Source organism: Rhodococcus sp. NPDC003348 (assembly GCF_053589375.1).
The window spans coordinates 1-114600 of the sequence record NZ_JBSFRT010000017.1 but is presented as its reverse complement, the minus strand read 5'-3'; the positions used below and the strand labels follow the sequence as shown (position 1 = coordinate 114600).

The 114600-nt window shown below is 68.6% G+C and carries 114 protein-coding genes and 4 tRNA genes (1 of these 118 only partly in view); 40 read left to right on the top strand and 78 right to left on the bottom strand.

Going from position 1 to position 114600, the window contains the following annotated elements:
- From mftD to mftA, 4 genes are all read right to left on the bottom strand, one after another.
- Positions 1-42: the beginning of a pre-mycofactocin synthase MftD gene (gene mftD, locus ACWDU4_RS13935; protein ID WP_450114496.1), read on the bottom strand. 1137 nt of this gene lie to the left of the window's left edge; only the first 42 of its 1179 coding nucleotides appear in the window; its start codon is at positions 40-42; its stop codon lies off the left edge, out of view.
- Positions 43-76: 34 nt separating this feature from the next.
- Positions 77-1354: a mycofactocin radical SAM maturase gene (gene mftC, locus ACWDU4_RS13930; protein ID WP_450114495.1), complete on the bottom strand. Its 1278-nt coding sequence runs from the start codon at positions 1352-1354 to the stop codon at positions 77-79.
- Between the two features lie 82 nt (positions 1355-1436).
- The gene (gene mftB, locus ACWDU4_RS13925; RefSeq protein ID WP_450114494.1) at positions 1437-1733 is read right to left on the bottom strand and encodes a mycofactocin biosynthesis chaperone MftB; all 297 of its coding nucleotides are present in this window, start codon (positions 1731-1733) and stop codon (positions 1437-1439) included.
- The gene (mftA, locus tag ACWDU4_RS13920) at positions 1718-1816 is read right to left on the bottom strand and encodes a mycofactocin precursor MftA (protein ID WP_450114493.1); all 99 of its coding nucleotides are present in this window, start codon (positions 1814-1816) and stop codon (positions 1718-1720) included. Before mftA ends, mftB begins: the two co-directional genes overlap by 16 nt.
- Before the next feature lie 106 nt (positions 1817-1922).
- Between mftA and mftR the strand changes: the two genes are divergently transcribed.
- The 3 genes from mftR to ACWDU4_RS13905 all read left to right on the top strand — a co-directional run bounded on the left by mftR (position 1923) and on the right by ACWDU4_RS13905 (position 4557).
- The gene (mftR, locus tag ACWDU4_RS13915) at positions 1923-2579 is read left to right on the top strand and encodes a mycofactocin system transcriptional regulator (protein ID WP_450114492.1); all 657 of its coding nucleotides are present in this window, start codon (positions 1923-1925) and stop codon (positions 2577-2579) included.
- A gap of 52 nt (positions 2580-2631) precedes the next feature.
- A complete protein-coding gene (gene mftR2, locus ACWDU4_RS13910; RefSeq protein WP_450114491.1) occupies positions 2632-3309 on the top strand; it encodes a mycofactocin system transcriptional regulator MftR2 in 678 nt (225 codons plus the stop codon).
- A 192-nt stretch (positions 3310-3501) separates the two neighbouring features.
- The gene (locus ACWDU4_RS13905; protein WP_450114490.1) at positions 3502-4557 is read left to right on the top strand and encodes a 2Fe-2S iron-sulfur cluster-binding protein; all 1056 of its coding nucleotides are present in this window, start codon (positions 3502-3504) and stop codon (positions 4555-4557) included.
- Here ACWDU4_RS13905 and ACWDU4_RS13900 read toward each other — a convergent pair.
- A complete protein-coding gene (locus ACWDU4_RS13900) occupies positions 4529-5275 on the bottom strand; it encodes a DNA alkylation repair protein (RefSeq protein ID WP_450114489.1) in 747 nt (248 codons plus the stop codon). The genes ACWDU4_RS13905 and ACWDU4_RS13900 overlap by 29 nt on opposite strands.
- A 122-nt stretch (positions 5276-5397) precedes the next feature.
- On the opposite strand from ACWDU4_RS13900, the gene ACWDU4_RS13895 reads away from it, so the two are divergent.
- Positions 5398-5769, top strand: coding sequence for an SPW repeat protein (locus tag ACWDU4_RS13895; protein WP_450114488.1), 372 nt, complete (start codon positions 5398-5400; stop codon positions 5767-5769).
- A 48-nt stretch (positions 5770-5817) separates the two neighbouring features.
- On the top strand, positions 5818-6423 hold the full coding sequence (locus tag ACWDU4_RS13890) for a TetR/AcrR family transcriptional regulator (protein ID WP_450114487.1): 606 nt from the start codon (positions 5818-5820) through the stop codon (positions 6421-6423).
- Here the strand turns inward: ACWDU4_RS13890 and ACWDU4_RS13885 are convergent.
- The 6 genes from ACWDU4_RS13885 to ACWDU4_RS13860 all read right to left on the bottom strand — a co-directional run bounded on the left by ACWDU4_RS13885 (position 6400) and on the right by ACWDU4_RS13860 (position 11254).
- Positions 6400-7224, bottom strand: a complete 825-nt coding sequence (locus ACWDU4_RS13885; RefSeq protein WP_450114486.1) for a glutamate racemase — start codon at positions 7222-7224, stop codon at positions 6400-6402. The two genes, ACWDU4_RS13890 and ACWDU4_RS13885, sit on opposite strands and share 24 nt — an antisense overlap.
- Before the next feature lie 62 nt (positions 7225-7286).
- Positions 7287-8429: a thiolase C-terminal domain-containing protein gene (locus ACWDU4_RS13880; protein ID WP_450114485.1), complete on the bottom strand. Its 1143-nt coding sequence runs from the start codon at positions 8427-8429 to the stop codon at positions 7287-7289.
- 31 nt (positions 8430-8460) lie between these two features.
- A complete protein-coding gene (locus ACWDU4_RS13875) occupies positions 8461-8901 on the bottom strand; it encodes a Zn-ribbon domain-containing OB-fold protein (RefSeq protein WP_450114484.1) in 441 nt (146 codons plus the stop codon).
- Between the two features lie 47 nt (positions 8902-8948).
- Positions 8949-10151, bottom strand: coding sequence for an NAD(P)/FAD-dependent oxidoreductase (locus ACWDU4_RS13870; RefSeq protein ID WP_450114483.1), 1203 nt, complete (start codon positions 10149-10151; stop codon positions 8949-8951).
- Between the two features lie 93 nt (positions 10152-10244).
- Positions 10245-10736: a twin-arginine translocation pathway signal gene (locus tag ACWDU4_RS13865; protein ID WP_450114482.1), complete on the bottom strand. Its 492-nt coding sequence runs from the start codon at positions 10734-10736 to the stop codon at positions 10245-10247.
- Positions 10733-11254, bottom strand: a complete 522-nt coding sequence (locus ACWDU4_RS13860; protein ID WP_450114481.1) for a hypothetical protein — start codon at positions 11252-11254, stop codon at positions 10733-10735. Before ACWDU4_RS13860 ends, ACWDU4_RS13865 begins: the two co-directional genes overlap by 4 nt.
- 160 nt (positions 11255-11414) lie before the next feature.
- On the opposite strand from ACWDU4_RS13860, the gene ACWDU4_RS13855 reads away from it, so the two are divergent.
- Genes ACWDU4_RS13855 through ACWDU4_RS13835 form a run of 5 tightly spaced genes read left to right on the top strand, consistent with a single transcriptional unit; the run spans position 11415 to position 13959 of the window.
- On the top strand, positions 11415-11927 hold the full coding sequence (locus ACWDU4_RS13855; RefSeq protein WP_450114480.1) for an Asp23/Gls24 family envelope stress response protein: 513 nt from the start codon (positions 11415-11417) through the stop codon (positions 11925-11927).
- A complete protein-coding gene (locus ACWDU4_RS13850) occupies positions 11924-12262 on the top strand; it encodes a hypothetical protein (protein ID WP_450114479.1) in 339 nt (112 codons plus the stop codon). Before ACWDU4_RS13855 ends, ACWDU4_RS13850 begins: the two co-directional genes overlap by 4 nt.
- Positions 12259-12438 (top strand): DUF2273 domain-containing protein, encoded by a 180-nt coding sequence (locus ACWDU4_RS13845; RefSeq protein WP_450114478.1) that lies wholly within the window; start codon positions 12259-12261, stop codon positions 12436-12438. Before ACWDU4_RS13850 ends, ACWDU4_RS13845 begins: the two co-directional genes overlap by 4 nt.
- The gene (locus ACWDU4_RS13840) at positions 12431-13402 is read left to right on the top strand and encodes an Asp23/Gls24 family envelope stress response protein (protein WP_450114477.1); all 972 of its coding nucleotides are present in this window, start codon (positions 12431-12433) and stop codon (positions 13400-13402) included. Before ACWDU4_RS13845 ends, ACWDU4_RS13840 begins: the two co-directional genes overlap by 8 nt.
- Positions 13399-13959 carry a hypothetical protein gene (locus ACWDU4_RS13835; protein WP_450114476.1) on the top strand — a complete coding sequence of 187 codons (561 nt, stop codon included), beginning with the start codon at positions 13399-13401 and terminating at the stop codon, positions 13957-13959. The genes ACWDU4_RS13840 and ACWDU4_RS13835 overlap by 4 nt, the downstream gene beginning before the upstream one ends.
- 145 nt (positions 13960-14104) lie before the next feature.
- On the opposite strand, the gene tuf is transcribed toward ACWDU4_RS13835, so the two are convergent.
- The 5 genes from tuf to ACWDU4_RS13810 form a co-directional block, all read right to left on the bottom strand.
- Positions 14105-15295, bottom strand: a complete 1191-nt coding sequence (gene tuf, locus ACWDU4_RS13830) for an elongation factor Tu (RefSeq protein ID WP_450114475.1) — start codon at positions 15293-15295, stop codon at positions 14105-14107.
- A gap of 88 nt (positions 15296-15383) precedes the next feature.
- Positions 15384-17486, bottom strand: a complete 2103-nt coding sequence (gene fusA / locus ACWDU4_RS13825) for an elongation factor G (RefSeq protein ID WP_450114474.1) — start codon at positions 17484-17486, stop codon at positions 15384-15386.
- Between the two features lie 144 nt (positions 17487-17630).
- The gene (rpsG, locus tag ACWDU4_RS13820) at positions 17631-18101 is read right to left on the bottom strand and encodes a 30S ribosomal protein S7 (protein WP_345349758.1); all 471 of its coding nucleotides are present in this window, start codon (positions 18099-18101) and stop codon (positions 17631-17633) included.
- Positions 18101-18475, bottom strand: a complete 375-nt coding sequence (rpsL, locus tag ACWDU4_RS13815) for a 30S ribosomal protein S12 (RefSeq protein WP_345349761.1) — start codon at positions 18473-18475, stop codon at positions 18101-18103. The genes rpsG and rpsL overlap by 1 nt, the downstream gene beginning before the upstream one ends.
- A gap of 273 nt (positions 18476-18748) precedes the next feature.
- Complete coding sequence (locus ACWDU4_RS13810) at positions 18749-20173, bottom strand: wax ester/triacylglycerol synthase domain-containing protein (RefSeq protein ID WP_450114473.1); 1425 nt, start codon at positions 20171-20173, stop codon at positions 18749-18751.
- Between the two features lie 409 nt (positions 20174-20582).
- Here ACWDU4_RS13810 and ACWDU4_RS13805 point away from each other — a divergent pair, with 409 nt between their 5' ends.
- Positions 20583-20840 carry a hypothetical protein gene (locus tag ACWDU4_RS13805; protein WP_450114472.1) on the top strand — a complete coding sequence of 86 codons (258 nt, stop codon included), beginning with the start codon at positions 20583-20585 and terminating at the stop codon, positions 20838-20840.
- Between the two features lie 204 nt (positions 20841-21044).
- On the top strand, positions 21045-22742 hold the full coding sequence (locus ACWDU4_RS13800; RefSeq protein ID WP_450114471.1) for a DUF5615 family PIN-like protein: 1698 nt from the start codon (positions 21045-21047) through the stop codon (positions 22740-22742).
- A 33-nt stretch (positions 22743-22775) separates the two neighbouring features.
- Here ACWDU4_RS13800 and ACWDU4_RS13795 read toward each other — a convergent pair whose 3' ends face one another.
- Positions 22776-23435: a TetR/AcrR family transcriptional regulator gene (locus ACWDU4_RS13795; protein ID WP_450114470.1), complete on the bottom strand. Its 660-nt coding sequence runs from the start codon at positions 23433-23435 to the stop codon at positions 22776-22778.
- A 167-nt stretch (positions 23436-23602) separates the two neighbouring features.
- Between ACWDU4_RS13795 and ACWDU4_RS13790 the strand changes: the two genes are divergently transcribed.
- Positions 23603-23737, top strand: coding sequence for a hypothetical protein (locus ACWDU4_RS13790; protein WP_450114469.1), 135 nt, complete (start codon positions 23603-23605; stop codon positions 23735-23737).
- Between the two features lie 81 nt (positions 23738-23818).
- Here ACWDU4_RS13790 and ACWDU4_RS13785 read toward each other — a convergent pair whose 3' ends face one another.
- The 7 genes from ACWDU4_RS13785 to ACWDU4_RS13755 are packed head-to-tail and all read right to left on the bottom strand — an operon-like array spanning position 23819 to position 33229.
- Positions 23819-24622, bottom strand: a complete 804-nt coding sequence (locus ACWDU4_RS13785; protein ID WP_450114468.1) for an enoyl-CoA hydratase family protein — start codon at positions 24620-24622, stop codon at positions 23819-23821.
- Between the two features lie 2 nt (positions 24623-24624).
- Positions 24625-25785 carry an acyl-CoA dehydrogenase family protein gene (locus ACWDU4_RS13780; RefSeq protein WP_450114467.1) on the bottom strand — a complete coding sequence of 387 codons (1161 nt, stop codon included), beginning with the start codon at positions 25783-25785 and terminating at the stop codon, positions 24625-24627.
- Positions 25786-25789: 4 nt separating this feature from the next.
- Positions 25790-27889, bottom strand: a complete 2100-nt coding sequence (locus ACWDU4_RS13775; protein WP_450114466.1) for an acetyl/propionyl/methylcrotonyl-CoA carboxylase subunit alpha — start codon at positions 27887-27889, stop codon at positions 25790-25792.
- A gap of 7 nt (positions 27890-27896) precedes the next feature.
- On the bottom strand, positions 27897-29495 hold the full coding sequence (locus ACWDU4_RS13770; protein ID WP_450114465.1) for an acyl-CoA carboxylase subunit beta: 1599 nt from the start codon (positions 29493-29495) through the stop codon (positions 27897-27899).
- Between the two features lie 34 nt (positions 29496-29529).
- Complete coding sequence (locus tag ACWDU4_RS13765; protein WP_450114464.1) at positions 29530-30681, bottom strand: acyl-CoA dehydrogenase family protein; 1152 nt, start codon at positions 30679-30681, stop codon at positions 29530-29532.
- Positions 30678-32441: an acyclic terpene utilization AtuA family protein gene (locus tag ACWDU4_RS13760; protein WP_450114463.1), complete on the bottom strand. Its 1764-nt coding sequence runs from the start codon at positions 32439-32441 to the stop codon at positions 30678-30680. Before ACWDU4_RS13760 ends, ACWDU4_RS13765 begins: the two co-directional genes overlap by 4 nt.
- Positions 32438-33229, bottom strand: coding sequence for a TIGR03084 family metal-binding protein (locus ACWDU4_RS13755; RefSeq protein WP_450114462.1), 792 nt, complete (start codon positions 33227-33229; stop codon positions 32438-32440). The genes ACWDU4_RS13760 and ACWDU4_RS13755 overlap by 4 nt, the downstream gene beginning before the upstream one ends.
- Positions 33230-33647: 418 nt before the next feature.
- On the opposite strand from ACWDU4_RS13755, the gene ACWDU4_RS13750 reads away from it, so the two are divergent.
- The gene (locus ACWDU4_RS13750) at positions 33648-33785 is read left to right on the top strand and encodes a hypothetical protein (RefSeq protein WP_450114461.1); all 138 of its coding nucleotides are present in this window, start codon (positions 33648-33650) and stop codon (positions 33783-33785) included.
- 504 nt (positions 33786-34289) lie between these two features.
- Positions 34290-34430 carry a hypothetical protein gene (locus ACWDU4_RS13745; protein ID WP_450114460.1) on the top strand — a complete coding sequence of 47 codons (141 nt, stop codon included), beginning with the start codon at positions 34290-34292 and terminating at the stop codon, positions 34428-34430.
- A gap of 129 nt (positions 34431-34559) precedes the next feature.
- Here ACWDU4_RS13745 and ACWDU4_RS13740 read toward each other — a convergent pair whose 3' ends face one another.
- Positions 34560-35030, bottom strand: a complete 471-nt coding sequence (locus ACWDU4_RS13740) for a DUF309 domain-containing protein (RefSeq protein ID WP_450114459.1) — start codon at positions 35028-35030, stop codon at positions 34560-34562.
- Between the two features lie 108 nt (positions 35031-35138).
- Here ACWDU4_RS13740 and ACWDU4_RS13735 point away from each other — a divergent pair, with 108 nt between their 5' ends.
- The gene (locus ACWDU4_RS13735; protein WP_450114458.1) at positions 35139-35600 is read left to right on the top strand and encodes an SRPBCC family protein; all 462 of its coding nucleotides are present in this window, start codon (positions 35139-35141) and stop codon (positions 35598-35600) included.
- Between the two features lie 75 nt (positions 35601-35675).
- Positions 35676-36746 (top strand): class I SAM-dependent methyltransferase, encoded by a 1071-nt coding sequence (locus ACWDU4_RS13730; RefSeq protein WP_450114457.1) that lies wholly within the window; start codon positions 35676-35678, stop codon positions 36744-36746.
- Positions 36747-36768: 22 nt separating this feature from the next.
- Here the strand turns inward: ACWDU4_RS13730 and ACWDU4_RS13725 are convergent, their stop codons facing one another.
- Positions 36769-38010, bottom strand: a complete 1242-nt coding sequence (locus ACWDU4_RS13725) for an acyl-CoA dehydrogenase family protein (protein ID WP_450114456.1) — start codon at positions 38008-38010, stop codon at positions 36769-36771.
- A gap of 163 nt (positions 38011-38173) precedes the next feature.
- Between ACWDU4_RS13725 and ACWDU4_RS13720 the strand changes: the two genes are divergently transcribed.
- Together ACWDU4_RS13720 and ACWDU4_RS13715 are read left to right on the top strand one after the other, a co-directional pair.
- Positions 38174-38779, top strand: coding sequence for a class I SAM-dependent methyltransferase (locus tag ACWDU4_RS13720; RefSeq protein WP_450114455.1), 606 nt, complete (start codon positions 38174-38176; stop codon positions 38777-38779).
- Positions 38780-38862: 83 nt separating this feature from the next.
- Positions 38863-39072, top strand: coding sequence for a PLDc N-terminal domain-containing protein (locus tag ACWDU4_RS13715; RefSeq protein WP_450114454.1), 210 nt, complete (start codon positions 38863-38865; stop codon positions 39070-39072).
- A 12-nt stretch (positions 39073-39084) separates the two neighbouring features.
- Here the strand turns inward: ACWDU4_RS13715 and ACWDU4_RS13710 are convergent, their stop codons facing one another.
- A complete protein-coding gene (locus ACWDU4_RS13710; protein ID WP_450114453.1) occupies positions 39085-39459 on the bottom strand; it encodes a hypothetical protein in 375 nt (124 codons plus the stop codon).
- 125 nt (positions 39460-39584) lie between these two features.
- Here ACWDU4_RS13710 and ACWDU4_RS13705 point away from each other — a divergent pair, with 125 nt between their 5' ends.
- Entirely contained in the window at positions 39585-40031 is a 447-nt protein-coding gene (locus ACWDU4_RS13705) for a PaaI family thioesterase (protein ID WP_450114452.1), read from the top strand.
- 88 nt (positions 40032-40119) lie between these two features.
- On the opposite strand, the gene ACWDU4_RS13700 is transcribed toward ACWDU4_RS13705, so the two are convergent.
- Positions 40120-41652: a DHA2 family efflux MFS transporter permease subunit gene (locus tag ACWDU4_RS13700; protein ID WP_450114451.1), complete on the bottom strand. Its 1533-nt coding sequence runs from the start codon at positions 41650-41652 to the stop codon at positions 40120-40122.
- Positions 41653-41935: 283 nt separating this feature from the next.
- Here ACWDU4_RS13700 and ACWDU4_RS13695 point away from each other — a divergent pair, with 283 nt between their 5' ends.
- Together ACWDU4_RS13695 and ACWDU4_RS13690 are read left to right on the top strand one after the other, a co-directional pair.
- Positions 41936-42430 (top strand): SixA phosphatase family protein, encoded by a 495-nt coding sequence (locus tag ACWDU4_RS13695; protein ID WP_450114450.1) that lies wholly within the window; start codon positions 41936-41938, stop codon positions 42428-42430.
- 110 nt (positions 42431-42540) lie between these two features.
- Entirely contained in the window at positions 42541-43311 is a 771-nt protein-coding gene (locus ACWDU4_RS13690; RefSeq protein ID WP_450114449.1) for an acyl-[acyl-carrier-protein] thioesterase, read from the top strand.
- A 3-nt stretch (positions 43312-43314) separates the two neighbouring features.
- Here ACWDU4_RS13690 and ACWDU4_RS13685 read toward each other — a convergent pair whose 3' ends face one another.
- Positions 43315-44985 (bottom strand): 4Fe-4S binding protein, encoded by a 1671-nt coding sequence (locus ACWDU4_RS13685; protein WP_450114448.1) that lies wholly within the window; start codon positions 44983-44985, stop codon positions 43315-43317.
- A gap of 329 nt (positions 44986-45314) precedes the next feature.
- Here ACWDU4_RS13685 and ACWDU4_RS13680 point away from each other — a divergent pair, with 329 nt between their 5' ends.
- Positions 45315-46478, top strand: a complete 1164-nt coding sequence (locus tag ACWDU4_RS13680; protein WP_450114447.1) for a lipid II:glycine glycyltransferase FemX — start codon at positions 45315-45317, stop codon at positions 46476-46478.
- Positions 46479-46490: 12 nt separating this feature from the next.
- Here the strand turns inward: ACWDU4_RS13680 and ACWDU4_RS13675 are convergent, their stop codons facing one another.
- Positions 46491-46694, bottom strand: a complete 204-nt coding sequence (locus tag ACWDU4_RS13675; protein ID WP_450114446.1) for a hypothetical protein — start codon at positions 46692-46694, stop codon at positions 46491-46493.
- A gap of 121 nt (positions 46695-46815) precedes the next feature.
- Positions 46816-47982, bottom strand: coding sequence for a response regulator transcription factor (locus ACWDU4_RS13670; protein WP_450114445.1), 1167 nt, complete (start codon positions 47980-47982; stop codon positions 46816-46818).
- 147 nt (positions 47983-48129) lie between these two features.
- On the opposite strand from ACWDU4_RS13670, the gene ACWDU4_RS13665 reads away from it, so the two are divergent.
- Positions 48130-52137, top strand: a complete 4008-nt coding sequence (locus ACWDU4_RS13665; RefSeq protein WP_450114444.1) for a hypothetical protein — start codon at positions 48130-48132, stop codon at positions 52135-52137.
- A gap of 58 nt (positions 52138-52195) precedes the next feature.
- Entirely contained in the window at positions 52196-52414 is a 219-nt protein-coding gene (locus ACWDU4_RS13660) for a hypothetical protein (RefSeq protein ID WP_450114443.1), read from the top strand.
- Between the two features lie 68 nt (positions 52415-52482).
- Here ACWDU4_RS13660 and ACWDU4_RS13655 read toward each other — a convergent pair whose 3' ends face one another.
- The 26 genes from ACWDU4_RS13655 to ACWDU4_RS13530 form a co-directional block, all read right to left on the bottom strand.
- A complete protein-coding gene (locus ACWDU4_RS13655; protein WP_450114442.1) occupies positions 52483-56445 on the bottom strand; it encodes a DNA-directed RNA polymerase subunit beta' in 3963 nt (1320 codons plus the stop codon).
- A 96-nt stretch (positions 56446-56541) separates the two neighbouring features.
- Entirely contained in the window at positions 56542-60042 is a 3501-nt protein-coding gene (gene rpoB / locus ACWDU4_RS13650; RefSeq protein WP_450114441.1) for a DNA-directed RNA polymerase subunit beta, read from the bottom strand.
- A gap of 458 nt (positions 60043-60500) precedes the next feature.
- Positions 60501-61316, bottom strand: a complete 816-nt coding sequence (locus ACWDU4_RS13645) for a hypothetical protein (protein ID WP_450114440.1) — start codon at positions 61314-61316, stop codon at positions 60501-60503.
- A 180-nt stretch (positions 61317-61496) separates the two neighbouring features.
- On the bottom strand, positions 61497-62108 hold the full coding sequence (locus tag ACWDU4_RS13640) for a hypothetical protein (protein WP_450114439.1): 612 nt from the start codon (positions 62106-62108) through the stop codon (positions 61497-61499).
- A gap of 73 nt (positions 62109-62181) precedes the next feature.
- On the bottom strand, positions 62182-63429 hold the full coding sequence (locus tag ACWDU4_RS13635; RefSeq protein WP_450114438.1) for an MCE family protein: 1248 nt from the start codon (positions 63427-63429) through the stop codon (positions 62182-62184).
- Positions 63426-64709, bottom strand: a complete 1284-nt coding sequence (locus tag ACWDU4_RS13630; RefSeq protein ID WP_450114437.1) for an MCE family protein — start codon at positions 64707-64709, stop codon at positions 63426-63428. The genes ACWDU4_RS13635 and ACWDU4_RS13630 overlap by 4 nt, the downstream gene beginning before the upstream one ends.
- Before the next feature lie 119 nt (positions 64710-64828).
- Complete coding sequence (locus ACWDU4_RS13625; RefSeq protein ID WP_450114436.1) at positions 64829-66115, bottom strand: MCE family protein; 1287 nt, start codon at positions 66113-66115, stop codon at positions 64829-64831.
- On the bottom strand, positions 66115-67113 hold the full coding sequence (locus ACWDU4_RS13620; RefSeq protein WP_450114435.1) for an MCE family protein: 999 nt from the start codon (positions 67111-67113) through the stop codon (positions 66115-66117). The genes ACWDU4_RS13625 and ACWDU4_RS13620 overlap by 1 nt, the downstream gene beginning before the upstream one ends.
- Positions 67110-68177 carry an MCE family protein gene (locus ACWDU4_RS13615; protein ID WP_450114503.1) on the bottom strand — a complete coding sequence of 356 codons (1068 nt, stop codon included), beginning with the start codon at positions 68175-68177 and terminating at the stop codon, positions 67110-67112. The genes ACWDU4_RS13620 and ACWDU4_RS13615 overlap by 4 nt, the downstream gene beginning before the upstream one ends.
- Before the next feature lie 8 nt (positions 68178-68185).
- A complete protein-coding gene (locus tag ACWDU4_RS13610) occupies positions 68186-69565 on the bottom strand; it encodes an MCE family protein (protein WP_450114434.1) in 1380 nt (459 codons plus the stop codon).
- Entirely contained in the window at positions 69562-70422 is an 861-nt protein-coding gene (locus ACWDU4_RS13605; RefSeq protein WP_450114433.1) for an MlaE family ABC transporter permease, read from the bottom strand. Before ACWDU4_RS13605 ends, ACWDU4_RS13610 begins: the two co-directional genes overlap by 4 nt.
- 4 nt (positions 70423-70426) lie before the next feature.
- A complete protein-coding gene (locus ACWDU4_RS13600; protein ID WP_450114432.1) occupies positions 70427-71221 on the bottom strand; it encodes an MlaE family ABC transporter permease in 795 nt (264 codons plus the stop codon).
- A 7-nt stretch (positions 71222-71228) separates the two neighbouring features.
- Positions 71229-72302: an ABC transporter ATP-binding protein gene (locus tag ACWDU4_RS13595; RefSeq protein ID WP_450114431.1), complete on the bottom strand. Its 1074-nt coding sequence runs from the start codon at positions 72300-72302 to the stop codon at positions 71229-71231.
- 283 nt (positions 72303-72585) lie between these two features.
- Complete coding sequence (gene rplL, locus ACWDU4_RS13590; RefSeq protein ID WP_450114430.1) at positions 72586-72972, bottom strand: 50S ribosomal protein L7/L12; 387 nt, start codon at positions 72970-72972, stop codon at positions 72586-72588.
- A 123-nt stretch (positions 72973-73095) separates the two neighbouring features.
- Positions 73096-73632: a 50S ribosomal protein L10 gene (gene rplJ, locus ACWDU4_RS13585; RefSeq protein ID WP_450114429.1), complete on the bottom strand. Its 537-nt coding sequence runs from the start codon at positions 73630-73632 to the stop codon at positions 73096-73098.
- A gap of 427 nt (positions 73633-74059) precedes the next feature.
- The gene (rplA, locus tag ACWDU4_RS13580; protein ID WP_450114428.1) at positions 74060-74776 is read right to left on the bottom strand and encodes a 50S ribosomal protein L1; all 717 of its coding nucleotides are present in this window, start codon (positions 74774-74776) and stop codon (positions 74060-74062) included.
- A gap of 126 nt (positions 74777-74902) precedes the next feature.
- Positions 74903-75337 (bottom strand): 50S ribosomal protein L11, encoded by a 435-nt coding sequence (gene rplK / locus ACWDU4_RS13575; protein ID WP_450114427.1) that lies wholly within the window; start codon positions 75335-75337, stop codon positions 74903-74905.
- An 80-nt stretch (positions 75338-75417) separates the two neighbouring features.
- On the bottom strand, positions 75418-76221 hold the full coding sequence (gene nusG / locus ACWDU4_RS13570) for a transcription termination/antitermination protein NusG (protein WP_450114426.1): 804 nt from the start codon (positions 76219-76221) through the stop codon (positions 75418-75420).
- A 41-nt stretch (positions 76222-76262) separates the two neighbouring features.
- Positions 76263-76691, bottom strand: a complete 429-nt coding sequence (gene secE, locus ACWDU4_RS13565; protein ID WP_450114425.1) for a preprotein translocase subunit SecE — start codon at positions 76689-76691, stop codon at positions 76263-76265.
- Positions 76692-76722: 31 nt separating this feature from the next.
- Positions 76723-76795: transfer RNA gene (locus ACWDU4_RS13560), tRNA-Trp, on the bottom strand.
- 199 nt (positions 76796-76994) lie between these two features.
- Positions 76995-77423 (bottom strand): (3R)-hydroxyacyl-ACP dehydratase subunit HadB, encoded by a 429-nt coding sequence (hadB, locus tag ACWDU4_RS13555; protein ID WP_450114424.1) that lies wholly within the window; start codon positions 77421-77423, stop codon positions 76995-76997.
- On the bottom strand, positions 77423-77878 hold the full coding sequence (gene hadA / locus ACWDU4_RS13550; RefSeq protein ID WP_450114423.1) for a (3R)-hydroxyacyl-ACP dehydratase subunit HadA: 456 nt from the start codon (positions 77876-77878) through the stop codon (positions 77423-77425). The genes hadB and hadA overlap by 1 nt, the downstream gene beginning before the upstream one ends.
- Positions 77879-78019: 141 nt before the next feature.
- Entirely contained in the window at positions 78020-78187 is a 168-nt protein-coding gene (rpmG, locus tag ACWDU4_RS13545) for a 50S ribosomal protein L33 (RefSeq protein WP_031937658.1), read from the bottom strand.
- A 65-nt stretch (positions 78188-78252) separates the two neighbouring features.
- Positions 78253-78325, bottom strand: a tRNA-Met gene (locus ACWDU4_RS13540).
- A gap of 47 nt (positions 78326-78372) precedes the next feature.
- Positions 78373-78445 (bottom strand) — tRNA-Thr (locus ACWDU4_RS13535).
- Between the two features lie 146 nt (positions 78446-78591).
- A tRNA-Tyr gene (locus tag ACWDU4_RS13530) sits at positions 78592-78674 on the bottom strand.
- Between the two features lie 166 nt (positions 78675-78840).
- On the opposite strand from ACWDU4_RS13530, the gene ACWDU4_RS13525 reads away from it, so the two are divergent.
- The gene (locus tag ACWDU4_RS13525) at positions 78841-79332 is read left to right on the top strand and encodes a YajQ family cyclic di-GMP-binding protein (protein WP_450114422.1); all 492 of its coding nucleotides are present in this window, start codon (positions 78841-78843) and stop codon (positions 79330-79332) included.
- Positions 79333-79419: 87 nt separating this feature from the next.
- Here the strand turns inward: ACWDU4_RS13525 and ACWDU4_RS13520 are convergent, their stop codons facing one another.
- The gene (locus ACWDU4_RS13520; protein WP_450114421.1) at positions 79420-80895 is read right to left on the bottom strand and encodes an MDR family MFS transporter; all 1476 of its coding nucleotides are present in this window, start codon (positions 80893-80895) and stop codon (positions 79420-79422) included.
- 90 nt (positions 80896-80985) lie between these two features.
- On the opposite strand from ACWDU4_RS13520, the gene ACWDU4_RS13515 reads away from it, so the two are divergent.
- Positions 80986-81615, top strand: coding sequence for a TetR family transcriptional regulator (locus ACWDU4_RS13515; protein WP_450114420.1), 630 nt, complete (start codon positions 80986-80988; stop codon positions 81613-81615).
- A 29-nt stretch (positions 81616-81644) separates the two neighbouring features.
- Here ACWDU4_RS13515 and htpX read toward each other — a convergent pair whose 3' ends face one another.
- Together htpX and ACWDU4_RS13505 are read right to left on the bottom strand one after the other, a co-directional pair.
- On the bottom strand, positions 81645-82517 hold the full coding sequence (gene htpX, locus ACWDU4_RS13510; protein WP_450114419.1) for a zinc metalloprotease HtpX: 873 nt from the start codon (positions 82515-82517) through the stop codon (positions 81645-81647).
- Between the two features lie 104 nt (positions 82518-82621).
- On the bottom strand, positions 82622-83653 hold the full coding sequence (locus tag ACWDU4_RS13505) for a polyprenyl synthetase family protein (RefSeq protein ID WP_450114418.1): 1032 nt from the start codon (positions 83651-83653) through the stop codon (positions 82622-82624).
- A 195-nt stretch (positions 83654-83848) separates the two neighbouring features.
- Here ACWDU4_RS13505 and ACWDU4_RS13500 point away from each other — a divergent pair, with 195 nt between their 5' ends.
- Positions 83849-85087 carry a geranylgeranyl reductase family protein gene (locus tag ACWDU4_RS13500; RefSeq protein ID WP_450114502.1) on the top strand — a complete coding sequence of 413 codons (1239 nt, stop codon included), beginning with the start codon at positions 83849-83851 and terminating at the stop codon, positions 85085-85087.
- On the opposite strand, the gene ACWDU4_RS13495 is transcribed toward ACWDU4_RS13500, so the two are convergent.
- The 10 genes from ACWDU4_RS13495 to ACWDU4_RS13450 form a co-directional block, all read right to left on the bottom strand.
- Positions 85080-85466 (bottom strand): Zn-ribbon domain-containing OB-fold protein, encoded by a 387-nt coding sequence (locus tag ACWDU4_RS13495; RefSeq protein ID WP_450114417.1) that lies wholly within the window; start codon positions 85464-85466, stop codon positions 85080-85082. The two genes, ACWDU4_RS13500 and ACWDU4_RS13495, sit on opposite strands and share 8 nt — an antisense overlap.
- Positions 85463-86323 (bottom strand): alpha/beta fold hydrolase, encoded by an 861-nt coding sequence (locus tag ACWDU4_RS13490; RefSeq protein ID WP_450114416.1) that lies wholly within the window; start codon positions 86321-86323, stop codon positions 85463-85465. The genes ACWDU4_RS13495 and ACWDU4_RS13490 overlap by 4 nt, the downstream gene beginning before the upstream one ends.
- Before the next feature lie 160 nt (positions 86324-86483).
- The gene (locus ACWDU4_RS13485; protein ID WP_450114415.1) at positions 86484-88832 is read right to left on the bottom strand and encodes an ATP-binding protein; all 2349 of its coding nucleotides are present in this window, start codon (positions 88830-88832) and stop codon (positions 86484-86486) included.
- A gap of 52 nt (positions 88833-88884) precedes the next feature.
- Positions 88885-89583 (bottom strand): demethylmenaquinone methyltransferase, encoded by a 699-nt coding sequence (locus ACWDU4_RS13480; protein WP_450114414.1) that lies wholly within the window; start codon positions 89581-89583, stop codon positions 88885-88887.
- Positions 89584-89609: 26 nt separating this feature from the next.
- Positions 89610-90020 carry a DUF3592 domain-containing protein gene (locus ACWDU4_RS13475; protein ID WP_450114413.1) on the bottom strand — a complete coding sequence of 137 codons (411 nt, stop codon included), beginning with the start codon at positions 90018-90020 and terminating at the stop codon, positions 89610-89612.
- Entirely contained in the window at positions 90017-91720 is a 1704-nt protein-coding gene (gene menD, locus ACWDU4_RS13470) for a 2-succinyl-5-enolpyruvyl-6-hydroxy-3-cyclohexene-1-carboxylate synthase (protein WP_450114412.1), read from the bottom strand. Before menD ends, ACWDU4_RS13475 begins: the two co-directional genes overlap by 4 nt.
- A 95-nt stretch (positions 91721-91815) precedes the next feature.
- A complete protein-coding gene (locus tag ACWDU4_RS13465; RefSeq protein ID WP_450114411.1) occupies positions 91816-92262 on the bottom strand; it encodes a DUF6918 family protein in 447 nt (148 codons plus the stop codon).
- A gap of 143 nt (positions 92263-92405) precedes the next feature.
- Complete coding sequence (locus ACWDU4_RS13460; protein WP_450114501.1) at positions 92406-93386, bottom strand: o-succinylbenzoate synthase; 981 nt, start codon at positions 93384-93386, stop codon at positions 92406-92408.
- 101 nt (positions 93387-93487) lie between these two features.
- Positions 93488-94273, bottom strand: a complete 786-nt coding sequence (locus tag ACWDU4_RS13455) for a 2-phosphosulfolactate phosphatase (RefSeq protein WP_450114500.1) — start codon at positions 94271-94273, stop codon at positions 93488-93490.
- A 32-nt stretch (positions 94274-94305) separates the two neighbouring features.
- Positions 94306-94944: a PaaI family thioesterase gene (locus ACWDU4_RS13450; RefSeq protein ID WP_450114410.1), complete on the bottom strand. Its 639-nt coding sequence runs from the start codon at positions 94942-94944 to the stop codon at positions 94306-94308.
- Positions 94945-95041: 97 nt separating this feature from the next.
- Between ACWDU4_RS13450 and ACWDU4_RS13445 the strand changes: the two genes are divergently transcribed.
- Positions 95042-95959 carry a 1,4-dihydroxy-2-naphthoyl-CoA synthase gene (locus tag ACWDU4_RS13445; protein ID WP_450114409.1) on the top strand — a complete coding sequence of 306 codons (918 nt, stop codon included), beginning with the start codon at positions 95042-95044 and terminating at the stop codon, positions 95957-95959.
- Positions 95960-96017: 58 nt separating this feature from the next.
- On the opposite strand, the gene ACWDU4_RS13440 is transcribed toward ACWDU4_RS13445, so the two are convergent.
- A complete protein-coding gene (locus ACWDU4_RS13440; RefSeq protein ID WP_450114408.1) occupies positions 96018-96833 on the bottom strand; it encodes an IclR family transcriptional regulator in 816 nt (271 codons plus the stop codon).
- Positions 96834-97017: 184 nt separating this feature from the next.
- Between ACWDU4_RS13440 and ACWDU4_RS13435 the strand changes: the two genes are divergently transcribed.
- The gene (locus tag ACWDU4_RS13435; RefSeq protein ID WP_450114407.1) at positions 97018-97491 is read left to right on the top strand and encodes a hypothetical protein; all 474 of its coding nucleotides are present in this window, start codon (positions 97018-97020) and stop codon (positions 97489-97491) included.
- A gap of 1 nt (position 97492) precedes the next feature.
- Complete coding sequence (locus ACWDU4_RS13430; protein WP_450114406.1) at positions 97493-97873, top strand: VOC family protein; 381 nt, start codon at positions 97493-97495, stop codon at positions 97871-97873.
- Between the two features lie 48 nt (positions 97874-97921).
- On the opposite strand, the gene ACWDU4_RS13425 is transcribed toward ACWDU4_RS13430, so the two are convergent.
- The gene (locus ACWDU4_RS13425) at positions 97922-99361 is read right to left on the bottom strand and encodes a hypothetical protein (protein ID WP_450114405.1); all 1440 of its coding nucleotides are present in this window, start codon (positions 99359-99361) and stop codon (positions 97922-97924) included.
- 169 nt (positions 99362-99530) lie between these two features.
- On the opposite strand from ACWDU4_RS13425, the gene ACWDU4_RS13420 reads away from it, so the two are divergent.
- Positions 99531-101141 carry an MFS transporter gene (locus tag ACWDU4_RS13420; RefSeq protein ID WP_450114404.1) on the top strand — a complete coding sequence of 537 codons (1611 nt, stop codon included), beginning with the start codon at positions 99531-99533 and terminating at the stop codon, positions 101139-101141.
- Positions 101142-101188: 47 nt separating this feature from the next.
- Here the strand turns inward: ACWDU4_RS13420 and ACWDU4_RS13415 are convergent, their stop codons facing one another.
- The 5 genes from ACWDU4_RS13415 to ACWDU4_RS13395 all read right to left on the bottom strand — a co-directional run bounded on the left by ACWDU4_RS13415 (position 101189) and on the right by ACWDU4_RS13395 (position 106924).
- Complete coding sequence (locus tag ACWDU4_RS13415; RefSeq protein WP_450114403.1) at positions 101189-101542, bottom strand: hypothetical protein; 354 nt, start codon at positions 101540-101542, stop codon at positions 101189-101191.
- A gap of 2 nt (positions 101543-101544) precedes the next feature.
- Positions 101545-102288, bottom strand: a complete 744-nt coding sequence (locus ACWDU4_RS13410) for an ABC transporter ATP-binding protein (RefSeq protein WP_450114402.1) — start codon at positions 102286-102288, stop codon at positions 101545-101547.
- Positions 102285-103064: an ABC transporter ATP-binding protein gene (locus ACWDU4_RS13405; RefSeq protein ID WP_450114401.1), complete on the bottom strand. Its 780-nt coding sequence runs from the start codon at positions 103062-103064 to the stop codon at positions 102285-102287. Before ACWDU4_RS13405 ends, ACWDU4_RS13410 begins: the two co-directional genes overlap by 4 nt.
- Entirely contained in the window at positions 103051-105396 is a 2346-nt protein-coding gene (locus ACWDU4_RS13400) for an ABC transporter permease (RefSeq protein WP_450114400.1), read from the bottom strand. Before ACWDU4_RS13400 ends, ACWDU4_RS13405 begins: the two co-directional genes overlap by 14 nt.
- 109 nt (positions 105397-105505) lie before the next feature.
- Positions 105506-106924, bottom strand: coding sequence for an ABC transporter substrate-binding protein (locus ACWDU4_RS13395; RefSeq protein WP_450114399.1), 1419 nt, complete (start codon positions 106922-106924; stop codon positions 105506-105508).
- A gap of 314 nt (positions 106925-107238) precedes the next feature.
- Between ACWDU4_RS13395 and ACWDU4_RS13390 the strand changes: the two genes are divergently transcribed.
- The 6 genes from ACWDU4_RS13390 (at position 107239) to menE (ending at position 112255) form a co-directional block, all read left to right on the top strand.
- Positions 107239-108555, top strand: coding sequence for an anion permease (locus ACWDU4_RS13390; RefSeq protein WP_450114398.1), 1317 nt, complete (start codon positions 107239-107241; stop codon positions 108553-108555).
- 17 nt (positions 108556-108572) lie between these two features.
- The gene (locus tag ACWDU4_RS13385; RefSeq protein ID WP_450114397.1) at positions 108573-108857 is read left to right on the top strand and encodes a hypothetical protein; all 285 of its coding nucleotides are present in this window, start codon (positions 108573-108575) and stop codon (positions 108855-108857) included.
- Between the two features lie 62 nt (positions 108858-108919).
- The gene (locus ACWDU4_RS13380) at positions 108920-109243 is read left to right on the top strand and encodes a DUF3349 domain-containing protein (protein WP_450114396.1); all 324 of its coding nucleotides are present in this window, start codon (positions 108920-108922) and stop codon (positions 109241-109243) included.
- 17 nt (positions 109244-109260) lie between these two features.
- Positions 109261-109587 carry a DUF3349 domain-containing protein gene (locus tag ACWDU4_RS13375; protein WP_450114395.1) on the top strand — a complete coding sequence of 109 codons (327 nt, stop codon included), beginning with the start codon at positions 109261-109263 and terminating at the stop codon, positions 109585-109587.
- Between the two features lie 94 nt (positions 109588-109681).
- Entirely contained in the window at positions 109682-111058 is a 1377-nt protein-coding gene (locus tag ACWDU4_RS13370; protein ID WP_450114394.1) for an FAD-dependent oxidoreductase, read from the top strand.
- Positions 111059-111094: 36 nt separating this feature from the next.
- Positions 111095-112255: an o-succinylbenzoate--CoA ligase gene (gene menE, locus ACWDU4_RS13365; RefSeq protein ID WP_450114393.1), complete on the top strand. Its 1161-nt coding sequence runs from the start codon at positions 111095-111097 to the stop codon at positions 112253-112255.
- A 13-nt stretch (positions 112256-112268) separates the two neighbouring features.
- Here menE and ACWDU4_RS13360 read toward each other — a convergent pair whose 3' ends face one another.
- The gene (locus ACWDU4_RS13360) at positions 112269-112472 is read right to left on the bottom strand and encodes a hypothetical protein (RefSeq protein ID WP_450114392.1); all 204 of its coding nucleotides are present in this window, start codon (positions 112470-112472) and stop codon (positions 112269-112271) included.
- Between the two features lie 173 nt (positions 112473-112645).
- On the opposite strand from ACWDU4_RS13360, the gene ACWDU4_RS13355 reads away from it, so the two are divergent.
- Positions 112646-113635, top strand: coding sequence for an ATP-binding cassette domain-containing protein (locus ACWDU4_RS13355; protein WP_450114391.1), 990 nt, complete (start codon positions 112646-112648; stop codon positions 113633-113635).
- The gene (locus ACWDU4_RS13350; protein WP_450114390.1) at positions 113632-114462 is read left to right on the top strand and encodes an ABC transporter permease; all 831 of its coding nucleotides are present in this window, start codon (positions 113632-113634) and stop codon (positions 114460-114462) included. Before ACWDU4_RS13355 ends, ACWDU4_RS13350 begins: the two co-directional genes overlap by 4 nt.
- Positions 114463-114600 lie beyond the last annotated feature (138 nt).

Below are 114600 nucleotides of genomic sequence, written 5' to 3'. Positions count from 1 at the left end.
CTGCGCCTCGGCAACGGTCTCGAACCACGCATTCTTTGCCATTGAAATCCTCTATTCACACCCGCTGTGCGGGTAGTCAGTTCAAGCCCGCGAGGGGGTTTTCGTCACAGATCTTGGCCGGCGGCCGCGTCAGCAGGGTCAGCGGCACCGGCGCGGCCGGGGTGCGACGCTCGGCGCGCTTGCCGGTCCGCGAGTGGTCCTGGCTGGACTGGGGGACGCTCCGGTCACCCTCCAGCGCGGACTGCCCATAGCCCTGCACGCATTCGGGATCCGGGCCGTCCATCGGCAGGCCGGTGAAGAACTTCGCGGCCATGCAGCCGCCGCGGCACGAATCGAAGAAGTTGCACGAGGTGCACGCCCCCGCGGTCTGCGGGGAGCGCAGCTCCTCGAACAGGTCCGAGTGCTGCCACACCTGCTGAAAGCCGCCGTCCGCCACGATGTTTCCGGCGAGGAACTGATCGTGGATCGCGAACGGGCACGCGTAGACGTCGCCGATCGGGTCGATCAGGCACACCACCCGTCCCGCACCGCACAGGTTCAGCCCGGGCAGCGCGCCGGCGCCGTCGGCACCGCCGAACGCGGACAGGTGGAAGAACGAATCACCGGTCAGCACGCCCTCACCGTTGGCGACCAACCAGTCGTAGAGCTCGCGCTGCTGCTCGTGCGTCGGGTGCAGGTCGTCCCAGACGTCCACGGCGCGTCCGGACGGGCGCAGCCGGGTGATCCGCAGCGTCGCACCGTACTTGCCGGCGAGGGCCTTGAACTCGTCGAGCTGGCTCACGTTCTGGCGGGTGACGACGACGGAGATCTTCGCGTCCTTGAACCCGGCCTCGGCCAGGTTCTCCAGTGCCCGCACCGCCATCGCGAACGAGCCGGGGCCGCGGACCGCGTCGTTGACCTCCGCGGTCGCGCCGTCGAGGGAGATCTGCACGTCGACGTAGTCGGAGGCGGCCAGGCGCGCGGCGACCTTCTTGTCTATCTTCACGCCGTTGGTGGAGAACTTGACGCCCACCTGGTGCTCGGTGGCGTAGTCGACGAGTTCCCAGAAGTCGGAGCGGACCGTCGGTTCGCCGCCGCCGATGTTGACGTAGAAGACCTGCATCTTCTGCAGCTCGTCGATGATCGCCTTGCACTGCTCGGTCGACAGCTCACGCGGGTCGCGCTTGCCTGACGAGGACAGGCAGTGCACGCACGACAGGTTGCACGCGTACGTCAGCTCCCAGGTCAGGCAGATCGGGGCGTCGAGGCCGAGCTCGAACTGGTCGACGAGACGACCGACAGCGGGAGGCGTCGACGTCGGGGCGAGCGCTGCGGGGGGCGTCACCGTGGTGGGTGGTTCCAGAACCGATGTCATGGGCGGTGTCCTCGTCAGACGAAAGAAGTGTGGGGTGTGCGGGCGTCGCGATGTCGCGCACGGGCCCGCACTGTGGGGAGGGTCAGGCCGCTGAGCTCGCGGCCGCCGGCACGATCATCTTCGACTCGGCCAGGGTGGCCAGGGCGCGTGCGTAGATGTCGATGCGGGAGTCCTCGACACCCGCCGCCCGGATCGCGCTGCGGGCGTCGGGGTGGTCGGTCAACGACTTGACGATGCCGACGATGGTCACGTTCTTCAGGAACGACAGCTTCCTGGTGCCGAAGTGGTAGAGCAACGCCCCGAAAGGTTCGGGGCGAAGCGCCACCTGCGGGTGCAGCATCCACCCGGAGTCGAGATCCACGATCAGTACACGCCGCACATGCCGTCGATCGAGACCTCTTCCACGAGGGACTCCTGAACGAGCTCGGTCTCGTTGACTGCGGACTCGCGAGTATCGGACATCGACTTGCCTCCTGTGTCAGGGTTGTTCCGGTCCAGCACTTGTTCGCTGTGACTCGGCTCACCACAATAATGGCATCGAGTGCAGAATGAAAGACCGGAGGAGAAATTGACGCGCACCCGCAGGTCAGGGACGGGTCGGCTCGGTCGCAAGCCGTCGACCACCCAGGACCGCATCAGCAACATCGCACTCGCACTGTTCGCCGAGCACGGCTACGAAGAGACCAGCGTCGACCAGATCGCGGAGGCCGCGGGCATCGCGCGGCGCACGTTCTTCCGCTACTTCCCGTCCAAGAACGCGGTGCCGTGGGGCAACTTCGACACCCACCTGTCGGACATGCGCGACCACCTCGCGACGCTCCCCGGCGACATCCCACTCGCCGAGGGCCTGACGCGAGCGCTGCTCGAGTTCAACAACTTCCCGGCCGACGTGGCGCCGATGCACCGCAAGCGGATGGAGGTCATCCTCAACGCGCCCGCCCTGCAGGCGTACTCGATGGTCATGTACACCGGCTGGCGGGAGGTGATCGCCGAGTACGTGGCCGCCCGCACCGGACTTCGGACGACCGACCACCTGCCCCGCACCGTCGGCTGGATGGTCCTCGGGGTCGCGCTTGCCGCCTACGAGCAGTGGCTCACCGACGAGAGCCTCGAACTGACCGACCTGCTGCGATCGGGCACCGCCACCCTCGCCGACGGCCTCGCCGCACTGCCGATCCACACCCAATTCACCCGACCTGGTCCTATCCCTGCCGAATCGACCTAGACTTGGGTTCGGGATCGACACCATTCGCCCGCCGAGCGTCATGAGGCACACGATGACGGACAAGTCCGTGATCTTGGGTCGGCCGTCCGGCCGCAATGCCGGCACCGATTCGCGGACATCAGGCTCGACACACGGCAACCTGTCCGAGCAGGAGATCGTGGAGGCGGCCCTGCGCGTGATCCACCAGGACGGGCTCGAAAAGCTCTCCATGCGCCGGCTGTCCCGCGAGCTCGGGGTCTCGGCGATGGCGCCCTACTACTACGTGTCCGACAAGGACGAGCTGCTCGACCTGGTTGCCTCGGCCGCGCTCGACGGCATCGCAGCTCCCGACCCGGGTCCGGACTGGACCGAGCGACTGCGGGCACTGATCGACCAGATCGACGAGCGCCTGTCCACGTACCCCGGCCTGGGCGAGGTGCTGCTCGAGCAGATGCTGCGGTCGCAGCGTCACCTGGTCGCGCTGGTGATGGAGATCCTGTACGACGCAGGCTTCACCGACCGCAACGTCTTCTGCGCGTACGCGACCATCCACACGTACCTCTACGGCCGCAGCGGGGTGTCGACGCAGGACCCCAAGATCCCGGATCGGGCAGGCCTGCCCGAGGTCGTCGCCCGCGCGACCACGAACCTCGATCAGCTCCACGGCCGGGACATCTACCGGTTCGGCGTCTCCACCCTGATCTCCGGACTTCAGGTTCAGCTCGAACGCCAACACCGGACATCGGCCTGATCCGAGGCATCCCGTCCAGCGGGATCACCAGGGTGTCCCGGTTATCGGGAACCGAGGGGCGCGATTTACGATCCAGCTGCTTCGATGGTGTCTGCTAGCCTTAAAACTAGAACACGTTCCAGAATGTGTCCCCGCCGAAGTACCCTGTACATGCACCCTGCACCCCGCAGAGCCCCGAGAGGATCGACCACGATGACCACAGTTGACATGCCGCACAGCTCCAGGTCGGTTGTGCTCACCGTGTCGGGCGTCGTGGAAGAGACGTCGGACGCGCGCTCGCTGGTGTTCGCGGTCCCGGAGGAGCTGCGCAGCCGGTTCGAGTACAAGCCCGGCCAGTTCCTCACGCTGCGCATCCCCAGCGACCGGACCGGCTCCGTCGCGCGCTGCTACTCGCTGGCGAGCTCGCCCTTCGTCGACGGGGACCCGAAGGTCACCGTGAAGCGGACGGTCGACGGCTACGGCTCCAACTGGCTGTGCGACAACGTCAAGGTCGGCGACACCATCGAGGTGCTGCCCCCGACAGGCGTCTTCACCCCGAAGTCGCTCGACCACGACTTCCTGCTCTGGGGCGCGGGCAGCGGCATCACCCCGGTGATCTCGATCCTCAAGTCGGCGCTGAGCCAGGGCAGCGGCAAGGTCGTCCTGATCTACGCCAACCGGGACGAGTCCTCGGTCATCTTCCGCGACGAACTGCGCGACCTCGCCGCCCAGTACCCGACCCGGCTGACCGTGGTGCACTGGCTCGAGTCGCTGCAGGGGCTGCCGACGCCGGACCAGTTCGCCACCCTCGCCGCACCGTTCGGCGGGTTCGAATCGTTCATGTGCGGGCCCGGCCCGTTCATGGACACCGTGCACAAGGCCCTCGCCGAGGCCGGGGTGCCGCGCAACCAGGTCCACGCCGAGGTGTTCAACTCGCTGGCCGGCGACCCGTTCCAGGACGTCGAACTCGAGGAGATCACCGAGGAGGAGGCCGCCGACGCGGCGACCGTCTCCGTCACCCTCGACGGCGAGACCCACGAGATGAGCTGGCCTCGCAAGCAGACCCTCGTCGACATCATGCTGGCCAAGGGACTGGACGTGCCCTACTCCTGCCAGGAGGGCGAGTGCGGCTCCTGCGCCTGCACCGTGCTCAAGGGCGAGGTCGAGATGGAGCACAGCGACATCCTCGACCCCGAGGACATCGCCGCCGGCTACATCCTCGGCTGCCAGGCCCGCCCGGTCACCGACCGGCTCGAGATCGAGTTCTGATCGCCCGGTAACGGGCCCGGTCGGCGCCGTCGAGGTGCTCGGTGGCGTACGCCAGCGCGGTGGCGCCCATCTCGGCGGCATTGGCGTCCAGAAAGTCCGTCAGCAGTCCCCGGCCGACCCGCTTGCCGACCTCACGCAGCATCCAGCCCAGCGCCTTCTGCGTGAGGTCGCGGCGGTCGCCGAGCAGCCGCGGCGCCAGCTCGAGCGTCGTGGACGCGTCGCCCCGCCGGATGAACCCGAACGTGGTCAGCAGCGCCACCCGCCGCCGCCACAGGTCCTCGTCCGCGCCGAGCTCGAACACCAGGTCGCGCGGGCGGTCGTACAACCATCCGCCGAGGATCCGCTCCGCGGAGGCGTCGACGAGATCCCAGTTGTTCACGCGGCCCCTGAGTACCGCATCCAGGTAGAAGTCCGCGATCCGCTCACGCTGTCCGTCGTCGCGGGCGCGCACCGCACTCGCCCGTTCGAACCGGCCGGTGGCGATCAGCAGGCCGGCCAACCGGTGCTCGTGTACCGGACTGTCGAGCAGCGCGTTCACCTCTGACAGCGGGAGGTCTGCGAACCTCTTCACCACCGCCCTGGTCGCGGGCACGCGCACCCCGAGAAACACGTCGCCCTCGCCGTACTCCCCCGGCCCGGTCTTGAAGAACCGCCGCGACTGTGCGGCCTGGTCTGCATCGGCGACCTCGGCCAGAGCTCGCATCACGTCCTCGTGCATGTCGGAAGACCCTACGGTGTTCACCTGCGCAGACACTCTTGATCGGCCGGTCAATCAGGTCTATACCTACAGATGTGCGGTAACTCCGACATACGCGACAACTCCGGCAGAGGAGGCTGGAAATGAACGCAGCTATGACTCGATGGCAGGACTGGGCCGCCGTGGTGATCGGCGCCGTGGTCGCGCTCTCACCGATCTGGGTCGACACGAACAGCGCCGCCCGGTGGTCGATGATCGTCCTCGGTGTCCTCGTCGCCGTCGCCGGCCTCGTCAACATGATGGCCCCCACCAACGAGATGGTCGTCTGGGCGATGGGCGTGCTCGGCGTCCTGATGTTCATCGCACCGTGGGTCACCGGGTACGCCGACATGACGGGCGCCGCGTGGACCTCCTGGGTCGGCGGGGTCCTCACCGTGCTGACCGCCGTCGCAGCGCTCCCCGAAGGGTCCCGCATGCACATCGGTCACGGCGGCGGCTTGGCGCCGCATCACTGACCACGACAGCCGAACCGGGGAGGTCCACGAGCCTCCCCGGCGGAGGAGGTGTTCGAATTGTCCGGCCCGCGCCGAACGGCGCGCGTGGACGGTGACACCCGGAAGCGGATCCTCGATGCCGCCGAAGAACTCATCGCCGCACGGGGCTTCGACGCCACCCCGACCGCCGCGATCGCGGTCCGGGCCGGCGTCCCGAAAGGCCTGATCTTCTACTACTTCCCCACCAAGGAATCGATTCTCACCACACTGATCTCCGAGCGCCTGCCCACGGACCCGATCGACGACGTGACCGGCCTGGCGGTGACAGGTGAACCGGCGGCCGCACTCGTCAACCTCGACACCGCGCTCAACCTGCGCGACCGGCGCACGATCCGCGAGATCGTCTGGAGGGAGGCGGGCACCCACCCCGCCGTACGCGACCATCTCCGGGCGCTGCGCGCCTACCTGCAGGACATCACCGTCGAGGTGCTTCGGTTGAGTGCACCGCTCACCGCACCCGCCCGCGTCCTGGATTCCTGCGCGACGGCGTGGGTGGCCGCGATGTTCTCGTCCAACCACATCGACCGGTTCCGCGGACAGGGCGAGCGCGCCGAGGACCTGCGCGCCGTGGCCCGGGTCCTCACCGCCGGCTTAGGTGCGCTGTCGACTCCGTGACCGGTTCCGGTCCAGGTCGGTGCCACGAGGACTCACCGGCGCCGGAGGCGCGAGCAGCTCCCGACCGGCCAGGTACGAGTGCGCACTCACGGGCAATTGGCCGGGCCGCCCGCTGAGCAGCACCGACACGGCGCCGCCGCCGCCGATGTCGCGTCCGAGGCCGTCGATACGGCGCAACGTCTGCGCGGCGACCGCCGGGGCGCTGTCGAACAGCGTGACCCCGTCCGGCAGCCGGGCGGTGATCTCGTCGGCGACCAGCGGATAGTGCGTGCACCCGAGGACCACCGCGTCACAGGCGGCCGGGGTGTTCGCCACGGCCGCGTCGATGGCGGCGGAGATCCGGTCGGGGTCTCCCGCGTCGATCGCGTCGGCCAGACCGTGGCAGGCGACCCCGACGACGTCGCTGCCGTTCGCGAACCGGGCGATCAGGCCGGCCTGGTAGCTGCTCGCCGTCGTCGCGGCGGTCGCCCAGATTGCCACCGACCGCGAGGCCGCCGCTGCGGGCTTGATCGCCGGAACGGTCCCGATCACCGGGACAGACGCCCCCAAGTGGGCGCGCACCTCGTCCAGTGCGGTGACGCTCGCGGTATTGCAGGGCAGCACCACGACCTGGGCACCCAGATCGATCGCACGGTCCGCGGCGGCGAGCACCCGGTCGATCACCCACTGCGACGGCTTCGGACCCCACGGCGCCCCGTCGGGATCCAACGAGAGCAGCAGGTCCAGCTCGGGCCGAAGCCGACGCAGCCACGCAGACGTGGGGAGCAGCCCCAGCCCGGAATCGATCAGCGCGACGGTCACCGAACCAACGTAGTCCCGATCTCGGCGAGGGTGTCATCCAGACCCTCCTCGCCGCGCCCGCGTCACCGCCGGAGCAGGAGACATCCCGCCGCGGTGAGCCCCCCGAGCCCGACCACCGCGACAGTCGGAGTCCCGGGGACCTGGGCGGCCCCCGCGTCGCCGCGCAACTGGGTGACGGCCTCGACGACGAGATCGAGGTCGGGACGCCGTCCCACCCCGAGATGGCCACCGTGCGGATTCACCGGAAACACCCCGTCCCGGGCGATCGCGGCACCGGTGGCGACGAAACCTCCCGCCGCGCCCTGGTCACAGCAGCCGAGCGCTTCGAGCCACGACAGCACCGGGAACGAGAATTCGTCCCCGAGCAGGAGAAGGTCCACGTCGGCGAGGGTGGCACGGGTCCCCGACCACAGCTCCTCGCCGGCGCGGGCCGCCACCCCGGCCGAGCGGGTGGCGTCCTGCTCCGGGAGTGGGCTGGCCGCGTAGGCGGCGCCGACCCCGCCCACCGCGATCGGCGCCGACGCCCACTCCTCCGCCGACCCGGCTTGATCGGACCCGGTCAGCACCACTGCCGCCGCGCCCCCGACCGAGCGGGCCCGGTCGTGCACGCACAGCGGGTCCGCGAGCATCGGAGCGGTCAGGTAGTCACGCAGCCGCAGTCCGCCGCCGGAGTTGGCGGACGCGACGAGCGCGACCTGCGCCAGCTCGGTGCGGGTCAGCCCGTACCGCTCGATGTAGGCGCGGGCCGCGAGCGCGACCCCGACCAGGGCGCCGTCCGCACCGTACGGCGCGTGCCAGCTCGCCCACCCCGTGACGGGCGCCCCGGGTCCGAACCATTCCGCCCTCGCCAGCCGGGTGGGCTCGGCGGCGGACGCCTCGACGCAGACGAGGTTCCGGATGCGCCCCGCGGTCACCGCCTCGACCGCCTGCACCAGCGAGGCCCCGACCGAGAATCGATCGGATTCCTGTGCACGCCAAGACAGTTCGATGTCCAGCACGTCGGCGACCTCGGCCGCGTCAGGGCCGGACGTGAACAGCCCCGCGATGTCGGATCCGGGCATCCCGGCGTCGGAGAGAGCGGAGCGGACCGCCGTGACAGCCGCGGCGAGCACCCCGGGCCGTCCCACCCGCGCACGCCCGACGCCGGTCACGGCGACCCCGGTCACCACGTTCCCCGCCTCGACGCATCCCTCACGACGGTGCACCTCACGACGATGCACCTCACGACGACGCACCTCATGACACGGCCTCGATGCGGTCCTCGAACAGGTCCGCTTCCTCGATCTCGGCGAGCGGCAACCAGATCCGGTCGTCGAGCTGCTCGAAAACCAGGTGCACCGGGGCGTCGACCCGCAGCGCATCGGGGCCCGCACCGATCACGCCGAGGACCAGCCGCACCCCCTCCACCAGATCGACGACACCGACCAGGTAGGGCGGGGTGGGCGCGGGCCGGACCGGCTCGACGACCCGCGCCCACGAGACCAGCACGCCCTTTCCCGCAACCGGCTCGAACAGCAGGTCGGTGCCCCAGCAGTGCCGGCAACTGGGCGCGGGCGGGAAGGACCAACGGCGGCAGCGCAGGCAGCGTTGCACCGACAGGCGTCCGGACGCACCCGAGGTCCAGTGCGTCGCGGTCAGCTCCGTCAGCTCCGGCAGGGCACGCCGACCGTGCACCATGGATTCACGGTAGCCGTCCGAGCCCCTCCGGTCGGGTGAATGCCGGATCAGACGGCGGCGGCCTCGAGCACCTCCGCGATCGGCACCCGGCCCGAGATCTTGGCCCGCATCTTCATCACCGCACCGGGCAGTCCACCGCCGACGACCGCGACCAGTTGGCCATCCCGCTCGTAGTACGCGAGGAACTTGCGGCCGTCATCGCGGACGATGTGCACGGTGTCGGTTCCCGACGGCTCGCCGAGGGCCTGGATCTTGATGTTGTACTGGTCGCTCCAGAAGTACGGCACCTGCGGCGCAGCCTCCGGCGCGGCACCGGTCACCAGCGTGTGGGCCAGCACTTTCGCCTGCTCACCGACGTTGTTCCAGTGCTCGACCCGACGCTGATCTCCTTCCGGCTGCCGCCACGAGGCGACGTCACCGACGACCCACACGTTCGGGTCGCTGGTACGTCCGGTCTCATCGGCGAGAACACCGCCCCCGGCAGCGCGGTCGGCGAGCTCGACCCCGGAGTCGTCGAGCCAACCGGTGACCGGGTTCGAGCCGATCCCGACCACCACCACGTCCGCGGCCACCTCGGTACCGTCCCCCAGCACCGCGCCGGTCACCCGTGAGTCCCCGTGCAGCGACTCCAGTCCAACCCCGGTGCGCACGTCCACTCCCTCATCGGTGTGCAGCCGGGCCACCAGGGCACCGACCTGCTCCCCGAGCACCGACGCCAGCGGGGTCGGCTGCGGTTCGACCAGCACGACGTCGAGTCCCCGGGCGCGCATGCTGGCGGCGACCTCACAACCGATGAAGCCGGCGCCGACGACGAGACCGGTGCGACCGGCGACCAGATCGGCACGCAGGGCCCGCGAGTCGTCCAGCGTCCGCAGCACATGGACGCCGTCCAGCTCCGGGAGGCCGGGAATGCGACGCGGCGTCAGCCCCGTCGCGATCACCAGGTGGTCGTAGTCGAGCGATGTACCGTCCTCGAACGACACCGACCGCGCGGCAGGATTCACCGACCGCGCGCGTGCGCCGAGCCGCAGTTCGACGTTCAGCTCGTCGTAGTACTCGGCCGGCTTGAGGGTGACGTCGTCGTTCTCCCCCCGAACCACATCCTTGGACAGCGGCGGGCGGTCGTACGGCAGGTGCGCTTCCTCCCCGACCAGGGTGATGTCACCGGTGTGACCGGCCCTGCGCAGCTCTTCCGCAGTCCGCAGACCTGCCAGTCCGGCCCCGACGATCACGATTCGTCCGACACCCATGTGCGACCTCACCCTTCAACACGTTGTCTGTGGCCGTCTCCGGCCGTCCACCAGTCATACCAAACAGACACAGGTTCCAGAAGTGTCACGATCTCAGGAGACCTCCATGTCCGAGATCAGCCATACCCCGTCGACCTTGGTCAATTCGACCCGGGCACCGACCGTCGCGCTCACCGGATCCGGTGCGGCCGCGGTCGTGGTGACCTGTTTCAGGAACACCAGCGCGTCCGCGTGATCGTCGGTGAGCGTCCCGACCCCGGTTCCCGTGACCGTCGCGCTGGTGCTGATTCCCTGCTCGCGCGCGGCGGGGGCGATCACGGCGTCCGTCATCTGCCCGAACCGGTCCCGGAACTCACCGGTCAGCCTCTGCGCCGCCGCATACAGGTTCGCCGCGACGGTGTCCGGGGTGTAGGTCAGCAGGGCCGCGGCTCCCTCGGCGGCGGTCTGCGCGACGTCGGCGCGGGCACCGTCGGCGCCGCGTTCGTCCGCACGGTACAGCCGAATGCCGAGCAGGACCGCGACCGTCGCGAGCACCACCGCCAGCACCGCGAGCAGCCACACGATCCGATACCCGGGCCCCCTCACGCGACGTACTCCAGCGTCGCCGTCCGGTACCCGTCACCGACGCGATCCATCGTCATCCGCAGCCGCCACACCCGCGACTGCGGCTGCGCAGCAGACAGGTTGGTCACCGTCGAGGAGACCTGAACGAGGACGGTGCCGTGGTCGCCGTCCCACGACTCGACCGCCGCGTCGGCGCGCTCGCCCACCGTCGTGACCCGGGTGTCCTCCACCACCGACACCAACGAGTCCGCGCTGTCGGCAAACTGGTCCCGGAAGTCACCGGTCGCGCCGGCGAGCACCCGGTCAACGTCCTGCCGGGCATGCTCGTGATCGATGGTCGCGAGGTTCATCGCGGTCTGCCTCGCCGCCTCCAGCGCCTGCTGCCGGGAAGTCTCCTCGGCCGCCCCGGCTCGGTACTGCCACAGCAGGACGGCGCACCCGCCGGCCAGCACCAGGCACACCGCCGCGAGCACCGCGACGATCCCGCGCCGCGGCCGCGGTGGCTCCGGGCGCTCGGCCGCCTCGCCTGTGTCCCCCATGTGCACCCGTCCTCCGTCCGATCCGCGGTGCGCTCCACCGTAGGTGATCACTCTCACAGCCGCGGCCGCGGCCTCCCTCCGTCACTTCCGTCCGGCGGGCGAGGTGGATTCGCCGGGCGCATCCACGCGGACAGGGGACGCACGACCTAGTGTTGACGGTGTGACCACCGAATCCGGGCGGGGCGAGCCCCCGGCGCAGCAACCCACCCACGGCACCGTGCAATTCGGAAGCGCGGCGGGACCGCACTTCGCAACCTCCGCGTCGACCGAACTGGTCGGATCCCAGGGCCGCACGATCATCGCCGACGCGGTGGTGGCGAAGATCGCAGGCATCGCCACCCGGGAGATCAGCGGCGTGTTCGACGTCGGCGGCGGCACCGCCCGCGTGGTCGGGGCGCTACGGGACCGGATCCCCGGGGCCCGCGTCAACCACGGCCAGGGCGTCGCCGTCGAGGTCGGCGAGAAGCAGGCCGCCATCGACATCGGCATCGTCGCCGAGTACGGCGTCGCCCTGCACGAGCTCGCGGCGGGAATCCGCCGCAATGTGATCGCCGCCGTCGAACGGATGACCGGACTCGAGGTCACCGAGGTCAACATCACCGTGTACGACGTCGTGCTGTTCGAGGAGAACCCGACGTCCGCCGACCCGGACACCAGGCCGAGGGTGCAGTGAACGAGACCACCGATGCCGAAGTCGTTGCCGCGCAGGCACTGACGGTACCGGGAGTGTGCGAACTGCACGGCGGCATGTTCGGTGAGGTCGCCACCTACCTGCCTGGACGCCGACTCCTCGGAGTTCGCGTCACCGACACCGAGTGCGCGGTCCACGTGGTGGTCGCGTACCCGCACAACGTCGTCGAGGTCGCGCAGGCCGTGCATCGTGTGGTCGAACCGCTCGTCGCCGTACCTGTCACCGTCACCGTCGAGGACGTCGCACTGCCGCCCGTGAGCACCGGGACCGCGCGTACCCGTTCGGCCATCACCCCACCCGAAAGGACCCCGCGATGAACAACACGGTCGTCGGCCTGATCGCGGGACTGTTGCTCGCGCTGGCCGCAATCCTGGGCGGCTTCGCCGGTTTCGTGTTCGCGGTCATGCTCGGTGCCCTCGGAATGGCCATCGGCGCCCACCGGGACGGTCACTTCGACCTCGGTGCGCTGCTGCGGAGCCGGGGCCGTGGCTGAACACCTCTCGACAGAGACCCCCGACACCGAACACACCGACCTCGAACTCGAACGGGGCGCCCGCGGACGTCTGACCGTCAAGGACCGTGCGGTCTCGAAGATCGCGGTCGCGGCCGCGCTGTCGGTACCCGGTGTGGTCCGGCAGTCCGGCGGTCTGCTCAAGCTGCCCGGCCGGGACCTGCCTCGCGCCGAGGTCACGGCCGGACCGGATTCGGTCGCGGTGACGTTGTACGTGGCGGTGACATGGCCGTGTCCGGTGGCGGTGCTGTCCCGGGAGGTGCACCTCGCAGTCGCCGAGCGCGTCGAAACCCTGACCGGACTGCCGGTCGACCACCTGCACGTCGTCGTGGCCGCGGCTGTCCTGCGCGGTGACGGCGCCGACAGCGAGGTCGACACCCGTCAGCTGACCGACGCCTCCCCGGTGGCCGTTGCCGTGCCAGCCCGGCCGCCGCTGGCGCGCCCGGACGCCGCGGTGATCGCGGTGATCGCCGCGGTGGCGCTACTCGCGGTCGCGTTCGTCGCCGGCCGCGAGTTCCTGATCGCCAAGGAAGCGATCGCCCCGGCGGCGTGGGTGCGCAATTCCGTCCGCTGGGTCGCGGACCTGCACTGGCAGACGTGGATGGCGCCTGTGGCGGCTGCCGCGGCGGTCGTGGGCGCTCTGCTCGTCTTCCTGTCGCTGACACCGCGCACCCGGACCCACCTGCCGGTCGGCACGGGAGGAACGGTGTGGCTGCGGCCCACCGACGTCGCGAGGATGTGCAGCGCCCGCGCCGGCGCGGTGGGCGGTGTCGCGACCGTTCGCACGATGGTGGACCGTCGCCGCGCCACCCTGCATGTCACCCCGAACGGGGAAGTACCCGACGCCGACCTGGAGCGGACCGTGCGTGAGGCGGTGGCGCCGTCGCTGGACACCCTCGCCTCGCCCCGCGAACTCCGGGTCCGGATCGGCCGGGTGAAGCCGTGAGACGCAGGACATCGGTCGTCGACCGTCTGGTGGCGCTCGCCGCCGGTTGCGCGCTCCTCGCGGTCGGCGGCATCACCCTGGCATGGTGTCTGGGCGTCGACTGGGCACGGACATTGGTGCAGCGCTTCGACCGGGCACGGCTCACAGCCGTCCCCGACGAGTCGTGGTGGCCGACCATGCTCGGTGTCACGGCCGTGGTCGCCTTCCTCGCCGGCCTCGTCCTGCTGGTGATCAACGTTCGTCGCGGACGCCCGGAGACCATGCCGGTGTTCCCCGGCGCCACGGTCGGGGCCGACCTGTCCGTGGATCTCGGCCCGCTGGCGATGGGATTGGCCGACGAGTTGTCCGCTCTCGACGGAGTGCGCACCGTCCGCTCGGCCGCCGTCGACGACCGCGGACTCGCCACGCTCCGGGTGACCGTCGTCGCCGAACCCGGCATCGACGTCGTCGATTTCACCCGCAGCGCCGAGGCGCTGGCCCGGTCGATGGCGGCGGCCCTGCCCGGCGCTCCTGTCGCCACCCAGGTGCTGCTGCACCTCGACCCCGCCGATTCCTAGGCCGCTTCCGCCGCTCGTGCGTGGTTCGCGAGTGCCCTGACCACGCACGAGCGCCGCAGGCGCCTGCGGAAACGCCGAACGGCGCCCACCCCGAGGGGTGGACGCCGTCCTGCTTGGTACTGCTAGATCAACTGGTGATCAATGATCACTTGATGATCTTGGTGACGCGACCGGCGCCGACGGTGCGGCCACCCTCACGGATGGCGAACCGCAGGCCCTCGTCCATGGCGACCGGCTGGATCAGCACGACGGACATCTCGGTGTTGTCACCGGGCATGACCATCTCGGTGCCCTCGGGCAGGGTCACGACGCCCGTAACGTCCGTGGTACGGAAGTAGAACTGCGGGCGGTAGTTGTTGAAGAACGGGGTGTGGCGGCCGCCCTCGTCCTTCGACAGGATGTACGCCTGGCCCTCGAACTCCGTGTGCGGGGTGGTGGTGCCCGGCTTGATGACGACCTGGCCGCGCTCGACGTCCTCGCGCTTGATGCCACGGACGAGCAGGCCGACGTTGTCGCCCGCCTGGCCCTGGTCGAGCAGCTTGCGGAACATCTCGATGCCGGTGACCGTGGTCTTGGTGGTCTCCGGGCGGATGCCGACGATCTCGACTTCCTCGTTCACGTTGACGACGCCACGCTCGATACGACCGGTGACGACGGTGCCACGACCGGTGATCGTGAAGACGTCCTCGACCGGCATCAGGAACGGCTTGTCGGTCTCACGAACCGGGTCCGGGATGGACTCGTCGACGGCAGCCATCAGGTCCTCGATGGACTTGACCCACTTGGCGTCGCCCTCGAGCGCCTTGAGCGCCGAGATCGGGATGACCGGGGCGTTCTCGTCGAACTCCTGGCCGGCCAGCAGCTCGCGGACCTCCATCTCGACGAGCTCGAGGATTTCCTCGTCGTCGACCATGTCGGCCTTGTTCAGGGCGACGAGGATGTAGGGCACGCCGACCTGGCGGGCGAGCAGCACGTGCTCACGGGTCTGCGGCATCGGGCCGTCGGTGGCGGCCACGACCAGGATCGCGCCGTCCATCTGGGCGGCACCGGTGATCATGTTCTTGATGTAGTCCGCGTGACCCGGAGCGTCGACGTGCGCGTAGTGGCGCTTCTCCGTCTGGTACTCGACGTGGGAGATGTTGATCGTGATACCACGAGCCTTCTCCTCCGGCGCCTTGTCGATCTGATCGAAAGCGAAGCTCTCGTTCAGATCCGGGTACTTGTCGGCCAGCACCTTGGTGATCGCAGCCGTGGTGGTGGTCTTGCCGTGGTCGACGTGACCGATGGTGCCGATGTTCACGTGCGGCTTGGTCCGCTCGAACTTCGCCTTCGCCACTGGATGTCCTCCTGGACTGATTGTGCTTGCGGTATGCAGCAGTGCGGTTGTTATTACTTTGGTCGTACTGCGGTCGACGAGACCGAGGTTACTCGCCGGTCGCCTTGGCGATGATTTCCTTCGAGACGTTCGCGGGAACCTCTGCGTAGGAATCGAACACCATGGAGAAGTTCGCGCGACCCTGGGTCTTCGACCGCAGGTCACCGATGTAACCGAACATCTCCGAGAGCGGAACCAGCGCCTTGACGACACGGGCACCACTGCGTTCCTCCATGGCCTGGATCTGGCCACGGCGGGAGTTGAGGTCGCCGATCACGTCGCCCATGTAGTCCTCGGGCGTGGTGACCTCGACAGCCATGATGGGCTCGAGAATGACCGGGCCGGCCTTGCGGGCGGCTTCCTTCAGCGCCTGCGAACCGGCAACCTTGAAGGCCATTTCCGAGGAGTCGACGTCGTGGTACGCACCGTCGAGCAGCGTCAGCTTCAGGTTCACCAGCGGGTAGCCGGCGAGCACGCCGTACTGCATCGCGTCCTGCGCACCGTGATCGACGGAGGGGATGTACTCGCGCGGAACGCGGCCACCGGTGACCTTGTTCTCGAACGCGTAGGACTCGCCGTCCTCGCCGACGTACGGCTCGAGCGCGATGATCACCTTCGCGAACTGGCCGGAACCACCGGTCTGCTTCTTGTGGGTGAACTCGTGCTTGTCGACCACCTTGGTGATGGTCTCGCGGTACGCGACCTGCGGCTTGCCGACGTTGGCCTCGACCTTGAACTCGCGACGCATACGGTCGACGAGGATGTCGAGGTGCAGCTCGCCCATGCCGCCGATGACGGTCTGGCCGGTCTCCTCGTCCAGCTCGACCGAGAAGGTCGGGTCCTCTTCGGCGAGCTTCTGGATCGCGGTGCCCAGCTTCTCCTGGTCGGACTTGGTCTTCGGCTCGATCGAGACCTGGATGACCGGGTCCGGGAACGTCATCGACTCGAGGACGATCGGGTTCGCCTGGTCGCACAGGGTGTCACCGGTCGTGGTGTCCTTCAGGCCGATCATCGCGTAGATGTGGCCCGCGACGGCCTCGTCGACCGGGTTCTCCTTGTTGGCATGCATCTGGAAGAGCTTGCCGATGCGCTCCTTCTTGCCCTTGGTCGCGTTGAGGACCTGGGCACCCGGCTCGATACGACCCGAGTAGACGCGCACGAAGGTGAGCTTGCCGAAGAACGGGTGCGCCGCAATCTTGAAGGCCAGAGCCGAGAACGGCTCGTCCTTGCTGGGCTTGCGGACCAGTTCCTCTTCCTCGTTGTTCACGGCATGGCCGTGAACCTCGCCGATGTCGAGGGGGTTCGGCAGGTAGTCGATGACCGCGTCGAGCATGGGCTGAACGCCCTTGTTCTTGAACGCGGAGCCACAGAGCACCGGGTACAGCTCGGAGGCGACCGTCATCTTGCGGATGGCGCCCTTGATCTCCTCGACCGTGAGCTCCTCGCCGCCGAAGTACTTCTCCATGAGAGCTTCGTCGGACTCGGCGACGGTCTCGAGCAGCTTCTCGCGGTACTCGGCGGCCTTGTCGGCCAGATCCGCGGGGATCTCCTCGATGGTCGGCTCGGCGCCGGTCGGCACCACGCCGCGCCAGGTGATGGCGCGCATCTCGACGAGGTCGACGACGCCATCGAAGTCGTCCTCGGCGCCGATCGGCAGCTGCAGGACCAGCGGCTTCGCGCCGAGGCGGTCGATGATGGTCTGCACGGTGAAGTAGAAGTCCGCGCCCATCTTGTCCATCTTGTTGACGAAGCAGATGCGCGGAACGTCGTACTTGGCAGCCTGGCGCCAGACCTGCTCGGACTGGGGCTCGACGCCTTCCTTGCCGTCGAACACCGCGACCGCGCCGTCGAGGACGCGCAGCGAACGCTCGACCTCGACCGTGAAGTCGACGTGGCCGGGGGTGTCGATGATGTTGATCTGGTTCTTGTTCCAGAAACAGGTGACAGCAGCGGAGGTGATGGTGATACCACGCTCCTTCTCCTGCTCCATCCAGTCCGTCGTCGACGCACCGTCGTGGGTCTCACCGATCTTGTAGTTCACACCGGTGTAGAAGAGGATGCGCTCGGTGGTGGTGGTCTTGCCGGCGTCGATGTGCGCCATGATGCCGATGTTGCGGACCTTGTTCAGGTCGGTCAGCACTTCCTGTGCCACAGGATTCTTCCCCGCTCGTAGCTCGTGTCGGCCCTACCCGGACCACATTCTTCTTGTGTTGGCAGCCGGTCCGTTGAAGGACCCGACACTGCAGTGACGACGTCCGGGCGACACCTCGATTGCAAGGTGCCGCCCGGCGTCGAATCACCAGCGGTAGTGCGCGAACGCCTTGTTGGCCTCGGCCATCTTGTGCGTGTCCTCGCGACGCTTGACCGACGCGCCCAGGCCGTTGCTGGCGTCCAGCAACTCGTTGGCCAGACGCTCGACCATGGTCTTCTCACGACGCTGCCGCGAGAAGGTCACCAGCCAGCGCAGCGCCAGCGTGGTGGAGCGACCCGGACGAACCTCGACCGGAACCTGGTAGGTGGCGCCACCGACGCGACGGCTGCGGACCTCGAGGGCGGGCTTGACGTTGTCAAGCGCGCGCTTGAGGGTGACGACCGGATCGGTGCCGGTCTTCTCCCGCGCCTGCTCGAGGGCACCGTAGACGATGCGCTCGGCCGTGGACTTCTTGCCGTCCAGCAGGATCTTGTTGACGAGCTGGGTGACCAGCGGCGAACCGTAGACCGGATCCGCGACGAGCGGCCGCTTGGGAGCGGGACCCTTACGAGGCATCAGCCCTTCTCCTTCTTCGCGCCGTAGCGGCTACGCGCCTGCTTGCGGTTCTTGACACCCTGGGTGTCGAGCGAGCCGCGGATGATCTTGTAGCGAACACCCGGGAGGTCCTTCACACGACCGCCACGGACGAGCACCATCGAGTGCTCCTGGAGGTTGTGGCCCTCACCGGGGATGTACGCCGTGACCTCGACAGAGCTGGTCAGGCGCACACGGGCGACCTTACGCAGCGCGGAGTTCGGCTTCTTCGGGGTCGTGGTGTAGACGCGGGTGCACACGCCACGACGCTGCGGGCTGCCCTTCAGTGCAGCGGTCTTCTGCTTCGACGGCTTGTCGCGCCGCCCCTTGCGGACCAGCTGGTTGATGGTTGGCATATACCGGCTTTCTTCTTCTTCGCCGCTTGCCCGGAGGCAAACCTGGCGTTGTGTATTCAGGGATCTAGCAGTTGGAGCAAGAAAACGCTGCTCCTCACCCATTCCTCGACCACGAGGTCGGGCGTGTCGCATACCCCCACACAGGCAGCCGAATGCTCACACATTCACATCCGAGACGACGTGATTGCGCGCGCGACTACCTCGCTAGGCACACAAATCGGCCCGGGAAGTCCGGACACGACCGTCAACGATACCCGTCGGCGAGCGTGGAGGTCAAAGCGGCGGGTCTGCCGGACGGGTCTGCGGGACCGGCCCGAGGCAGGCTCGAGCCAGATCATCGAACGCCTCCCGCAACAGGGTCACGTACCGGCCGGTGTCGGGCATTCGCGCCTGGTCGACGCCGAAGGTCACGGTCACCCGCGTGCCGACGGTCACAATGTAGTGGTTCAGGCACGATCCGTCGCCGATCCCGAGAACACCGAAGCCGCCGATCACCCGACTCCCGAGGAATCGCATGTCGTCGGACTGCCGCGGCACGTTCGAGATCATGGTGTTTCCGAGCGCCACCGTCTCGCCCTCACCGATCGGGAGCTGCGAGCGCCTCCACACCAGCCAGTTGACGTACGGCGCGGGCGCGCACTCGAGCGCCGAGGACAACTCGGCGACCGCCGGATGCCGGAATCTGCGTTTCTCCGAATCCATCGAGTCGTGGATCGCGTGCAGTTGTTCGATCGGATCCGCGATGTCCGTGTGCAGGTCGACCGAGAGGACGACGAAGTTGTTGCGGGATTTCGACTCGGCCGTCCCCCGGGTCGAGTAGGACACCTTCCCGCCCAGCGACTCCGGTGGTTCCTCACCGTGCTCCCGCAGATAGGACACCATGGCGTTCGCGATCACCTCGATGACCACGTCGGTGACCGTGATCCCGGGAAACCGCGACCGCGCCGCGCCGATCTCGGCGAGGTCGAAGGTGACCGCATCGAAGGTGAAGCCCGGGCCCTGTCGGCGGTTGAACCTGGTCGAGGGCCATCGCCATCGCGGGGCGAGCACCTCCCCCCGCGCGCTCGCCTTGGCTGCGGCACGGGTGAGCACCTGCGCCCGGGCGGACCCCCACGCCAGCCGGGCGGCGCCCACCGGCGCGCGCGCGATCGCGCGCAGCAGCGCGGCGGCAGGGGTGACCGCAGGCGTGGGCCGGCCCGGCGGTAGCGGCTGCTGCGCGAACAGTCCCCGGGCAAGCTCGACGGTCTCCATCCCGTCGCCCACCGCGTGATGGACCTTCAGCACCACCACACACGAACCGTCGGGAACGTCGTCGACCTCCGTCATGCCGGTGATGACGAGCAACTCCCAGGGCGGCCGGCCCGGTGGCAGCCGTTCCCCGCAGAGGACGGCGATCCGATCGCGGACCGCGGGCCATCCCGGGCCGCGCGCGGCCTCGACGGTGACGTGGTTGCGCAGGTCGAAGTCCGGGTCCGGCACCCAGTACGGGAAGTCCACATCGCGGGGATAACGCTGAATCCGGCTGCGGAAGACCGCGGAATGTTCGATCCGCGGCCTCACCCACTCGAGTACGTCCTCGAGATCGATGCTCCCGGGGAGTCCATCGGCATCGAAGATGTAGCCGTCGACGATCCGGGGGATGTGGGTCCCGGATTCCATGAGGACATGAGTCGAATCGGTTGGTGTCAATTGGTCCATCAAGTTCCGCCTCGCCGGAGTCGATGCCGCACGTACCGGACAGTCCCCTCGAAGTCGTCATCGTAGTTCGACTCCACCGAAGAGGAGTGTCCGACACCACGTGCCGGGAAAGTTGTGACGCTCCGGGAGATCCACCGACCGGACGCACTCACGAGCGGACGACCACGGGCGCCGAGCGACCCACGATCACGGGCGCCGGGCGCCCCCACGACCACGGGCGCCGGGCGCCCCCACGACCACGGGCGCCGAGCGCCCCACGGCATCGGCGCAGAGGCACCGCCGGCCGCCCTGTTCGATATGCACCCCGAATTCTCGACACGCCGAAAGGCGCGCTGCCGATTTGAAAGACCGTCCATATCGTACGGTCTGCTCAGAAATGTCCAGTTATTCCCTAGGTAAGGAGTATTCAATGGAATGGCTTCTCGGCCTCCTCGGCGGGGCTATTGGCGGCGGAATCGGCGGCGCCAAGAATCCACTCGGCCCACTGGGCAACGGCGCCGCAGGCGCTGTCGGCGGCGGCATCACCGGTGCCATCATCCAGGCCGTGACCAGCAGTGGGCTCGACTTTTCCCAGATTCTCGGCCAGGTCGGAATCGGCGGCGTCGTGGGCGCGGCGATCTCCGCCATCCTCAACGTCACCACCAAGTCCAAGGCCGCCACCCGCTGATCCGCGCCGGGTGACGAAATTCCTCGGCGCGCCGCGGCACTAAATTCACGGCATATCGGTTCACCGATCCGACCGGCTCGCAACTGTATGGCAAATCACTGTTCGCGAGCGAGAAGATTCGCACCCGACGCTCCAGCGACAAACATCTCTTGCCGGCCATCACCACCGGCGCACCCGGCCCCGTGCCACGTCTCAAGGAGCCCAATGAACACATCCCCCACGAACTCGTCGCCGAACAGGAAGGCACCCGTTGTGCGCCTCGCCGGCCTCGGCTTCGCCGCCGCGATCGGTGGCGCGGTGCTGCTCAGTGGTCCCGCGTTCGCCCAGTCCGGAAACACCGCCGCCGACGCGGCCATTGCCGCGCACCACCAGGAGGTGGGCGGTGCGTCCAACCCCCTGGGCCAGCCGGTCGGCGAGCCGTACAAGTTCGGAACGGACGGTGTCGCGCAGGACTTCCAGGGCGGCAAGATCGTCTGGTCACCCGAGACGGGCGCGCAGGTGATGTACGGCGTGATCCTCGACAAGTACCTGGTCCTCGGTGGCGGCGCCGGCGACATCGGCTTTCCCACCAATGACGAGTCCGACTCCGACGAGCCGGGTGCGGCCCGCTTCAGTGAGTTCTCGGCGCCCGACGGCGCGACCATCTACTGGAGCCCGGAGAAGGGCGCCTGGCTGGTGCGCGGCCCGATCCGTACCGCCTGGTCCCACCTGGGTGCCACCAACGGTGTGCTCGGCAGCCCGCTCAGCGACACCACTCTGGTCGGCGACGTCTACACCCAGACCTTCAGTGGTCGTGACGGCAACCCGGTCGAGGTCCGCTGGAGCAAGGCGAACGGATTCGTCACCGTGCCGCCCGCGATCGGTGCCGAACTCGCCGGTCTCGACGTCTCGGTTCCCGGCCTCGCTCCCGGAGCCGTGGTGAACCCGCCGACCGGTGTCGCCGCGCCCACCGGTGTGAACGTTCCGGACGTCGACCTCGAAGCCACCGACGTGGAAGTTGCCGACGTCGATTCCGACTCCGACTCGAACTCCAAGTGGTGGGCGCTGATTCCGGGTCTGGCCATCGCGGGCGCTGCGGGCGGCCTGGCCGGCCTGGTCGGCCGCCGCCGGGGCGGTTCGGTCAACGCACCGCGTGGCGCCGCACCGAATCTGAAGACGCCTGCCGTCGACGCCACCCGACTCAAGACGCCGGACGTCGACGCCACCCGGCTGAAGACCCCGGACGTCGACGTGAAGTCGCCGAACCTCGGCGGCGCGCGCCATCTCGCCACCACGGGCGCCGACGTCAAGGCGCCGAACCTCGGCTCGGTGACGGGCAACGGCGGCGGAATCGGCTCGGTCGCAGGCAAGGCCGCCGGGCTCGGCGCGGCCGGTGCCGCGGGCCTGGCCGGTTTGGCCTGGCTGAATGCCAAGTCGACCGGACCGGACACCCAGCTCGACACCGCCCTGGGACGGTTCGGCGGCGTCGACAACCAGAACGTCGCCTACGCCGACGCCATCACCTCCGCCTCCACCGGCGCGGTCGACGGCCTGCGGTTCCTGATCGACGAGAACCTCAGCCCCCAGGTTGCCGAGGGCCTGCGTGCCGAAGGGTACGACGCCGTGCATCTGCGCGACGTCGGTGCCGATGCCGGTCACAACGGTCAGGCGCTCGACGCGGCCAACCGTGAGAACCGCATCCTGGTGACCAACGAGCTGAGCTACCTCGACGACCTGGCCGACTCCGGTGCCGTCGCTCCGAGCCTGCTCGTGCTGCGCCGACCGGGCGCGAAGATCGCGGAGCAGACCTCGGTGATCGCGACCTGCGCGCCGGTGATCCTGAACGCACTGCACACCGGTTCGCTGGTCACGCTCGACAGCGAGCGGATCCGGGCTCGGGAACTGCCGCTGCGGCGGGCCTGACCCATCCCGTCGACGCCCCGGTGAACCCCGTGTTCACCGGGGCGTCGGCGTGTTCGCCTCGCTCGTCCGGCCGGAATCCGTCAGGTCCCATCGGCCCGAGGCTTCGCCCGAGAGTGCGGCGTCGAGTTGCTGCGACCAGCTCCGGACGATCTCTCGGCGGCGCCGCGAGTCGTCGGCGAGTACGTCGGCGAGACCCAGACCACGCGCAAGGTCGAGGGTCGCCTGGACGAGCGAGCGAATCCGGGGGTCGGTGCCGTCCACGCCGAGCTGGTCGACCGCGACCCGGTGCGCGGTGCGACCGAAGCGCTCTTCGAGCGGCAGCACGCGCTCGCGCAGCGCTGGATCCGACGCTGCGGCCGTCCACACCTGGAGTGCCGCCTTGAACAGGGTGCCGGTGTAGTAGTCGACGAGGCGTTCGACGACCGCGGTCGTCCGGTCCAGGCCGACCGGGAGGTCGACCACCTCCTCGCGGGCCTGCTGCATTCTCGAATCGAACATGAACTCGAGCGCGCCGGTGATCAGGTCCTCACGCGTCGGGAAGTGGTGCTGTGCGGCGCCGCGCGAGACGCCCGCGCGGCTCGCCACCACTCCGACCGTGGTCGCGGCCCAGCCCTGTTCTGCGAGGCAGTCGATGGTTGCCTCGAGCAGCCGCTGCCTGGTCATCCTGCTGCGGTCCTGCTGCGGTTCACGCATCGGTTACCTCGGTCCTCCTCACGCGCCCCCATGTAACACACGGGGAAACTCCACGTTTCAGGTTGCAGATCACATTGAAATCACAAATCGGGCACGGTACGAATGAGGTGGCTCCTAGAGGGGGGCCACTCGTTGTACGACCGTTACACAGACACTAGGAGCACCTCATGGGTTCTGCTGAGATCATCCCCTTCCTCGACTTCGCCGCCGACTTCACCGGCGCGATCAGCGACTTCGCCGGCGCCCTGAGCTTCTTCGCCGGCTCCTCCGAGGCTGCCGCGGGCCTGTTCCCGGAGGCGTAATCCCCCGCTGGACCGCGAAGGAACCCGCGCACGAAGTTCGTGCGCGGGTTCCTTCGTCTCCTGGTCACGATCGTTTCCCGGTCAGGACCGGTCGGGTGCCCACGCAGGCGGCCGACGTTGCAGGAAAGCGGTCATCCCCTCGATCGCCTCGGGGGTGCCGAACAGCCGGGCGGACTGCGCCGCCAGGCCATCGCCGTACCTGTCGAAGTCCGTGAGCAACCGGGCAGTGGTCAGCTGCTTCGACTCCGCCAGCCCCTGCGGCGACGCGAGCGCCAACTCCCGCAGCCACGCCGTCACGGTGGCATCGACGTCGTCGGCCGCGGCCGTGATCAACCCGATCGCCTCGGCCTCGACGGGCCCGAACTTCTCCCCGGTCAGGAAGTAGCGGCCCGCCGCGCGCGACGAGATCCGCGGCAGCACGGTCAGCGAGATGATCGACGCCGCCAGCCCGAGTCGCGACTCCGTCAGTGCGAAGGTGCTCGACGGCCCCGCCGCCACCAGGTCGCACGCTCCGACCAGACCCATCCCGCCGGCCCGGACGTGCCCGTCGATGCGGGCGACGATCGGCTTGGGCAGTTCCAGGAAGGCCCGCAGCAACTCGGTCATCTGCCTCGTGCGCTGCGCCGCCAGCTCCGCCGGATCGGCGTCCGGAACCGCCGCGGCCTCCGACAGGTCGGCCCCCGCGCAGAACGTGCCGCCGGTGTGCGTCAGGACCACGGCGCGGACTCCCTCGTCTGCCGCCGCATCCGTCAGGCCCTGCCGAAGCTCACCCACCAACCGCGTCGAGATCGCGTTGCGGTTGTGCGGGGAGTCCAGGGTCAGCGTCGCGAAACCTCCCGCCACCTCGTAGCGGACGAAGGGGCCGGGGCTCTGCTCGGTCCCCATCGTCAGTACGACCTCGGCAGTCCGAGCGAGTGCTGGGAGACGAAGTTCAGGATCATCTCCCGGCTCACCGGCGCGATGCGGGCGATCCGGGCGGCGCCGAGCATCGCGGCCAGTCCGTACTCCTTGGTCAGTCCGCCGCCGCCGTGCGTCTGGATTGCCTGATCGAGCGCCTTGATGGCGGCCTCGGCGGCAGCGTACTTGGCCATGTTCGCCGCCTCCGCGGCACCGAAGTCGTCGCCACCGTCGTAGAGGGTCGCGGCCTTCTGCATCATCAGCTTCGCGAGCTCGAGCTCGATCTTGCACTGGGCAAGCGGATGCGCAATGCCCTGGTGTGCGCCGATCGGGGTCTTCCAGACGGTGCGCTCGCGCGCGTACTTCACGGCGGCGTCGATCGCGTACCGGGCCATACCGACCGCCATGGCCGCACCGAGGATGCGTTCCGGATTCAGGCCCGCGAACAGCTGCATCAGCGCAGCGTCCTCGGAGCCCACCAGGGCGTCGGACGGCAGCCGGACGTCATCGAGGAACAGGGTGAACTGATGGTCGGGCTCGACGATGTCCATCTCCATCGGGGTCCGCACGAAGTTCTCGGCGTCGGTGGGGACGATGAACAGCGCGGGCTTTAGCCGGCCCGACCGGTGATCCTCGGTGCGAGCGACGATCAGGACGGCGTCGGCCTGGTCCACACCGGAGATGAAGATCTTGTTCCCGCGCAGGATCCAGTCCTCCCCGTCCCTGTGGGCGGTGGTGGTGATCTGGTGCGAGTTCGATCCCGCGTCCGGTTCGGTGATGCCGAACGCCATGATCTTGCTGCCGTCGGCGAGCGCAGGGAGCCAGGTCCGCTTCTGCTCGTCGGTGCCGTACTTGCCGATGATGGTCCCGCAGATCGCCGGGGACACCACCACGAGCAGCAGTCCGGCACCCTGCGCGGCCAGCTCCTCCTGCACCAGTGCCAGCTCGTAGATCCCCGCGCCTCCTCCCCCGTACTCCTCGGGCAGGTTCACTCCGAGGAAGCCGAGCTTGCCCGCCTCGTTCCACAGTTCGGTCAACGGTTCGCCCTTGCGCGCACGCGGCAGCACGTAGTCGACGTAGTTGTAGCGTTCGCCGAGCTTGGCAACCGCGGCCCGCAGTTCCTTCTGCTCGTCGGTCTCGATGAAACTCATCGACTCACTCCCCTTTTCCGGTGCTGTCGGGTGTCACTGTGCTGTCGGGTGTCGCGGTGCTGTCGGGTGTCGCGGTGCTTTCAGGTGTCGCGGTGCCCTCGGGCGCGGTGTCGTCGACGATCGCGAGGACCGCGCCGACGTCGACCTGCTGGCCGACGGCGACATTCAGTTCGGTGAGCACACCGTCGGATGGCGCGGCGATGGTGTGCTCCATCTTCATGGCTTCGAGCCACAGGATCGGGGTACCCGCCGTGACCCGGTCACCGACCACGGCAGCGACCCGAACGACCGCGCCCGGCATCGGGGCCAGCAGCGAGCCGGCCGCCACCACAGTCGACGGATCGACGAACCTCGGCAGCGCCCGGAATGCGCACGCGCCCAGAGACGAATCGACGCACACCAGGTCGCCGTAGCGGGCCACCGCGAAGCGACGGGTGAGTCCTCCGACTGCGAGCACAACCGTCTCGGCGGTGGCGGACACGAGCTGTACGCCCGCGACGAAGTCGGTGTCCAGTTCGCCACGGCGCCCGATGCGGTAGTCGACCTCGTGGGTGCCGGTGCCCCCGAGGACCTTGCGCTGACGTTGCGACGGCACGTTGCGCCATCCGCTCGGCAGCCCGCCGTTCACCCGCGCCGCGTCGCGGTTGCCTGCGGCCAGGGCCAGCGCCGCGGCCAGGGCCGAGACCCGCTCGGCCTCCGGTGACGCGACCGGCGTGGAGAGCACGTCCAGACCGTGCCGGTCGAAGAAGGCGGTGTCGGTGTCCCCGCCCAGGAAGGCCGGGTGGCGCAGCACGTTCACCAGCAGGTCCCGGTTGGTGACCAGTCCGTGGATCTTCGCCTTCGCCAGTGCGGCGGCTAGCAGGCCGGCCGCATCCTGCCGGCCCGGCGCCCAGGCGATCACCTTCGCCAGCATCGGGTCGTAGTGGACGCCGACCGTCGAACCGTCCACGATGCCGGAGTCCAGTCGCAACCCGCGCCGGGAACCCGGAACCCCGAATTCGACATCCACACCGGGGATCTCGAAGGTGTGGACGACGCCCGACTGGGGTTGCCATTCCTGCGCGGGATCCTCCGCGTACAGCCTGACCTCGATCGCGTGGCCGGACGCGGCAGGCGGCCGTTCACCGAGCGCGTCGCCCCGGGCGACCTGCATCTGCAGGTCCACCAGGTCGAGTCCGGTGGTGAGCTCGGTGACCGGGTGCTCGACTTGGAGGCGGGTGTTCATCTCCAGGAAGTAGAAGCCACCGTCTTCGTCGGCGAGGAACTCGACGGTGCCCGCGCCCTCGTACCCGATCGCTGCGGCCGCATCGACGGCGGCCTGGAACAGCTTGGCGCGCATGCCTTTACCGGCGTTCTCGAGCCGGTCGACGAGGGGAGACGGCGCCTCCTCCACGACCTTCTGGTGGCGGCGCTGGATCGAGCACTCCCGCTCCCCCACCGCCCAGACCGTGCCGTGTGCATCGGCCATGACCTGTACCTCGATGTGCCTGCCGGTCTCGAGGTACCGCTCGCAGAAGACGGTGGGGTCACCGAACGCGGACTGCGCCTCCGCGCGGGCGCCCTCGATCTGCCCCGCCAGGTCGCCGAGCGCGCGTACGACCCGCATCCCCCGGCCGCCACCACCGGCGGACGCCTTGATCAGCACCGGAAGATCGGACTCGGTGACGTGTGCCGGGTCGAGTTCGGCCAGCACCGGAACGCCGGCGGCGGCCATCATCTTCTTCGACTCGACCTTCGAGCCCATCAGCTCGATCGCCTTGACGGGCGGTCCGATCCACGTCAGGCCGGCGTCCAGTACGGCCTTGGCGAATTCGGCGTTCTCGGAAAGGAATCCGTAGCCCGGATGGACGGCATCGGCACCGGCGGCCAGGGCGGCCTCGACGATTCTCTCGCCCCGCAGGTACGTCTCGGAGGGGGTGTTTCCGGGCAGGCGCACCGCGACGTCGGCCTCCCGGACATGAGGAGATTCCGCGTCCGCGTCGGAGTACACCGCGACAGTGGCGACGCCGGCCGAACGCGCGCTCGCGAAGACCCGGCGGGCGATCTCGCCGCGGTTCGCGACGAGTACGGAGGTGATCGCGTTCCGGGAAGTGGGGACAGTCACGAAGGGCTCACATTCTGAAGACACCGAAGTTCGCGGTGCCTTCGATCGGGGCGGTGGCGATGGCGGACAGGCACATTCCCAGCACGGTGCGGGTGTCGCGCGGGTCGATGATGCCGTCGTCGTAGACCCGGCCGGACAGGAACAACGGCAGCGACTCGGCCTCGATCTGGGCCTCGATCATCGCGCGCATGCCCTTGTCGGCCTCCTCGTCGAACGGCACCCCCTTCGCCTCGGCGCTGCCGCGCATCACCATGGACACGACACCGGCGAGCTGGGCCGGCCCCATCACCGCGGACTTCGCACTGGGCCAGGCGAACAGGAAGCGCGGATCGTAGGCCCGGCCGCACATGCCGTAGTGCCCGGCACCGTAAGAGGCGCCCATCAGGATCGACAGGTGCGGCACCGTCGAATTGGACACCGCGTTGATCATCATCGCGCCGTGCTTGATGATGCCGCCCTGCTCGTACTCCTTACCGACCATGTAGCCGGTGGTGTTGTGCAGGAAGATCAGCGGGGTGTTCGCGCGGTTGGCCAGCTGGATGAACTGGGTGGCCTTCTGCGCTTCCTCCGAGAACAGCACGCCGCGCGCGTTGGCGAGGATGCCGACCGGATACCCGTGCAGCTCCGCCCATCCCGTGACCAGAGAGCTGCCGTACATCGGTTTGAACTCGTCGAAATCGGAGCCGTCGACGATCCGGGCGATGACCTCGCGGGGATCGAAAGGGATCTTCAGGTCGGTGGGCACGATGCCGAGCAGGTCCTCGGCGTCGTGCAACGGCTCGATCACCTCCGCTCGGGGCGCGGGCCCCTGCTTGCGCCAGTTCAACCGCTTGACGATGTTCCGGCCGATCCGGATCGCGTCGTACTCGTCCTGGGCGTAGTAGTCGGCGAGCCCGGACTTGCGGGCGTGCATCTCGGCACCGCCGAGGGACTCGTCGTCGGACACCTCGCCGGTCGCCATCTTCACCAGCGGCGGTCCGCCGAGGAAGACCTTCGACTGTTCCTTGATCATCACCACGTGGTCGGACATGCCGGGAATGTAGGCACCGCCGGCGGTCGAGTTGCCGAACACCAGTGACACGGTGGGGATTCCGGCCGCCGAGGCCCGGGTCAGGTCCCGGAACATCCGACCGCCCGGGATGAAGACCTCCTTCTGGGTGGGCAGGTCCGCACCACCGGACTCGACCAGGGAGATCACGGGCAGCCGATTCTGCTCGATGATCTCGTTGATCCGGAAGGTCTTCTTGATCGTCCACGGGTTGCTGGCACCGCCGCGCGAGGTCGGATCGTTGGCGACGATCATGCACTCGACGCCCTCGATCACCCCGATACCGGTGACCACGTTGGCGCCCACCGGGAACTCGCTGCCCCACGCAGCCAGCGTGCAGAGTTCGAGGAACGGTGAGTCCTCGTCGATCAGCAGCTCGATCCGTTCCCGGGCGAGCAGCTTCCCCCGCTTGTGGTGCCGGGCAACGGCCTTCTCGCCGCCTCCGGCGAGCGCCTTGTCGAACTCGCCCTGGACCTCGGCGAGTTTGGCTTGCATCGACTCCGCGGCGGCGACGAATCCCTCACCCGCGGTGTCCAATGTCGATCCGATCAGTGTCATCGTCTGCTACCCCACTTGTCAGGCTGGAAGCCGGTCACGCTTGGAAACCCAGAAGTTTTGCGGCCAGGGAGGTCAGGATCTCGTTGGTGCCGCCACCGATGCCGAGGATCCGCATGTCGCGGTACTGCCGCTCGACCTCCGACTCGCGCATGTAACCGAGCCCACCGAACAGTTGCACCGCCTGGTGCGCCACCCACTCGCCCGCCTCGACCGCCGTGTTCTTTGCGAAACACACCTCGGCGAGGACGTTCTCGTCACCCGCGGTGTACCGGTCGACGACGGTGCGGGTGTAGACCCTGGCCACGTCGACCTTGCGCGCCATCTCCGAGAGGGTGTTCTGCACGGATTGCCTGCTGATCAGCGGCCGGCCGAACGTCTCGCGGTCGCGGCACCACTCGAGTGTGAGGTCCAGGCAACGCTGCGCACTCGAGTACGCCTGCGCGGCGAGCGCGACCCGTTCGGTGACGAACGCCTGGGCGATCTGGGCGAAGCCCGTGTTCTCGGCACCGACCAGGTTCGCGGCCGGAACCCGGCAGTCGGCGAACGACAGTTCCGCGGTGTCCGAGGCGAGCCAGCCCATCTTCTCCAGTTTGCGCGAGACGGTGAATCCCGGTGTGCCCTTCTCGATCACGAGCAGCGACACCCCACCCGCGCCCTCGCCACCGGTGCGGACCGCTGTGACCACGAAGTCGGCGCGGCAGCCGGACGTGATGAACGTCTTGGCGCCGTTGACGATGAAGTCCTCGCCGTCCCGCACCGCACGGGTGGTCAGGTGCCCGACGTCGGAGCCGCCACCGGGTTCGGTGATGGCGAGCGAGCCGATCAGATCCCCGGCGAGGGTCGGTCGCACCCACTTCTCGATCTGCTCGGGATCACCGGCCGCGATCAGGTGCGGCAGCGCGATCCCGCAGGTGAACAGGGAGGCGAAGAGGCCGCCCGAGCACCCCGCGTAGTGCATCTCCTCGCAGACCACGATCGCGTCGATCGGATCGCCGCCACCGCCGCCGACGGATTCCGGGAAGGCGACACCGAGCAGTCCCAGTTCGCCTGCGCGGCGGTGCAGGTCGCGCGGCAGTTCGCCACCCCGCTCCCAGTCGTCCTGATGCGGCAGGACGTCCTTGTCCATGAAGCGGCGCACGGTTTCCCGTAGTTCGCGGCGCTCCGGGGTGTTCCAGTCGTCGGTCACGAGGTGGCCTCCTGCAGTGGATCTCGAGCCCGGCCCGGGCGTGCCGGGTCGGATGTCGTGGTCTGGTCGAGCAACGCGGTCGGGATGGGCAGGTGCCGCGAGCGCAGCCACTCCGCCAGTCCCTTGGCCTGCGGGTCGAATCGGGCCTGGTAGGCGACGCCCTTGCCGAGGATCCCCTCGATCACGAAGTTCACCGCCCGCAGCTCCGGCAGCAGTGTGCGGGTGATCGGCAGCTCCGCCGTCTCGGGCAGCAGCCGGCGCACCTCGTCGACGGTGAGCGCGTGCGCGAGCCAGCGCCACTGCTCGTCGGTGCGGACCCAGACGCCGATGTTCGCGTTGCCACCCTTGTCGCCGCTGCGCGCGGCGGCCACGGTGCCCAACGGCAGGTCCCGGGTCTCACCGTCCGGCAGCGGCTGCGGCAGCACGGGAGCGGCCACCGCGGCGAGGGGCCGGGTCTCGGAGGCGGGTGCGACGTCGACCCGGGAACCGTCCGGCAACACCGCCACGTGCGGAACCTGCCCCGCGTCGACATATCCCGGCGTGTACACGCCGTATGCCGAGCCGTTGCCCGGCATCGACAGGAAGGTGCAGCCTGGGTAGCTGGCCAGGGCTAGCTCGACGGCCACATTGGAGAACGCGCGGCCGACCTTGTTCGGGTCGGGGTCGCGGACGACGCAGCGCAGGATCGCGCTGGCCTGTTCCTCCGTCTCGGCGTCGGGCCGGTCCAGACGCGCCAGGTCCCAGGTCAGCTCCGCCGGGCGCACCGTCAGCCACGACTCGAGCTGGGTGCGGGCGAGGTCGGCCTTGGCCTCGATGTCGAGTCCGGTGAGCACGAACGCCATCTCGTTGCGGAATCCGCCGAGGGTGTTGAGCGAGACCTTCAGCTGTGGCGGTGGTGCCTCGCCGCGCACCCCCGAGATCTCGACGCGGTCCGGGGCCTCCTGCGTCAGTGCGACGGTGTCGATCCGCGCGGTCACGTCCGGTCCGGCGTATCGCGCGTCCTGGATCTCGTACATCAACTGCGCGGTGACGGTGTCCACGGTGACGGCGCCACCGGTGCCTGCGTGCTTGGTGATGACCGACGATCCGTCCTCGCGGATCTCGGCGATCGGGAACCCGGGGCGGGTGAGGTCGGCGATCTCGGTGAAGAACGCGAAGTTGCCGCCGGTCGCCTGGGTACCGCACTCGATGACGTGCCCGGCCACCACCGCACCGGCCAGCCTGTCGTAATCGGTTCGCTGCCAGCCGAAGTGGTGCGCCGCCGGACCCACCACGACCGACGCGTCGGTGACGCGGCCGGTGACGATCACGTCGGCACCGCCCGCGAGGCACTCGGCGATACCCCAGGCGCCGAGGTACGCGTTGGCGGTCAGCGGCTGCCCCAGCCCGAGTTCGCCGGCGCGGGACGTCAGGTCGTCGCCCTCGACGTGCCCGATCCGTGCCGGCACGCCGAGCCGGTCGGCCAGCTCGCGCAGCTTCGCGGTCAGACCGGCGGGGTTGAGCCCACCCGCGTTGACGACGATCTTGACGCCCCTGTCCATCGCCAGGCCGAGGCCGTCCTCCATCTGCCGAAGGAAGGTCTTGGCGTAGCCGAGGCCCGGGTCCTTCATCCGGTCCTTGCCGAGGATCAGCATGGTCAGCTCGGCCAGGTAGTCGCCGGTGAGGTAGTCCAGCTCACCGCCGGTGAGCATCTCCGTCATCGCGGAGATCCGGTCGCCGTAGAAGCCGGAGCAGTTTCCGATCCGGATCGTCCTGCTCACTCGCCCGCCTTTCGTTCGCGCCCGGCGCCGGGCAGCCCCGCGAACGCCTGGGCGATGCCCAACCAGGTGTCGGCGTCGTCGCCGGTCGCCGTCAACGCGAGATCGTCGCGGTGCGCCCGCTGCGTCACCAGCAGGCAGAAGTCGTGGGCAGGTCCGGTCACCCGCTGGGAAGCGTCCTCCGGCCCCCACACCCACAGCTCACCGCTCGGCGCAACGAGCTCGACCCGGAACTCCGTGTCCGGCGGCGGCAGTTCGTGCACGGCGTACGCGAAGTCGCGGGTACGCACCCCCAAGTGCGCGATCGACCGCAGCCGGTCGGTGCGCTCGGGCACGACTCCCAGCGCGGCGGCGACATCCTGTCCGTGCGCCCAGGTCTCCATCAGCCGCGCGGTCGCCATGGACATCGCGCTCATCGGCGGGCCGTACCACGGCAGTTTGCTTCCGGCGGGCACCTCGGCCAATGCCTTCGCCAGGGCGTCACGGCCGGCCCTCCAGTCCGCGAGCAGTTCGGCCGGCGGCCGCCGGGCCTCCGCCTCGGCGCCCTCGTCGACGAATCCCGTGGGGTTCGCCCATGCCGCTGTCAACGACTCCGCGAAGGCGTCCGGGTCGGTCACCGACAGCAGGGCGGCGCGATCGGTCCAGGCGAGATGCCCGATCTGGTGCGCGATCGTCCACCCCGGAGCAGGCGTGGCTGTGCGCCACCCGCCCACCTCGAGGTCGGCGACCAGTGCGTCCAGCCCGGCGCCCTCGGCAAGCAGGTCCGCGACCACCGTTTCCAGCTCGGCCATGCATCTCCCTCCACGATGATGTGTCCAGGATCACCCCGCGTCGACAAAAAAGCAAGCACGCATGCTTGTTATCTGAACGGACGGACCCCCACCTCCCTTGCCGGAAGCACGAACACCGTTGCGCCGCATTAGCGTTCAACGCAACTGTCGTGACAACAAAACGACTCCGAGTGCCGCAGATTTGCTGTACAACAGACCGGCGCCACCCCGGGCGCAGACACACACCACCGAACCCCAGGAGTGAGCCATGCTCGATCCGATCACCGCACTCTCCAGCCTGCTCACCGACGGCGACATCGCCGCCGCCGCCGACACCGGAAGCAGCGTGGGTCTTCCGTTCTTCACCCTCGACTTCGGCAGCTGACGGTACTATCCGCGCCGACACGAATACTTCCCGCCGACACACAGAGGAGACGGTGTGATTGTCATCCCAGCCCTGCCGGGCCTGACCTCGCTCATTGCGTCATTACTGGAGTCCGACGCCAACACCGAGGTCGACGTCGACACCACCCCCAGCTACGTCCTGAATCTCGGTTCGGCCAGCTTCTTCAGCTGACCCACCGCAGCGCCGCGACGAAAACCGCAGCGAATGTCGGCCGAACGGCGGACATCAGCCAGGATTCCGCCGGAAAGCATGGTCACGATGAGGTCTCGTCGTGTACAAATAGCCGAACGCTTGTCCAGGCGTCCACCAAGTAGGCACCAGCAAACCAGGAGTAACTATGCTCTCGTCTGATCTCGCGGACCTGTTCGGCGGTCTGGCCATCGTGTTCGACGCGCTCGACAGCATCTCCAGCGGCTCCGGCGACGGCGGCTCGACCAGCGGCCTGTCGTCCGAGTAACGCAAGCGAAGCACTCCGAAAGGCCACCGGCTGACGCCGGTGGCCTTTCGCATTCCCCGAGTCGATCAAATCGAATAGCGTTGAACACCAAGAACTTTCATCGAGTCGAACCAGAACACCCCCTACCGGAAATCCGATCCGCCGGGCTGCAGGGTGCGGTAGAACTGGTGCGCCCCTCACCCGGGGCGTCACATCGGACCTCGACCTCAGGAGCAAACATGGGATCGCTCGAGAACATCGTCCACGACCTGATGGGCGTGCAGCCCATCAACTCCCAGGCAATCGGAAGCAGCTTCAGCCCGACCGGATTCGAGCTCAACTTCGGCAGCCTCGGCAGCTTCGGCGTCAGCCTGAGCTAGGGCTCCCGCAATCATTTCGTGATCGAGTGGCGGAATCCGATCCCGGTAGGTGAACCTGTTCGGGATCGGATCCGCCGCCCACGCCGCGCCCCTCCGAGCCCTCGCCGTCCGGCGTCGCCCCGACCGGGTTCAGCTGGCCAGGCGCGGGCCGCAAACGGCATCGCCGGACCCGGTGGAATCCAGCACGAGCAGCACGTCGTTCGACCACTGGAGCAGTCCACGCACATCGAGTCCGTGGGGCGGATCGGCCGCGAACGGCCTGATTCGATTGCTCCCGCGCGCGAGCAGGGTCCGCGCCCCCTTCTGATTGCCCCGACGCAAGTGGGTGAGCGCGACCGCGAGCTGCGCGAGCCCCTGCCACAACGAACGCTCGGCCTCCGGCGCCGACCGCCAGGCATCCTCGAGGACCTCGTGCGCGTGAAACGGCATCCCGGCGTCGAACAGTCGCTGCGCCTCGGCCACCGTGTCGGACGGAGTACGGATCAGACCCTCGGGCGCGCGTGGGACGCCAACCGCCCCACGGGGCAGCGGGCGACCCAGTCCGTCCCGGGGCCTTTCGTTACGGGGCCTGCCCTTCTCGTCCCGTTCGCGCTGCTCCACCGTTCCACCCTATGCGCACATCGCCCGGTCCAACCTGCACCCAACTCGAGCATGTATCCGTTACTGTCGGTAACAGGTCCCTGGGGACCTGGCCACTCGAGGAGAATCATGGGTCACATTCACCGCACCGCCGTCGCCAAGGCCCCCGTCGGCACCGGATTCGCGTACGTCGACGACTACCGCAACGTCCCCCGCTGGATGTTCGGGGTGACGCGCTTCGCGCCCGTCGGCGTGGAGAACCAGGGCCTCGGCGCCACCTTCGACGCGACGATGCAACTCGGCCCGAAGGCACTGCACTCACGGGTCCGGATCACCGAGTGGGAGCAGGACCGGCTGATCCGCCTCGAATCCGTGGACGGCATCAGCAACGGGTCGACGTGGCGCTTCTCCCCCACCGACGACGGTCACACCGAACTGGCCGTCGACTTCGACTACACGCTGCCCGGCGGCCTGCTCGGCAGGGCCCTTGCGAAGATCGTCGAGCCGATAGTCGGCACCGCCGTCGCCCACACCGAGTCCACGCTCCGGGCCCTGGTGGAGGAACTCGACAGGGGCGCACGCCGGTCCTGAGGCGGTGACACCGCCGTTGCGGGGGACCACGATGGAGACACCGATCCCGCTCCCGTGATCGAAGGAGGGCCACCCGTGTCCACCACCGTGTCTCCCACCGACCTACTCGCGCAGCGCCTGCTGGACGCGTCTCTCGGGACCATCGATCTGCTTGCGATCTACCTCGGCGACCGGCTCGGCTGGTACCGCAACCTGGCCTCGGACGGCCCGGCAACGGCGGACGACCTCGCCGCCCGGACCGGCACCGACCCCCGTTACACCCGCGAGTGGCTCGAACAACAGGCCGTGACCGGGCTTCTCGAGGCCGAGGTGAGCGAAGTCGGCCCGCGCCGGTTCACGCTGCCTGCCGCCGCCGCGGAAGTGCTGACCGACACCACCAGCCTCACCTACCTGGCTCCACTCGCCCGGATGTTCGCCGGCGCGGCCGGCCAGCTTCCCGCCCTGCTCGACGCGTACCGCAACGGGGGCGGCGTGGGCTGGGCGCAGTTCGGCGGCGATGCCCGCGAATCCCAGGCCGACATGAACCGGCCCTGGTACGAGCGGGAGCTGCCGGGCGCGCTCGAATCCGTCCCCGACCTCGACTCACAGCTGCGCCGGGCCGGAACCCGGATCGCCGACATCGGCTGCGGCGGCGGCTGGTCCACGATCACGCTGGCCCGCACCTACCCCGACGCGCGCGTCGACGGATACGACGTCGACGAACCCTCGGTGCGGATGGCGACCGGCAACGTCCCGGCTGAGGTCGCCGACCGGATCGCCTTCCACACCGGGGACGCCGCGCAGCTGCCGGGCGCGGCCTTCGACACGGTGTTCGCGTTCGAGTGCGTCCACGACATGCCGGACCCGGTCGCCGTCCTCACCGCTGCGCGGCGGTCACTGCGGCCCGGCGGGTGCGTGGTCGTCATGGACGAGGCCGTCGCGGAGGAGTTCACCGCTCCCGGTGACGAGACCGAACGCCTGATGTACGGCTTCAGCCTGTTCGTCTGCCTTCCCGACGGCATGAGTCATCCGCCGAGCGCGGGCACCGGAACCGTGATGCGGCCGAACACGCTGCGCGACTACGCTTCCGCGGCCGGGTTCACCGGCTTCGAGGTCCTCCCGATCGAGAACTTCGGGTTCTGGCGCTTCTACCGGCTGACCGACTGAAGGCGGCCGGCCGGAGGCACCCTCAGGCCAGAAGCCCCTTGGCGATGTGGGTCACCTGGATCTCGTTGCTGCCCGCATAGATCATCAGCGACTTGGCGTCCCGCGCGAGCTGCTCCACCTTGTACTCGGCCATGTAACCGTTGCCGCCGAACAGCTGCACCGCCTCCATCGCGACCTCGGTGGCCGCGCGCGAGGAATACAGCTTCATCGCCGACGCCTCCGCGAGCGTCACCTTGTTGCCTGCCGCGGTGCGTTCGATCGCGTTGAACACCATGTTCTGCACGTTGAGGCGCGCAACCTCCATCTCGGCCAGCTTGAGCTGGATGAGCTGGAACTGTGCGATCTCCCTGCCCCACAGCTTGCGGTTCTTGGCGTAGTCGATGCACAGGCGCTGGCACTCGTTGATGATGCCCAGTGCGAGTGACGCGATGCCGATGCGCTCGGCCGCGAACGACTCCTTCGCGCTCTCCTTGCCGTCACCCTTCGCAGGGTTCTCGGTCTCGCCGAGCAGCCTGTCCTTGGTGATCCGGACGTTGTCGAAGAACAGCTCGCCGGTGGGCGAAGAGTTCATGCCCATCTTCTTGAACGGAGCGCTCTGAGTGAAGCCCTCCATGCCCTTGTCCAGCACGAAGCCGAGGACCTTGCGGTCCCGGCGATCGACCGAGGCGTCCCCCTCGTCCAGCTTCGCGTACACGATGGTCACGTCCGCGTACGGCCCGTTCGTGATGAAGGTCTTCTGGCCGTTGAGGATGTAGTCCTCGCCGTCGCGGCGGACGTAGGATTTCATGCCGCCGAACGCATCCGAGCCGGAGTCGGGCTCGGTGATCGCCCACGCGCCCACCTTCTCCATGGTGACGAGCTCGGGCAGCCAGCGCTTCTTCTGCGCCAGGGTGCCGCGGCTGCGCAGCGTGCCGACGGTGAGGCCGAGACTCACACCCATCGACGCGACGAGGCCGAGACTCACACCCGCGAGTTCGCTGTTGAGGATCACGCCCATGCTGCCGGCGCCGCTGAACCCGCCGCCCTTCTCCCCCGACTCGGCAACGGTCTCGCCGCGCTCGCGCGCCTCCTCCTTCGCGAAGGCCTTGTCGAGCGCCTCCCGCGCCATCTCGTCCATGCCGAAGGTGGCGTACATCTTCCGGATGATCCCGAACGGAGGCAGTTCACCGCTCTCGAGCTTGTCGACGTGTGGCTTGATCTCCTTGTCGATGAAGCCACGCAGCGCGTCGCGGAACATCAGGTCGGTGTCGGACCACTCGTACATGTCGTGAACTCCAAGTGTTTTCGGGTAAAGAACGCAGACGATGCAAATATAGAACACGTTCTTATTCCGTGTCGCCGAGATCGCCCTGGACAGCGGCGCAGCCGCCGGCGCACACTGCACTCGGGCGACGGCCACATCGGCGCCCATGCGGTCGGGAGCCACAATGAACCATCTGGGATACACGCTCGCATACCTACTCCGGATCACACCGTGGGAACACCCGCGAGCCGGATTTCGCCGCGAACTCGGCGACCACCTGGACCACGAGGAACGGTCGGGCAAGCCCGGTCGGGCCCTCGACGTCGGATGCGGCACCGGCGACCACTCGATCGAACTCGCCGGCCGCGGCTGGCACGTGACCGGCGTGGACGCGGTATATGCGGCCGTCGAACGGGCCCGCCGCAAGGCCGCCGCCGAAAAGGTGGACGTCACGTTCCTCGTCGGCGATGCCACCCGACTGGGCCCCTTCGCCGGTAGCGCATTCGACCTCGTGCTCGACGTCGGATGCTTCCACGGGCTGACCCACTCGCAGCGCCTCGACTACGCGCGGGAGGTCACCGCCGTCACCGACCCCGGCGCGCACCTGCTGATGTTCGCGTTCAGTCCGGGCCGGCGCGGTCCGGTCCCCGCGGGCGTCAGTCACGCGGAAGTGGCGCGGACCTTCACCCACTGGACACTCGACAAGGACGAGGCGTCGGACCCGACCGAGCTTCCCCGCCCACTGCGCAGCGCCGCACCCCGGTGGTACCACCTGACCCGCACCGAGTGACAGGCCGGGATCCCGGGTCGGATTCGGAAAGCGGTCGCGTGTTGCGCTCGGCGACCGCACCGGCGAACGACGATACTGAGGCCATGAGCCGCAAGCCCCTCAATCCCCGCCTCCGCGTCCCGATCGCGGTCGCCGCCGCCATCCAGATCGCACTGACCGGTGCCGCCCTGCTCGACATCCGCCGTCGCGACCCGAACGCGATCCGCGGGTCGAAGAAGGCGTGGACGGCTGCGTCGTTCGTCAACTTCCTCGGCCCGATCGCATACTTCGTCTACGGGCGTCGCCGCGCCTGACGGCCCGCGAACTCAGGCGGCCCGACGCCGTCGCTGGTGCCGACCGCCCGTCAGCCCCCACGTCATGTCGGGTTCGGCACTGCCGGGACGACGCCGCTCGATGCTGAAGTCGGTGATGGGCAGCCGTTCCAGCAGGCGCGGGTCGGCACAGGGGTCGCCGGGAACGCCCTGTTCGAGCATCGAGTAGGCGGTGTGGTTGACCGACTGCACCGCCAACCGCAGCGCGCCGAGAGCAGTCCGTTCCGGGCCGAAGCGCGCCAGGGTGTGACCACCCTGGACCGAGGTGCCGACGACGGCGTAAAAGGCCCAGTCACTGCCCTCCGTCGCGGATGCAGTCGAGGTGCCGGCAGCGAGTCGGGCTTCGGTCGGCGTGGGTACGGTCGCCATGGTGCGCCTTCTTCCGTGTGTGCTTCCCACATCGGTTCCGCTGCGTTAGACGTTAACGCCGGGCACCGACAGGATTGCGGCGCCACGCCCAACCTCGACCGCGCCGTGGTGGCATCATCGCGGCCGTGAACAGTCGCAACGACGTCCCGCCCCCTGTTCTCACCGACGCGGCCGCGGTCCTGGCGGCGCAACCGTTCAGTGTCCTCCTCGGTACCCGGGTCACCGAGTACTCCGAGGGCATCGCCACCCTCGAGATCCCGATCCGGCCCGAGCTGCTGCAGCAGCACGGTTTCGTGCACGGCGGGGTGCTGTCGTACGCCGCGGACAACGCGCTGACCTTCGCGGCGGGCACGGTGCTCGGACCGAGCATCGTCACCTCCGGGTTCACGATCAGCTACCTGCGTCCCGCCGTCGGCACGCTGCTGCGAGCCGAGGCGAGCGTCGTCACCGGCACCGGCAGGCAGGCGCTGTGCAGATGCGAGGTGTACGTCGAGGGCCCGAACGGCACCACGCTGTGCGCCGCCGCGCAGGGATCCGCCGCGTTGATCGACCGGAGCCGGACGGCGAAGTGACCCCCGAACGCACAGTTCCCCGCTGTCACATCGGGCCACTCGAGGTGACCGAATGCGACAGCGGGGAACGGGCGCGGCGCGGGTTACGTCAGTGCATCATCATCGGCGCCGACTCGCCCTCGACGGGCGCGGCCGGCTTGCGGCGCGGCAGGAAGAACGCCGGAATCAGCGTCAGCAGCAGTAGCACCAGCGCGACCATGAAGGTGTTGCCGAACGCGTCCGCGGCCTGACCGAGAATCTGCTCCGCCATGCCCGGAGGCTGCGCGGCGGCAACTTCCGGCACATGCTGCATGGCAACGGTCTTGGTGTCGAGACCCCGATCGAGCATCTGGTTGGTCAGCACCACCGACATCGTCGCGGTGCCGATCGAACCGGCCACCTGCTGGACGATGTTCATCAAGGTCGAACCGCGGGCCACCGTCTGATCGGTGAGCGTCTGCATCGCAGCGGTCATGATCGGCATCATCGTGCAGCCCATGCCGAGACCCATCACGAAGAGCGCCCCGAGCAGCAGCGGATACGGGGTGTCGGCACCGAGCTGGGTGAAGACACCCATGCCGACCGACATCAACGCGACACCGAACATGACGATCTTGCCGGGGCCGATCTTGTCGACCAGGTTGCCCGCGATCGGCATCGTGACCATCGCTCCGATACCCTGCGGGGCCAGCAGCAGGCCCGCCGCGAGGGTGGTCTCACCGCGCACCTGCAGGAAGTAGCTCGGGAACAGCAGGCCGGCGCCCATGAACGCGATCGCGAACAGGCTCGAGGTGCACACTGCGATGGTCAGGTTGCGGTTCTTGAACAGGTGCAGGTCGATCAGCGGGTGATCGGCGCGATGCAGCGAATGGAACACGAACGCGATCACCAGCACCAGGCCGACGACTGCCGAGACGAGAACGCGAGCGGACGCGACGGTCCCGGTCTCGGGGATCGAGGACACACCGAAAAGGAACAGCGCCAGACCGGGCGAGAGCAGCAGCATGCCGAGGAAGTCGAACGACTCCGACGGCTGCGGGTTGTCGGAGGGCAGCAGCACGAACGCCGCGATCAGCGCGATGATGCCGATCGGCAGGTTGATCAGGAAGATCCAGTGCCAGGTCGCGGCCTCGATCAGCCAGCCGCCGAGGATCGGTCCACAGATGGGACCGAGGAGCATCGGGATGCCGAGCACGGCCATCACCCGGCCGACCCGCTGCGGGCCGGCGGCTCGCGTCATGATCGTCATGCCGAGCGGCATCAGCATGCCGCCGCCGAGACCCTGAACCACGCGGAACGCGATCAGGGACTCGATGTTCCACGCCATGGAGCACAGCACCGAACCCGCCACGAACAGCACCAGCGCCGTCATGTAGAGCCGTTTGGTGCCGAACCGGTCGGCCGCCCACCCGGTGACCGGGATGACGGTCGCCAGCGCCAGCGTGTACGCGGTCATCGTCCAGGCGACGGTCGCGTAGGTGGCGTCGAATTCCTGCATGAAGGTCGGCAGCGCGACCGACACGACGGTGACGTCGAGGATGGACATGATGGCACCGAGCACCACCACGCTGGCGATCTTGAGAACTGCGCCGTCGATCTTGTCCGAGGCCGCCGGGGCTCCCGGAGGTGTCGGCGTCGTCATGAGGTCTCCTGACAATTGCGATTGGCTCGGCGGACTTCGCCCGCGAGTGATACTGGCAGAACTGGCGTGCCGGAACGGGTGGGTGATGATCGACCGAGACCCGGTGAATCCACGCACCTCGTGACACAAGGCAAGTGTCAACGATGACGCACACCGCCACCCAAACGCGAACACTTGTGAGGGCAATCACCCAGCCCGTCGATCCGATCACGATGCCGGCCCGTCGGGCAACCGAATATTGCCGTACACCCGGGCGTTCCCCTGCGCGGCTACGCTGCAGTTCATGGCCGACGCCGTCCGCACCCTGATCCTCATGCGCCACGGCAAGTCCGCGTATCCCGACGGCATCGGGGACCAGAATCGGCCACTCGCTCGGCGGGGTCGACGCGAGGCCGCCCTCGCCGGCGACTGGATCCGGCGCACCCAACCGCCGGTCGACGCGGTGCTGTGCTCGACCGCCACCCGCACCCGTCTCACCCTCGCCGCGACCGGTATCGACGCACCGACCCGGTACAGCGACCTGCTCTACGGCGCGACACCGGCGCAGGTGCTGCACGAGATCGCCTGCGCCGACACCGATGTCCGCACCCTGCTTGTCGTCGGTCACGACCCCGGCATTCCTGGCGCGGCGATGGCACTCGACCCGAGGTCGCGATACGCCGACCGGATCTCGGACAAGTTCCCCACCTCGGCGCTTGCGACCCTCTCCGTCACCGACGCCTGGTCTGGGATCCACGCCGCCGGGGCGACCCTGACGGCGTTTCACGTCCCCCGCTGAGGCGGCGCCTCACAAAGGTCACGAGGCGGTGCCTCACCACTCCACCGGGGTGGGCGATGGTTCGGCGATACTGGGGCGCACCCGGCGCCCACCCCAGGAGAGGACCCGCCTTGCCGTTCGATCAGCCGCTCGCCCCTCCGCCCGCCCGCGGCGAGCTGTTCGCCACGTCCCGTCCGGTTCGGACCGGCGACGTCGCCCCGGACAACCGGCTCCGCTTCGACGGGATCGCCCGGTACCTGCAGGACATCGCCTCCGACAATGTCGACGCCGGCGGATTCGGAGACTCCGATCCCGTCTGGATCCTGCGCCGCACGGTGATCGACGTGCTCACCCCCGCGTTGTGGCCGGACCGGATGCACCTGCGCCGGTGGTGCTCGGCCTACTCCACGCGCTGGTCGAACATGCGTGTGCAGTTCCGCAGCGAGGGCGGTGCCCGGATCGAGACCGAGGGATTCTGGATCAACATCAACCCGGACACGGGGATGCCGACCCGGATCAGTGACGGCACCCTCGCCCTGCTCGGCAGCCACACGGACGAGAACCGGCTCAAGTGGAAGTCCTGGCTCGACGAGCCGATGCCGGACGACGACGGCACCGACACCCCGTTCCCGCTGCGGTCGACGGACCTCGACCCCCTCGAGCACGTCAACAACGCCGCGTACCTGCATGCCGTCGAGGACCACGCGATCACGCGCCCCGATCTGCTGGCCGGGCCGCACCGGTTGGTGATCGAGTACCGATCCCCGATCACCTCCGGCGAGCACCTGGTCGTCAGGCGGCGCGAGGACGCGGACTCGGTGACGCTGTGGTTCCTTGTCGATGGCGTCGGCCGGGCCACCGCGCGGATGGCCCGGCTCGACGTCTCCGTCACATGCCCGTGAGGGTCACCCCTTTGCGATCGACACCATCTCGCCGACGTCGAGCAGCTTGACTCGGGGCCGGCCCGCAGCCTTGCCGAGCTCGCGTTCGCGGGCGTCGATCAGCTTCCAGCCCGCCCAGTCGACCTCGTCGGGCTGCCGGTCCGCGAGCAGCGCCACCAGCGCGTCGCGGTCCCCCTTCGGCGGGTTCAACCGGTCTGCCGCAAGGTCTTCGAGGATCAGCGCGACGGTGTCGTGCGAGCACTGCCGGTTGGTGCCGATGACACCCGAAGGCCCCCGCTTGATCCAGCCCGCCGTGTAGGTACCGGCGACCGGCACGTCGGTGCCGACCTCGGTGACGCGGCCGCCGACGTTCGAGATGGTGCCCCGCGCCTCGTCGAACGGCATGTCCGGGACGGGGACCCCGCGGTAGCCGACGGACCTGAGCACCAGGCCGGTCTCGAGGAGCTCGGTGTCGCCGGTGCTGCGGGCGCGCATCGTGCCGGACTCGTCCGCGACCATTTCGTTGCGGGCGACGAGCAGCCCGGTCACGTGGTCGGCGCCCTGCACCTCGACCGGGGAAGCCAGGAACCGCAACACGATTCGCTTGGGGTGACCGGCCAGGGGGCGGGCTGCGTACTCGCGCAGGATGTCGAGCTTGAGCTTCTTCGCCGGGTTGCCCTCGACCTCGGCGGCGCTGACGTCGTCGAGTTCGAGTTCCGCTGGATCGACCACGATGTCGACTCCCGGCAGGTACCCGAGCGCGAGCAGTTCCGGGTTCGTGAACGCCGCCTGCGCGGGCCCGCGGCGGCCGAGCAACACGACCTCCTCGATCGAGCTCGCCCGCAGTGCCTCGACGGCGTGCTGCGCCATGTCGGTCTTGGCGAGGGTGTCGGGATCGACGACCAGCAACCGCGCCACGTCGAGCGCGACGTTGCCGTTGCCGACGATGACGGCTCGCGTACCGGTCAGATCGAATTCCCGTCCGGCATAGTCGGGATGGCCGTTGTACCAGGCCACGAACTCGGTCGCGGCGAGGCTGCCGGGCAGGTCCTCCCCCGGGATGCCGAGGTGCCGGTCGCTGGGCGCGCCAACCGCATAGAGCACCGCATGGTGGTGTTCGAGCAGTTCGGCGTGGGTGATGTGCTTGCCGACCTCGACGTTGAGGTGCATGCGGAACCCCGGCCTGCGGGACACCTCGGCGAAGAGGTCGGTGACGGCCTTCGTCTCCGGATGGTCGGGCGCGACACCGGCGCGCACGAGCCCCCACGGGGTCGGCAGTCGGTCGAACATGTCGACCTCGATCCCGGACCGCTTGAGCGCCAGCAACTCCCGCGCCGCGTAGAAGCCGGAAGGACCGGAGCCGACGATCGCGACCCGGAACGGGTCCTGGTCGGTCTTGGGGAACTTCAGCGACGGTCCGGGGGCCGCGTCCTCGACGTCAACGGCAGCGAAGTAGTCGGCGTTGATCGACGCGTACCGCTCCATCCCCGGGGGCAGGTCGTCGTCGCGGAAGATGGCGTTCACCGGGCAGGCGTCCACACAGAGACCGCAGTCGATGCAGGTCTCGGGGTCGATGTATAGCATTTCGGTGGTCTTGAACGCCCGCTCGTCCGGCGTCGGATGGATGCAGTCCACCGGGCACACCTCGGTGCAACTGGCATCGTTGCAGCAAGGCTGAGTGATCACGAACGCCACTGTCGATCTCCTCCAAACTAGAACCTGTTCTCGCAACAATACCCGGGCAACGCAAGCAGAGTCACCGAGAATCCACGGTTGACCGGCCGAGTTTTTCGACAACGCCACCGACGATCCGCGACGGCCTGCGACACCGGACGACTCACCATGGGTACCACCGGGCGCGCGTGCACCAAAGCGCCCGAAAGGTGAAATTGCGACACATTTGCCGGTTCGCCGGGCGGCGGACCGCTCCGCGCCATACGATGTCCCCGTTTTCTGGCCCATCTGCCATGGACGCACGACCGAGGCTGCCCAGGTGGGTCGAACGAGACCGGGGGAGTTCGACGGTGACCAGGAACGAAAGTTCGCAGCACGAACTATATAAGCACTCGACACCCACATCGGGGAACCCTCGGGCGCGATTCGCCACTCCCGAAGAGATCGAACTCTGGGACGAGTTCGTCGTCCGCAATCCCGACGAGGGCTCCGTCTTCCGCAGTCACGCGTTTGCCGAGTCATTGCGGCTTCAAGGCCACACACCGGTCTACCTGTTCGTGGACGACCTCGCGGTGACCGCGGCCCAGGTGCGGGTTCCACGCCTCGGCTCCTTCTGGCAGATTCCCGGGCCGGGCGTGAGCGACGTCGACGACCTGCTGCTTGTCACCGACGCCCTGGTCGCACTCGCAGCGGAGAACGGGATCTTCACCGTTCGCGTCGACCCGCAGATCAGGGAGGACGACACGGTCCGGCGCCACCTCGAGAGCCGGGGACTCCGGCGCACGATCTCCTGGACCACCGATCACACGGTGCTGGTCGACATCAGCGGCACCGACGAGGAGGTGCTCGGGAGGTTCAGCACGCGCGCGCGGCGGTGGATCAAGCGTGCGGCCCGCGACGGCGTTGTCGTCGAACGGGTCGAGGCCACCGACGAGAACTGCCGACTCAAATACGAACTCCTGCAGGCCACCGCGGATCAGCGGTTCTCGATCATGAATCTCGCTGCGACCACCGGCTCCTACCAGCAGCTCCAGGCGGCGGGTAACGGGCAATTGTTCTTCGCCCGTCACGAGGGAAGGATCGTCGCCGGCGCCTACGCGATGAGGCTCGGAGAAAGCGCGCTGTACCTGACCGGCGCGTCCGTCCGGAAGGATCCGGGAAGCTCGGAGGGTAACGGGCTGGGCGCCCACGGTGTAGGGCACGCGGTGCAGTGGGAAATCATGCGCTGGGCCCGGGAGGGCGGGTGCACCCGCTACGACATGTACGGCTCGCCGTCGTCGGCGACGATCGACGACACGGAGCACCCGCTGTACGGCGTGGGACAGTTCAAGCTGAGTTTCAACAAGGAGGTCACGGACTACATCGGGTGCTACGACGTGCCGGTCCGCCGAATTCCGGCGTGGCTCATGTACCGATCGGAGCGCCTGGCAGTCAGACTCCACCGGTCGAAGCTGTTCGCGCGGATCACCGGGCGGACCGTACGGACCAACCCCGACCTCGCCTGGTTCCGCTGACGGAACCACCGATCACCCGAGGAACTTGCGAAGCCCCACGACCACGGCCGCGACCACGATCACCGCGAGGAGCGCGGGCCAGAATCCGATCGCCCACCACAGCACACCGAAACCGATCACCACCGGCGCGGCGACGATCGCGGCGATTGCCGGGCTTTCCTTGACCGTCTCCAGTGCCGCCTGTGTCTTGTTCCGGTCGATTCCCTTGCCCGCCATCACACCGCTCCCTCAGGTTCGCTCTCGCTGCGCCGGAGCCGAATGTCCGGTTCGTCCCCAACGATAGACGTGAAACGCCCCCACTCCCCCATGCGCAACCTTCACCGCATCGGCGTGGAACTCACTCACGGGCCGCCCGATGGACCTGGTTGTGGACCGGGTTGAGGCCGAGCACGCGCAGGCCGGGCGGTTCGGGCGTCGGAGCTTCCCACCGAGTGCAGTAGTGATCCAGGAAGATCCGGCCGACCAGTTCACCTCGGCTGTGGACGCCGGTCTTCGCGAAGATCGACTTGAGGTGATCCTGAACGGTGAACGGCGACAGGGCGAGCGTGTGGGCGATACCTCGGGTGTCTCGGCCCTGAACGCAGTGCATCGCCACCTGGCTCTCACGATCGGTCAGGCCGTAGGACAGCGCGATCACCGGAGCGACATCTTGCGGAGTGGCGGGGTGGATGATCACCGCCGTTCGTGCCGACCCACGGTTGCCGGTCAGCCGGGTGCCGTAGACCAGCAGCCACACCCCGCTGCGGGTACGGACGCGGACGCGGGCCGCGCGCTCGACCGGGTCGGCGCCCACCGGGATCGCGCGTGCTCGGGCGGCGATCGCCTGTACCACCTTGGCTTCGGACGGTTGCACGGGCGTGGGCTCCTCGACGAATTCGGCGATCCAGCGCTCGGCCGCCGGCGAGATCGACTCCATTCGGCCGTGCTCGTCGAGCACGACGACTCCCGGCCCATGGTCGAGGTCCGTCGTCGCGAACGATGCAGGCTCGCCCAGAACCGCCCGCCGCATTCCGGCGGCGAGGGAAGGCGCCAGCGCCTTCAGCTTCCCGACGTCGGCCTCGGTGAACGCGGGCCGGTCCGAGTGGCGCAGGAATGCTGCGGCACCCCAGTAGATTCCGTCGGCGACCAGCGCCACGCGGAGCTCGTCGCCGAACCCGTACGCCTCGAGCGTGCGGTACCGAGTCGCCCGGGACAGGTCACCGCCGGTGTCGATACTCGTCGAGCCGGCGATCTTTCCGCTGCGGGCCAGGTATCTCCACTGGTTGACGTCGTCGATGGCGTACTCGTGGTGCGCGAGCCAGGATCCCGAGCACTGGACGCCACGGTTGATGCTGCTGGTGAACAAGATCGTTCCCGGGTCGACGGTGTGGACGCAGAACGCGTCGAATCGGAGACCTCCGGAGAGCGTTTCAGCGGCGGCCGCACCGAAATCCACCCAGGTCAGGCGACGATGACGCAGCCGTTCGATGCCGTCGCTGACGTGCGACCACGCATCTCCGGTCACCTCTGAAGCGTACGCCCGTCCCTTCCGGTCACAATCCCAGATTCGCGGGATGGTCTCGTGGCCGCTGCGCCGACCACGCTTGTTCTTGTGACGGCGACACAGTGACCCTCGAACGGGACTGCGGCGCCGACGAGGATTGGACCTATCGTGAGCAACGAAAAGCACCTCGCGTACATCGGCGAGTTGGCGGTCACGCTGGGCATCGGACTTGCCGTGGCCGCACCGGTCGGCGTAGCGGCTGCCGCCCCCGCCGACAACGACTCGGGCACGTCGTCGAGCGTCGGCTCCTCGGACGGCACGTCGGCGCACAGCGGGTCGGCCGATCGTACGTCGCACCGCGACTCGCAGAGCAGCACGTCGAACCGCAACTCGAACGACCGCACGTCGGACAACAGCCACTCGAACAGCAGCACCTCGGACAACAGCACCTCGGACAGCCCGTCGAACCGCAACTCGAACGACCGCACGTCGGACAGCAGCGACTCGAACTCGACACGAGACGGTTCGCATTCGTCGGGAATCGGCCCCGCAACCGGGCAATCCACCGACGATACGACGAACGAATCCGCCCCGAACATCGACACCAGCAGGACTGCACCGGACGCCTCGACAGCGCCCGCCGGGTCATCCGGCCAGACCGTGGACGGCGGCACACCGGCCCCCGACGCGGTCGCCGACGGAGCTGGATCTGCGGGACCGGATGCGGCCATCGCGGGCCAGGCCGCCATCGACAACACCGCCGTCGACAACACCGGCACCGGGAACGCGCAGAGCGCCGGACCCGCTGAACGTGCCGACTCCTCGGGCCTCAACTCACTCGCACCGTCGGCACCGGCACCGGCACCGACCTCGGACTCGCGCGCGGACACGGACGGCACGAACACGGCCGGAGCCGGCGGGCCGGAGTCGATGACCGCCGTGGGTGCGGACCAGGCGAGCACGGAATCCGACACCCGGGCCGGCACGGAACCCAGCCCGGCCGCGGTGGCAACGAACCCGGCCATGCGGGGGCCCGCGCCGAACGCGCAGGCGGCCCTTGCGGGGCTGCCGGGACCGGCAGGCATCCGCGTGCCGCCGGGGGCGGCAGGGCTGTTCGGGCTGCCGGGGGCATCCCCGGCCGCCGGCGCCACGCTCGACGCGCCGACGGCCCTGAGTTCGACAGCCCTGTCGCGGCAGGCACACGGGAGCGAGGCCGTGCAGACAATCGCCGCGGCCGTCCCGACCCCCTCGGAGGCGGCGGAAACCGCCTCCCGCGTCGTGTCCAGCATCCTGGGAGCCGTAGGGCTGAGCCCGCACCTGTCCAACGACCCGCTCGCGCCGATCGAGTCACCGACATTCGTGGCGCTGGCCGCGGCATGGTGCCGGCGACAGGAAACGGCCGTCACCACCGACGCGAACCGGGGCCTGGCCGCCGCTCAGGTGACCACGAGCCAACCGGTCGAGTCGTTCGGCGACCCAGCCGCGGATGCGACGGCCTTCGGCAGCGACCTGTCCGCCGGTAGGACGATGGCGACGGCCTTCGGCAGCGACCTGTCCGCCGGTACGACACTGGCTGTCACCGCCGCAACCGGGCCGGTCGTCGGGGCTCCGGACCGCACAACCGGGAAGGTCAGCGGAACGATCGACCCGGCAGGAAGCCAGCTCGGCTACGCGATCACCGGTCAGCCGAGCCGTGGCTCGGCCGCTGTCGATGCGACCGGCACCTTCACCTACACCCCGACCTCCGCCGCGCGGCAGGCCGCGGCGCTGGACCCGAGTGCGGACTACGACTCGTTCATCGTCACCGTCACCTCCGGGCAGACCAGTACACCGGTGACCGTGCAGGTACCGGTATCGGCGGCCCGGATGCAGCTCACGCAGTCGCCAGCCGCGGTGGGCTCCGGCCCGGCCGGAGCCGCGTTCGCGAAGACCAACGCGTACGTGGCCAACCCGGGTTCCAGGAGCGTGTCCGTACTGGACTCCAACAACACCGTCATCCGTACGGTGACCGTCGGAATCGGAACCTCACCGACCGCCGTCGCCGCGAAGACGGACGGCTCACAGGTCTACGTGACCAACAGTGGCAGCGGAAATTTGTCGGTGATCGACACCGGCACCAACACCGTCGTCAAGACCGTCACCTTCGGCACCGGCACCACTCCGAACGCCGTCGCCGTCAACCCGAAGAGCTCGCGCGCGTACGTCACCCTCGGCGGCACCGGCAAGGTCGCCGTCATCGACACCGCCAACAACACCGTCGTCAAGACCGTCACCATCGGCACCGGCACCGCCCCGAACGCCGTCGCCGTCAACCCGGCCGGGACACGCGCGTACGTCACCCTCGGCGGCACCGGCAAGGTCGCCGTCATCGACACCACCAACAACACCGTCCTGACGACCGTCAACATCGGCACCGGCACCTCACCCAACGCCGTCGCCGTCAACCCGACCGGGACACGCGCGTACGTCACCCTCGGCGGCACCGGCAAGGTCGCCGTCATCGACACCGTCAGCAACACCGTCGCCAAGACCGTCGCCGTCGGAGCCCGTCCGACCGCCGTGAGCTTCTCCTCCGACGGCAGCGCGGCGTACGTGGTGACGGACTCCGATCGGTTGTGGGTCATCGATACCGCGACCGGCGCCGTGGTGTCCGATATCGGCATCGACACGTCTCCGGAGGCCGGCGCGCACAGCATCGTCAAGAACGCCGACGGCACTCGGTGGCTGGTCACCGACGCGGCCGATGGCCGGGCGCTGGCACTGTCCCTCACCCAGGTGAACTCCGCGCCGTCCGCGGCATCCACGGTCGGCACTCCCCGCGCCTCCGACGGCGCGGTCACGATCACGATCCCGCCCGACCCGGACGGCGACCCGGTCACCGTCACCTATGCCTCACCGGCATCCGGCTCCGTCGTCACCGCCGGTGTCGGAGCGTTCGTCTACACCCCGACTCAGGCCACCCGAGACCTCGCCCGGCAGACGCCGGGAGCGCACACCGACACAGTCACCCTCACCGTCGGTGACGGCCAGTACGTGACCAACGTCGCCGTCACCGTCCCGATCTCACCGGCCGCGGCCACAGGCACGTTCACCGTAGATTCGAGGGAAACAGCAGTGGGAAGCGGTCCGAGCGAAGCGGTGCTCGCCGGAGACCGGCTGTACGTCGTGAGCGACGAAGGCTCGGTGAGCGTGATCGATCGCAACAGCGGCCAGGTCGTCGGGTCGTCGATCGCGGTCGACTGGGCGTCGTCGAACATCGCGGCCTCCCCGCTGGTCAACCGGGTGTACGTCAACAGTCCCTACACCGGCACCGTCTCGGTGATCGACACGACCACAGGCACGGTCGTCGACACGCTCCTGCTTCCCACCGACCCCGACTTCCAGGGGATGAGCCTGGCGCAGGAGATGGCCGTGAACGCCGCGGGCACTCGCCTGTACACCAGCGGCGAGGACGGCACCGTGTCCGTGATCGACACAGCCACCAACACCGTCGTGATCTCGCGACCCCTCGGCACCTTCACCGACCTGGCCGTCAGCAAGGACGGCAGTCGCCTGTACGGCACGAACGGCGCGGCCGTCACCGTGATCGACACCCAATCCATGACAGCGATCCGCACCGTGAGCGTCGGGCCCGCGTGGGACCTCACCCGCTCGAGCAGCGAGTTCACGGATGTCACGAGCAGCGTCGCTGTCAACGCGACCGGCACGCGAGCCTATGCCACCTACCACGTCAGCACTGTGGAGCTCGCCAGCGGCGGCTACTCCAACGGATCGTTCATTCAGGACAGCACCGGACGGCTCTGGCGTGTGACGGGCGGATACGAGGTCGTCGCGGTGATCGACGTCGACCGGTCCAGTGCCAACTACGGGACCCAACTTGCGGCGGTCCGGCTGCCCGAGGGAGCACAGAACGTGGCGATCAGCGCGGACGGCCGACTGCTCTACGTCTCCGGCGCGGACGGGCGGACCGTCTCGGTGGTCGACGCCTCGAACTACGCCGTCCTCGGGACGTTCGTGACCGACCCGGACAGTTCGACTTCCGAGTTCTACGGACCCTACCGATCCCTGATCGTCGATCCGGGCACCGGCACGCTGTACGTCACCGACTACGCCGACGCCGCCGTGTACGCAGTCACCGGCGCACCGGGCGGCCAGCCGGCCGTGGTGTCGGTCTGACCGCTGCAGCCCACCACCACGCATGTGACGCACCCGAACCCCAGAAGGGGTGATTCGAATGTCGGTTCTCTTCGTCGCCGCTGCCGTGCTGTGCGTCGTCCTCGTACTCGGCCTGAACGGCGACGGTTCGATGGACTTCTACGCGGCGGCGGTGTCCGGGACCGCCCGCGAACGCAACCGGGACGCGGCCCGTGTCACCCGGGCGAGAGTGAAGGCGGCTCGGCGCCGGCAGGCCCGCCCGGCGTACGGGACGGCTCCCGGCCCGTACCCCACATAGCGCCGGAACGCCGAACGGCCCCGCACTCGCGATCGAGTGCGGGGCCGTTCGGCTGTTGCGCGAAACGCTTACCGGTAGTCGCTACCGAAGCCGTAGTCGTCCAGCGGAACCGCAGCGCCGGTCGCCTGGCCGAAGCCTTCCGGGCTGTAGTACTGGTCGTCGTACGACGGCACGGCGTAGGCCGCGGCGCGCGCCTCCTCGGTCGGCTGAACCTGGATGTTCCGGTACCGGTTGATGCCGGTGCCGGCCGGGATCAGCTTGCCGATGATGACGTTCTCCTTGAGACCGATCAGCTTGTCCGAGCGGCAGTTGATCGCCGCGTCGGTCAGCACGCGAGTGGTCTCCTGGAAGGACGCCGCCGACAGCCACGAGTCGGTCGCCAGCGAGGCCTTCGTGATGCCCATGAGCACCGGACGACCCGACGCCGGCTCGCCGCCCTCGGCGACGACGCGACGGTTGCTGTTCTCGAACTCGGCACGCTCGACCAGCGAACCGGGCAGGAACTCCGTCGCACCCGAATCGATGATCGTCACGCGGCGCAGCATCTGGCGCACGATGACCTCGATGTGCTTGTCGTGGATCGACACACCCTGGCTCCGGTACACCTCCTGCACCTCGTTGACCAGGTGGATCTGCACCTGGCGCGGGCCCATCACGCGCAGCACCTCGTGCGGATCGGCAGCACCCTCCATGAGCTGCTGGCCGACCTCGACGTGGTCACCGTCCGCCAGCAGGCGCTCGGAACCGTCGTCGTGCTTGAACACGCGCAGACGCTGACGCTTGGACAGCTTGTCGTACACGACCTCTTCGCCACCGTCGTCCGGGACGATGGTGATCTTGTAGAAGCGGTCGCCGTCCTCGAGCTGCACCCGGCCGGTGACGTCGGCGATCGGGGCCTTGCCCTTCGGGACGCGGGCCTCGAACAGCTCCTGGACACGCGGCAGACCACCGGTGATGTCGGCCGCGCCGGCCGCGCCACCCTGGTGGAACGTACGCATGGTCAGCTGGGTACCGGGCTCACCGATCGACTGGGCGGCGACGATACCGACGGCCTCGCCGATGTCGACGAGCTTGCCGGTCGCCATCGAGCGGCCGTAGCAGGTCGCACAAACGCCGGTGCCGGTGGTGCAGGTGAGCACGGAGCGCACCTTCACCTCGGTGACGCCGGCGGCGAGCAGCGCGTCGATCGCCGGGTCGCCCAGGTCGTGGCCACGCTCGACGATCACGTTGCCGTTCTCGTCGACCGCGTCGGCGGCCAGGGTGCGGGCGTACGTCGAGGTCTCGACGTGCGCGTCGCGGATGACCGAGCCGTCCGGCTGCTTCTCCGAGATCGTGGTGATGATGCCGCGCTCGGTGCCACAGTCGACCTCGCGGACGATGACGTCCTGCGAGACGTCCACCAGACGACGGGTCAGGTAACCCGAGTCGGCGGTGCGGAGAGCGGTATCGGCCAGACCCTTACGAGCACCGTGCGTGTTGATGAAGTACTCGAGAACCGTCAGGCCCTCCTTGAAGGAGGACTTGATCGGACGCGGGATGAACTCACCCTTCGGGTTCGTCACCAGGCCCTTCATACCGGCCAGCGACCGAACCTGCGTCATGTTGCCGGCCGCGCCGGACTTCACGATCATCGGGATCGGGTTGTTGTCCGGGAAGTGGGCCTCCATGGCCTTGCCGACCTCGTCGGTGGCCTCGGACCAGATCTTGACGAGAGCACTGTTGCGCTCGGCGTGGTTGAGCGCGCCGCGCTGGTACTTCTTCTCGATCTGATCGGCCTGCGCCTCGAAGGACTCCATGATCTGGGCCTTCTCCGGCGGCACCAGAACGTCCGAGATGGACACGGTGACGCCCGAGCGGGTGGCCCAGTAGAAGCCGGTGTCCTTCATCTTGTCGACGGTCTGCGCGACCACGATCATCGGGTACCGCTCGGCGAGATCGTTGATGATCGTCGCCTGCCGCTTCTTCGGCATCTGCTCGTTGACGAACGGGTAGTCCGCCGGGAGCAGCTCGTTGAACAGCACGCGGCCGAGGGTGGTCTCGGCGACCCAGGCGTCACCGTAGTTCCAGCCCTCGTCGCCGAACAGCGCGTCCTCGATCTCCTTGGACGGACGCTGCGTGGTCAGGCGCACCTTGATCTTGGACTGCACCTTCAGCGCACCCCGGTCGACGGCCATCTGCGCCTCGGCGGGCGAGGAGTAGACGCCCTGCTCGGGAGCTTCCGAGGTGGCGGAGGTCAGCTCGCCGGTCGCACCCTCGTCCAGACGGGTCAGGTGGAACAGACCGGTGACCATGTCCAGACGCGGCATGGCCAGCGGGCGACCCGACGCCGGCGACAGGATGTTGTTCGACGACAGCATCAGGATGCGGGCCTCGGCCTGCGCCTCCGCGGACAGCGGCAGGTGCACAGCCATCTGGTCACCGTCGAAGTCGGCGTTGAACGCCTCACACACGAGCGGGTGCAGCTGGATGGCCTTGCCCTCGACGAGCTGCGGCTCGAAGGCCTGGATGCCGAGGCGGTGCAGCGTGGGTGCACGGTTGAGCAGCACGGGGTGCTCGGCGATGACCTCTTCGAGGACGTCCCACACCTGGGCGCGCTGACGCTCGACCATGCGCTTGGCGGACTTGATGTTCTGCGCGTGGTTCAGGTCGACCAGACGCTTCATCACGAACGGCTTGAACAGCTCGAGCGCCATCAGCTTCGGCAGACCGCACTGGTGCAGCTTGAGCTGCGGGCCGACGACGATGACCGAACGACCCGAGTAGTCGACGCGCTTGCCGAGGAGGTTCTGACGGAACCGGCCCTGCTTGCCCTTGAGCAGATCGGACAGCGACTTGAGCGGACGGTTGCCCGGACCGGTGACCGGCCGGCCACGACGACCGTTGTCGAACAGCGCGTCCACGGACTCCTGCAGCATCCGCTTCTCGTTGTTGACGATGATCTCGGGGGCGCCGAGGTCGATCAGTCGCTTGAGGCGGTTGTTGCGGTTGATGACGCGGCGGTACAGGTCGTTGAGGTCGGAGGTCGCGAAGCGGCCACCGTCGAGCTGCACCATCGGACGCAGCTCCGGCGGGATCACCGGGACGGCGTCGAGAACCATGCCCATGGGCGAGTTGCCGGACTGCTGGAACGCAGCGACGACCTTGAGCCGCTTGAGCGCGCGAAGCTTCTTCTGACCCTTGCCGCTGCGGATCGTCTCGCGAAGGTTCTCGGCCTCCGCATCGATGTCGAAGTTCTCCATCAGCTTCTGGATGGACTCCGCGCCCATCGCGCCGGTGAAGTACTCGCCGTAGCGGTCGACGAGCTCGCGGTAGATGCTCTCGTCGATGATCAGCTGCTTGACGGCCAGCTTGGTGAAGGTGGTCCAGATCTCCTCGAGCCGGTCCAGCTCACGCTGGGCGCGGTCGCGGAGCTGACGCATCTCACGCTCGCCGCCGTCCTTGACCTTGCGGCGGACGTCGGACTTTGCGCCCTCGGCCTCGAGCTCGGCGATGTCGGCCTCGAGCTTCTGGGCGCGGGCCTCGAGATCGGCGTCGCGCTGGTCGGCGATGGTCTTCTTCTCGACCTCCATCTCCGCCTCGAGCGTGGACAGCTCGTTGTGGCGGAGCTCGTCGTCGACACCGACGATCACGTACGCGGCGAAGTAGATGATCTTCTCGAGATCCTTCGGCGCCAGGTCCAGCAGGTAGCCGAGGCGGCTCGGCACACCCTTGAAGTACCAGATGTGGGTGACGGGGGCGGCGAGCTCGATGTGGCCCATCCGCTCACGACGCACCTTCGCACGGGTCACCTCGACGCCGCAGCGCTCACAGATGATGCCCTTGAAGCGGACGCGCTTGTACTTGCCGCAGTAGCACTCCCAGTCCCGGGTGGGGCCGAAGATCTTCTCGCAGAAGAGGCCGTCCTTCTCGGGCTTGAGCGTGCGGTAGTTGATGGTCTCCGGCTTCTTGACCTCGCCGTAGGACCACTGCCGGATGTCCTCCGCGGTGGCGAGACCGATACGGAGTTCATCGAAGAAGTTGACGTCGAGCACGTAACTTCCTTTCCCCTGTTCGGGTTGAAATTGCTGCTAGTTCGCTATTGCTGCCGGGCCCCGGCGGGGAGCTCACGCTCCCCACCGGGTCGGCTCCTAGTTGGCGAGGTCGTCGACCGTCGCAGCCTCGTTCCGGGACAGGTTGATGCCCAGGTTCGCGGCCGCGCGCTCCAGATCCTCGTCATCGCCGTCACGCATCTCGATGGCGGCACCGTCGCTGGAGAGCACCTCCACGTTCAGGCACAGCGACTGGAGCTCCTTGAGGAGAACCTTGAACGACTCGGGGATGCCGGGCTCGGGGATGTTCTCGCCCTTGACGATCGCCTCGTACACCTTCACGCGACCCACCACGTCGTCCGACTTGATGGTCAGCAACTCCTGCAGCGTGTACGCCGCGCCGTAGGCCTGCATGGCCCAGCACTCCATCTCACCGAAGCGCTGGCCACCGAACTGGGCCTTACCGCCGAGCGGCTGCTGCGTGATCATCGAGTACGGACCGGTCGAACGGGCGTGGATCTTGTCGTCGACCAGGTGGTGCAGCTTGATGATGTACATGTAGCCGACCGAGACCGGGTACGGGAACGGCTCGCCGGAGCGGCCGTCGAACAGCGTCGCCTTGCCGTCGGACCCGACCATCTGCTCACCGTCACGGTTCGGCAGCGTCGCGCCGAGCAGACCCGTCAGCTCGTCCTCCTTGGCACCGTCGAACACCGGGGTGGCGATGTTCGAGTCGGCGGGAGCCGAGAGCATCTCCTCGGGCAGGCTCGCCGCCCAGTCCGGGCGGGTGCCGTCGCCGGCAACCTGCACGTTCCAGCCGGTCTTGCCGATCCAGCCGAGGTGGGTCTCGAGGACCTGACCGATGTTCATACGACGCGGGACGCCGTGGGTGTTCAGGATGATGTCGACCGGGGTGCCGTCGGGCAGGAACGGCATGTCCTCCTGCGGGAGGATCTTGCCGATGACGCCCTTGTTGCCGTGCCGGCCGGCGAGCTTGTCGCCGTCCTGGATCTTGCGCTTCTGCGCCACGTACACCCGGACCAGCTCGTTGACACCCGGGGGCAGGTCGTCGTCGTCCTCGCGCGAGAACACGCGGACGCCGATCACCTTGCCGGTCTCACCGTGCGGCACCTTCAGCGAGGTGTCGCGGACCTCGCGGGCCTTCTCACCGAAGATCGCGCGCAGCAGGCGCTCCTCCGGGGTCAGCTCGGTCTCGCCCTTCGGGGTGACCTTGCCGACGAGGATGTCACCGTCGCGGACCTCGGCACCGATCCGGACGATGCCGCGCTCGTCGAGGTCGGCGAGGACCTCGTCGGAGACGTTCGGGATGTCCCGGGTGATCTCCTCGGCACCGAGCTTGGTGTCGCGGGCGTCGATCTCGTGCTCCTCGATGTGGATCGAGGTGAGCACGTCCTCCTCCACGAGGCGCTGCGACAGGATGATCGCGTCCTCGTAGTTGTGGCCCTCCCACGGCATGATCGCCACGAGCAGGTTCTTGCCGAGCGCCATCTCGCCGTTCTCGGTGCAGGGACCGTCGGCCAGCACCTGGCCGGACTCGACCCGCTGGCCCTCGTCCACGATCGGACGCTGGTTGCTGCAGGTGCCCTGGTTGGAGCGAGCGAACTTGTTGAGGCGGTAGGTCTTGCGGCTGCCGTCGTCGGCCATCACCGTGACGTAGTCCGCGGACACCTCCTCGATGACACCGGTCTTCTCGGTGACGATGACGTCGCCGGCGTCGACCGCGGCACGCAGCTCCATACCGGTGCCGACGAGCGGCGACTCGGAGCGGACCAGCGGCACGGCCTGACGCTGCATGTTCGCGCCCATCAGCGCGCGGTTGGCGTCGTCGTGCTCGAGGAACGGAATCATCGCGGTCGCGACCGAGACCATCTGCCGCGGCGAGACGTCCATGTAGTCGACGTCCGAGGACGCGACGTACTCGACCTCGCCACCCTTACGGCGGACGAGGACACGGTCCTCGCTGAAGCGACCGGACGAGTCGACCGGCGAGTTCGCCTGGGCGACGACGTGGCGGTCCTCCTCGTCGGCGGTCAGGTAGTGCACCTCGTCGGTGACCTGGCCGTCCTCGACCTTGCGGTACGGGGTCTCGATGAAGCCGAACGGGTTGACCCGCGCGTACACCGACAGCGAACCGATCAGACCGATGTTCGGACCCTCAGGGGTCTCGATCGGGCACATGCGGCCGTAGTGCGAGTGGTGGACGTCGCGGACCTCGAGGCCGGCGCGCTCACGGGACAGACCGCCGGGGCCCAGCGCCGACAGGCGGCGCTTGTGGGTCAGGCCCGACAGCGGGTTGTTCTGGTCCATGAACTGCGACAGCTGGGACGTTCCGAAGAACTCCTTGATCGCGGCGACGACCGGGCGGATGTTGATCAGGGTCTGCGGCGTGATCGCCTCGACGTCCTGGGTCGTCATCCGCTCACGCACGACGCGCTCCATGCGGGACAGGCCCACGCGGATCTGGTTCTGGATCAGCTCGCCGACGGTACGCAGGCGACGGTTGCCGAAGTGGTCGATGTCGTCGACCTCGACGGGCACCTCGACGCCACCGGGCACGGTCATCGACTGGTCGCCGGCGTGCAGACGCACCAGGTACTCGATGGTCGCGACGATGTCTTCCTCGGTGAGGGTCGACGCGGTGATCGGCTGGCCGGTGTTGACGCCCAGCTTCTTGTTGATCTTGTAGCGACCCACGCGCGCCAGGTCGTAGCGCTTCTCCTTGAAGAACAGGTTCTCCAGCAGGGTCTGCGCGGACTCCTTGGTCGGCGGCTCGCCCGGACGCAGCTTGCGGTAGATGTCGAGCAGCGCCTCGTCGGTACCGGCGGTGTTGTCCTTCTCCAGCGTGGACATCATGATCTCGGAGAAACCGAAGCGCTCCGCGATCTGCTCGGTGGTCCAGCCGAGTGCCTTGAGCAGCACGGTGACCGGCTGACGCCGCTTGCGGTCGATACGCACGCCGACGGTGTCGCGCTTGTCCACGTCGAACTCGAGCCAGGCGCCGCGACCCGGGATCACCTTGACGCTGTGCAGCGTCTTCTCGGTGCCCTTGTCGATGGACTCGTCGAAGTACACGCCCGGGGACCGGACGAGCTGCGAAACCACGACACGCTCGGTGCCGTTGATGATGAAGGTGCCCTTGTCGGTCATCATCGGGAAGTCACCCATGAAGACCGTCTGGCTCTTGATCTCACCGGTGTTGTTGTTGATGAACTCGGCAGTGACGAACAGCGGCGCCGCGTACGTCATGTCCTTGTCCTTGCACTCCTCGACGGAGGCCTTGACCTCGTCGAAGCGCGGGTCGGAGAAGGAGAGGGACATCGAACCCGAGAAGTCCTCGATCGGGGACAGTTCGGCCAGGATGTCCTCCAGGCCGCCGGTCGCACCCTCGTCGCCGCGAGCCTTGGCCCGCTCTCGGGATGCCGGCGAGCCGATCAACCATTCGAAGGAATCGGTCTGAAGATCAAGTAGACCCGGAACTTCGAGGGGTTCGCGAATTTTCGCGAACGAGACCCTCTTCGGGGCTCCGGGGATTCCGGCCTTGGTCTGGCTAGAGACTGCCAAGATGCGTCCTTCCAGCACCTCACGCGGGCCGCTCGCTGGAGTGCGACCGCCGCTGTATCTGCTTCTTCTGTGGGGCGAATTCGCTGGTCACAACCCGAACGAAACTCGTCGACACCACGCAGGAAGCAAAAACTTCGATGCGGCAAGGGCGAGAGATGGACAGGAGGCAGCCAGCGCAACGTCCAAAGGTACCGGAAACCGGCGCAGAATACAACCGGGCAGTGCCGAGCACCCGATTTCGTCTCGTCGACAACAGTCAATCGACGGCAGCGGGCGCCACCGGAGCGGCGCCGCGTGAGGGATCAGTTCGAAGTTCACGAAACCCGGCGGTCTATGACTATCCGCGCCCGATGCCTCCATTTGCGCCGGCGCGTGACCACCCGGACCCGCGATCTCTCGCATGTCTCGACCAATAGAGTGACGCCTCAGGCGCCTTCCGTCAAGACCGACCCGGGGTTTTGTGGACGAACCGGCGGTCAGCGGTCGCGGATGTCGGACAGCAGCCAGATGTCGCCGACCTTCGACATCGTCACCGACAGCGGCCCCGCGGCGCTCCCCTGCGCCACGCCGTCGTTGCTCGCGCTGACGTTCATGCTCGCCACCAGCTCCGCGCGATCGTCGCTCAACAGCTTCACGCCGATGTCGGTGACCTGCGCTTCCGTCGCCGTCTTCGTCTGGATCACCGCATCGCGCGTGACCTGGGCGGTCTGGTCGAATTCCGTCCGCATGCTGTCCGTGAGCACTGCGCGCGCGTTGTCGAAGTCCTGGTCGACCGTGTCGAACTTGTACGTGTACAGGGTCTGGATCGCTCCGCGGGCGGCAGCGGCCACCTGCGTCGTCGCGCTCGTGTCCACCCACGCGCGGTTGGACACGTCGGCCCCGGGCCGGAAGGCTGCGAGCAGCGCGAAAGCCGCCAATGCCAGCGCGGCGACGCCGATCACCGCCACCCGCCGCCACCCCCGGCGCTCGGCCGCGGGATCGGCGGCGTCCTCCACCTCGACGTCCTCCGCCGAACGCTGCCGCGGGCGCAACGCGCTGGTCCGGTTGACCGGCCGGCCCGGGGCCGCCGTCTCCTGAACAGGCGTCTCCGGAACCGACGCGGCGACCGCGGTCCCGCCCGTCGTCGAGTCGACCGACCCCGCCTCGTCGACCGGCACCGTGCCGGCGTCCGGCGTGCCGGGCGACGACTCCCCCGTTCCCGTCCTGTCGACGGCGAACGTCACCTCGTCGACCGCCCCGGCGGCGGCATTCGGGGCCTCGCCCACCACGTCGGTCTCCGTCGGTTCGATCACCGGGGGCTCGGTCGCCGCCCGGCCCGCCGACCCCGCGTCCTCCGACGGGACGCGGCGGGATGGTTGCTGACCTGCAATCTTGGGACGTCGGCCCTTCGGTTGCGGGGTGCTGTTGCTGCGACGAGTGGGGGGCACCGTTGATACTCCTGTCAAGCGCGGGAAAGCTCGTGGCGCGAGGGACTACTGTCCGTCGCCGCTCGCGTCGTCGGGGGCGGGGGCAGGCGCCTCGGGGGCGGGCGTCACCGGGGCGGGCTCGGCGGTGCCCGCATCCATGGCCAGCGGGGCTCCGACGTTCTCGACTCGAGACGCCTTCCACACCCCGTCCACCTCGGTCAACCCGATGCGCATCGTCACCTTCACCTTCTTCGGCGGCTGGTCCGGCCACGTCGTGGTGGTCGTCAGCACCACCAGCGATGTCGCCGTCCCCTCGTCACGACCGAAGTCGGTGAGTGCGGCGTCGACGACCTGGGCCTCGCTCTTCGCGCCGGTCTGCCGGACCTGCTCGGCCATCTGGTCCTTCGTCTCGTTCAGCGCGCCCACCATCTCGTCACCGGTGATCGAGGACTCCATGTTCGCGAACGTCTGATCCAGGTTCGCCGAGTCGACGGTGTTGAGATTGATCGCGGCCTGCCGCGCACCGGTGAGCGCGTCGTCCCGGGCCTCGGCCGCGGGCTTGTCGCTCAGCAGGGCGTGCGCCCAGCCGTAGCCGAACCAGGCGGCGAACCCCAACGCCACCAGGGCGAGGACGCTCACCACCACGAGGGCGGGTTTGAGCAGTGTCGTGCTACGCATCACATTTCCACCCTACTTGAAAGTAACTTCTGCGCTGCGGCCGCTCGGCCGACCGCGGCGCCCCGCCCCGGCCCTACTTCGGCGTGATCCCCATCAGGGTCGCGAGCTGCGTCGCGATCGGGTTGAGATTCAGCGCGTCCGGCGCCACCTTCGGCTTGTCGTCCCACGGCTGCGGCGTGTTCGGATCGGCGTACACGATCCGGTTCGCCGACCTCACACCGGTGACACTGCCGAGCGGTGTCGTGCAGTTGGCCTGCGTGTTCAGCGGGAAGTCGTCGCGGGTCGGGTCGAAGTCGGGGTTCTCCCGCTTCATCCGATCGATGATCTCGTGCGTGCCCTCGTAACCCTGGGTGCACGGCGGCGGATTGTTCGTCTCCAGCAGCAGACCCTGATGCAGGGTGCCGTCCCCCGGTGCCGCCGTGCTCGCGCCCGCCGCCAGCGCGGGCAGGAACGTGAGCAGGATGTTCAGCGCGATCGATCGCGGCCCGAGCGCCGCCGACACCAACGCGAGGTTGTGCAGGTCGCTCGACAACGCCGGCCCCGCGGTGTCGACCAGCGACCCGACCGCCGTGCTGGCCGCGGTCCCGGTGTCGATCAGCCGGCGCAGGTCCGGATCGCTGTCGCGCAGCTGCGCGGAGATCCGGTTCAGATCCGCACTGAACTGGCGGATCGCCGACGACTGCACCGACTGCGTGTCGAGCACCGTCCTGCTGTCCCGGATCAGCGTCAACGTCTGCGGCAGATTCTCGATCCCCGCCTGGGACAACGAGTTCAGCGAGTCCACCAGCACCTGGAGATCGTCGCCGCGACCGTCGAAGGCCCTACCCAACTCGGTGACCGTGGTGTTCAGCGCGTCCAACGGAACCGACCGAACCAGCGAGTTCACGCTCGACAGGACCTGCTCGACCGGAACCGGAATCGACGTGTCCTGCCGGGTGATGGTCGAACCGTCCACGAGGTACGGCGCGCCCTCGCTGGTCGGCTGCAGGTCCACGTACTGCTCACCGATCGCCGACCGGTTCGCGACCACCGCCCGCGCCGAGGCGGGCACGTCGGGCGCCCCCGCGTCGAGCTCGAGGTCCACCCGCACACCGTCCTCGGTCAGGTGCAGGTCACCGACCCGTCCCACCGGCACGCCGCGGTACGTGACCTCGGCGTTGGTGAAGATGCCGCCGGAGTCGGCGAAGTCGGCCGTGACCGTGTACTGCCCGAAGCCGAGCAGGTTGTCCAGCCGCACGTACTTGGCACCCACATACAGCAGACCCACCGCCGCGACCAGGATGAACGCGATCAACTGGAACCGAACCAATCGGGACCTCATCGGCCACCCACCCCCAGCTTCTCGAGAATTCCGCTGAGCGGGTTCTGCGGCGCCGCAGCCGCGTTCCCGGACACCGGCTCGGTCCCCGGAGCGACCGGCTGACCCGGCGGCGGCGCGGGAGCAGGAACGATCGGCGGCAACGGCAGCAGCGACACCGTCGGCCACCCCGGCCGCGGTCCGTTGCCGTTGTAGTAGGGATTCGACGGATCGACCGTCGGCACGTGCCCGTTGTAGCCCGGCGGCGGCGGGACGTACACCGGATCCGGCATACCGACGCCGAGAGCCTCCAACTGCTGCCCCAGGCGCATGTCGACCGTCAGGATCAGGTTCATCGAGTTGCCGTGGATGACCTTCTCCGCGCCGTCCGGGAACGGGAACGTCGGGACCAGCGGCAGAACCGTGACCAGGTCGTCCCCGGAGTCCGCGAGCGCCTGCAACGTCGGCCGCAGCGCCCGCAGATCGGCGATCAGGTTGTCCCGCGACCTGACCAGCACGTCACTGCCAACCTGTCCGAGGCGGTCCAGCTGCCCGAGCAGCTGCACGAACTGCGGCCGCTGCTCGTTCAGGACCTGCACCGCGGGCGGGATCTCGGCGAGGATCTTGTCGATCTGCCCCGTCTGCTCCACCACCCGACCGTTGAGAGCATCGAGACCGTCCAGCGCGCGGACGATGTCGTCACGCTGCCGGTTCAGCCCGCCGATCAGGGTGTTGGCCTGATCCAGCAACGACCGCACCCGGTCCTCACGACCGTCGAAGGCGGCCGACAACTCTTGGATGATCGGCTGCAGCTGCGCCACACCACCACCGTTGAGCAGCAACGACAACGCCCCGAGCACCTGCTCGATGTCGGTGGCGTGCCGGGTCCGGTCCACCGGGATCGTCGCACCGTCGGACAGGCGAGCCGCCGCCGGATCCACCTCGGGCGCGGTCAGTTCGATGAACTTCTCACCCAGCAGACTGGTCTGCTGCACACTCGCCACCGCGTTCGCCGGGAGATCGACCGCAGAATCCATCACGACACCCACCGCGGCGATCCAGCCGTCGTCCGGTACCTCGATCGTCTCCACCCGACCGACGGGAACGCCGTCGACCTTCACCGTCGACTGCGGAACCAGGTCGAGCACGTCGTCGAACTGCACCGTCAGGTGCATCGGGTTCGCACCGATGTCGGCGCCACCCGGAAGCGGGATGCCGTAGATGCCACCCGAACCACAGGCCGACACCGTCACGGCCACCGCGCAGACACCCGCACCGATCGTCACCGCCCGGCCGACCGCCATCCCCCTCCTCACAGCCCACCTCGACGCCTGCTCCGGCGTCCTTCCCGCCCGCTTCACTGCCCACGGCAGCGTCATTCCCACCCGCTTCACTGCCCACGGCAGCGTCATTCCCACCCGCTTCACTGCCCACCCCGCGGAATGTTCTGGTCACTGAGTCCGGGTGCCTGCGAGTTGCCCAGCCGCGGGGAGATCGTCCCCGGCACGGTGCCCGGCTGCGAAGGGCGCTGCAGATTGTCGCCGCTGAGGATGCCGAAGGGCAGGTTCAGTGTCGGCGTCTTCACCCCGGCCGTGACCTGGTCCATGATCACCCCGCAGTTGTCGATGACCGGCCGCATCTGACGGCTGAGCGCGTCGAACCTCGGGTCGCCGGGCATGAGCTTGCCCAGATCCATCAGCTTGCACAGCGCGCCGAACGGGTCCTGCGTCTCGGGCAGGTTGACCCGCGACGCGAGGGTGCCGGACTCGGCGTCGTACGAGTTGACGACGTTGCTGATCGCGAGCGGCAAAGTGGTCAGCGCGTCCACCAGGTCCTGACGGTTGTCGGCGAGAGTCTGCGTCACCTGCACCAGGCCCTCCGCATTGCTCGCGACCAGATCCTCGTTGTCCCGGACGAAGACCGCGACGTCGCCCAGGGTGATCGACAACTGGTTCAGCGCCGCGCCCAGATTCGCCCGCTCCCCGTCGAGGAACCCGGTCAGGTCGGCGAGCTGGCCGTTGAACTGACGAACCTGCTCGTCGTTCGCGGCGAGCGCGCTGACGAACGTCTGCAGGTTCCTGATCGTCTCGAACAGGTCCCCGCGGTAGTAGTTCAGGGTCGCGGCCGCCTTCGACAGTTCGGTGATCGTGGTGCCCAGCGCCTCGCCGTTGCCGTCGAGGTTCTGCGACGCCGTGTCCACCAGGTTCGACAGGGCGCCGTCCTTGTTCGCGCCGTTCGGCCCCAGCGCCTCGGACAGTTCCTCGATGCTCGAGTACAGCTGGTCCACCTCCACCGGGGTCGCCGTCCGCTCACGCGGAATGGTCGCTCCGGACTCCATCACGTCGCCACCCGAGTACGCGGGCGCCAGCTGGATGTACCGGTCCGACACCACCGACGGGGTGACCTGCGCGGCCTTCGCGTCCGCGGGAATCTCCACGCCGCGGTCGACTCGCATCACGACCCGGACCTGATCGCCGAGCGGCGTCACCTCGTTCACCTCGCCGACCTTGACTCCGAGCACCCGTACATCCGACCCGGTGTAGATGCCGACGGACTTGTCGAAGTACGCGGTGATCTTCGTGGTGCCGGCGCGGGCGAACAGCCACCAGCCGCCGACCGCGACCGCGAGAACTGCGAGGACGACCGCGATCGTCGTCAGGATCTGGGCACGGCTGAATCTCGGCATGCGGCCCGACGTGATGCCCGTCATCAGTTGTCCCCCAGGGTGCGCACCGGGTCGCGGTAGCCCGGAATCAGCGGCAGCGCCGGCGGCGTCAGATTGACCACCACCTGGTCGAACCAGCGACCGTTGCCCACGATGTTCGAGTACAGGCGGGTGAACGGCGCGTACAGCTTGATCGCCCGGTCCAGGTTGTCGTTGTTGTCCTGCAGGATCTGCACGACCCCCCGCAGCTGTTCGAGCGCCGGCCCGATCTGCTCCTCGTTCTCGCGCACCAGCCCGGTGAGCTGCTGCGACAGTCGCTGCGTGCCGGTCAGCAACTGTGCGATCGACTGCTGGCGGGCGTTGAGTTCCCCGAGCAGCAGACCCGCACTGGAGATCAGCTGGGTGAACTCCGCGTTGCGGTCCGCGAGCACCTTCGACGTCTTCGCGGTCGCGGCGAACAGTTTCGTCAGTTCCGCGTCACGGGTCTCGATCGTCGCCGACAGCCGCGCCACCCCGTCGAGGGACGCACGCACATCCGCCGGGGTGCCCTCGAACGCCTCCGAGAGGACCTGCATGCTCTGCGCCAACTGCGGAGTGTCGATCTGCTCGAGCGTGGTCGCCGCGCTGGAGAAGGCGTCGATCACGTCGTAGGGCGAGGTGGTCCGGTCGAGCGGAATCGGGTTCGACGGCCGCAGCGTGGACGATCCGCGCGGATCGAGAGCCAGGTATTTCTGCCCCAGGATCGTCTTGATCTGAATCGACGCGGTGGTCTGGTCACCGACCCAGGCGTCCTTGACCTTGAACGCGACGTCGACCTTGTCCCCGTTCAGGGTGACGTCGGTGACCTTGCCGACCTTCACACCGGCGATGCGGACCTCGTTGTCCGGCTTCAGACCGGCGGCCTCGCTGAACTCGGCGCGGTACGTCGCACCGGCGCCGATGATCGGCAGGTCGTCGAGGAAGAAGGCCGAAATCGTCGCCAGCAGCACGATGACGATGCCGAGCGCGCCGATCGTGGCGGGGCTGCGCCGTTGCCTGCTCATTGGCCGGCCCCGTTCGCCGAGCACCGCGGTGCGGAGTTTGTGTACAGCGGCTGGTTGATCGTCGGCAGCCCCGTCGGCAGGTTCAGGTACTTCGACTCACCCGGCCCGGCGACCACGTCGATGCCGCACAGATAGAACTGGAACCACGAACCGTAGCTGGCGATCCGGCTCAGCTTCTCCAACTTCACCGGCAGGTTTGCGAGGGTCTTGTTCACCGCCGCTTCCTGCTCGTTCAGCGTGCCGGCGAGCGTGTTCAACGCCGACACCGATCCCTGGATCGACGGCCGGGTCGGTTCGAGCACATCCGACGCCGTGTCGGTGAGGGTGGCGAGCGAGGTGACCGCGTCACCGACGACGCCGCGGTCGTTGGCGAGGCCCGTCACCAACTGCTCGGTGTTGACGATCAACGAGCCGAGTTCCTCGTCGTGCTTGTTGACGGTGTCGAGGACACCGTTGAGGTTGTTGATGACGTCCCCGATCACCCGATCCTTGTCGGCGATCGTGTTCGTCAGCGAGGCGGTGTTGCGCACGAGCTCCGAGATGGTGCCGCCCTCCCCCTGGAACACCTGGATGATCTGGTACGACAGCGTGTTCACGTCGTCGGCGCTGAGCGTCTGGAACAACGGGCGGAACCCGTTGAACAGGGTCGTCAGGTTCACCGCCGGCTTGGTGTGGTCGAGCGCGATGGTCTGCCCCGCGGTCAGCTTCACGCCCTGCGGCCCCTCCCCCTGTTCGAGCGCGATGTAGCGCTGCCCGACCAGGTTCCGGTACCGGATGGTGGCCCTGGAACCGGCGGGCAGCCAGTCCCGATCGGACAGCGAGAACTGGACCTTCGCCTCCCGTTCGTTGACGATCGAGATCTCGTCCACCTGCCCGACCCGGACCCCCGCGATGCGCACCTCGTCACCCCTGTTCAGGGAGGTGACGTCGGAGAAGACGGCATTGAATCTGGTGCCGCCACCACCGCCGGTGTTCGCAATCGTGAACGCCAGCAGCGCGGTCGCCACCACGGTCACGACGGCGAAGATGATGAGCTTGGTCAGCGGAGCCGCGAGCCCCCTCAGCTGCGCCTTCATCTGACACTCACCTCCGTCCCCCTCAGTGCCGGGGCCCCCAGCAGCGTTGTCCAACCCGGCACGTTCTCGGGCAGTGTGCCCGTGCCCTCCCCGTAGATCACCGCGAGCGTGTCCTGCTCGAACGTCGACCCCGAATAGCTCGCCGGTGCGTCCGCCGCACCCGCCACCTGCACACCTGCGGTGCTCGGCACGGGTGCGTACTGCGGCCGTTCCGGCGACGGCACGTACGACGGGCCCGGATTGCGCGACGGCACCTGGTAGGCACCGTCGTTGTAGGAGCCGCCCGGGTACTGCGGGAACTTGTCACCCGGAGCGGCCGGGGTGTAGCACTTGGCCCCGCGGTTGTCGAAGAGCCGCGGCTCGTCCTGGTTGGGCAGGTACCGACCCTTCGGATTGACGAACACCGTCGCGGCCCGGGCACCCGGGTGGTCCTGCAGGCTTCCGTCCGGGTTGAGGCCGAGGATCGCACTCGCGTTGTAGACGATCGGCACGAACTGCGCGAACGTGCATCCGAATGTCGGCGAGGCCGCGGCGAGCACCTCTAGGGAATCCCGCGAGTCCGCTGCGATCGAGATCAGCGAGTCCCGGTTCGCCGCCAGGAAATCGGCCGTGCTGCCCGCGGTGGACGTCGCCGCCGACATCAGGGTGCGGATCTGGTTCTGCTGCTGCACCACGGTCGCGCCGGTCGTCCGCAGGTTGTCCAGGGCATTGACCAGCTCGGGTGCCGCGTCCGTGTAGGTCTGCGAGAAGTCGGCCAGACCCTTCAGCCCCTGCTCCAGGTTCGGCAGCTCGGTGTTGACGCCCGCGAAGATGGTTTCGAGCCGCTCCAGGCTCACGCCGATGTCGTTGCCGCGGCCGGTCAGTGCCTGGTTGAGGGCACCGAGGGTGTTGGCGAGGTCCTGCGGCGGCACCGCCTCCAGCAACGGCAGCAGTCCGTCGAGCAGCTCACCGATCTCGATGGCGTTGCCGCTCTTGTCCTGGTGCAGGGTGTCACCGTCCGTGATCGGGGCCGCCGTGTCCCCGGCGGGCACGATCAGCGCCACGTACCGCTCCCCGAACAGCGTCTTGGGCAACAGCCTGGCGGTGGTGTTCGCCGGGATCAGTTCCGCCTTGTCCGGATCGATCGCGAGAACCGACGTCACCTCGCCCTTCTCCGACGACGACGAGCGGACCTCGCCGACGATCAGCCCGCGGACCTTCACGTCGGCATGATCGGGCAGCGAGTTGCCGACCGTGTCGGTCACCAGGTTGACGGTGACGACGTCCTTGAACGACTTGTTGTACATCCCGATGGTGAAGGCCAGGAACAGGGCCAACACCAGGAAGAACACCAGACCGAGAATCCGCCGGCGCAGGGCCGACCCGTCGTTGCTCATCCGGCCACCCGCACCGTGGTCGTCGTGCCCCAGATCGCGAGGCTGAGGAAGAAGTCCAGTACCGCGATCGTCACGATCGCCGTCCGCACCGCGCGTCCCACCGCCACACCGACGCCGGCCGGACCGCCGGACGCGGTGTAGCCGTAGTAGCAGTGGATCATGATCAGCACGAACGCGAAGACCAGCACCTTGCCGAACGACCACAGCACGTCGGCGGGCGGCAGGAACAGGTTGAAGTAGTGGTCGTAGGAGCCGCTCGACTGACCGTTGAACAGCGTGCTGATCAGCCGAGACGCGAAGTACGACGCCAGCAGGCCGACGATGTACAGCGGGATGACCGCGACGAATCCGGCGACCATTCGGGTCGTCACCAGGAACGGCACCGACGGCACGGCCATGACCTCGAGCGCGTCGATCTCCTCCGAGATCCGCATCGCACCGAGCTGGGCGGTGAAGCCGCATCCGACAGTCGCGGACAGCGCGAGGGCCGCCACGATCGGCGCGATCTCGCGTGTGTTGACGTACGCGGACAGGAAGCCGGTGAGCACCGAACTGCCGAGCTGGTCGAGTGCTGCGTATCCCTGCAGTCCGACGACGACACCGGTGAAGCCCGACATCATCACGATGACGCCGATGGTGCCGCCGATCACGGCCAGCGCGCCGCTGCCGAAGGTGACCTCGGCGAGCAGGCGCAGCACCTCCCGGCCGTAGTGGGTGATCGTCCGTGGGATCCAGGCGATCGCGCGGGCGTAGAACGACATCTGGTCGCCCGCGCGGTCGAGCACGTTCAGCGGGGCTCGTCCGGCTCGACGCGCATGGATCAGCGCGCGATCACCGCGCCCCCTCGCGATGGTCATCTACTCAAGCCCCCTTGGCCGGCACGACCTGCAGATACACCATGGTCAGGATCAGGTTGGCGAAGAACAGCAGAAGGAACGTGATGACGACCGTCTGGTTCACCGCCTCGCCGACGCCCTTCGGGCCCGGGTTCGGGTGCAGGCCCTTGTACGCGGCGACGACACCGGCGATGACACCGAAGATTGCCGCCTTCACCTCCGCGATGTAGAGGTCCGGCAACTGCGCGAGTGCCGAGAACGACGCCAGGTAGGCGCCCGGGGTACCCCCCTGGAGGATCACGTTGAAGAAGTAACCGCCCGCGATCCCGACAACCGAGACGAGTCCGTTGAGCAGCACCGCGACGAGCACCATCGCGAGGACACGGGGCACGACGAGACGCTGGATCGGATTGATGCCCAGCACCTCCATCGCGTCGATCTCCTCACGAATCGTGCGGGAACCCAGGTCCGCGGTGACCGCCGAACCGGCCGCGCCTGCGATCAGCAGAGCGGTGACGATCGGGCTGCCCTGCTGAATCACGGCCAGCACGCTGGCCGCACCGGTGAACGCCTCTGCACCGAGCTGTTTGATCAGCGACCCCGTCTGCAACGACACCACCGCACCGAACGGAATCGCGACGAGCGCGGTCGGCAGGATGGTGACGCTCGCGATGAACCATGCCTGTTCGATGAACTCGCGGAACTGGAACGGCTTGCGGAACAGGTTGCGGACGACGTCGACGAACAGCTGGACGATCAGGCCGGCCTGGGTCAACGCTGCCGATATCGGACTCAGCAGCGTGCTCTTCGAACCCCCCACGCGCGCTCTACCCGTTGGTCCAGGACGAGGACTCCGTGATGTCTCCCGTCGCTCCGCTCGTCGCGGCCGACTCGCTGTACACGGGGATCACCTGGGTGGCGGCGTCGCCGTCGCCCAGGCTCTCGAGGATGCTGCGCTGCGCTTCCGGGGGCAGGGTGTGCAGGATCGACCGGACGCGGTCCTGCCTGCGGTGAACGGCCTGACGGACCGGCATGCCGGGCGTCGCCTGCATCTGAGGGATCACACCGGAAACTTCCTGGGAGCCGTCGTGGTGACCGGCCTCCTTCATCGCCAGCTCCGCAGCCATCTGCGACTCGTCCTTCTCCTCGGACATGCCGATCGGGCCGATCTTGCTGCCGTTGAGGAACTGCTTGACGACCGGCTCCTCGCTGGTCAGCAGCACCTCGCGCGGTCCGAACATGACGAGCTGCTTGCGGAACAGCATGCCGAGATTGTCCGGCACGGTGCGAGCGAGGTTGATGTTGTGCGTCACGATCAGGATCGTCGCGTCGATCTGCGCGTTGATGTCGATCAGCAGCTGGCTGAGATAGGTGGTGCGCACCGGGTCGAGGCCGGAGTCGGGCTCGTCGACGAGGATGATCTCGGGATCGAGCACCAGAGCGCGGGCCAGACCGGCGCGCTTGCGCATACCGCCGGAGATCTCGCCGGGCAGCTTGTTCTCCGCGCCGAGCAGACCGTTGAGCTCGAGCTTCTCCATCACGATCTTGCGGATGTCGGACTCGGACTTCTTGGTGTGCTCACGCAGCGGGAACGCGACGTTGTCGTAGAGGTTCATCGACCCGAACAGCGCGCCGTCCTGGAACAGCACACCGAACATCTGCCGGACCTCGTACAGCTCCTTCGACGAGCACTGGAGGATGTCGGTGCCGTCGATCACGATCGATCCCTGCTCGGGTCGCAGCAGGCCGATCAGCGACTTGAGGAACACCGACTTGCCGGTGCCGGACGGCCCGAGCAGCGCGCTGACCTCACCGGCAGGCAACGTCAGGGAGACGTCCTGCCAAATCTTCTGGGAGCCGAACGACTTCGTAAGTCCCTCGACCTTTACCTCTACTCCCACCACTTACCTCCACGCTGTTCGATAGGTCGCCCCCACTGTGGGTTGGGTCACTCTATCGCATCGATGTGGTACCCGTGACCGCCAATCCTACTCACGAGTAAGTACGGTGCGCAATACCGAGGTTTCGACTGCTCCACACCATCTCCGACCTGCGACAACAGGGAAAAACCGAGCTGGACCGGCGTCCAGTGACGCCGCTCTCGGGCACGAAAAAGGGCCGCTCCCCGATGGGGAACGGCCCTTCTTCTCGAACGTGACGCCGAAGCGTGACGCGCGAAGCGTCTTACTTGACGGAAACCGTCGCGCCGGCAGCGACCAGCTTCTCCTTGGCGGCCTCGGCAGCGTCCTTGGCAACCTTCTCCAGGATCGCCTTCGGCGCACCCTCGACGAGGTCCTTGGCCTCCTTCAGGCCCAGGCCGGAGACGACCTCACGGACGACCTTGATGACCTGGATCTTCTTGTCGCCGGCACCCTCGAGGATGACGTCGAACTCGTCCTGCTCGGACTCGGCCTCAGCGGCGGCGGCCGGGGCACCGGCAGCGGCAACGGCGACCGGAGCAGCGGCGGTGACCTCGAAGGTCTCCTCGAAGGCCTTCACGAACTCCGAGAGCTCGAGGAGGGTGAGCTCCTTGAACTGGTCCAGCAACTCTTCGGTGGTGAGCTTCGCCATGATGGCGTCCTTCCTGTAAGTCCCATGTCGCTGATCCGCGACGAGGTGGGATGGGTGGTGGTACGTGATACGCAAGACCCGGAACCGCGAGCAGGGCGCCCGCGACCCGACGTCTCGTGCGGATCAGCTCTCGGCTGCGGAACCTTCCGCGGCCTTCTTCTCCTGCAGCGCAGCGGCCAGACGGGCCACCTGCGACGCGGGGGCATTGAACAGGCCTGCGGCCTTTGCCAAGTTGCCCTTCATCGCGCCGGCCATCTTGGCCAGCAAGACCTCGCGGGACTCGAGGTCCGCAATCTTGTTGACCTCGTCCACGGACAGCGCAGCGCCGTCCATGTAGCCGCCCTTGATGATGAGCGCCTTGTTGTCCTTCGCGAAGTTCTTCAGCGCCTTCGCGGCGTCGACCGGCTCGCCCTTGATGAATGCAATGGCGGTCGGTCCGACGAACAGGTCGTCAAGGCCCTCGACGCCCGCCTCAGCGGCGGCACGCTTGACCAGGGTGTTCTTGGCGACGGAGTAGGTAGCGCCTTCTCCGAGCGCGCGACGCAGCTGCGTCAGACTGGTCACCGACAGACCACGGAACTCCGTGACCACGGCGGCAGTCGAACCCTTGAACTGCTCAGCGATCTCCGCAACCGCGGTGACCTTCTCGGGCTTTGCCATACTTCGCCTCCTCTCGTGACATCGTGTTGGTGTGTCCTGCCGGACGGTGTGAAACATCCGGCGGAAGGAGCCGCAACACGACAAACGCCCCGGTGCAGGGCACACGGGGCGTACACGAGGAGCGATCGACCCGGCTCACGCCGGACGGACTCTCCCCTGCCTCGTCCTCCTGCGTGGGCCGCCGGACCTGCTCCGGACCTTCAACCGATCTCGCCGCAACAGCTTTGACACTGCCGACAGCGCACACCGGTGACCAACGGTCTTGGGTAGAACTTCTTGGGGTGAACTCGAAATAGGTTCGAACTCTCGAGCCACACTACCGGACACCCCTGACGAACTCCAAAACGGGCCCCGACCTGCGCGCATCCGGACACGAAAGAGGCCGGCCCGGAGCGAACTCCGGACCGGCCTCTCGTCGAGCGTGTGACTACGCCTCGGCATCCTCGAGGAGGTTGCGGGTGCGGTTCGGGTCCACCGGGATGCCCGGTCCGGTGGTGGTCGAAACCGTGACCTTCTTGACGTAGCGGCCCTTGGCCGACGACGGCTTCGCACGCAGGATCTCGTCCAGAGCGGCGCCGTAGTTCTCCACCAGCTTGGCATCGTCGAACGACGCCTTGCCGATCACGAAGTGCAGGTTGGCCTGCTTGTCGACGCGGAAGTTGATCTTGCCGCCCTTGATGTCCGCAACGGCCTTCGCCACATCGGTGGTGACGGTGCCCGTCTTCGGGTTCGGCATCAGGCCACGCGGTCCGAGGACGCGGGCGATGCGGCCGACCTTGGCCATCTGGTCCGGGGTGGCGATCGCGGCGTCGAAGTCCAGCCAGCCGCCCTGGATGCGCTCGATCAGGTCCTCGGCACCGACTGCGTCCGCACCGGCGGCCTCGGCCTCGGCGGCCTTCTCGCCGGCGGCGAACACGATCACACGGGCGGTCTTACCGGTGCCGTGCGGGAGGTTGACGGTGCCACGGACCATCTGATCCGCCTTGCGGGGATCGACGCCGAGGCGGACGGCGACCTCGACGGTCGCGTCCATCTTCGAGGAGGAGGTCTCCTTCGCGAGCTTCGCAGCCTGCAGCGGGCTGTAGAGCTTGCTCGGGTCGATCTTCTCAGCGGCGGCGAGGTATGCCTTGCTGCGCTTTGCCATGTGTTCTGTCCTTACTTCTCACCGGCGGGTTTCACACCCGGGTGAATGGTTCAGTTGTGGTTGCGGGCCTGGCCGGCCCTCCCACGCGTTCGGTACTGCTCAGCTCGAAAGCTGACGAGGCTTCGCTCAGCCCTCGACGAGGATGCCCATGGAACGGGCGGTGCCGGCGATGATCTTCGCGGCGGCGTCGATGTCGTTGGCGTTGAGGTCTTCCTGCTTGGTCTTCGCGATCTCGCGCACCTGATCCATGGTCACGGTCGCGACCTTGGTCTTGTGCGGCTCGCCGGAGCCCTTCTGCACACCAGCGGCCTTGAGCAGCAGCTTGGCGGCGGGCGGGGTCTTCAGCTTGAAGTCGAAGGTCCGGTCCTCGTAGACCGAGATCTCCACGGGGATCACGTTGCCGCGCTGCGACTCGGTGGCCGCGTTGTAGGCCTTGCAGAACTCCATGATGTTCACGCCGTGCTGACCGAGCGCGGGACCCACCGGCGGGGCAGGGTTCGCCTGACCGGCCTGGATCTGAAGCTTGATCAGCCCTGCGAGCTTCTTCTTCTTGGGGGGCATCTTCGTTCCTAATTCTTGCGGTTGTGTTTCTTGCTGCAGTGCAAGTGTGGGGGCCGCGCGGACCTGCGAACCGTGCGGGCCTAGATCTTCGAGACCTGGTTGAACGACAGCTCGACCGGGGTCTCACGACCGAAGATCGAGACCAGGACCTTGAGCTTCTGCTGTTCGGCGTTGACCTCGCTGATGCTCGCAGGCAACGTCGCGAACGGGCCGTCCATGACGGTGACCGACTCGCCGACCTCGAAGTCGACCTCGACCAGCGGCTTCGCAACCGCCTCGGAGACGGCCTCGCCTGCGGCGGCGGCAGCGGCGGCGGGCTTCTTGGCGCCCTGCTGCGGCATGAGGAACTTGACGACCTCGTTGATCGTCAGCGGCGACGGGCGGGAGGTCGCACCGACGAACCCGGTGACGCCGGGGGTGTTGCGCACCGCGCCCCACGACTCGTCGTTGAGCTCCATGCGCACCAGGATGTAGCCCGGCAGCACCTTTCGGTTGACCTGCTTGCGCTGGCCGTTCTTGATCTCGGTGACCTCTTCGGTCGGGACCTCGACCTGGAAGATGTAGTCGCCGACATCGAGGTTCTGCACGCGGGTCTCGAGGTTGGCCTTCACCTTGTTCTCGTACCCGGCGTAGGAGTGGATGACGTACCAGTCACCGGGGGCGCGGCGGAGCGCGGCCTTCATCTCGGCAACCGGATCGACGGCCTCCTCGGCGGCGGCTTCCTCGGCGGGAGCCTCGCCCTCGCCGGACTCGCCGTCGACGGCGGACTCGTCGGTCACGGCCTCGTCGGCGATCACGCCGTCAGCGGACTCCGCAGCGACCGCGTCATCGGCAACAGGCTCTCCGGCCAGGGCCTCATTTGCGTCGTTATCGGGGGTGCTCACTGGCGCGCTCGCTTCCTCTCATTGCATGTCGGTGTCCGGGATCAGCCGAACAACCAGGTGACGCCCTTGATGAACGCCAAGTCCAATCCACTGATGTACGCCACCATGAACGCCACGAAGGCAAGCACGACCGTGGTGTAGGTGACCATCTGCTTGCGGTTCGGCCAGATCACCTTGCGGAGTTCGGCGATCACCTCACGCAGGAACCGACGCAGGCGCTTGAAGAGATTCTCCTTGCGCGGCTTGTCCGCCTTCGACTTCGCGGCACTCTTGGCGGGCTCGCCTGCGGCGGACTTGGCCGGCGAACCGGCGGCGACGGTGGTAGTCGCGGAAACGTCCGTGGCCGCGCTGGAACGGCGGCCCGGACGCTTGCCAGTCGGTCGAGAGGACGATGCGGCGGCATTCGCGGCGGCATCGTCGGTGCCCGAGGACCCCGCCGAGTTCTCGGCCTTTCCGCGATCCTCGCTCACCGTCGTTCCTCTCAGTTGCTGACATCCGGGGCAGGGGCGACAGGACTTGAACCTGCAACCTGCGGTTTTGGAGACCGCTGCTCTGCCAGTTGAGCTACGCCCCTTTGGTCGATCCGTGCTGCTCACAAACAGTGCACTCTCTCGAGTGCGCTCTCACGAGCCGATCAACCAACTCTGTGACCACACAACACGCGCGCCACCCCAGTCGGCACAACAAGTACCGAAGGGCAGCGCGCAGCGCTGAACAATCCCAGAAATCTCAGTGTACTGCACGGTGGTCTAACAAACCCAATCGGCTGGAAATCAGCCGAGTCGGACGGTTGCGGTGGCCCGACCGAAGATCTTCTTGCCGTCCACCTTGGCCACGATGGCGATCACCGCTGTGCGGTTCTCGTCGTCGACCGAGCGTACCTTACCGGTCAGCTCGATCTCGGCACCCCTGCCATCGTTGGGCACGTAGACAGGGCTGGTGAAACGGACGTTGTACTCCAGCACCGCGCCCGGGTCCCCGAGCCAGGACGTGATGTACCCGGCTCCGATACCCATCGTCAGCATGCCGTGTGCGACCGCCATTGGCAAACCCACTGATTGAGCGACCGCATCGTCCCAGTGGATCGGGTTCGGATCGCCGGCGACGCCCGCGTACTGAACCAGGTCGGACCGGGTCAGCGGAACGATCTTCTCGGGCAGCTCCTGCCCGGCGACGACGTCCCCGAAACTTCGCAACGCCATCACTCGCCCTCCTCGACGTGCCGGCCCATCAGCGTGGTGTAGGTCGTGAGCACCAGCTCGCCGTCCTGATCGGTGATCTCGTTGCGGGTGACGATGATGTCGCTGCCGCCCATCACCCTCAGGGAGTCGACGTACACGTCGCAGTAGAGCCTGTCGCCGACCTTCATCGGCCTGCTGAAGACGAGCCGCTGATCGGTGTGCAGGATGTTGCTCAGGTCCAGCTCGAGGCCGAGGGTGTCGAAGAACTCCTCCTGCGCCATGAACCCGAACACCGAGATGAACGTCAGGGGCGTGACGAGGCCGTCGTAGCCGAGCTCACGCGCGGCGTTCTCGTCGCGAAAGGCCGGGTCGTCGTTCTTGACCGCCCGCGCGTACTCGCGCACCTTCTCGCGGCCGACCTCGTAGTAGTCGCTGAACCTGTGATGCAGGCCAACGAGATCAGCATTCAGTTTCACCGAAGCAGGACCCTTATCTGCACTGGACGCGGCTGCACTGGAACACAGCGATGGGCCGACCACGGGTTCACCCCGTCCCGGCCCCTGCGTCATAACCAAAAAAAATCGCGTGCCCCGCATCTGCGGAGCACGCGATTGATGTTACTTGGATTCCCGATGCGCCTGATGCGTTCCGCAGTTCGGGCAGAACTTCTTCAGCTCGAGCCGATCAGGATCGTTGCGCCGGTTCTTCTTCGTGATGTAGTTCCGGTGCTTGCATACCTCGCATGCCAAGGTGATCTTGGGGCGAACGTCAGTGGAGGAGGCCACGGTATGCCTTCTTTCGGGTGAATCTGATCGGGATCAATCAGGGTGTGTTGCCATGTCGTCTTGTGTAGCGATGGCCGGACTTGAACCGGCGACACAACGATTATGAGTCGTTTGCTCTACCAACTGAGCTACACCGCCTCGGTGCATCGATGCCAGTCTAAGTCGAGTAGGCACCCAATCCAGCGAGCCCCCTAACGGAATCGAACCGTTGACCTTTTCCTTACCATGGAAACGCTCTGCCGACTGAGCTAAGGGGGCATGCTCCGCTGCGCGTTGCCGCGCTTTGAAGCCTTCCGAAGGTTACACAGTCTGTGTCCGGAGTTCCAAACCGCCTGGTCAGGACCCTTTTTCAAACTGTCTAACCACCAGGTCCCAGCGAGCTCGCACTCGCCGGGACCCAGGTGTGGCAGGTGTAGGATTCGAACCTACGTAGGCGTAAGCCGACGGATTTACAGTCCGCTCCCATTGGCCGCTCGGGCAACCTGCCTGGTGTCATCCAGGATTCCGCGTTCGACCCTCTCGGGCTTCCCGGTTCTCCCTGGCGCGATGAGAAGAATACAACTACCGGGGCGGGTTAATGCAAACCGTGTGGTTATCGTGGGTTCTCGAGCCCCCGGAGACCGGGTGGCGACCGACGAAGTAGGGAGAAAGACGTGGCGGATTCGTCCTTCGATGTGGTGAGCAAGGTCGACCGGCAGGAAGTGGACAACGCACTGCACCAGGCCGAGAAGGAGCTGAACACTCGCTTCGACTTCCGCAACACCGGCGCGACCATCGAATGGTCGGGCGAGGAGACCATCACCCTGACCGCGGACACCGAGGAGCGTCTGAAGGCGGCTCTGGAGGTCTTCAAGGAGAAGCTGATCCGCCGGGACATCTCACTCAAGGCGTTCGACGCGGGCGAGCCGGCCCAGTCCGGCAAGGTCTACAAGCTCAGCGGCTCGCTGGTGCAGGGCATCTCCTCCGAGAACGCGAAGAAGATCTCGAAGAAGATCCGCGAGGAGGGACCCAAGGGCGTCAAGGCGCAGATTCAGGGCGAAGAACTCCGGGTGAGCAGCAAGAAGCGCGACGACCTGCAGGCGATCATCGCACTGCTCAAGGGCGAGGACTTCGGCATCGCGCTGCAGTTCGTCAACTACCGCTAGGCACGCCCCGGTACCGATCCGACGAGAACGGCGCCGGTCACCCCGCGTGGGGCGACCGGCGCCGTTCTCGTCGGCGGGCACCCAGGATCAGCTCACGATCTCCTCGCTCCGGACGTCACGCACGAAGAGCGAGGCCACGACTGCCAGCAGCGAGATCACCGCCCCGCACAGGAACGCGGCGTGGATTCCGGACATCGCGGCGTCCAGCGCATCGGCACCCGCGGTCAACTCCGACGTGGTGCGGGTGGTCATCATCGTGATGAACAGCGCGGTACCCGCCGCTCCCGCGACCTGCTGCATCGTGCTCACGATCGCGCTGCCGTGCGAGTAGAGCCGCTGCGGGAGCGAGCCCAGCGACGAGGTCAGCAGCGGGGTGAACACGAAGGCGAGCCCCGCGTTGAGCAGCACGTGGATCCCGATGATCATGCCGGTGGCACTGCCTGCGTCGAGCAGCGTCATCAGCCACAGCGCGGCACTGACCGCCATGGTGCCCGGGAGCACCAGACGCCGGGCCCCGACTCGGTCGTAGAGCCGGCCGACCACCGGCGAGAGCACACCCATGACCAGCCCGCCGGGCAGCATCATCAGGCCTGTGGCGAGGGTGTCCCGACCGAGGACGTTCTGCAGGTACAGCGGCAGCACGATCAGCGAGCCGAACAACGCCATCATGCTCACCACCAGCACCGCGACCGCGATCGAGAACGGGGTGCTGGCGAAAGTGCGCAGGTCGAGCAGTGCGCGGTCGGTGCGCTGCAGCGAGAACTGCCGGGCCACGAACGCGGCCAGCGCGACGACACCGATGACGATCGGGATCCACGGCGCGACCGGAGTGTGCCCGGCGGCCGACTCCCCGATGCTGCTCAGGCCGTAGATCAGGCCACCGAACGCCACCGCCGACAGCAGCAGCGACAGCAGGTCGAACGGGGCCCGTCGGGTCTCGGTGACGTTCTTGATCAGCACCGCGCCGATCACCAGCGCCAGGATCGCGATCGGCAGCACGATCCCGAACATCCACCGCCAGCTCAGCGCCCGCAGGATCAGGCCCGACACGGTCGGGCCGATCGCCGGGGCCACGGCGATCACGATGGAGATTGTGCCCATCGTCCGGCCGCGAGACTGCGGCGGAACCAGGTTCAGGACGGTGGTGGTCAGCAGCGGCATCATCATCGCGGTGCCGCCCGCCTGCACCACCCGGCCCGCGAGCAGCAGTTCGAATCCGGGGGCCACCGCGGCGAGCAGGGTGCCGAGGCTGAACAGCGACATCGCGGTGATGAAGATCGCTCGCGTCGAGAACCGTTGCAGCAGATAGCCGGTCGCCGGGATCACCACGGCCATCGTGAGCAGGAACGCGGTGGTGAGCCACTGCGCGGTGCCTGCGGTGATCGACAGGTCCTCCATCAGCCGAGGCAGTGCGACACCCATGATCGTCTCGTTGAGGATCACCACGAACGCGGCCACCACCAGCAGCCCGATCACGAGCCGATCGGAGGAGGACAGGCCGACCGGCGCCTCGTGCGATTTCGATGGTGGGTGGGTATCGACGGCGTCGACCTGAACATTCATAACTGTCAGTTTCACGCAATATGGCAGAGACTGTCAATTAGCCGTCGTCTGTAGTCTTGTCAGCTCCAGCCAGGAGAAAGCGAGCGGTCGATGCCACCCACACTCCGTGAACGACGGCGCCGCGAGACCCGCCACGAGATCAGCGACGCCGCCCTCGAACTGTTCGAGGAACGCGGATATGCCGGCACCACCGTCGACGACATCGCCGCCCGCGCCGGCGTGTCACAGCGCACGTTCTTCCGGTACTTCCCCACCAAGGAGGACACGGTCCTCACCGGGGTCGAAGACCTGAGCACGGCGTTGGCCGCCGCCCTGACCGACGGCATGCCCGAGGACCTGGTGCTCGAGCACGTCGAAGCCGCTCACCTGAGACTTCTCGACGACCTCATCAGCGGGGACCCCGACGCCGTCCTACGGATCCTGCGCGTTCGGCGGCTGGTGATGAACGACCCCGACCTGCGCGGGGCCGCGGCGTTGATGGACTTCGAGAACGTCCGGAAACTGACCGAGCAGATCGCGGCCACCCTCTCCCCCGACGCGGATCCGGTGCTGCCGCGGCTGATCGTCGAGACGAGCTCCGCCACGCTGCGCGTCGCATTCGACATCTGGGTCGAGCACGCCGAGGCCGGGGAGGTGGCCGACCTCGCGGTGATCTACCGCGACTGCCGGGCGAAACTGCACGGGATCCTGGGCGCCCCACCGAGCGAACGGGAGCGCTGAGCGCTCCCCTTCGGTCCGCGCTGATGGCGCTACTCCGGCAGCCTTCTGCCGGCAAGATCCTCGAGGCGCTCGATCCGGTCGGCCATCGGCGGGTGGGTGGAGAACATCCGGCTCATCTTGTCGCCGGCACGGAACGGGTTGGCGATCATCATGTGCGACTGCGCGGCGATCTTCGGCTCGGGCGGCAGCGGCGCCGCCTGGGTACCGCGCTCGAGCTTGCGCAGCGCCGACGCCAGTGCCAGCGGATCCCCGGTCAGCTCGGCGCCGGACTGGTCCGCCTGGTACTCCCGGGACCGCGAGACCGCCAGCTTGACCACGGTGGCGGCGATCGGCCCGAGCAGCGACACCAGCAGCAGTGCCAGTGGATTCGGGCGGTCGTCGCCGCGGCCACCGAACATGCCGGCGAACATCGCCATGTTCGCCAGTCCGGAGATCACCGCCGCCATCGCCCCCGCCACCGAGGAGATCAGGATGTCCCGGTTGTAGACGTGTGAGAGCTCGTGCCCGAGCACCGCACGCAGTTCGCGTTCGTCGAGGATCTGCAGGATCCCGCTGGTGCAGCAGACGGCGGCGTTGCGAGGGTTGCGGCCGGTCGCGAACGCGTTCGGGGCCGCGGTCGGGCTGATGTACAGCCGCGGCATCGGCTGGTGTGCGGCGGTCGCCAGTTCGCGAACGATCTTGTAGATGATCGGCGCCTCGACCTCGGTGATCGGCTGCGCGTGCATCGCGCGCAGCGCCAGCTTGTCGCTGTTGAAGTAGGCCCACGCGTTGGTGGCGACGGCCAGCACGATCGAGAAGATCAGGATGGTCCGGTTGTTGAACAGCGAGCCGATGAAGACGATCAGCGCGGACATGACCACGAGCAGGCCGAAGGTCTTCATCCCGTTCGAATACCGATGCACTGGCGCCTCTTCCCCGAGTCGATCACGACCGGCCGGCCGAACCGACCCGTCACCAAGTCAACGAGGGACCCCGAAGCTGGGTTCCCTCATCGGGGAACGTTACTTCAGCCGACCCGGGCAATCGTGTATTCGACCAGGCGTTTCAGCGCGTCGTTTGCCGGCCCTTGGGGAAGCTCTGCGAGCTGGGCGCGGGCCAGGTCCACGTACTCCCCGAGCTTCGCCTTCGCCGCGACCATGCCGGGCGACCGTTCGAGCAGCACCAGCGCCTCGGCGACCTCGTCGTCGTCGGTGACCGGTCCGTCCAGCAGCACCCGCAGTCGATCCGCGTCGGGTCCCTCTTCCCGCAGTGCGTAGAGCACCGGCAGGGTGTGGACACCCTCGCGCAGGTCGGTGCCCGGCGTTTTGCCGGACTGCGCCGACTCCGAGGAGATGTCGATGATGTCGTCGACGATCTGGAATGCGGTGCCGACGGCGTCACCGAGCCGTTCGAGCCGCTCGACGTCCTCGGCCGACGCTCCGGAGAAGGTTCCGCCGAACCGGCCGCAGGCGGCGATCAGGGAACCGGTCTTCTCCCACACCACCTTGAGGTAGTGCTCGATCGGATCCTGGCTCTGCTTCGCGCCGATGGTCTCCCGCATCTGCCCGGTGACGAGTGCGGCGAACGTCTCGGCGATGATCCGCACCGCGTCCGGCCCGAGCGTCGACACCAGCCGGGACGCGTGCGCGAACAAGTAGTCGCCGGCGAGGATCGCGATGCTGTTGTCCCAACGGGAGTTCGCGCTCGGGGCGCCGCGGCGCATCGACGCCTCGTCCATCACGTCGTCGTGGTACAGCGTCGCCAGGTGCACCAGCTCGACCACGGTGGCCGCGGTGACCACGGACGGGTCGGCGCCCCGCGGCCCCAACTGCGCGGTCAGCAGGGTGAACAGCGGACGGAACCGCTTGCCTCCGGCCTTGGCGAGGTGCAGTGCGGCCTCGGTGAGGAAGTCCTCCCCGTCGGACAGTTCGCTGACCAGCAGCGTCTCCACATCGGTCAGACCCGTCCGCACCGCCTCGGCCAGTGCCTGGTCGCCCAGATCCACACCGGCGACGACGGTGCTCGTCGCTTCGCTCGTGCTCACGATCTCAGTACCCATCCTGTTCTGACGAGGCGCCCGCAAACCGGACCCCACGGTCACCAGCCGACAACCGCCGGGTGCCACGGTAGTGAATCCATCGTCCACGTTCGGTACCCGGGCTGTCACGAGTCGCAACGACCGGCCTGACAAGATACTGCCGTGGTGCCTCCGCCTGCCGAAACCGATCAGCCCGAGCATGCCCGTCCCGAACCGGTGAGTGCCCCCGAACGGACCGAGGTACTGGTCGTCGGCGCAGGCCCGGCGGGGTCGGCCGCCGCGGCCTGGGCAGCGCGGTCGGGGCGCGAGGTCGTGCTTGCCGATGCCGCGACGTTCCCCCGCGACAAGACCTGCGGCGACGGACTGACGCCACGCGCGATCGCGGAACTCGAGCATCTCGGACTCGGTGACTGGCTCTCGGAGCACCCGGTCAACCGCGGGCTGCGGCTCACCGGCTTCGGACACGAACTGCAGCTCCCGTGGCCGGACGGGTCGTTCCCGTCGACGGGCAGCGCGGTGCCACGGACCGAACTCGACGACCGGATCCGCCGGGTCGCCGTCGACTCGGGCGCGACGATGCTGCAGGGCGCGAAGGCGGTGGGCGTCGAGCGCGCTCCCGACGGCACCGCCGTCACTGCGGTGACCTTCACGACCCCGGACGGCCCGCGCACCGTTCGGTGCCGGTACCTGGTGGTCGCCGACGGGGTGCGATCTCCTCTGGGCAAGCTGCTGGGCCGCGAGTGGCACCGCGACACCGCCTACGGGGTCGCAGCCCGCGCGTATGTCGACTCCGGTCGCGCCGACGACGAGTGGATCACCTCGCATCTGGAGCTGCGTGACACGGCCGGGACCGTTCAGTCGGGATACGGCTGGGTCTTCCCACTCGGCGGGGGACGCGTGAACATCGGTGTCGGGACGCTGGCGACCGCCGCCCGCCCCGCGCCGGGCGCACTGCGGCCGCTGATCGAGTTGTACGCGAGCCGGCGCCGCGACGAGTGGCAACTGGACGGCCCGATCCGGTCGGTCGCGTCGGCGCTGCTGCCGATGGGCGGGGCGGTGTCGGGGGTCGCGGGCCCGAACTGGGCATTGATCGGTGATGCCGCCGCCTGCGTGAACCCGCTCAACGGCGAGGGCATCGACTACGGCCTCGAGACGGGCCGGATGGTGGCGGACGTGCTCGGCGCCGGCGACCTCACCGATCTGTGGCCGGCGGTGCTGCGGCGACGCTACGGCCGGTCCTTCTCGATCGCCCGCAGGCTGGCCGGACTGCTGACGGTGCCCCGGGTGCTGCCCGCGGGTGGCCCGGTGGCGATGCGGTCGCGGACGCTGATGACCGTCGCGGTCCGGGTGATGGGCAACCTCGTCACCGACGCGGACGCGGACCTCACCGCCCGCGCGTGGCGCGTCGCCGGCGCGTCGTCGCTGCGGCTGGACGGGCGGCCGCCGTTCAGCTGAGCGCGGACCGGCTGAGGACGAAGGCCGGGAACCGGCCGACGACGGGCTCGCTGCCGAAAACCACCCGGGCATGCCCCGGATCCGAGTTGGGCTGACCGCCCTCGATCGCCGCGTAGATCCACGGCCCCTCGTCGAGTTCGACGATCGCGATGGTCAGCGGCTCGAGTCCCCGAGCACCCACCCCCGGCGAGGCCGCGGAGGGGTCGAGCCGCGTCCAGGACACCACGGTTCCGCGACCCGTCGACGGCACCCATTCCAGATCCCCGTCGCAGGCCTTGCACACCCAGGTCTCGGGCGCGAACAGGGTCGCGCAGTGGCCACAGGACCTGAGCATGAACGCCTCGGTCTCGAAGGGCCGGGTCACCGCGTCCACGCTCATGCCGGCACCTGCTCCCGCGACGGAGCCAGGACCCGGCCCACGGCGTCCCCGAATCGGGTGGGGTCGCCGATCGGCCAGCAGTGGTTGCCGGACACCATCACGACCTTCGGGTCACCGAGAGCCGCCCGCATCGACTCGAAGCTCGCCTCCGGGATCACGGCGTCCGCGGTCCCCCAGAGCAGCGTGACCGGAAGTCCCCGCTCGGCGAGCCGGGCGAGTTCGGGTCGCAGGTCGGCGGTGCGGGCGAGGTGCCCGGTCCGCCAGATCGCCCCCGGGCCGCGCAGCACGTTCGGCACCGCCGCACCGGCGATCGCCCCGACGACCTGGCCCACCGAGCGGGAACCGAGTGCGTCGGCCTGCAACCGCAGCGCCCAGTCCCAGAGCGGCCGTTCGTGGATGGGCCGGGCGGGCGACCACTGCGCCCCGCCGACGGAGTTGACGAGCACCAGTTCCCCGATGTGATCGGGTAGATCGTGCGCGGCGCGGGCGGCGACGCCGCCGCCGAACGAGTGCCCGATCGCCGTGACGGGGCCGCGGATACCGATGGCATCGACGAACCGGCCGACCCAGCGCGCGTACCCGTCGAGGTCGCGCTCACCGGCGGGCAGTTCCGGGGTGCCACCGAAGCCGGGCAGCGCGGGGGCGTACACCCGTACCCCGCGGTGGGCGAGTTCGCGCAGGGCGGGCCGGTAGGCGGCGGGTCCGAGTCCCCATCCGTGCAGGAAGACGACCGGCCGGCCGTGGCCGCCGACCGCGTAGTCCACCGTGGTCCCGTCGACGGGGACGCGGCGCCAGCGGACGTCCTGCGTGGGCCGCTGGAAGGCGGCCGAGGGAGATCTGAGTGTGGACTCGCGCATTTCGGGGTACCTCGACTTCGCGGCACTGTCGCAGAACGACTCGGGTAGTTGAGACGTTCATCACAGTGCCGTGATTGCGCGGATCGCACGACGGTGGAATGACGGGGATGGGTACCTGTTTTTCCGTATTCGGGTACCTGAAATCAGGCGAAACCCCAGGTCACTGCTCGGCGCCGGCGTTGCTCGCCGACGCGGCCCGATGAGCCTGCTGCTCCACGTACCAGGCAGCGATCTGTGTGCGCGAGTTGAACCCGAGCTTCGCGAGCACGTGCTCGACGTGGCCCTGCGCGGTGCGCTGCGAGATCACCAGCTTCGAGGCGATCGCCTTGTTCGTCAGTCCCTGTGCGACGAGCTCGGCGACCTGCTTCTCGCGCCGGGTCAGGGTGACGGATTCCGGTTCCGGTGTCGCGGTGGCCTGCTGCACACCGAGCACGTACCCCAGTACCTCGTCGCACGTCATGTTTCGACCCTGCCGCCACGCCGACTCGAACACCGATTCGGCGAGTGCGTCACGGGCGCGCTTCTCCGCCTCCTCGTGGTAGACCAGCACGTTCGGCAGCAGCACGGTGGGACTGCCCACGGCCTGCGAGCGGGCCTGCGCGGCACCCATGAGGACCGCCGACCGCCGATACCGTCCGCCGGCGGCGGCGATCCACGAGAGCACCTCGATGCACGAGCTGCATCCGAGTGGGTCGTCGACGACCCGTCCCAGGCGCAGGCCCTGTTCGAGCAGGTCGCTCGCGCTGTCGGGGTCGTCGATCCACCGGCTCAGCGCGAGCGCCAGCAGCGAGTACTCGCGGATCGCGGACTCGCCGTGTTCGGTGGTGATGTCGAGCACTTCCTCGTGGGCCGCGATCGCCCGGTCCTCGTCTCCGGTGACCGCGGTGGCGACCGCCACACCGACCAGCGACGTGGTCAGCCTCAGCAGGTCCCCCGAGGCCCGGAACCGGACGATGACCGACTCGAACGGGGCGATGGATTCGGTCAACCGGCCCGCGAACAGCGCCTCCGACGCGACCGCCAGGTTGGTCAGCAGGTCGGCTTCGGGATCTCCCAGCTCGGCGGCCAGCCGCTGTGCCCGCGCCACCAGCTCGGCGGCCGGGACCAGGTCGCCCTGCGTGCCGGCGAGCACGCTGTTCACGTACAGCGCCTTGATCCGGTCGAAGCTCGGGGTGTCGGGATCGCGGTCGAGCGCACGATCGAGCCAGTGCCTACCCTCACCGGACATACCGCGGCACAGCCAATACGGATAGAGGGCGGTGCAGATCCGCAGCGCGCCGTCCACCTCTCCCGGCTCGGTGACGCCGAAGGTGATCGCCTCGCGGAGGTTGGGCTGTTCGCGCTCGAGGCGGCGGATCCAGTCGACCTGCCGCGGGCCGATCCAGTCGGACTCGGCGGCGGCCGTCATCGACTCGTACCAGTCGCGGTGTCTGCGCTGCATCGCGGTGAACTCGCCGGCCTCGCGCAGTTTCTCCCGGCCGTACTCGCGCAGCGTCTCGAGCATCCGGTACCGGACACCTGCCCCGACCTCGTCTCGGATCAGGATCGACTTGTCCACCAGCGACGCGACCCCGTCGAGCGGGACGAGATCGGCCCCGTCTTCCCCGCACACGCCCTCGGCGGCGTCGAGCTCGAAGCTGCCCGCGAACACCGACAGCCGCCGCCACATCACCTGTTCGGTCTCGGTGCACAGCTCGTGGCTCCAGTCGATGCTCATTCGGAGCGACTGCTGACGGGTCGGGGCGCCACGGCTGCCCTTCGTGAGCAGCTGGTAACGGTCGGTGAGCCGGTGCAGGATCTGCTCGGCGGACATCGCGCGCAGCCGGACCGCGGCGAGCTCGATCGCCAGCGGCAGTCCGTCGAGCTGCTGGCAGATCTGGGCGACCGCGACCCGGTTCTCGTCGGTCAGCGCGAAACCCGGGACCGCGGCGGCGGCGCGTTCCACGAACAGGGAGACCGCCTCGTACTGCGGCAGTCCCTCCAACTGGGTGGATCGCTGCGGATCCGGCACCGTCAGCGACGGCACCCGGAGCACCGCCTCGCCCCCGATCGCGAGGGGTTCCCGGCTGGTCGCCAGGATCCGCAGGTCGGGACACGTCCGCAGCAGGGCCTCGGCGAGCGCGGCGATCGAGTCGATCAGGTGCTCGCAGTTGTCGAGGACCAGCAGCAGGTTGCGGGACACGAGGTGGTCGGAGAGCAGCGCCAGCGGCGGGTACAGGGGCTGCTCCCGCAGCCCGAGTCCGCTGGCGACGGTGTCCGCGACCAGGTCGGGGTCGTGCAGTTCGCCGAGTTCGACGAGCCACACGCCGTCGGGGAACGCGCGGCGGGAGTCCTCGGCGACCCGCAGCGCGAGGCGGGTCTTCCCGACGCCGCCGATGCCGGTGAGCGTGACCAGGCGAGATGTCGAGAGCAGCCGCTTGGCGTCGGTGAGTTCGCGCCGCCGACCGACGAAACTCGTCAGCTCCTGGGGCAGGTTGCCCTGTGCACCGCGACCGCCGAACTGGTTCATAACCGCGTCACTCCCGTCCTAGTCTCGGGGCGCCCCGACAACGCTCCGAGAGTTACCGGCGGGCTCGGTGCAGTGCCACGATCCCACCGGTCAGGTTGCGCCACTGTACGTCCCGCCAGCCCGCCGCCTCAATCGTTCGCGCCAACTCGTCCTGCCGCGGCCACGCCCGGATCGATTCGGCCAGGTAGACGTAGGCGTCCGGGTTGGAACTGACGGCCCGCGCCACCTGGGGCAGCGCCCGCATCAGGTAGTTCATGTAGACGGTACGGAACGGACCGAAGGTCGGGGTGGAGAATTCGCTGACCACCAGCCGGCCACCGGGCTTGGTCACGCGGGCGATCTCCCGCAACCCGGCCTCGAAATCGGACACGTTGCGCAGGCCGAACGAGATGGTCGCCGCGTCGAAGACGGCATCCGCGTACGGCAGCGCCATCGCGTCGCCGGCGACCATCGGCACCCGCCGGGACGCCCCGGCGTGGAGCATGCCCTTGGAGAAGTCGGTGGCCACCACCCAGGCGCCGGATCGGCCCAGTTCCACGGTCGACACGCCGGTGCCTGCCGCCAGGTCGAGCACCCGCTCCCCCGGCTTCAGGTCGAGCGCGGCACGGGTCGCCTTCCGCCACTGCCGGTCCTGCCCGAACGACAGGACGGTGTTGGTCACGTCGTAGCGCTTCGCGACCCCGTCGAACATCGACGCGACCTCGTGCGGTTGCTTCTCGAGCGAGGCCCGCGAGCCTTTCGTTGCTGCCACACCGCCAACCGTACAGGCGCGCCGGGTCACGCCGTCCGCCGCCGGACCAACCACAGGATCGGCGCCGCGACCAGCCACGTCACCACGATCACGGACCCGGCGGGCAGCAACGCGACCCGCACGTCGCGGCCCGACACCCGCACCAGGTCGGGATCCGAGCGCGCGTACTCGACGTCGATGCGCTGGCCGGCGGTCAGGTTGGTCGGGTACAGCACACCCAGCCGCGGTGTGTGCGTCACGCCGTCCGGGGTGACGAAGCTGACCGCCGAACGCAGGGCGCCTGCGGAGAGCACCTCCGCCGTCGCGACACCCTTGTCGGAGTCGATGGTGTGGTCGTTGCGCCAGGCCGCGAGCACCAGCAGCACCGCGAGCACCGAGATGGCGACGGCGGCCACCAGCACCCCCCGGGTGACGCGTCGCGCGGTCGTGGCGGTCACAGCTGGGCCCGGACGGCTGCGTGCAGGTCACGCAGACCGGACCGGTCGGTGGCGACCTCGAGGACCCGGATGCCGCGGCCGAACGGCTGCGTCAACTCGGTGGCGAGCTGGTCGCAGGTCACGGCGTGATGTTCGATCCGGTAGGCGGCGCACAGTGCGGACAGGTCCATGCCGTGCGGGGTGCCGAAGATCCGCTCGAAGACGCCCGCGTACTGCGGGTCACCCTGCTCGAGCAGTTCGAAGATCCCGCCGCCGTCGTCGTTGGCGACGACGATGGTCAGGTCCGCGGGCCGCGGTTCCCCGGTGCCGATCAGCAGCCCGGACGCATCGTGCAGGAAGGTCAGGTCGCCCATCAGTGCGATTGTCCGACCGCCGCCGGCGGCGTCGGCGGCCAGCGCCGCGCCGACCGCGGTCGAGACGGTGCCGTCGATGCCTGCGACGCCGCGGTTCGACAGCACCTTGACGCCGGGTCGCGGGTAGCAGACGAGGGCGGCGTCCCGGACCGGGTTGGACGCGCCGAGGAGCAACTGGTCGCCGGCGCTGCCGGAGGCGGCCGATCCTCCGCCGAGGGCATCGGTGACGACCGCGGCGACGTGCAGTCCGGTGGCCCGCGGGTGCGCGGACAGTTGCTGACGAACGGCCTTGTCCGCGTGTTCGGTCAGGTGCCGGCAACGATCCAGCCACGACTGCGCGGGCGCACCGCTCACGATGGCCCGGGTGCCGGTGGCCAGGACGTTGCCGGAGACGTCGGGCCAGCGCGGCCCGGTGGTCAGCGCGAACACCGACACCCGCGGGTCGGCGAGCAGATTCGACACCGGGCGGTGCAGGGTGGGCCTGCCCGTGATGATCGCCTGTCGCGGGTTCAGTTGCGAGAGCGCAAGGGGGTGCACCGGCAGCCCGTGCATGGGTGCGGTCGGCTCGGCGACCGTCGGCAGCCCGGCGAGTTCGGGGCGGTGCGCGGAGCCGTGGCCGGAGATCACCACCGTGTCCGGTGTGAGGTCGATCTCGAGCGGCACGTCGAGGGTGGCGTGCGCCGTCGTGGTCCAGGCGGCACCGTCGGGCCTGCCCTCCGGGACCGGCCCCTGCGGATGTACGTCGGGCACCAGCGGCTCGCGCAGCGGGATGTCGAAGTGCACGGGTCCGGCGTTGCCGGAGCGGGTGCCGCGGGCGGCGGCGAGTACCCGGCACACCGCGCTGCGCCACTGGCTGTTCTGGTCGGCCCCCGAACGGAGCCCGCGGAACGACCCATCGCCTCCCGCGCGGAGCCCCTCGCCGGTGGCCTCGGCGAGACCGAGACTGATCGTGGCCCGCACCTGGGAGCCGAAAAGCCCGAGTTGTTCGACGGTCTGGTTGGCGCCGGTGCCGAGCATTTCGTACGGCCGGTTCGCGGAGAGCACGACGAGCGGCACCCTGGCGTAATTGGCCTCCAGCACGGCAGGCCCGAGATTGGCGACAGCGGTGCCCGAGGTCATCACGATCGGCACCGGAAGACCGGAGCCGACCGAGAGTCCGAGAGCGAGGAAGCCGGCGGTGCGCTCGTCGATCCGCAGGTGCAGTCGGATCCGTCCGGCGGCGTCGGCGGCCTGCAGCGCGAAGGCAAGGGGCGCGTTGCGCGAACCCGGGCACAGCACGACGTCACGAACCCCACCGCGGATCAGTTCGTCGACGACTGCGGTGGCCTGGGCGGTGGACGGATTCACGGTTCCAGGGTGTCAGACGCCGCAAACGCGCTGCGCGCCTGTGCGCGCTTTTGGTGACTCCGGCCACCAAAAACGCGCACAGGCAGCGAAGCTGCCTAGCCGGCGTGCTTCTGGACGAGCGCGCCGAGCCGGGGCAGGGCCTCGACGACGTTCTTCTTCGCGGACGGACGCAGGGTCGAGTAGACCTTCTTGACCGCGCCCTTGCTGGTGCCCTCGATCTTCTCGTCGGTCACCCCGAGCAGGGCGTCCGCGACCTCGTCGCCGCGGGCGGTGAGGAAGTCACCGAAGCCCGCTCCACCGGCGGAACCGTAGTCCTGCCAGAACGGCTCGAGGCGGGAGACGAAGCTCGGCAGCAGACCCTCGACCGCGTCCGGAACGATCGACGGGCCGACCTTCTTGACGGCGCCGTAGCCGGTCTTGAGGGCCAGACCCGAGGCGCCGGACTTGTCCGAAACCTCGGCGTCGATGAGCTCCTGCACGTCCGCGACGACTGCGGGCAGCCGCGCCGGGTCGAGCAGGGTTTCGTTCAGTGCTGCAACCACTTTCAATGCCTCCGATAGTGCGTGAATGTAGAGCGCCGACCCTATACGACGACCCGACCCCACCATCAACTCCAGTCACCCAGACCACAGCAGCCACGAGAATCACGGAGCCGGTCGAACCGGACAGCAATCTCCCAGCGCACTCACAGCAGCGCGTGACAGCGGGCCATCCGATCCAACCACCACGCCGTGCGCTCGGACGATGCGGCCAGTGCGGCGAGTCGATCCTCGTCCGGCGTCACGGCGGCGACCGCGAGTTCTCCGCCGGACAACCGGAGCGGCGGAGCGACGTCGGCCTCGAAGAGACCACCGGTGCCCAGCCCGCACGCGAGGTCCAGGGACGGCAGCGCCGCCGCGGCGGCCAGCCCGGTTGCGATCCCCACGGCGGAATCGAGGGCGCTGGAGACCACCACGCGCGCGCCGTACCCGGCCAGTTCGTCCGCCAGTCCCAGCAGGGCCCGGGTCCCCCCTAGCGGCGCCACCTTCACGACCGCGACGTCGGCGGCACCGGCACGGACGACGCGCAGGGGGTCGTCCGCGCGGCGGATGCTCTCGTCCGCGGCGATCGGGACGCGGAGTCCCCGCTCGGCGAGACGCCGGCGCAGCTCGACGAGTTCGGGCACGGTGGCGCAGGGCTGTTCGGCGTACTGCAGGGCGCCGCCGTCGGTCAGTGCCGACAACGCCGCCATCGCCTCGTCGACGGTCCAGCCGCCGTTGGCGTCGACGCGGACGTGGTCGACGTGCTCGCGGACCACGGCGACGCGGGCGACGTCATCGGCGAGGGTCTGGCCCCGTTCCGCGACCTTCACCTTCGCGGTGCGGGCACCGGGGAACCGGGCGAGGATCTGCGGGACCTGCTCGGCGGGGACGGCGGGCACGGTCGCGTTGACCTCGATCGACGCGCGGCGCGGCGGCGGCGGCCCGACCCACGCGCTCTCGATCGCCGAGCGCAGCCAGGCGGCGGACTCGGCGTCGTCGTACTCGGGGAAGGGCGCGAACTCGCCCCACCCGGCGGGTCCGCGCACGAGCAGCACCTCCCGCACGGTGATGCCGCGGAAACGAACCCGCATCGGCAGGGCGACCACCCTGGCGGTGGAGCGAAGTTCGTCGAGGGTGGGGCGGATCTGCTCGGGCGAAGCCTCGGCGGGGGTTCGGTTCTGCTCGGGCGAAGCCTCGGCGGGGGTTCGGTTCTGCTCGGGCGAAGCCTCGGCGGGGGTTCGGTCGGTCACCGGGCAGCTCCTTCGGTCGAGGCGTCGACGAACGCGGCGTCACGCAGCAGCGGCACCACGCCACTGGTGTCGATCTCGGCGGCGACGCCCACGTCCCCGGCAAAGCCCTTCGCCGTCAGCTCCCGGCCGCTCGCACAGTCGTCGAGCAGCGCGCCGATCGACGGGCGCGCGTCCACGAAAGCCGCTGCGGCCGCGAGCGCTTCGGGGGACATTCCGTGACCGCCGAGGTCGGCCAGCGCCCGCAGGACGGCCCCGGCGCCCCACAGGTCCTCGACGGCCGGGCGCAACGTGCCGTCGGGCCACCGCTCCCCCGCGGCGAGCACCGCGACGGATCCGGCGCCGCGGCCGGCGATCCAGCGGGCGACGACGGACGCGTTGCGCAGGCACGCCCCGACGACGAGCGGCGAGGCACCGACCGCGGTATCGGTGTCGGCGAGGGCGAAGGCCAGCGCCGAACCGTTCGGCGACGGCAGCACCAGTCGCCGCGGCACGGCGCCGGCACGCAGAGACAGCGGCGACAGGCTGGGCTGTCCCGGCCCGGCGACGGAACGGCCGACCGCGACCACCGCGTCCCGCTCGGCCGCGTAGGAGGCGGCGCCGGCCGGGTCCCACGGGTACGGGTAGACGGCGGCGCCGGCGTCGAGCGCGACGGTCAGGGTCGTGGTGAACGACAGCACGTCGACCACGACCGCGACCTCGCAGCCGTCGGCGACGGCGGCCGCCCCCTCCCGGCCCCAGTCGAACCGGATCCGGTGCCCGTACTGGCGGTGCTCCGGGAGCACCGCCTTCGGGCTGTCGAACGTGGACACGGGGCTCAGGGCTGCCCGGGCAGGAGCACGATCATCAGCGCCTCGGCGTCGGCGAGCAGCGTGCCGTCGGGTTCGGTGAGCCGAGCGGTGACGAAGGTCTTGCGGCCCTCCACCCGGTCGACGACGCCCTCGACGACCAGTGGGGTCTCCAACGGGGTGATCTTGCGGTAGTTCACGTGCAGGTAGCCGGTGCGGCTGATCGGGCGCCCGTAGGCGTGGGTGACCATGCCGAACAGGTCGTCGAACAGCAGCGGCAGCACCCCGCCGTGCGCGGCGCCGTTGCCTCCCATGTGGTAGCGCCGGAACACCCCGGTCGAGCGCACGCCGGTGGTGTCGAACTTCTCGATCGTCCACGGCAGCATCAGCAGGCTGCCGCGGCCGGGCAGTCCGACCGACCGGCCGGCGGGGTAGTGCCCCTCCGGTGCCCGATGCGGGGCCAGGAGCGCGGCGAGGGCCTCCGCCTGCTCGGCGGCCTGCTCGATCACGTCCTGCGGCGGCGCGGTGGACACGGCCAGGTCCTGCACGGTGCGCAGCGCCTCGACGAGCCGACCGAAGTGCGGGCCGCCGTTGTCGGCGTCGGCCGCGTACACCGGGAATCCGCCGTGATGCTCGTAGTCGCCGTCACGCTCGGCCTTCTCGCTCATGACGTGCACGGTAATCCCCCACTCGGGTGCGGTCGCGCAGGCGGCGCCAACGCCGCCGCGCAGGCGACGACTCGCCCTCGGCCTATCCTTGCTCTCCGTGACCTTCAATCCGCAGCTGTGGCGTCCCGTCCCCGGGTTCGAGAACCTCACCGACATCACCTATCACCGGCACGTCACGCAGGGCACCGTCCGCGTCGCGTTCGACCGGCCGGAGGTGCGCAACGCGTTCCGCCCGCACACCGTCGACGAGCTCTACCAGGCCCTCGACCATGCGCGGATGACCTCGGACGTCGGCTGCGTGCTGCTGACCGGCAACGGCCCGAGCCCGAAGGACGGCGGCTGGGCGTTCTGCTCGGGCGGCGACCAGCGGATCCGCGGCCGCAGCGGCTACCAGTACACGGCGGTGGATGCGACCACCGGCCGCGCGGGCGAGACGGCGGACACCGTCGACAAGGCGCGCGCGGGCCGGCTGCACATCCTCGAGGTGCAGCGTCTGATCCGGTTCATGCCGAAGGTGGTCATCGCGCTGGTGAACGGCTGGGCGGCAGGCGGCGGGCACAGCCTGCACGTCACCTGTGACCTGACCCTGGCCTCCCGCGAGCACGCCCGCTTCAAGCAGACCGACGCCGACGTGGGCAGCTTCGACGGCGGCTACGGCAGCGCGTACCTGGCGAAGATGGTGGGCCAGAAGTTCGCTCGCGAGATCTTCTTCCTCGGCGACACCTACACCGCCGAGGACATGCACCACATGGGCGCGGTGAACAGGGTCGTCGACCATGCCGAGCTCGAGGACGTCGCGCTGGAGTGGGCGGCGAAGATCAACGGCAAGTCGCCGCAGGCGCAGCGGATGCTCAAGTACGCCTTCAACCTGCAGGACGACGGCCTGGTCGGCCAGCAGCTGTTCGCCGGTGAGGCCACCCGCATGGCGTACATGACCGACGAGGCGGTCGAGGGCCGCGACTCGTTCCTGGAGAAGCGCGACCCCGACTGGTCGCCATACCCGTGGTACTTCTGATCGACTTGCGCGGATGACGGTGCGGCCCGGACGCTTTCGGCGTCGGGGCCGCACGCCGTCACAGTGCGACCGCGAGCCGGTTCGTCGCGTCCTTGACGAGAGGTGCCACCTGGTCGAGGCGGACCTTGTGGGCCTGACCGGCTGCGCAGAGCGAAACGACGGTCCCGTCGCCGGCCCGCACCGCGGACGCAACCGACGCGATGCCGCCGTCGGCGATTCCGGAATTCGTTTCGGTGCGCTGCACGGCGATACCCGCCGCGCCGCGAATCCTGTTCAGTTCCCGGTGCAGACTCGGCAACGTCCAGCCGTCGAGCCGCTCCCCCGCATCGATCTCGGCGCGCACCAGGCGGTCGACCTTTTCCGGTGCCAGGGTGGCGAGCATGGCACGGCCGCCGGTGCCGCGGTGTGCGGCCAGCGACGACCCGACGCGGCTGCGGATCGCGAGCGCGAACGGGCCGCCGACCTTGTCGAGGAAGTGTTCTCGACCGCCCTCGAGCACCCCGAGGTGGACGACGAGCCCGGTACGCAGGTACAGCTCCTGCACGATGTTGCCCGCTGCCATGCGGATTCGGGCGTGGGTCGCCTGCGGGCCGACGGCGCCGAGTGCACGCGCACCGAGCCGGTACTCGCGGCCGTCGCGGCCGATCCAACCGAGGTCGAGGAGTTCGACCATGATCCGGTGCACGGTGGAGCGCGGCAGTCCGGTGCGGGTGGTGACGTCCTCGAGGCCGAGCCCCTCGTTCGGGTCGTCGAAGGCGTCGATGATCCGCGTCATCCGCTCGAGCATCGATTCCCGCCTGCCCTCCCGCGCCGCCGCGGATGTTCGGTCGCGGGGAGCGTCCGCCTGCCACTGTCCGATGTCGACAACCGTCACGGTGTCCGCCTCCCGTTCCCGAACTGAAATCAATTTCTTTCTACAGTGACGGGGGCCACAGCTCAAGTCCGGTCGCGTCGCGGCCGCGACGGTCACCCGGCAGACGAAACACGTGCCCTTCCTTCAACGGTTCACCGGACGACGGGACGCCGCACACCGGGCGAAACTCGGGCAGACTGACCCCATGACCGAAGCCGTCGCACCGGACGACCCGAGAGAGCGCCCCGAGAGCAGGCACACCCGACCGGACGGCGTCACCGACGCCGAGGTCGCCGCCGTGGGGAAGCTGTCCGAGGCCCTCGAGACGGTCGAACGAGCACGCGGCCAGCTGTACACCTTCCACCAGCTGATCGGGCACGCGGACAACCAGGTCGGCGAGGCCGTGGCCGCGTTGCGAGCCGCCGGCCATCCGGAGTTGGCCGGGGACATCGACACCGACCTGCTCGGCCGCAACGTGCTTCCGGGGAGGTGGACGTTCCAGGTGGTCGAGGAGTTCGACGACGGCTACTGGACGACGTTCCGGCGGTGGGACGCCGCCGCCCGGGAGCGGGTACTCGGCGGACGCAGGCACGTGAACGAGGCCGAGATGAAGGAAGCGCGGCGTACCCACGGCCGTCCGGGCCACGAGTCCCGGCCCGCCGATCCGGAACAGGAGTGACATGGAGATCCTGAGCAGCCGAATCATCCTGCGTCCGAAGGACTATCCGGCAACCCTCGCGTTCTATCGGGACGCACTGGGTCTGGCGATCGCCCGCGAGTACCCCGGTGGGACGGTGTTCTTCGCGGGCCAGAACCTGATCGAGGTGGCCGGGCACGGCGGCGGCGACGTGGAGTCGACCTTCGAGGGCGCGATCTGGTTGCAGGTCCGCGATCTCGAGGACGCGCAGGCGGAGCTGATGTCCGCGGGGGTCACGATCGCGCGCGAGCCGAGGCAGGAGCCGTGGGGCCTGCACGAGATGTGGATCGCCGACCCGGACGGGGTGTCGATCGTGCTGGTGCAGGTCCCCGCCGACCACCCGCTGCGCCGCGACACCCGCTGACCCGATCCCGGCGAGCCCCCGGCAGACCGAATGCTCCGTTCACTCGATCTACTCGACCGAACGATTCCGTTCACTCGGCTGCGGCGGCTCACTCGGACCGGCCACGGCCGCGGCCTCGGCCTCCGACGCGGCGGCGGGCGCCGGGGCTCCGGCACGGGCCAGGGCGGGGCGGGCTAGAAGTTCGACGGCAATCAGCGCGACGACCGCGATCAGGATCGTCACGATGACGACGATCCCGGACGGGTATCGCCAGAACACCAGCGCCGCAACCGCGATCGCGATGATCGCGATCCGCAGTGGCATCCGGAACCGGGCCGCGTAGGTCTCGACGGCTCGCGGCTCCCGTTCGGTGTCCGGGGAACGCAGCCGGTCCATCGACCGGCTGTACGCCCGCCGGATCGCGGTCGCGGACGGCGACGATCCGGACAGGTAGCCGACGATCCCGATCAGCACGGCCAGGACGAACACCGCCCGCACGGTCGTGCGCAGGGGCTGCGCCAGGGTGTCGAACAGGACACCGGCCGCATCGGGCGGCAGCACGTCGGTGGGCACCTGCCCGAGGTAGACGGACCGTCCGATGCTGATCGCGACGGCCAGGATCCCCATCCCGATCGCAAGAGCCGCCCCGACCAGTGCGAGCGCCCGCCGCCGCCCGCCGCGTGGGGCGGCCCAGATCGCCAGCAGCGCGGTCAGGAGGGTCAACCAGGGCAGCACCGCCGATGCCTTGTCGAGCCAGTTCACCAGCCGCTGGGCCTTGACCAGGTCGGCCGACTGGAAGATCACGAAGGTCGCGTCGACGTCGGGCAGTTTGTCGACGAACGCGAATCCGCGCTGCACGAGCTCGGCCTTGACGGTGTTGATCATCGCGGCGAGGGAGATACTCACCTCGCCCTTGTCGTTGACCTTGAGGGCGCCCGAGTTCTCACCGGTGGCAACCGAAACCAGTTCCTGGTGCGCCTGCCGGTTCGCCTCGACCCACATGGTCTCGAACTGATCGGACGTGACGAGCCGCGACACGGTGTTGTGCACGAAGGACTGCGCCTGTCCGGCGATCACCGGGGCGAGGCCGACCACGGCCGGCGGCACGCGCGGTGCGACCTCGGTGAGTGCGCCGAGCGCGTCGGCGGTCATCTGCTCGACGTCGACCCGGGTCATGATCTGGTCGGTGACCTCGTCGGTCAGTGCCGCCTGCAGCGCGGGGTCCGACGCCAGCGGCGCCACGGTCTGTACGTAACGGTCGGTGTCGAGGATCTGACTGCGCGCGTACCGAGCCGCCACCGCACCGATTCCGAGGACCGCGACGAGCACGAGGAGCAGACCGGCGGCCGTCCACCGCAGCGCCGGATGTCCGGAGGTCGGAGGGGCGGCCGCGACCGCCGGCTGCGGCGCGGGCGGGGCCGCCCGCAGTTCCGCGACCTCACGTCGCAGCCGTTCCAGCTCGGCCCGCTCGTCCGGTGTCAGCGGTGCACCGTGCTCCGGTCCTGTCATCGCCGACCTCCCTGTTCGTCGCCCCGCGAGTATCACACCAGAACCGCCGGTCGGCCCGCCTCATCCGCCCGGGGTGATTCCCGGGCCCGACCCGCCGGAGATGCTGTGCTCGCGGTGCGCGCGGCGCACAATCGGTGTGCCCGGACGGCGACAACGGCGAGGCGGCCCCATGAGTGCTGGTACCCGAGAACCCGACACCACCCGGAGCGGCTCCGCACTGGTGCTCACCGTCCTCGGTGCCGGCCAGTTCCTGATGACGCTGGACAGTTCGGTGATGAACGTGTCGATGGCGTCGGTGGCCGCCGACCTCGGCACCACGATCACCGGGATCCAGACGGCGATCACCCTGTACACGCTGGTGATGGCGACCCTGATGATCACCGGCGGCAAGATCGGCACCATCCTCGGCAGGCGCCGGGCATTCGGACTCGGGCTGGTCATCTACGGCCTCGGGTCGTCGACGACGGCCCTCGCACCGAACCTGGCCGTGCTGCTGATCGGCTGGTCCCTCCTCGAGGGGATCGGTGCGGCGCTGATCATGCCTGCGATCGTGGCGCTGGTGGCCGCGAACTTCCCGCCCGAGCGCCGGACGTCCGCGTACGGGCTGATCGCCGCGGCCGGCGCGATGGCCGTCGCGGCCGGTCCGCTGATCGGCGGCGCCGTGACGACGTTCGCGTCCTGGCGGTACGTGTTCGCGGGTGAGGTCGTGATCGTGGTGGCGATCCTGCTGGTGCTGCGGCGCATCTCCGACGTGCCGCCGCAGCGGGTGAAGCTGGACCTGGTCGGGTCGGGATTGTCCGCTGCGGGCCTGGGCCTGGCGGTGTTCGGTGTGCTGAGGTCGAGCGAATGGGGGTGGGTGCGGGTGCGTCCCGGCGGCCCCGAGTTCTTCGGGCTGTCGCCGGTGTTCTGGCTGATCCTCGCCGGACTCCTGGTGATCCAGCTGTTCCTGCGCTGGGAGTCGCGCCTGGCCGCGCGCGGCGGGCAGCCGCTGCTGGACCTGACACTGCTGCGCAACCGTCAGCTCAACGGTGGGCTCACGATGTTCCTCGCGCAGTTCATGATTCAGGCCGGGGTGTTCTTCGCCGTCCCACTGTTCCTGTCGGTGGTGCTTCAGCTGAGCGCACTGGGCACGGGTGTGCGCCTGCTGCCGCTGTCGGTGGCGCTGCTGGTCGCGGCCGTGGGCATCCCGAAGGTGTGGCCGCGAGCGAGCCCGCGGCGGGTGGTGCGGCTCGGGCTGATCGCGATGCTCGTCGGCATCGTGATCCTCGCCGCGGGAATGGATCCCGGCGCGAACGCGGCGGTCGTCGCGTTCCCGATGCTGCTGATGGGCCTCGGTCTCGGCGCACTGTCCTCGCAGCTCGGCGCGGTGACAGTGTCGGCGGTGCCGGACGAGAAGAGCCCGGAGGTCGGGGGCCTGCAGAACACCGCCACCAACCTGGGCGCCTCGCTGGGGACGGCGCTGATCGGGTCGGTGCTGATCGCGACGCTGAGCTCGTCGGTCGTCGCGGGGATCGAGTCGAACCCGGCGGTGCCGCCGTCGGTGCAGCAGCAGGCGAGTACCGAACTGGCCGCCGGGGTGCCGTTCCTGTCCGACACCCAGCTGACCGCGGCCCTCGACGAGGCCGGCATCCCGGCGGACACGGTGAATGCGGTGGTCGAGGTGAACGCGCAGGCCCGTCTCGAGGCGCTGCAGGTGGCGTTCTCGCTCGCCGCGCTGATCACGGCGGGTGCGCTCTTCGCGGCCCGCCGCCTTCCGCGCGATCCGGTCACCCGTGCGTGATCTTCACCCAGGTCGGGGTGAAGATCACGCACGGGCGCGCGGTGCCTCTACTTGCCGAGGGCCTCGGTGATGCGGTCGGCCTGCGCCTGGGCCTCGTAGAGCTGGCGCAGCAGCCACAGCCGCAGCACCCGCGCCACCGCTCCCGCCAGGTAGACGGCGGCACCGATGACGGTCAGCGCCAGCAGCGCGGTCGCCAGGATCTGGTACGAGGCGATGTTGCGCAGATCGTCCAGGGACAGCGACGCGAAGTAGACGATGAAAGTCGCCACCGCGCCGACCACCATCAACACCAGGCCCACGATGCGGGCCTTGCCGTCACCGCTGCCGGTCTCGGTCTTCAACTTCAATTCGGACACGTCCTTCTTGAACTGGTCGCGACGGTCCTCCGCGATTGCGGTCATCGTCATCCTCCTAGGTAGCTGGTTGAAAGTTCACGGTCGATGTCGGCGGGTTTCCCGGTCCGGACCACCCGGCCCTGCAGGATCAGCGCCGCCGAGGTGGCGATCGGCAGGACGGCCCGGGCGAACTGTTCGGCGACGAGGATGGACAGTCCCTCGGCCGCGAGTTGCCCGACGATGTCGTACATCTCGGTCACGACACGGGGCGCCAGTCCCATCGACAGTTCGTCGAGGAGCAGCACCGTCGGCGCGGTGCCGAGCGCACGGGAGAGCGCCAGCATCTGCTGCTCGCCGCCGGACATCGATCCGGCGAGCTGGCCACGCCGCTTGCCGAGAATCGGGAAGCGTTCGTAGGCAACCTCTTCGAGGTCCTTCAGGCTGGCGCCGGTCCCGGTGGCCACCCAGAGGTTCTCCCGGACGGTGAGGTTGGCGAACACGCCCCGCCCCTCCGGGATGGTGCAGATCCCGAGCCGGGCCAGGGTGGCGGCGTCGACGCCGTTGACGCACCGGCCGGCGAGCCGGAACTCGCCGGAGGTCACCGGAAGGATGCCGGAGCAGATCTTCAGCGTCGACGTCTTGCCGCCGCCGTTCGGGCCGAGGAGCGCGACGACGGCGCCGGGGTGCAGCTGCAGGTCGACCCCGTGCAGCACCTCGATGGCCCCGTACCCGGCGCGCACGCCGGCCAGTTCGAGCAGCGGTTCCGGCTGCACCGCAACGGAATCCGCCGCGGTCTCGGTGGGTGCCGTCATGCCACCTCCTCCGTTCCGATGTAGGCGGCGATGACCGCCGGGTCGTTCTGGACCTCGACGGGGGTCCCCGAGGCGATCAGGGATCCGTAGTCGAGGACGTGGATCCGCGAGCACACCCGCATGACGAGCGGCAGATCGTGCTCGACGAGGCAGATGCCGAGCCCCTCCCCCGCCAACCGCACGAGCAGTTCGGCGAAGTCCTCGGTCTCCTTCTCGGTCTGACCGGATGCGGGCTCGTCGAGCAGCAGCACCCGCGGGTCGGTCATCAGTGCGCGCGCCACCTCGACGACCCGGGCCCGGCCGGTCGGGATGTCGGACACGTCCTTGTCCGCGACGTCGGTCAGCCCGGTCAGTTCGAGGAGCCGGTCGGTCTCGGCCGCGAGATCACGGCGACCGCGAACGCCGGTGCCCCGCAGTCCGGTGCCGTGGATGTCCCCGGCCACCCGCAGGTTGTCCCGCACCGACAGGGACAGGAACAGTTCCAGCCGCTGGAAGGTGCGGGCCAGCCCGAGCCGGGCCCGCTTGTAGGGCGCCTTGCCCGTCACGTCCTGCCCGTCGATCAGCACCCGCCCCGCGGTCGGCTTCTGCAGACCGGTGACGGTGTTGAACAGGGTGGTCTTGCCGGCGCCGTTGGGGCCGATGAGACCGGTGACGGAGCCGGCGTGCACGGCGAGGCTGACGTCGTTGACCGCCACGTGACCACCGAATCGCACGGTGACGCCCCGGGTTTCGAGGAGCGGGCTTTCGAGCAGTGGTGTCGCATCAGGAGACGGCATTGGTCGTCAACTCCTTCTCGGGCTCGGATCCGGTGGTGGTCGCCGGCGCGGCACCGTCACTGGCGTGCCTGCCTGCCGCGGAGGTCGCCGCGACAGGCGAGGCCGGCCGCACACTCGCGGGCAGGCCGAGCTCCCGGTCGACCCGTGCGATGACCTCGTCGTCGTACGGCTCGTCGATGCCGATCGTCTCGGGGTCGATGGGACGCCGGCGCGCGGCCTCCTCGGCTCCGAGAACCTCGGTCGGCATGAGCATCTCGCCGATCACCGGCAGCGCGAACACCGTGACGATGGTGATCGAGGCAAACCACCAGTTGTCCAGGACACCGGTCAGTGCCAGCACGTACGCGACCGCGACGACCGCGGCCCCGCCGATCAGCACCGGCTTGGCATCCTTGAGCTTGCGGTAGCCCTCGACGACCTGGTGCACACTGCCCGACGGGTTGTGTCCCACACCGATACCGATCAGCGCCGGGCTGACCGCGGCGATGTTGCCGAGCAGCAGGTACAGGCCCTCGAGGTCGGGCTGGGCCTTCGCCAGGTTGTTGAAGGAGACCATGATGACCGAGAAGCCGACACCGGCCATCACGCCACCGAAGAAGGCGCCGCTGACGTAACCGATGCCCGCGACCACGGTGAGCATGAGCAGCGACAGGCTGATGATGATCGTGAACGACTCCCCGGAGACCGAACCCATCGCCGACGACATCAGGATGCCGCCGAGACCGGCGATGCCCGCCGACAGCACGAACACACTGAGCTTCAGCTTGACCAGGCTCTGCCCGAGCATCGCCGACGCGGCGGGGCTGTCCTTCATCGCGGTGAGCCGGCGGCCGTAGCCGCTGTTGCGCAGCGCGATCAGCACGACGCCGAGCACCGCGAACACCACGGTGACGGTCATCAGGAATGTCGTCGGGTTCCCCAGGTCGAGCGGTCCGATCTGCAGCGGCGGGATCACCAGGTTGCCACCGGTGAAGATGGAGAACTTCTGCCCGAACAGCTCGTGCTCGGTGGTGTCGCGCAGCACCATGTTGGACAGGAACACGCCGAACGCCATGGTCGCCAGGGCCAGGTACAGCCCCCGCAGGCGCAGGGCGGGTAGTGCCACGAGTCCGCCGACGAGCGCCGCGACGATCACGCCGAGGATGACGCCGACGATGGTGAGCCGTTGCGCGAGACCGGATCCGGTGATGCCGAAGTGGTACACGATGATCGTGGCGATCGCGCCGAAGGACAGTGGGGCCAGGTTCATCTCGCCGGCGTATCCGGTGAGCAGGGTCAGTGACAGTGCGATGATCGCGAAGCAGATGCCGATGGTCAGGGTGGTCACCGCGGACTCGACCATCAGCAGACGGATCAGGTACACGATCACCACGAGCGCGACGGCCCAGCCGACGGCCTTGCGCACCGACGGCACGTGGTAGCGCTCGCGGGTGCGGACGGCGGCGCCGCGCAGGCGATCCTGCGGCAGCACGATCAGCACCACGAACAGCGCGATCATGGGCAGCGAGACTCGCAGGTTGGACGTCCACGTCCAGGTCGTGGGCGCGTACCCGAGCAGGTAGGTGCCGGCCAGGCCGAGCACGACCGCGCCGACGAACGTGCGCGGGATGCTGCGCAGCCGGCCGAACATGGCGGCTGCGAAGGCGTCGATCACCAGCAGCGTCAGCAGGTTGGCCTCGAGGGTGCCGCCGCTGATCGGGGTGATGAGGATGCCGGCGAGCACCGCGAGCATCGAGCTCAGCGCCCAGGAGAAGCCCGCGATCCGTTCGGGATTGTGGCCGCTCAGGCGGAGCAGGTCCGGGTCGTCGACGACACCACGCATGGTCGCGCCCATCCGGGTGCGGGTGAACAGCAGGCGCAGACCGAGCGCGATCGCCACAGCGGCGATCAGGCAGATCAGCTCGTGCACGTGCACCGTGGCACCGAAGAAGGAGAACTTGGCGTCGTCACCGAAGAACATCCGCAGGGTGCGCGGGTCCTCCGGGTGCCAGAACCACTGGGACAGGAACAGCATCCCGAGCATGATCGAGACGGTGACCACGATCTTGGTCACCTCGGCGGTGTCCCGCAGCCCCCGCATGATCAGGAAGTACAGGCCCAGGCCCATCAGCGGCCCGAAGACGCCGAGCACGATCAGCAGGGCCAGCGGGGTCGGCACCCCCCAGCCAACGCTCAGCTGCCAGTAGACGAACGCACCGAGCATGGCTTGTGCGCCGTGCGCGAAGTTGAAGATGCCGGAGGTGTTGTAGGTGAGCACCAGCCCGGAGGCGGCGATCGCGTACACGGAACCGAGCACGAGGCCCAGGATCGTGAATGTCACGAAAGTGTCCATGTGAGAACCCTTGGTGGTGGGGGCCCTAGGTGTTTAACGCTAGGTCGGATAACGGGGGCGGTGCGACGTGCGCCGCACCGCCCCCGTGAGAGTCCGTGAGCCGCAGCGATCAGACCTGCGGCTTGATCACGTTCGGTCCGAGGTACTTGGTGGAGATCCGGTCGGGGCCGAGCTCGGTGCCCCAGGTCGACGGGTCGGTCTTGATCAGGTACTTGTCGTTGCACTCGAACTCGGCGGCCTGCTCGGGGAAGACCTGGGTGTACTTGTCACCCTTCAGCGACACCATCAGGCCGCACTTGGCCGGCATGTTCTTGCCCGGGTCGGTCACCGCGTGCAGGCCGCCGCCGTCCCACTCGTGGATCTTGGACAGCTCGGTGACCATGCACTGGCGGGTCAGGTCGGAGCCGCACTCCTTCGCCGCGGTGGCCCACAGCAGGAACGAGGAGGTGGACTGCATGCCGAGGAGCGCGGTCTTGCCGCCCTCCGCCGCGACCAACTCCTTGTACTTCGCGACGGCCGGAACCTTGTCGGCGTTCTCGAGCATCTGGAAGGTCATGTCGGCATTGAGGTTGTCGAGGATGCCGCTTTCCTTGTTGAAGGTCTGCGCGGAGTTTCCGTACCAGGTGGCCTCGCCGAAGATGATGGGGTCGATGCCGACCTGGTCCACCGCCTTGAAGAAGTTGAACTCGTTCGGCACCGGCGACCGGGAGGTCCACAGGCCCTTGACGCCGCACTGCTTGTACTTCTCCGCGAACGGCACGTAGCTCGGCTCACCCTGGTAGTTGAGGGTGACGCCGCAGTCCTTGAGCTTGAAGCCGGCGGCCTCGGCCATCGAGCGGGTCTTGGCCAGCGAGGTGATGATCGTCGGCATCGTCGACCCGACGAGATCGAAGTCGTTCAGCAGGTCGGGGTGCATCTGGGCCATCTGGAACCAGGCGGCACCGTTGGCGTAGTCCACCGGGAACGGCACGCCCTGATAGGACATCGGACCACTCGCGGCGTCCGGGGAGACGGTGAAGCCGGGGACGGCGGCCATGTTGCAGGCCACGCGGGTCTGCTCGGCGGTCTGGTCCATGGCGAAGCCGTGGCCGACCATCATGAACTCGGAGCGGCACGCCTCCTGCATGACCGTGTTTGCGTTGGTCATCGCCGCGTCGTAGTCGGTGCCGACGATCTTGCGGCCGTTGATGCCGCCCTGCTCGTTGCACCAGTCGATCATCGCGGAGACGGCGTCGGACATCTCCTTGTTCAGGCCGGGGCTCTGCGCGTAGCCGCGGTCGTCGCCGAACCCGATCTTGATCTCGGTGTCGCTGACACCCTGATCGGTGGCGCCCTTCGCGTCACCGGCGCCGCACGGGGAGGCGAGGGTGCCGAACTTGGTGTCGGACGCGGACGCGGACTTCGCGTCGCCGGCGCCGCCCGACGTCGGCACGCCGGCGTCGCCACCACGGTCGGTGGCGCATGCCGAGACCAATGCGGCCGACAGTGCGAGGGCCGCGAGGAGCTTCGCGGGCTTGCGTGGGTTCACGATCGGTGTCTCCGTTCTTGACGCGGTCGAGCTGTAGACGCGGAAAAGAAGTGTTCTGCGTCACTCGATGCGGGGACGCTAGCCAGCGGATAGCCGCCAGAATCGCCCATTCCCGGTGAGTGAGACCTGAGCGTGAGTTCGGCCACATCGACGAAACTCGTGTGACGCTTCCCACCCCCGTGACCCGATCGTGTCCTGCTCGCAAGGCCGATCGAACGACCAGGCCAGGGCTTGTCGCGCCTGTGCCGAAGAGCACGCCCCACGGCCGCCTCGTGACTCGACTTTTACGCCGTCGTAACGGAGGATGGAAGCTTGTGAACGCGGAACTCATCGTTCTTCTCGTCGTGGTCGTCACAGCCCTCGGGTTCGACTTCACCAACGGCTTCCACGACACCGGGAACGCGATGGCCACCTCCATCGCAACCGGGGCTCTTCGACCAAAAGTCGCGGTGGCACTGTCCGCAACCCTGAACCTGGTCGGTGCGTTCCTCTCCGTCGAGGTCGCCGCCACCGTCGCCAAGGGCGTGGTGAATCTCAGCTCGACCGGCGGCGAGGACCTCCTCCTGATCGTCTTCGCCGGTTTGGTCGGCGGCATCCTCTGGAATCTGTTGACGTGGTTGTTCGGCATCCCGTCGAGCTCCTCGCACGCCCTGTTCGGCGGCCTGATCGGCGCCGCGATCGCCGGCATCGGCATGAACGGCGTCGAGTGGGCGGGCGTGCTGAGCAAGGTGATCGTGCCCGCACTGCTGGCCCCCGTCGTCGCCGGTCTGGTCGCGGCCTGCGGGACCTGGCTGATCTACCGGATCACCCACGGCGTCCGCGAGGACACCAAGGAACGCGGCTTCCGGCTCGGCCAGGTCGGGTCGGCGTCGCTTGTCTCCCTCGCCCACGGCACGAACGACGCCCAGAAGACGATGGGCGTGATCTTCCTGGCCCTGGTCGCGCACGGCACCATCACCGCGGATGCGCCGATGCCGTTCTGGGTCAAGCTCAGCTGTGCGGTCGCGATCGCGCTGGGCACCTATCTCGGCGGTTGGCGGGTCATCCGGACCCTGGGCAAGGGCCTGGTCGAGATCGCCGCGCCGCAGGGCATGGCAGCGGAGGCGTCGTCCGCGGCGATCATCCTGACCTCGAGCCACCTCGGTCTCCCGCTGTCGACCACCCACGTCGCGACGGGATCGATCATGGGCACCGGCATCGGCAGGCGCGGCGCCGAGGTGCGCTGGGGCGTGGCGGGCCGGATGGGCGTCGCGTGGCTGATCACCCTGCCGTCCGCCGCACTGGCAGGCGCGATCTGCTGGGGCATCGCCCACCTGATCGGTGGCCTGCCCGGCGTGCTGGTGGTCTTCGCGATCCTGCTGGCGCTGGCCACGCTGATGTATCTGCGTTCGCGCCGTCAGCCGGTCGACCACAGCAACGTCAACGCGGAGTGGACCGGACGCGTCGAGCCGGAGGCCGCCGTCCCGTCCCTGCCGGACACGACGGACGTCGTGCTCACAGATCTGACCGCCCTGGACGCCGCGCTGGTCAAGGACATTCCCGCCCCGCCCGGCGTGACCGAAGTCCTGCCGGACGCCACAGCCGTCACGCCGGCCCCACGCGTCAAGCCCGCCGACAACGTGTCGGCCTGACCGACGGAAAGCACCCGATGGACCTGTTGACGAAAACCGCCGAATCACTGTGGCAGGTGATCCTCGTCGGCCTCGTGCTCGGCGCCGGGCTGCCCGCCATGTTCGCGTTCGGACTGCGCCTGCTCGGATCCGGCACCACGACCGTGGACGAGTCGGGTGCCCCGGCGACCACCACCAGAAGCCCCCTGTCCACCGCGGCGGCCGTGGCATGCTTCGCGATCGTGGTGATCGCGATCGTCACCGGCATCCTGTTCATCATGGCGGACTTCCTCGATCACACGTTCGGAATCCAACTGTTCTAGCGTCGACCGCACTGGCGTGAGACCGCATGGTCGGGAGACCATGGCGTCGAGAGGCAACGTTTGTGAGCACCGTGAAAGCGTCATTCCCGCTGTCGGTACTGAAGTGGTTGCGCGCCGGATACCCGGAGGGCGTGCCGCCGAAGGACCGTGTCCCGCTCGTGGCCCTGCTGTACCGGCAGATGTCCGGTGAGCAGATCAAGGACGTCTCGGTGGCGCTCGCCGAGGCTGCGGGCAAGGCGCCGGACCCGACGATCACGCGCAACGAGATCGGCGAACTGATCGAACAGGTCACCGACACCGAACCGTCCACCGAGGACATCACGCGTGTGGCATCGGTGCTGGTCGCCGCGGGATGGCCGCTCGCGGGCCTCGACGACGAACCCTAGGGAGAGGGGGGTACCCAGTGAGCCTTCCACCGTTTCTCACCTCGATTCTCGGCTGGCTGCGTGCCGGGTATCCCAACGGCGTGCCGGAGCAGGACTACGTCCCCCTGATCGCCCTGCTGCGCCGTCGTCTGTCCGACGACGAGGTCCGCACGGTCACCGACGCCCTCGTCGACCAGGAGTCCCCGGTCGACCGGATCGACATCGGCGTACTGATCACGAAGGTGACCGACGAGATGCCACTCGAAACCGACATCGCGCGGGTACGCGCACACCTCGCGGCCGGCGGCTGGCCCCTCGCCGGCCCGTGGGACGAGGAGCAGCAGAACCCGTACCGCCCGATTTGACCGGGAGATCCGAGTAGTCGGCCACTCGTGACGTCGCGGCACCCGATCGCCGACGCTGGGTTGAAGCCAATCCAGTGTGAAAGAGGCGATCGTCATGACGATCCAGGGTGACCATGCCGTCGTGATCGGTGCGGGCGTCGGTGGACTCGTCGCCGCGCGGGTGCTCAGCGAGTTCTACCACCGGGTGACGGTTGTCGAACGAGACGCGCTCCCGACGGATCCGGTCCCGCGCAAGTGTGTGCCACAGGGGCGGCACGCACACGTGCTGCTGGCCCGGGGCGCGGACGCATTCGACGACCTTTTCCCCGGGTTCACCTCGGACCTGATCTCCAGGGGCGCCCCGACCGGCGACGCCGGCGAAACGTTCCGGGTGGTCCTCGACGGACAGCGTCACCTGTCGAGCCACGCGGGCGTGCGCGCGGTCGGAGCGAGCCGGCCGCTGATCGAGTGGCAGTTGCGGGACCGGGTGCGCGCGCTGCCGAACGTCTCCGTCGCCGAGTCCTGCGCTGCGGTCGATCTCACCGGTGACCAATCGGGCAGGCGGGTCACGGGCGTCACCGTGCGTCAGGCATCCAGGTACGTGGCGGTGGACGCCGATCTGGTGCTCGACGCGTCGGGCCGCAGTTCGCAGACGCAGCCGTGGCTCGAGTCGTTCGGGTGCCCCCGGCCCCCCGAGGACCGGCTGAGCATCGGCCTCGCCTACGCCACTCGCCACTTCCGGCGCGATCCGGCCCAACTCGCCGGCGCGCTCGGCGTGGCGGTGGGCGCGACCCCGGATCTCCCGCGCGGTGGGGTGATCCTCGCGCAGGAGGAGGGCGCCTGGGTGACCACCGTCACCGGCTACGCCCACGACGAACCGCCTCTCGACCCGGACGGTTTCGCGGCCTTCGCGGCCACGCTCCCGGCCCCCGAGTTCGGCAGGTTCGTCGCCGAGGCCGAACCCTTGGACGAGCCGGTGCGCTACCGGATCCCGACAACGGTCCGCCGCCACTACGAGGCGCTCCCGCTCCCTGAGCGCTATCTGCCGTTCGCGGACACGATCTGCTGCTTCAACCCGGTCTACGGCCAGGGCATGAGCGTCGCAGGCGCGCAGGCACTGGCGCTGCGCCGATGCCTGGGTCAGGGAATCGAGGCGCTGGCACCCCGCTTCCTGCACCGCATCCGGCGGCTCCTCGACGACGCCTGGACGACGTCGTCGGACAGCGACCTGAACATTCCCTGCGTCGAGGGCAGGCGCAGTACCCGCACCCGGATCTCGAACGCATACACGGCCAGGGTGCATCGCGCCGCCGCCACCGACCCGAATGTCGGGGCGCAGTTCCTGCGCGTGATCAACCTGCTCGAGCGCCCCACGGCGCTGCTGCGCCCGGTGACCGCCGCTCGGGTCCTGCGCGGCAACCTGCGTCCGGCAGCCGCCCTCGGTGCCACCTCGCCCGTACCTGCCCGCCGCACTGCAGGCATGCCCGCGTGACCGGCGAGGCCCGAGCGTTCTGGCAGCATGGGGCGGGTGAGTTCCGTGCTGCAGACGTTGACCGTCCCGACCGGTCCGGCGGTCGCGGAGATTCTCCCCGCGCTCGAGCGCGCCCTCGTCGGCGGCGGTCCGGCACTGCTGCCGGTCCCCGCCGCCGACGACCGCGAGATCGCGCGGCTGTCCGGCGCACTGTCCCCGGGTGAACCGATCGACGGGTCGGTGGCGCTGGTCGTGGCCACCTCGGGCAGCACCGGTGTCCCGAAGGGAGCGCAGCTGTCGGCGGCGGCGCTGCGGTCCAGCGGCACCGCCACCCACGACCGGCTCGGCGGACCGGGGTCGTGGCTGCTTGCGCTGCCCGCCCACCACATCGCGGGCCTGCAGGTCCTGCTGCGCGGGCTGCTCGCCGGGCACGAGCCGGCGGTCGTCGATGTCTCGGGCGGCTTCGACCCCGGCGCGCTGCCCCGTGCGGTCGCCGCGATGCGCGGACCTCGGCGCTACACCTCCCTCGTCCCGACGCAGCTGGTCAAGACCCTCGACCACCCCGAGGCGACGGCGGCGCTGGCCGATCTGGACGCCGTCATGCTCGGCGGTGCCGCCACCCCGGCGCCGGTCCTCGAGCGCGCCCGGGCGGCCGGCATCACGGTGGTCCGCACGTACGGCATGAGCGAGACCTGCGGCGGCTGTGTGTACGACGGCGTCGCGCTCGACGGGGTGCGGGTTCGCGTCGACGACGACTCGCGAGTTCTGCTCGGCGGCCCGGTGCTGGCGTCCGGCTACCGCAACCTGCCGGAGCATCCGGCGTTCGCCGAGCCGGGCTGGTTCCGCACCGACGATGCCGGCGTCGTGGAGGACGGGGTGCTGCGCATCCTCGGCCGGCTGGACGAGGCCATCTCCACCGGCGGGCTCACCGTCGTCCCACAGGTGGTCGAAGCCGCGCTCGTCACCCACGCGGAGGTCGCGGAGGTCGCGGTGTTCGCACTGCCCGACGACCGGCTGGGGCAGCGGGTGACGGCCGCCGTGGTCCCGACGCCCGGCTCGAATCCGACACTGGAGTCGTTGCGCGAGCACGTGATTCGCTCCCTCGACCCGACCGCCGCGCCCCGCGAGCTGCACCTGCTTGGCGCGCTGCCGCTGCGCGGGCCGGGCAAGGTCGACCGCCGCGCCCTCGCCGCCCGCTTCACCCGCCCCGAGCGCTGACCGGACGTCCCGGTCAGTGCCGCGCGATGCCGCGGAGCACGGTGGCGACCAGGGCGTCGATCAGCCGGTCGTCGGGCTCCGCCGCCGGAGGGACCGCGCCGGCCTGCAGTCCCCTCAGCACCAGGTCGTGCCAGGCGCCGCTGATAAGGGTGACGGCCGCGGGGACGTCGGCGAAGGCGGCGAGCCGCACCGCGTCCGGCTCCTCGTACCGGCGCATCGCCTGCAGGAGCGCGGCATGGACCTGCGCACCAAAAGCATGAACACCTGTTCATGAACGTCTGTTCATGATGAACCCGGCGGAATCCCGAGTCGAGACGCAAGGGCGACGCAAGGGGCGCGCAAGCGGGCCATCGGAGGGTGGGGACCAACACCGATCCGAAAGGACTCCGCATGAACCTGTCGACTCCCCCCGCCATCGAGGCGGACGGGCTGGTCAAGCGTTTCGGCGACTTCACGGCGGTCGACGGCGTCAGCCTGACCGTCCCGACCGGTTCCGTGTACGGCGTGCTCGGCCCCAACGGCGCGGGCAAGACCACCACCATCCGGATGCTCGCGACGCTGCTGAAACCGGACGCGGGCACGGCCCGGATCTTCGGGTACGACGTAGCCGCGGAGCCGACCGCCGTCCGCTCGCTGGTGGGCGTCACCGGTCAGTACGCGTCCGTCGACGAGGACCTCACCGCCACCGAGAACCTGATGATCTTCTCCCGGCTGCTCGGCCTGAGCCGGGCGGACGCCCGACGCAAGACCGCCGACCTGCTCGAGGAGTTCGCGCTCACCGAGGCGGCGGGCAAGGCGCTGAAGTACTTCTCCGGCGGCATGCGCCGGCGCCTCGACCTGGCCGCCAGCCTGATCGCACACCCGCCCCTGCTGTTCCTCGACGAACCGACCACCGGACTCGACCCGCGCACCCGCGCGCAGATGTGGGACACCATCCGGCGACTGGTCGCCGAGGGCTCGACGGTGTTGCTGACCACCCAGTACCTCGACGAGGCCGATCAGCTCGCCGACCGGATCGCGGTGATCGACCACGGACGCGTGATCGCCGACGGCACCGCCGACGAGCTCAAGGCGTCCGTCGGGACCTCGTCACTGCAACTGAGCCTGGTCGACCGCGCGGACGTCGAGGCGACGCGCGCCCTGCTCGCCGACGCGCTGGGAGTCGACGTCGCGGTCAGCCCCGAAGCGGTGCGGCTGACCGCTCCCCTGACCGACACCTCGATCACCCCGGAGTTGCTGATCCGTTTGCGCGACAACGGAATCGTGGTCGACGAGATCACCGTCAGCAAGCCCAGCCTCGACGAGGTCTTCCTCACCATCACCGGCCACGACGCCGATCAGACGGCCGACGCCGACGACACCGAACGGAGCATCGCATGACCACCGCAGTGGCAACCCGGACCAGCGTCCCCGAGGCCGGCGTCCCGCCCGCGGCCCGATCCGTCGGCCTCGGTGCGACCGTCGCACAGTCGCTCACGATGGCCCGTCGCGGCCTGCTCAAGCTCAAGCACAATCCCGAGCAACTGTTCGACGTGGTGATCCAGCCGCTGATCTTCACGGTCATGTTCACCTACATCTTCGGTGGCGCCATCTCCGGCGACGTCTCCGCGTACCTGCCGATCATCATCCCCGGCATCCTCGTGCAGACGGTGATCACTGCATCCATCGTCACCGGCACCCAACTGCGCGAGGACATGGACAAGGGGGTCTTCGACCGATTCAAATCCCTTCCCATCGCGCGTATCTCCCCGCTCGCCGGTGCGCTGATCTCCGACATGGTGCGGTACGCCATCGCCACCACCATCACGTTCGCCATGGGCTACGCGATGGGCTACCGCCCGGACGGCGGGGCACTCGGCCTCGTCGCCGCGGGCCTGTTGGTGATGGTGTGCGCGTTCGCGATCAGCTGGATCTTCGCCCTGATGGGAGTGCTCATGAGCAAGGCCTCGTCGGTGCAGGGCATCTCGATGCTGGTCCTGTTCCCGCTGACCTTCATGTCCAATGCGTTCGTGCCCGCCCACACCATGCCGGGCTGGATGCAGACGTTCGTGAGCGTCAACCCGGTCTCGCACCTGGTGACCGCCGTCCGCGAACTGGTGAACGACGGCCACGCAGGCATGCCCGTCGTGTGGTCGCTGGTCGGTGCCGCCGCCGTGATCGCGATCTTCGCCCCGCTCGCCGTCCGCACCTACATGCGCAAGACGTAGGACAGGCGCTGCACGCTCGTGAGTGGTTCCGGTCCCCATGCGGGCCGGAACTACTCACGGGCGCGAAGCGCCTCGAGGATCAGGAGTCGGGCCCGGTGACGAGGCGTGCCGGTGACCGCGTCGAGCAGGCGCTCGACG

What these genes read in the sequence shown, in the direction of transcription:
- ACWDU4_RS13720 (WP_450114455.1), top strand. Translation starts at nt 38,174, where the DNA reads ATGAACCATCTGGGATACACGCTCGCATACCTACTCCGGATCACACCG.
- ACWDU4_RS13900 (WP_450114489.1), bottom strand. Translation starts at nt 5,275, where the DNA reads ATGCACGAGGACGTGATGCGAGCTCTGGCCGAGGTCGCCGATGCAGAC.
- ACWDU4_RS13515 (WP_450114420.1), top strand. Translation starts at nt 80,986, where the DNA reads ATGCCACCCACACTCCGTGAACGACGGCGCCGCGAGACCCGCCACGAG.
- ACWDU4_RS13700 (WP_450114451.1), bottom strand. Translation starts at nt 41,652, where the DNA reads ATGACGACGCCGACACCTCCGGGAGCCCCGGCGGCCTCGGACAAGATC.
- ACWDU4_RS13370 (WP_450114394.1), top strand. Translation starts at nt 109,682, where the DNA reads ATGACGATCCAGGGTGACCATGCCGTCGTGATCGGTGCGGGCGTCGGT.
- ACWDU4_RS13415 (WP_450114403.1), bottom strand. Translation starts at nt 101,542, where the DNA reads ATGACCGCAATCGCGGAGGACCGTCGCGACCAGTTCAAGAAGGACGTG.
- ACWDU4_RS13385 (WP_450114397.1), top strand. Translation starts at nt 108,573, where the DNA reads ATGGACCTGTTGACGAAAACCGCCGAATCACTGTGGCAGGTGATCCTC.
- rpsG (WP_345349758.1), bottom strand. Translation starts at nt 18,101, where the DNA reads ATGCCTCGTAAGGGTCCCGCTCCCAAGCGGCCGCTCGTCGCGGATCCG.
- rpsL (WP_345349761.1), bottom strand. Translation starts at nt 18,475, where the DNA reads ATGCCAACCATCAACCAGCTGGTCCGCAAGGGGCGGCGCGACAAGCCG.
- ACWDU4_RS13875 (WP_450114484.1), bottom strand. Translation starts at nt 8,901, where the DNA reads ATGGTGCACGGTCGGCGTGCCCTGCCGGAGCTGACGGAGCTGACCGCG.
- ACWDU4_RS13860 (WP_450114481.1), bottom strand. Translation starts at nt 11,254, where the DNA reads ATGGGGGACACAGGCGAGGCGGCCGAGCGCCCGGAGCCACCGCGGCCG.
- ACWDU4_RS13635 (WP_450114438.1), bottom strand. Translation starts at nt 63,429, where the DNA reads ATGAGGTCCCGATTGGTTCGGTTCCAGTTGATCGCGTTCATCCTGGTC.
- ACWDU4_RS13410 (WP_450114402.1), bottom strand. Translation starts at nt 102,288, where the DNA reads ATGACGGCACCCACCGAGACCGCGGCGGATTCCGTTGCGGTGCAGCCG.
- ACWDU4_RS13785 (WP_450114468.1), bottom strand. Translation starts at nt 24,622, where the DNA reads ATGGGGACCGAGCAGAGCCCCGGCCCCTTCGTCCGCTACGAGGTGGCG.
- ACWDU4_RS13695 (WP_450114450.1), top strand. Translation starts at nt 41,936, where the DNA reads ATGGCCGACGCCGTCCGCACCCTGATCCTCATGCGCCACGGCAAGTCC.
- ACWDU4_RS13800 (WP_450114471.1), top strand. Translation starts at nt 21,045, where the DNA reads ATGAACACATCCCCCACGAACTCGTCGCCGAACAGGAAGGCACCCGTT.
- ACWDU4_RS13660 (WP_450114443.1), top strand. Translation starts at nt 52,196, where the DNA reads ATGTCGGTTCTCTTCGTCGCCGCTGCCGTGCTGTGCGTCGTCCTCGTA.
- ACWDU4_RS13420 (WP_450114404.1), top strand. Translation starts at nt 99,531, where the DNA reads ATGAGTGCTGGTACCCGAGAACCCGACACCACCCGGAGCGGCTCCGCA.
- ACWDU4_RS13780 (WP_450114467.1), bottom strand. Translation starts at nt 25,785, where the DNA reads ATGAGTTTCATCGAGACCGACGAGCAGAAGGAACTGCGGGCCGCGGTT.
- ACWDU4_RS13725 (WP_450114456.1), bottom strand. Translation starts at nt 38,010, where the DNA reads ATGTACGAGTGGTCCGACACCGACCTGATGTTCCGCGACGCGCTGCGT.
- rplJ (WP_450114429.1), bottom strand. Translation starts at nt 73,632, where the DNA reads ATGGCAAAGCCCGAGAAGGTCACCGCGGTTGCGGAGATCGCTGAGCAG.
- ACWDU4_RS13715 (WP_450114454.1), top strand. Translation starts at nt 38,863, where the DNA reads ATGAGCCGCAAGCCCCTCAATCCCCGCCTCCGCGTCCCGATCGCGGTC.
- ACWDU4_RS13400 (WP_450114400.1), bottom strand. Translation starts at nt 105,396, where the DNA reads ATGGACACTTTCGTGACATTCACGATCCTGGGCCTCGTGCTCGGTTCC.
- rplK (WP_450114427.1), bottom strand. Translation starts at nt 75,337, where the DNA reads ATGCCCCCCAAGAAGAAGAAGCTCGCAGGGCTGATCAAGCTTCAGATC.
- ACWDU4_RS13675 (WP_450114446.1), bottom strand. Translation starts at nt 46,694, where the DNA reads ATGGCGGGCAAGGGAATCGACCGGAACAAGACACAGGCGGCACTGGAG.
- ACWDU4_RS13610 (WP_450114434.1), bottom strand. Translation starts at nt 69,565, where the DNA reads ATGAGCAACGACGGGTCGGCCCTGCGCCGGCGGATTCTCGGTCTGGTG.
- ACWDU4_RS13450 (WP_450114410.1), bottom strand. Translation starts at nt 94,944, where the DNA reads ATGAGCGAGAAGGCCGAGCGTGACGGCGACTACGAGCATCACGGCGGA.
- ACWDU4_RS13790 (WP_450114469.1), top strand. Translation starts at nt 23,603, where the DNA reads ATGGGTTCTGCTGAGATCATCCCCTTCCTCGACTTCGCCGCCGACTTC.
- mftA (WP_450114493.1), bottom strand. Translation starts at nt 1,816, where the DNA reads ATGTCCGATACTCGCGAGTCCGCAGTCAACGAGACCGAGCTCGTTCAG.
- ACWDU4_RS13630 (WP_450114437.1), bottom strand. Translation starts at nt 64,709, where the DNA reads ATGGCGGTCGGCCGGGCGGTGACGATCGGTGCGGGTGTCTGCGCGGTG.
- ACWDU4_RS13770 (WP_450114465.1), bottom strand. Translation starts at nt 29,495, where the DNA reads ATGACACTGATCGGATCGACATTGGACACCGCGGGTGAGGGATTCGTC.
- rplL (WP_450114430.1), bottom strand. Translation starts at nt 72,972, where the DNA reads ATGGCGAAGCTCACCACCGAAGAGTTGCTGGACCAGTTCAAGGAGCTC.
- ACWDU4_RS13905 (WP_450114490.1), top strand. Translation starts at nt 3,502, where the DNA reads ATGACCACAGTTGACATGCCGCACAGCTCCAGGTCGGTTGTGCTCACC.
- ACWDU4_RS13745 (WP_450114460.1), top strand. Translation starts at nt 34,290, where the DNA reads ATGGGATCGCTCGAGAACATCGTCCACGACCTGATGGGCGTGCAGCCC.
- hadB (WP_450114424.1), bottom strand. Translation starts at nt 77,423, where the DNA reads ATGGCGTTGCGAAGTTTCGGGGACGTCGTCGCCGGGCAGGAGCTGCCC.
- ACWDU4_RS13640 (WP_450114439.1), bottom strand. Translation starts at nt 62,108, where the DNA reads ATGCGTAGCACGACACTGCTCAAACCCGCCCTCGTGGTGGTGAGCGTC.
- ACWDU4_RS13520 (WP_450114421.1), bottom strand. Translation starts at nt 80,895, where the DNA reads ATGAATGTTCAGGTCGACGCCGTCGATACCCACCCACCATCGAAATCG.
- ACWDU4_RS13795 (WP_450114470.1), bottom strand. Translation starts at nt 23,435, where the DNA reads ATGCGTGAACCGCAGCAGGACCGCAGCAGGATGACCAGGCAGCGGCTG.
- ACWDU4_RS13845 (WP_450114478.1), top strand. Translation starts at nt 12,259, where the DNA reads ATGAACAACACGGTCGTCGGCCTGATCGCGGGACTGTTGCTCGCGCTG.
- ACWDU4_RS13735 (WP_450114458.1), top strand. Translation starts at nt 35,139, where the DNA reads ATGGGTCACATTCACCGCACCGCCGTCGCCAAGGCCCCCGTCGGCACC.
- ACWDU4_RS13620 (WP_450114435.1), bottom strand. Translation starts at nt 67,113, where the DNA reads ATGAGCAGGCAACGGCGCAGCCCCGCCACGATCGGCGCGCTCGGCATC.
- ACWDU4_RS13870 (WP_450114483.1), bottom strand. Translation starts at nt 10,151, where the DNA reads ATGGGTGTCGGACGAATCGTGATCGTCGGGGCCGGACTGGCAGGTCTG.
- ACWDU4_RS13495 (WP_450114417.1), bottom strand. Translation starts at nt 85,466, where the DNA reads ATGAGCGTGGACGCGGTGACCCGGCCCTTCGAGACCGAGGCGTTCATG.
- ACWDU4_RS13505 (WP_450114418.1), bottom strand. Translation starts at nt 83,653, where the DNA reads ATGGGTACTGAGATCGTGAGCACGAGCGAAGCGACGAGCACCGTCGTC.
- mftR2 (WP_450114491.1), top strand. Translation starts at nt 2,632, where the DNA reads ATGACGGACAAGTCCGTGATCTTGGGTCGGCCGTCCGGCCGCAATGCC.
- ACWDU4_RS13490 (WP_450114416.1), bottom strand. Translation starts at nt 86,323, where the DNA reads ATGCGCGAGTCCACACTCAGATCTCCCTCGGCCGCCTTCCAGCGGCCC.
- ACWDU4_RS13625 (WP_450114436.1), bottom strand. Translation starts at nt 66,115, where the DNA reads ATGACGGGCATCACGTCGGGCCGCATGCCGAGATTCAGCCGTGCCCAG.
- ACWDU4_RS13810 (WP_450114473.1), bottom strand. Translation starts at nt 20,173, where the DNA reads ATGGACCAATTGACACCAACCGATTCGACTCATGTCCTCATGGAATCC.
- rplA (WP_450114428.1), bottom strand. Translation starts at nt 74,776, where the DNA reads ATGGCAAAGCGCAGCAAGGCATACCTCGCCGCCGCTGAGAAGATCGAC.
- ACWDU4_RS13435 (WP_450114407.1), top strand. Translation starts at nt 97,018, where the DNA reads ATGACCGAAGCCGTCGCACCGGACGACCCGAGAGAGCGCCCCGAGAGC.
- ACWDU4_RS13895 (WP_450114488.1), top strand. Translation starts at nt 5,398, where the DNA reads ATGAACGCAGCTATGACTCGATGGCAGGACTGGGCCGCCGTGGTGATC.
- ACWDU4_RS13710 (WP_450114453.1), bottom strand. Translation starts at nt 39,459, where the DNA reads ATGGCGACCGTACCCACGCCGACCGAAGCCCGACTCGCTGCCGGCACC.
- mftC (WP_450114495.1), bottom strand. Translation starts at nt 1,354, where the DNA reads ATGACATCGGTTCTGGAACCACCCACCACGGTGACGCCCCCCGCAGCG.
- ACWDU4_RS13355 (WP_450114391.1), top strand. Translation starts at nt 112,646, where the DNA reads ATGAACCTGTCGACTCCCCCCGCCATCGAGGCGGACGGGCTGGTCAAG.
- ACWDU4_RS13430 (WP_450114406.1), top strand. Translation starts at nt 97,493, where the DNA reads ATGGAGATCCTGAGCAGCCGAATCATCCTGCGTCCGAAGGACTATCCG.
- ACWDU4_RS13755 (WP_450114462.1), bottom strand. Translation starts at nt 33,229, where the DNA reads ATGGCCGAGCTGGAAACGGTGGTCGCGGACCTGCTTGCCGAGGGCGCC.
- ACWDU4_RS13360 (WP_450114392.1), bottom strand. Translation starts at nt 112,472, where the DNA reads ATGCGCCGGTACGAGGAGCCGGACGCGGTGCGGCTCGCCGCCTTCGCC.
- ACWDU4_RS13485 (WP_450114415.1), bottom strand. Translation starts at nt 88,832, where the DNA reads ATGAACCAGTTCGGCGGTCGCGGTGCACAGGGCAACCTGCCCCAGGAG.
- ACWDU4_RS13425 (WP_450114405.1), bottom strand. Translation starts at nt 99,361, where the DNA reads ATGACAGGACCGGAGCACGGTGCACCGCTGACACCGGACGAGCGGGCC.
- ACWDU4_RS13405 (WP_450114401.1), bottom strand. Translation starts at nt 103,064, where the DNA reads ATGCCGTCTCCTGATGCGACACCACTGCTCGAAAGCCCGCTCCTCGAA.
- ACWDU4_RS13805 (WP_450114472.1), top strand. Translation starts at nt 20,583, where the DNA reads ATGGAATGGCTTCTCGGCCTCCTCGGCGGGGCTATTGGCGGCGGAATC.
- ACWDU4_RS13350 (WP_450114390.1), top strand. Translation starts at nt 113,632, where the DNA reads ATGACCACCGCAGTGGCAACCCGGACCAGCGTCCCCGAGGCCGGCGTC.
- ACWDU4_RS13605 (WP_450114433.1), bottom strand. Translation starts at nt 70,422, where the DNA reads ATGACCATCGCGAGGGGGCGCGGTGATCGCGCGCTGATCCATGCGCGT.